The organism is Streptomyces sp. HUAS TT11, from assembly GCF_051553595.1.
In the GTDB taxonomy this organism is placed as follows: Bacteria; Actinomycetota; Actinomycetes; order Streptomycetales; family Streptomycetaceae; genus Streptomyces.
On record NZ_CP196184.1, the window covers coordinates 7,406,150 to 7,521,492 of the forward strand.

The window sequence follows — 115,343 nt, forward strand, 5'->3', positions numbered from 1 at the left end:
CGCCTCGCCGAGCCCGCCGACGGGGACTCCGCCGACGCCGTCGCGGAGATCGCCTCCACACACGGTCTGGCGATCGCCTACGGCTACCCCGAGCGGGACGGCGAGACCGTCTTCAACTCCGCCCAGCTGCTCTCCGCCGACGGCGACCGCCTGGCGAACTACCGCAAGACCCACCTCTTCGGCCGCTTCGAGCGCGACCACTTCACGCCGGGCGACGTGCCGGTCGTCCAGGCCGAGCTGCACGGGCTGCGGGTCGGACTGATGATCTGCTACGACGTGGAATTCCCGGAGAACGTCCGTGCCCACGCTCTGGCCGGCACCGATCTCCTCCTGGTCCCGACGGCCCAGATGCACCCCTTCCAGTTCGTCGCCGAGTCCCTCGTCCCGGTGCGGGCCTTCGAGAACCAGATGTACGTGGCGTACGTCAACCGCGTCGGTCAGGAAGGGGAGTTCGAGTTCGTCGGACTCTCCACGCTCGCCGGCCCCGACGGGATCGCCCGGGTCCGCGCCGGCCGCGTCGAGGAACTCGTCCTCGGCGACGTCGACCCCGCCCGTCTGGCCGAGTCCCGCGCGGCGAACCCGTACCTCAAGGACCGGCGTCCCGGCCTCTACGGGTCCCTCGTCTGACCCTCAGTCCCACCGAGTACCTTCCGCGCAAGGAGTCCCCAGCCCATGACGTCCACGGTGCCCAACGCCGCCCAGCACACCGACGGGCAGCAGCCGCCGATCACCATGTTCGGGCCGGACTTCCCCTTCGCGTACGACGACTTCCTCGCCCACCCGGCGGGCCTCGGCCAGATACCGGCGACCGAGCACGGAACCGAGGTGGCGGTCATCGGCGGCGGCCTGTCCGGGATCGTCGCCGCCTACGAGCTGATGAAAATGGGCCTCAAGCCCGTCGTCTACGAGGCCGACCGGATCGGCGGCAGGCTGCGCACGGTCGGCTTCGAAGGCTGCGATCCCTCGCTGACCGCCGAAATGGGCGCCATGCGCTTCCCGCCGTCCTCCACGGCCCTGCAGCACTACATCGAGCTGGCCGGGCTCGAGACCGCGCCGTTCCCCAACCCCCTCGCCGAGGCGACCCCGTCGACCGTCGTCGACCTGAAGGGCGAGAGCCACTACGCGGAGACGCTCGACGACCTGCCGCAGGTGTACCGCGACGTGGCCGACGCGTGGAACGCCTGTCTGGAGGAGGGCGCCGACTTCTCCGCCATGAACCGGGCCATGCGCGAGCGCGACGTGCAGCGCGTCCGGGAGATCTGGTCCAGGCTCGTCGAGAAGCTCGACAACCAGACCTTCTACGGCTTCCTCTGCGACGCCGAGGCCTTCAAGTCCTTCAGGCACCGGGAGATCTTCGGGCAGGTCGGCTTCGGTACCGGCGGTTGGGACACCGACTTCCCCAACTCGATCCTGGAGATCCTGCGCGTCGTCTACACCGAGGCCGACGACCACCACCGCGGGATCGTCGGCGGCTCCCAGCAACTGCCCGTGCGTCTGTGGGAGCGCGAGCCGCAGAAGATCGTGCACTGGCCCTACGGGACGTCCCTGCGGTCCCTGCACGAGAGCGGCGAACCGCGCCCCGCCGTGACCCGGCTGCATCGCACCGCAGGGGACCGGATCACGGTCACCGACGCGAAGGGCCACATCCGCACCTACCGGGCGGCGGTCTTCACCGCCCAGTCCTGGATGCTGCTGTCCAAGATCGACTGCGACGACGCCCTGTTCCCGATCGACCACTGGACGGCGATCGAGCGCACCCACTACATGGAGTCCAGCAAGCTCTTCGTGCCCGTGGACCGGCCGTTCTGGCTGGACAAGGACGAGGAGACCGGCCGTGACGTGATGTCGATGACACTCACCGACCGGATGACCCGCGGGACGTATCTGCTGGACGACGGCCCGGACCGGCCGGCCGTGATCTGCCTGTCGTACACCTGGTGCGACGACAGCCTGAAGTGGCTGCCGCTGTCCGCGAACGAGCGGATGGAGGTGATGCTGAAGTCGCTCGGCGAGATCTACCCGAAGGTCGACATCAGGAAGCACATCATCGGCAACCCGGTGACGGTCTCCTGGGAGAACGAGCCCTACTTCATGGGCGCCTTCAAGGCGAACCTGCCCGGTCACTACCGCTACCAGCGCCGCCTGTTCACGCACTTCATGCAGGACCGGCTGCCCGACGGGAAGCGGGGCATCTTCCTCGCCGGCGACGACATCTCCTGGACGGCCGGCTGGGCCGAGGGCGCCGTGCAGACCGCGCTCAACGCCGTGTGGGGCGTCATGCACCACTTCGGTGGCGGCACCGACCCGTCCAACCCCGGCCCCGGTGACGTGTACGACGAGATCGCGCCGGTGGAGCTGCCGGAGGACTGAGGCGTCCGGCACCGGGCCCACAGGGGCGGGCGGCGGGACCCCGGCCGCCCGCCGGGATCAGACCCCGGCCGCCCGGGCCGCCGTGTACACCGCAGCCGCCACGTCCTTGAGCTCCCCCGCGTCCCGCGTCGAGGTCTGCAGGTCGATCAGGATCTCGTCCAGGCCCACCTCGGCGTGGGCGGCCAGATCCTCCACGATCTGGTCGACGTCGCCCTGGAAGAGAGCGCGGTCCGCGCCGTCGTAGGCCTTGGCGGAGTAGGAGGCGTTGACGCGCAGGACGGTCTGGAGCGGTGTGACCCGGCCCCGTTCGGCGGCCAGGTCCTGCAGCTCGCGCCACTGCGCGGCGATGCGCTCGGCGCCGACGGACACCGGGAGCCAGCCGTCGGCCTTGTCGACGAGCCGCCGCAGGGCCCTGTTGTTGCTCGCCGCCAGCAGGATCGGGATCGGCCGGGCGGGCTTCGGCGCGACGGCGACGGACGAGAGCTTCGTGACCGTGCCCTCGTAGGAGACCGGGTCCGCTCCCCATACCGCGCGGCAGACGTCGATCACCTCGTCCAGTGCCTTGCCGCGCTGTTCGAAGGGGCGGACCGCCGCCGCCGCGTACTCGTCCAGGGACCAGCCCGTGCCGAAGCCCGCCACGACCCGGCCGCCGGACGCCGCGTCCAGGGTGGCGAACGCCTTGGCGAGCTGGAAGGGCACGTGCAGGGGGGCCACCAGCACACTCGTCCCGAGCCGGGCGCGGCGGGTGGCGGCCGCGGCCAGGGTGAGCGTCACCAGCGGCTCGGCCACTCCGCGGTAGGACTCGGGCCAGGGCAGTCCCTCGACGCCGTACAGGCCCTGGGAGGAGTCCAGGGGGAACAGGGCCCGCTCGTACACCCACAGACTCTCGTAGCCCATCTCCTCGGCGGCGCGTGCCACGTCGGGCACATCGCGCCCGATGTCGTACTGCTTGTTCTGGGGGAGGCCGAGTCCGAGCCGGGTCGCCATACCTGTCGCTCCTTCGCCTTGGATGTGCAGCTCGTTCAACGTACGACCGCGGTGCGGGGGTTGCCCGTGCGACAGGCGAGAACCGGCCGGATCATCCGGGCAGCGGAGTGAGCAGGATCCGGCTCGCGAATCCCACCACGGCGTCCAGCCGGCCGGCGAACTCGTCCGTGAGGTCCGGAAGTTCCCGCAGCGCCCACAGGGCGCGCCCCGCGGACCAGGCGGCCTCGCGCGCCCGCTCCAGGCTCCAGGCGCCGAGCAGATGGGTGAGGGGGTCGGCGACCTGGAGCAGATCGGGGCCGGGCATCAGGTCCTCGCGGATGCGTTCCTCCAGCGAGAGGAGGACGATCCCCACACGATCGAACTCGTCCTCGAGATCGCCCGGTTCACAACCGAGCGTGTGACAGGTGTCGACCACGGCCAGGGCGAGATCGTGCCCGATGTGCGCGTTGATGCCGGCGAGTGCGAACTGCACCGGGCGCACCCCCGGATGGCGCCGGAACTGGAACAGCGGCCGCCAGCAGGCGGGCCGGGGCCCCTCCTCGGCGACGGACAGGTACCGCTCGGCGAAGCGGACGTCCAGCGTGCTCGCGGCCCGTCGGTCGGGGAAGTCCCCTGCGTCCACACGGCGGTCGACCTCCTCGGTGACGGCGAGGTAGACGCGGTTGAAGACCGCGACGCCGTCGTGCTCGGGCCATGCCTCGTCGAGCGCGCGCATACGCGAGACGACGGTGTCCACCGAGGTCGTGTACTGCTCCAACCGGACCATGGGGGCAGCGTCGCAGGCTCGGGCCGACCCGGGGGCCGGCGGCCCGCGGGCTTCGCCGGAACGGGGGAATGCGCGGGTGGTCCAGGTGGGGGACGGGGCGCCGGCGGCGCGGGCGTGGATGTGCCCCGCGGACCTGGTCACCGGGCTCCCGTCGCGCCGGCCGGACCGGCGCCGTCCGGCGGGAGTATCCGTCCGCGCGCCCCCGCGGCCGGCGGGTTCCGGGTCCGGGAGCGGTTACGAACCGGCGCGTCCGTCCGAGTCCGGTGCGGCGGCGGCGTTCCGACGGTCTTCCTCGCCCTCCTCGTCGTACGAGGACGTTCCCGAGTCCAGCAGCGGCTCCTGCCCCTTGAGATGGGCGGGGGCCATCGCCCGCAGCGCGTGATAGCCGGTGATGACGACCAGCGTGCCCAGCGCGATACCGCTCAGCGAGAAGCTGTCGCTGAACTTCAGGCTGACATTGCCGACGCCGATGATGATGCCCGCCGCGGCCGGCACGAGGTTCAGCGGATTGCGCAGGTCCACCTTGGAGTTGATCCAGATCTGCGCGCCGAGCAGGCCGATCATTCCGTACAGGATGACGGTGATCCCGCCGAGCACCCCGCCGGGGATCGCGGCCACGACGGCCCCGAACTTGGGGCAGACACCGAAGAGCAGGGCGAAGCCGGCGGCGGCCCAGTAGGCGGCGGTCGAGTAGACGCGGGTGGCCGCCATCACGCCGATGTTCTCGGAGTACGTCGTGTTGGGCGGGCCGCCGACCGCGGTCGAGAGCACGGAGGCGACGCCGTCGGCGGAGATGGCCGTGCCCAGCTTGTCGTCCAGCGGGTCGCCGGTCATCTCGCCGACCGCCTTGACGTGTCCCGCGTTCTCCGCGACCAGGGCGATCACCACCGGCAGCGCGACCAGCACCGCGGACCACTGGAAGGACGGTCCGTGGAAGTGGGGCAGGCCGATCCAGTCCGCCCTGCCGACGCCCGACAGGTCGAGGCGCCAGTGATCGGTGAGCTTCCCGCCGGCGTCCACCGAGTGGATCTTCCCGAAGGCCCGGTCGCACACCCACGAGAGGCCGTATCCGAAGACCAGCCCGAGGAAGATCGCGATCCGGGACCAGAAGCCGCGCAGGCACACCACGGCCAGCCCGGTGAACAGCATGACCAGCAGCGCGGTCCACTGGTCCTGCGGCCAGTACGTCGAGGCGGTCACCGGGGCGAGGTTGAACCCGATCAGCATGACGACCGCGCCGGTCACGATCGGCGGCATCGTCGCATGGATGATCCGCGCCCCGAACCGCTGGACCGCGAGGCCCACGAGGAACAGCACCGCGCCGACGACCAGGACCGCGCCGGTCACCGTCGCGCTGGTGCCGCCCTGCGCCCTGATCACGGCGGCGACCCCCACGAAGGAGAGCGAGCAGCCGAGGTAGCTGGGCACCCGTCCGCGGGTGGCCAGCAGGAAGATGACGGTCGCGACGCCGGACATCATGATCGCGAGGTTGGGGTCGAGGCCCATGAGCACGGGCGCCACAAAACTCGCCCCGAACATCGCCACGACGTGCTGCGCACCGAGCCCGATCGTGCGGGGCCAGGAGAGCCGTTCGTCGGGACGGACGACCGCTCCGGGCGCGGGCGTGTGCCCGTCTCCGTGCAGCTTCCAGCGCACGCCGAGATCCATGGTGAAGCTTCGCTTTCTCTGTACCTGAAGAATTGTCCGAACCATTGTCAGGGGCATCAGGCAGTCCTACGCTCACACGGTCCCACTCATGAACTGCGTTCACATTTCTGATCGGAGCCTTGATGAGTGCACGACCCCGCCTGGCCGCTCTGCTCGCCGCCGTGACCGCCTTCGCGGCCGTCCTCGTCCCCAGCGCATCGGCCCACACGGCGCCGAAGGTCCCCAGAACCGCCGTCCTCGACGGCGTCCGGTTGCAGCAGACCAGGATCCGGCTGGAGCACGGAGACCCCCGGTTGCGCGCGGCTCTCAGGGGTCTGACCGAGCGCGCCGACGCCTGGCTCGACCAGGGCCCCTGGACGGTCGTCGACAAGCCGAGGCCCGCACCCGGCGGAGACGTGCACGACTACCTCAGCCAGGCCCCGTACTGGTGGCCCACGCAGCCGAGGACGGCCGACAACCCCTGGGGCTGCCCCTACGAGCAGCGCGACGGGCAGCGCAACCCCGAGGTCGACACGGGCACCGACCGCCAGGACGTGGAGAAGGTCTTCGACTCCGCCTACGACCTCTCGCTGGCCTGGTACTACACCGGCAGGAAGCAGTACGGGCAGAAGGCGGCCCAGGTGCTGCGCACCTGGTTCCTGGATCCGGCGACCAGGATGAACCCCGACCTTGACCACGGGCAGTTCATCCCGTGCCGGTACGACGGCCGCGCCATCGGGATCATCGACTTCTCCCAGTCGTACACCAGCGTCCTGGACGCGATCGCCGTCCTGAACACCGGCGCCCCCGGCTGGTCCGAGGCCGACCGCTCGGGGATGCACGACTGGAACGTCGCCTTCCGTACCTGGCTGACCGACGGGTCCTTCGGCAAGGAGGAAGGTGCCGCCGAGAACAACCACGGCACTTTCTACGACATGCAGCTCGCCGCCCTGGCGTACGCGACCGGCGACGAGGCACTCACCCGGCGGACGGTGCTCGACGCACGCGCCAGGCGCATCGACCCGCAGATCGCCGGCGACGGCAGCCAGCCGCAGGAGCTCGCCCGGACGCGCAGCTGGCACTACTCGACCTTCGACCTCGTGGCGTACACGCGGCTCGCGGCCATCGGCCGGCACGTCGGCGTGGACCTGTGGTCCTACCGGGGACCCGAGGGCCAGAGCCTGGTCAAGGCGGTCGACTTCCTGCTGCCGGCGGCGACGGGTGCCGCGACCTGGTCCTACCCGGAGCTGGAGTTCCACCGGTACGCGGCGAGCGACGTCGTGCACGCGGCGGCGGACGCCGGGGACGCGCGCGCCCGGAAGGCGGTGAGCCTGCTGGAGGCACCGCCCGGCGGCGACCTGTGGGCGCTGCGGCCCGCCGCCGAGCAGCTGGACTCGATCGCGGGCTGACCCGCGGGCGGGGCGTCCTGAGCGAGCGCTTACCATGGGCCCGTACAGCGCCGCGGTGTCGCGAGCGCCTCATCAGGCCACATCGAGGAGCCCCGCCCGTGACCGCCGAAGCCCAGGCCGTACCCGTCCAGTCGTACGGACGGCTGATCCCCGTCGTCGTCCACTTCGACGACCTCGACGCGCTCGGCCTGCTGCACAACGCCCGCTACCCGGTCATGGTCGAACGCGCCTGGACCGTCATGTGGCACGAGCAGGGCTTCGGCTTCGAGGGCGACTGGGAGGCGGCGGGGGACTTCTGCAACGCCGTCAAGGAGCTGCGGATCACCTACGAGGCCCCGGTGAGCAAGCCGGGCGCGTACGCCGTGCACCTGTGGCTCGAGCGGCTCGGGAACACCGGCCTCACCTACGGGTTCCGGTTCTGCTCGGCCGACGGAGCGGTGACGTACGCGCACGGCACCCGGGTCCTGGTCCGGCTCGACGCGGCGACCCTGCGTCCCACGTCGTGGAGCGAGCGGTTCAGGGCCTTGGGTCGGGAACTGCTGCGCTCGGCGGACTGACCTTCGGCCGTTCCCGGTCGCCCGCGCGGAGCACCCCCGCGAACAGGGCGAGCCCGCAGGCGAGCAGCGTCACCAGCGCGAACGAGACCACGAGGCTGGTCGCCTGGGCCAGTCCGCCGATCGCGCTCGGCGCGACGAGCCCCGAGGTGTACGTGATGGTCGCCACACCGGCGATGGCCTGGCTGGGGTTCGGCCCGCTGCGGGCGGCCGCGGCGAAGCACAGCGGCACGACGACGGCGATACCGAGGCCCATCAGCGCGAAGCCGGTCATGGCCACGACCGGATCACCGGCACCGACGATCAGCAGTCCGCCGAGGACGGCGAGGACGCCGCCCGCCCGTACGGTGCGTACCGAGCCGAACCGGTCCACCACCTTGTCGCCCGCGATCCGGGCGACGGCCATGGTGAGCGTGAAGCCCGTGGTGCACGCGGCCGCGAGACCGGCCGAGGTCGCCAGTTCGTGCCGCAGATACACGGCGGACCAGTCGAGGCTCGCACCCTCCGCGAACACCGCGCAGAACCCGATCGCGCCGATCAGCAGCGCCGACTTCGGCGGCAGGGCGAACCGGGGCGGCGGCTCCTCGTCCTCGGCGGGCTGCAGGTCGAGCACCCAGGTACAGGCGACCAGCCCCAGTACCGTCAGGACCGCGGCCGCCAGGGTGTGGTGCAGCCGGGCGTCCGAGCCGAGGTGGGCGGCGAGCGTGCCGGCGGCCGAGCCGATCAGCGCGCCGGCGCTCCACATGCCGTGCAGACCGGACATGATCGACCGTCCGAGCCGGTCCTCGACCTCCACACCGAGGGCGTTCATCGCGACGTCCGCCATGCCCGCCGAGGCGCCGTAGAAGAACAGGGCCGGGCAGAGCGTGAGGAGGTTGGGCGCGAGGGACGGCAGGACGAGGGAGAGCGTCCACAGGGCGATCAGACCGCGCAGGGCGTTGCGGGCGCCGAACCGGTGGCTGATGCTGCCCGCGAGCGGCATCGCCACGGACGCGCCGAGCGCGGGGAACGCCAGCGCCAGTCCGAGTTGCCCCGCACTGACCGAGGCGTGGTCCTGGATCCACGGCACACGGGTCGCGAACGAGCCGGTGACGGCACCGTGCACGGCGAAGACCGCCGCCACGGCGTACCGCGCCCGCTTCACGTCACGTACTGAGTAGACCCTCTCCACCGCGCCCATTCTCGCCCCTCCCCGGATGTGTTCGCCTCGCTGCGTGGCGTAAACTATCAGGAACCCTGCCTGATAGATAGGGAGGAGGGGGCCGGTGAACGGCCCCGCCGATCTGGGAGGATCCCGGCATGCCTGCATCCCCTAGCACCGCCCGGGCCATCAACGACCGGCTGGCCCTGCGGCTGCTGCAGCAGGAAGGCCCCCTGACGGCAGGGCAGTTGAAGCAGCTCACCGGACTGTCCCGGCCCACGGTCGCCGACCTCGTCGAGCGGCTCACCGAGGCCGGGCTGGTCGCGGTGGTGGGGGAGTCGGGCGAGCAGCGGCGCGGTCCGAACGCGCGGCTGTACGGGATCGTCGCCGACCGCGCCCACCTCGCGGCCCTCGACGTGCGCACCGAGGGCGTCGCCGTCCTCGTCGCGGATCTGCTCGGCGGGGTGCTCGCCGAGGCGTCGGTGCCGATCGGCGGCGACACGGGGACGGGACCCGCGGTCGAGCAGGCCGTGGCGCTGGTGGAGCGCACGGCGAAGGAGGCGGGTGCCGCGCCGCTCCACACCGTCGGGATCGGAGCCCCCGGCCTCATCGACCCCGCCACCGGCGAACTCCGTGACTCCAGCGGCCTGCCGGAATGGCACCGCCGCCTGGTCACCGCGCTTCACGAGCGGCTGCCCGCGCGCGTGATCGTGGAGAACGAGACCAACCTCGCCGCCGTGGCCGAGCAGCGCGAGGGCGCGGCGCGCGACCGGGACACCTTCGTGCTGCTGTGGCTGGGACTCGGCACGGGCGCAGCCGTGGTCCTGGACGGCGCGCTGCGCCGCGGCGCCTCGGGCGGCACCGGCGAGATCGGCTTCCTGCCGGTGCCCGGCACCAGGACACTGCCGTCCGCGACGGACTGCGAAGGCGGCTTCCACTCCCTGGCGGGGTCCGGTGCCATCATCCGACTGGCCGGGGAGCATGGGTTGTTCACCGTGGCCACGGGGGGTGAGCCGCAGGCGGCGGCGCTCGTGCGGCGGGCCGTGGAGGCGGTCACCGGGGGCGGGACGACGGCCCGGACCGCCGCCCCGCCGCCGTCGGAGGCGGGACCCGAGCAGGCGCGGCGCTTCCTTGCCTCCCTCGCCGACCGCCTCGCGATCGGCGCCGCCTCCCTCGCCGCCATCCTCGATCCCGGATGCGTGGTGCTCGGCGGCGAGGTGGGACAGTCGGGCGGGACCGTGCTCGCCGGACTCGTCGAGGCGCGGCTCGCACGTATGTCACCGCTGGTCACCGAGGTGCGCCCAGGCGTCCTCGGAGGGGGCGCCGTACTGCGCGGTGCACTGCTGACCGCGCGGGACGGCGCGCAGGACGAACTCTTCGCGCCCCCGGAGAGATAGCGGGCGGCTTCCTGCGGTCAGCCGCGTCCGCCGTCTTGGCACCGCTGCGCCAGGTGCTGCTCGAACGTCGCCTTCCCCACCGCCCGTTCGGGGGTGAGGTGGCCGCCCGCGCGGAATGCGCGGTAGGTCCTGCCCATCAGCGGCACGTTCACCACCGCTCGCCGCCGGCCCGTCGCCTTCAGATACGACCGGGCCAGTGACGCGAACGTCCGCACCTCGGGGCCACCCATGTCCGCGACCCTGCCCGCGGGTGCGCCCTGCGCCAGTTCGGCCAGCCGGTCCGCGACCTCCGCGGCCGCGACGGGCTGATCCGCGACGCCCGCCGGGAGCAGCACGACCGGCAACCTGGACAGAACGGCGAACAGTTGCACGGGCAGGTCGTGGAACTGCGTCGCGCGCAGCACGGTCCAGCCGAGCCCCGACTCCTCGGTCAGCCGCTCCACGGCCGACTTCGTCCGGTAGTAGCCGAGCGGCACCCGATCGACGCCGACGATCGAGATGTAGATCAAGTGGGCCACGCCCGCCCGGCGCGCGGCCGCGATCAGGTTGGCGGCCGCCTTCTCGTCGCCGCCGCGCGGCGAGGTCGCGCAGTGCACGATCGTGTCCACGCCGGAGACGGCCGCGTCCAGGCCGCTGCCGCCCCGGATCAGATCGACGGCGTACCGCGGTGCGTGCCGGGACAGGGCGCGCACCTCGTGTCCACCGTCCCGCAGTCGCTCGGTGACGAGCCGGCCGAGCGTTCCGGTCGCTCCGGTCACCAGGATCGTGGTCATTCTCCTCAGTCCCTTCGGACGGGCGGCGTTCCCCTGCGGAACGTCCGTCTCCCGTCATGACCGATCGGGCTCCGCGGAAAGTGACAGGGCGCGGATGAGGGCGAGCCGGAGGTCGAGGCACCGGAGCGCGTCCGGTTCCGATCACGCCCGCGTCCGGCCGGGCGATCCGCCGGGGCGGTGCCTGCGGTCCCGACGGTCCCCGGCCGTCAGGTCCGGCGGGTGGAGGCCCGGCGGCGGGGCAAGGGCCTCCGTCACCGCCGCCGGACCGCTCGTGGACGGCGCACAGCGCCGGGACCGCCGACCCTAGGAGGAGTGGATCAGACGGGTCAATAGGTATGGACCAATTGCCAACTGTCCTTGTCTCACCAGGCGTTGTTCTGCTGGGTGACGGGTTCGGGCGTCGCGCGGCGGGCCGAGAAGTCCACTATGTGAACCTGTGAGCCACCACACAGCGGTTCACCCGCTTGGCGCTCGACCGGGCGTGGCACACTGTGAGCTGTACCAGAAGCAGCGCACTCCGGGGTCGGTGAAAGTCCGAACCGGCGGTTACAGTCCGCGACCCGGTCGCTTCCAGCGGCCGGTTGACCAGGTGGAATTCCTGGACCGACGGTTAAAGTCCGGATGGGAGGCAGTGCGCGGCGGGCGGGCATTCGTGCGCGCCGCCGTATTCGGGTCGCCCCGAGGGGCGAACTGCGTCCGGCGTCGTCCCGGTGATCCCGACCGCGGTCCGCTGTCGTCCTCGGCAGTCCCCGGAGTCCGTGCCCGAACGTGGCAGGAGGACCCGGGAAGTGTTCACCGGAATCGTCGAAGAGCTGGGTGAGGTCACCGCCGTCGAGAATCTCGGCGACTCCTCTCGCTTCCGGCTCCGTGGACCCGTCGTCACCGAAGGTGCGCAGCACGGTGACTCCATCGCGGTCAACGGCGTCTGTCTCACCGTCGTGGAGCACGAGGGCGACGAGTTCACCGCCGACGTCATGGCGGAGACCCTCAACCGCTCCAGCCTCGGCGCCCTCGCGGTCGGCTCCCGTGTGAACCTCGAGCGACCCACCGCCGTCGGTGCGCGTCTGGGCGGGCACATCGTGCAGGGACACGTCGACGGCACCGGCACGGTCCTCGAGCGCAGGCCCTCCGAGAACTGGGAGCTCGTCACCGTCTCGCTCCCGGCGGAGCTCGCCCGCTATGTGGTCGAGAAGGGCTCCATCACCGTGGACGGCATCAGTCTCACCGTCGTGGAGGTCGGCGCCGACCGCTTCACCGTCAGCCTCATCCCGACGACCCTCGCCCTGACCACGCTCGGCATCAAGCAGCCCGGCGATCCGGTCAACCTCGAGGTCGACGTCATCGCCAAGTACGTGGAGCGACTGCTGGCCGGGCAGGGGGCCTCCGAGTGAACTGGCTCAACTCGGAGGCGTTCACACTCTTCGGCCAGCACATCAAGTGGTCGGACATGATCGGCAACGTGATCGGTCTGATCGGTCTCGCCTTCGGCTGGCGGCGCTCCCTGTGGAGCTGGCCGGTGCAGTTCCTGTCCGGTCTCGTCCTGTTCGCCGCCTTCGCCACGGCCCACCTCTCCGGCAGCGCCGGCAAGCAGGTCGTCGTCATGGTCGTCGCCGTCTACGGCTGGTGGCAGTGGAACCGCGGCAAGGGGCGGGCGGACGACGGCCACATCGCGGTGCGGTTCGCCACCTGGCGCGAGCGCGCGATCCTGCTCGGCGCCGCCGCCGTGGGCACGCTCGCAGTGGCCGGCCTGTTTACCGCGTACCCGTCGTTGTCGTGGGACCCGTGGCCGGACGCGTACATCTTCGTCGGCACGGTCGTCGCCATGTACGCCCAGGCGCGCGGCATGGTCGAGTTCTGGCTCGCCTGGCTGCTCGTGGACGCCGTCGGCGTCCCGCTCAACTTCGCCAACGGCTTCGCATTCTCCGGTTTCGTCTACGTCATCTACGGCGCGCTCGTCCTGTGGGGCCTGCGCGACTGGTGGCTGCGCTCCCGCAGGGCAGGGCAGCCCCTCCTGGAAGGAGCCGCGGCATGAGCACCGCGCCGATCCTGTACAGCACGGACAACGTCGAGGACTTCGCGCTCGATCCGATCGAGCAGGCCATCGCCGACATCGCGGCCGGCCGACCGGTCGTGGTCGTCGACGACGAGGACCGGGAGAACGAGGGCGACCTGGTCATCGCCGCCGAGAAGGTCACGCCCGAGATCGTCGCCTTCATGATGAGCGAGTGCCGCGGTCTGATCTGCGCGCCCATGGAGGGCGAGGAACTCGACCGTCTCGAGCTTCCGCAGATGGTCGACCAGAACACCGAGTCGATGCGCACCGCGTTCACCGTGTCCGTCGACGCGGCCGGTGCCCACGGGGTGACCACCGGTATCTCCGCGTCCGACCGGGCCACGACGCTGCGCCTGCTCGCCGGCGGAGAGGCCGGCCCCGGCGACTTCGTCCGCCCGGGCCACATCTTCCCGCTGCGGGCCAGGCCCGGCGGTGTGCTCGTCCGCAACGGCCACACCGAGGCCGCCGTCGACCTCGCCCGGCTCGCGGGGCTGCGGCCCGCCGGTGCGATCGTGGAGATCGCCGGCGAGGACGGCCACATGCTGCGGCTGCCGGAGCTCGTCCCGTTCGCCCGCAAGCACGGGCTGACGATCGTCTCCATCGAGGACCTGGTCGCCTACCGGCGTTCGCCCAAACTCTCGGCCCCTCCGGGGACGGAGGACCCCGGCGCACAGGAGGCGGCCCCGTCCGAGCCCGGCGTCCGCCGTGAGGCCGAGGTGCACCTGCCCACCCGCTTCGGCGAGTTCACCGCGTACGGCTACCGGTCGCCCGCGGACGGCGTGGAGCACATCGCCCTCGTCCACGGCGAGATCGGCGACGGTGAGGACGTCCTGGTCCGCGTCCACTCCGAATGCCTCACCGGAGACGTGTTCCACTCTCTGCGCTGCGACTGCGGCCCCCAGTTGGAGGCCTCCCTGGAGCGCATCCAGGCGGAGGGCAGGGGAGTGGTGGTGTATCTGCGCGGCCACGAGGGGCGCGGCATCGGGCTGATGTCCAAGCTGCGCGCGTACGAACTCCAGGAGCGCGGTCGCGACACCCTGGACGCCAACCTCGAGCTGGGCCTTCCCGCGGACGCCCGCGACTACGCCGCCGGCGCCAGGATCCTGGCCGACCTCGGCGTGCGCAGCGTGCGCCTGATGACGAACAACCCCGACAAGTCCGAGGCCCTGCTCCGGCACGGCCTCGGGGTCACCCGGCGTGAGCCGATGCCCGTACAGGCGGGCGAGTACAACATCCGCTACCTGCGCACCAAGCGGGACCGGATGGGGCACGACCTGCCCTGGCTGGACACGAACGCCGTGTCCGCCTGCGGCAACCAGTAAGAGAGCACTGAGGAGAGACGTGAGCGGCAAGGGTGCACCGGTACTGTCCGTACGCAACGCGAGCGATCTGCGGGTCGCCGTCATCGCGGCACAGTGGCACGACAAGGTGATGGACGGACTGGTGGACGGCGCACTGCGCGCCCTCCACGAGTTGGGGATCGACGAGCCGACCCTGCTGCGGGTCCCGGGCAGCTTCGAGCTGCCGGTCGCCGCCAAGGTGCTCGCGGGTCGCGGCTACGACGCGATCGTGGCCCTCGGGGTGGTCATCCGCGGTGGTACCCCCCACTTCGACTATGTGTGCCAGGGGGTGGCCCAGGGCCTGACCCAGGTCTCCATCGAGACCGGTGTCCCCGTCGGCTTCGGTGTCCTCACCTGTGACACCGAGGAGCAGGCGCTGGACCGTGCGGGCCTGGAGGGCTCCAGGGAGGACAAGGGGCACGAGGCCGTGACCGCGGCGGTGGCGACGGCCGCCACGCTGCGCTCGGTATCCGAACCCTGGCACTGAGGCACGGACCGGAGCGCGTAGGGTGAGGACCACCATGTCCAAGAAGACGTTCGAGGAGCTCTTCACCGAGCTCCAGCACAAGGCCGCCCACGGCGATCCCGCCACCTCCCGCACCGCCGAACTGGTCGGCAAGGGTGTCCATGCCATCGGCAAGAAGGTCGTCGAGGAGGCCGCCGAGGTCTGGATGGCCGCCGAGTACGAGGGCAAGGAGGCGGCCGCCGAGGAGATCTCCCAGCTGCTGTACCACCTCCAGGTGATGATGGTGGCGCGCGGGATCTCCCTGGACGACGTGTACGCCCATCTCTGAGCCGTATACCGAACATCTGCACACCCCACGCACCAACGAAGGAAGCCGACCTCATGCTGCGCATCGCCGTCCCCAACAAGGGTTCCCTGTCCGGCCCTGCGGCGGACATGCTGCATGAGGCCGGCTACCAGCAGCGCAGGGAGTCGAAGGAGCTCCGCATCGTCGACCCGGAGAACGAGGTGGAGTTCTTCTACCTCCGTCCCCGCGACATCGCGATCTACGTGTCCTCCGGCCGGCTCGACATCGGTATCACCGGCCGCGACCTGCTCATCGACTCCGGCGCCAACGCCGAGGAGATCCTGCCGCTCGGCTTCGCCCGCTCCACCTTCCGCTTCGCCACCAAGCCCGGCACCGCCGGCGGCGTCGAGGACCTCGCGGGCAGGACGGTCGCCACCTCCTACGAGGGCATCGTCGCCAAGCACCTCGCCGACAAGGGCATCGACGCCTCCGTCGTCCACCTGGACGGCGCCGTCGAGACCGCCATCGAGCTCGGCGTCGCCGACGTCATCGCGGACGTGGTCGAGACCGGTACCTCGCTGCGCAACGCGGGTCTCGAGGTCATCGGCGAGCCGATCATGAAGTCCGAGGCGATCGTCGTCCGCCGGACCGGCGCCGACGTCGAGGAGCCCAAGGTCCAGCAGTTCCTGCGCCGCCTGCAGGGCGTCCTGGTGGCCCGGACCTACGTGATGATGGACTACGACTGCCGCGTCGAGCAGCTCGAGAAGGCGGTCGCGCTGACCCCCGGCCTGGAGTCGCCGACCGTCTCGCCCCTGCACAACGAGGGCTGGGTCGCCGTGCGGGCGATGGTCCCCTCCAAGGAGGCGCAGCGGATCATGGACGACCTCTACGCCATCGGGGCCCGTGCCATCCTGACCACGGCCATCCACGCCTGCCGCCTCTGAGGAACCGTACGACGATGCCGGACCTGCCCACCCTTCCCGTGACCTTCCGGCCCGGACGCACCCGGGCCGTGCTGCTGAGCGCCGGCGTCGCGATCTTCGTGGTCATCACCGCGGTCGCGATGCTCCTGGAGCAGCTCAGCCCCGGGGAGCGCCTCAGTTTCATCCTGACGGCGGCACTCCTCTTCGGGGTTCTGCTCCTGCTCGCCCGGCCCAAGGTCGTCGCGGACGAATCCGGGGTCACCGTGGTGAACATCACCAGCAGCCGCCATCTGCACTGGGCCGAGATCGTGCAGGTCAACCTGCGTCCGGGTGACCCATGGGTGTTCCTCAACCTGAGCGACGGCACCAGCCTGCCCGCCCTCGGCATCCAGCCGGGCATCGCCAAGGAGCGCGCCATCACGGACGCGCGTACGCTCCGGGCGCTCGCCGAGGCCCGTTCCGCACACGACTCCGGACGACATCACAGCTGACTCGGGCCGTCCGCCCTGCCGCACCGGCCGGAGTCTTGACTAATCTGGTGACAGAGGCGCCCCGAGGCGCCTTTGCCCCTGAGGTTCCGCCCGGTGCTCAGGGGCTCCTGCTACCCGAGGAGTGACTCCCTCCGGCGATGGACGGATCGTCCTGCAGTACCTGCGCCGCCCCCTGCCGACATAGCGCGGACCGTGTCCGCGTGAACGCGGAGGCGGCGGCATCATGAGCGTTCCCTTGCTGCTCCTAGGGGCGGCATTTCTGCTGATCCTGGCCAACGGATTCTTCGTCGCGGCCGAGTTCGGTCTCGTCACGGTCGAGCGGCCCGACGCCGAGAAGGCCGCGGCCGGGGGCGACCGACGGGCCCGCACGGTCGTCGAGTCGCTCAGGGAGCTGTCCTTCCAGCTCTCGGGCACCCAGCTCGGCATCACCATCACCTCACTCGTGGTCGGCATGCTGGCCGAGCCCGCGCTGGCGGAACTCCTGCGCGGCCCGTTCACCATGCTCGGCATCCCCGAGGGCGCCGTCTCCGGCGTCGCCGTGGTGGTGGGCATGCTGCTGGCCTCCGCCGTGCAGATGGTGATCGGCGAACTCGTGCCCAAGAACTGGGCCGTGTCCCGGCCGCTCCAGGTCGCGCGCTTCGTGGCCGGCCCGCAGCACCACTTCTCGCGGCTGTTCCGGCCGGTGATCGCGGCTCTCAACGCGGTTGCCAACCGGCTGGTGCGCGCCCTCGGGGTCGAGCCCGCCGAGGAGCTGGCCTCCGCCCGTACCCCCGATGAGCTCGTCTCCCTGGCCCGGCACTCGGCTCAGGCCGGTGCTCTGGAACAGGACACCGCGGACCTGTTCGTACGGACGCTGTCCCTGGGCGAGCTGACCGCGCAGCATGTGATGACCCCCCGGGTGAAGGTGAGTGCGCTGCAGTCGTCCGCCACCGCGGAGGACGTGGTCAATCTCACCCGTGCCACCGGTCTGTCCCGCTTCCCCGTCTACCGGGAGAAGATCGACGAGATCGTCGGCATGGTGCATCTGAAGGACGCCCTCGCGGTGCCCTCGCACGAGCGGCTGCGCACGCCCGTCACCCGGATCGCCCAAGCGCCCCTGCTCGTTCCCGAGACGCTGCCCGTGCAGCCCCTCCTCGAGCGGCTGCGCAGCGAGCAGCCCATCGCCGTCGTCGTCGACGAGTACGGCGGCACGGCGGGCGTGGTCACCCTGGAGGACATCGTCGAGGAGCTCGTCGGCGAGGTGCGTGACGAGCACGACGGACTGGACCTGCCCGAACTCGCCGTCGCGCCGTCCGAGGACGGGCGCCCCGCCTGGGACGCCGACGGCAGCTGCCGGGTCGACATCCTGCAGCGCATAGGCCTCGACGTGCCGGAGGGGCCGTACGAGACGGTGGCCGGACTGGTCGCCGACCTGCTCGGCCGGATCCCCGCCCCCGGTGACCGGGCCGAGCTGCCGGGCTGGCGGCTCACGGTGCGCCAGGTGGGGCACTACCGCGCGGAGCGGGTCAGGCTCGTGAAGCTCGCGGACAGTCCCGTGCCGGTCGCGGAGGCGGTGCGATGAGCTTGCTGCAACTCGTGTTCGCGGCACTGCTGGTGCTGGCGAACGGGTTCTTCGTGGGCGCCGAGTTCGCGCTGGTGTCGGTGCGGCGCAGCCAGATCGAGCCGCTCGCGACCGCGCGGGCACGGCAGGTGCTGTACGGGCTCGAGCGGCTGCCGCAGATGATGGCCGCGGCCCAGTTCGGCATCACCCTGTGCTCGCTGACGCTGGGCGCCGTCGCCGAACCGACGGTGGCGCATCTGCTCGAGCCGGTGTTCGAAGCGGTGCGCATTCCCGACGGGATGGTGCATCCGCTCGGTTATGTGGTCGCCCTCGCGGCCGTCGTCTTCTTCCACCTGGTGATCGGCGAGATGGTGCCGAAGAACCTGGCGATGGCGGCACCGGAGAAGGCCGCGCTGTGGCTGAGTCCGGGTCTTGTGGCCTTCGCCCGGCTGTGCCGTCCGGTGACGGTCGCGCTGAGCGCCTGCGCCAAGCTGATCCTCAAGCTGTTCCGGGTGGACCCGAAGGACGAGGTCGAGGCGGTCTTCACCAGTGAGCAGCTCAACCAGCTGGTGGAGGACTCGGGCCAGGCGGGACTGCTCGATCCCGAGGAGCAGGAGCGGCTGGAGGACGCGCTGGAGCTGGGCTCGCGCCCGGTGACGGACGTACTCCTGGACCCGGTGTCCCTGGTGACCGTGGAGCCCACGGTCACCCCCGGGGAGGTGGTGGCCCTGACCGCGCGCACGGGCTACTCGCGTTTCCCCGTGGTCGCGGCCAACGGCGCCGTCATGGGCTATCTGCATGTGAAGGACGTCCTCGATCAGGAGGAGTCCGAGCGGGCGGTACCCCAGCAGCTCTGGCGCCCGATGACCACGCTCGCGGCGGACCTGCCCCTGGACGACGCCCTGACGGTGATGCGCCGGGCCGCCACGCACCTGGCCCAGGTGGCCGACGGCTCCGGCCGGGTGCTGGGTCTGGTCGCCCTGGAGGACGTCCTGGAGCTGCTGGTGGGCGAGGTCAGGGACCCCGCGCATCGCGAGGCTCCGCCGCAGCCGCGGACGGCCGAACCGCAGCCGCGGACGGCCGAACCGGAGCAGCGGGAGGCGGTGGCGAGCTGATCGCGGTTCACCCGCGCCCCGGGAGGGGCGCGGGTGACGTGCCCCGCACTCATCCGCGGGGCGGCACCCCGTCCCGCGGTCGCCGTACCCGCCGGGTCCTGGGGCGCTCCTCACAATCCCGGGGGATCCTGGGGTCCGCGGCCCGACAGGACCTCGCCGTACGCCTGCATGAGATCGGGCAGCCGCAGGGTCGACAGGTCGTCCCGGGACGGGATCCCGGGGTACCCGCTCAGCCGCAGATCCCGGTACGCGCAGCTCTTCTCGTACAGTGTGCGCAGGAACCGGCCGTTGCCGAGTTCGTCGATCCAGCCCTGGTCCACGACGTGACCGGCGATCGAGCGGAGCTCCTCCAGAGCCTCCTCGTCCCACATGTCGCCGTTCTCCGCGGCCAGGACCTCGCCGATCGCGGTGAGTTCCAGCGGTCGGTACGAGGGGAAGTCGACCCGGGTGGTGAAGCGGGAGGACAGGCCGGGGTTGGCGGCGAGCAGACGGTCCATGCCCTCGGGGTAGCCGGCGAGGATCACCACCAGGTGGTCGCGGTTGTCCTCGGCCCGCTTCAGCAGCACCTGCAGCGCCTCGTCCCCGTACGCGTCGCCCTTGCCGTACCCCGAGTTGGACAGGGAGTACGCCTCGTCGACGAACAGTACGCCGCCGATCGCCGAGTCGATCAGTTCGTTCGCCTTCACCGCGGTCTGCCCCAGGTACTCGCCCACCAGGTCGGCGCGCTGCGCCTCCACCAGATGGTCGCCGCCGAGCAGGCCGAGGGCGTAGAAGACCCGGCCGAGGATCCGCGCCACCGTCGTCTTGCCCGTGCCCGAGGGACCGGAGAAGACGAAGTGCCGTTTGGGCGGCTGCACGGGTAAGCCCTGTCCGGCCCGCAACCGGGCCATGTTCAGTTGCGCGGACAGCGCCTTGACCTGCCGCTTCACCGGCTCGAGGCCCACCATGCGCTCCAGCTCGGCGAGTGCCTCCTCCAGCAGGGCCGGATCCGTGGGCCCGGCCGGCAGCGGCGACGAGGGCATGGTGGCCTTCTCCCGCACCGGGTCGCCCGGGGCCGGCAGGCCGCCGGTCGGCGGTTCGGGGTCCGAGAGCTTCACGTCCCGGCCCTCGGCGCCGAACAGCGGATCGAGGCCGTCCGGCCCCTCCAGCACGTCGCCCCCGGCGGTGAACGTCATCGCGGTCAGATCGGTCGACTCGTCGTAGCCGTCGCTCTCGGCGATCGCCGCGAGCCGCGCGGAGGTGTCCATGAAGGCGGGGTCCACCCGGTGCACCGCCCGGTACAGGGGCAGGGCGGCGGCGGAACGTCCCGTGCCCTCGTGTGCGCGGGCCAGCCAGTAGCGCAGCTCCTTGCGCTGCGGCTGCTCGCTGCGGCAGCGCATCAGGGAGGCGGAGAGCAGCGGCTCGGCCTGCCCGAACATCTCCAGGCGCACCCGGGCCATCCCCCCGAACAGACCGGCCTCGATGCCGAGCATGGGGTCGTCGATCAGCGGATCGGTGTGCCGGACCAGCTGCTCCCAGTCCTTGACCAGGTAGGCCCGGCAGGCGTGCAGGAAGCGGACCTGCGGGTCGGCGTCCACGGGCGGCAGCCCGGCGAGGGCCCGGTCCAGTTCGGGCACATGGCGGCCGTCCAGCCAGTGCGAGGCGTGCGCGAGCAGCAGGTCGCGCGGGTTCTCCAGCACCGGTTGCACCCACCAGCCCAGCCAGTACCAGGAGTTGAGCGTGCGGCGGTGGCGTGAGCGCTGTTCCCCGAATCGGTCGCGGTGCCGGAACATGCGCAGCAGCGCGGTCGTCGTGTCGACGCGGAGCGCGTGCAGCCCGAGCCAGCCGTCGGCCATCCCGGGATCCATGCGGACCGCAGCGCGGAACTCCTCCTCCGCCTGTGGATAGGCGCCCATCGTGTAGGCGTCGACGCCTCGCAGCCAGGCGAGGTCGGCCGGCGCCTCGGGGCCCCGCGAGCCGAAGTCCATCACGTCCCCCACAAACCGTGCCCCCGTTGGTTCACCGCCGGGCCCGTGCCCGTCGGCCGCCTTGCTCGAACCGCTGTGCCGCGGACCGGAGTTGCAACGGTGCGCGCTGTCCGACGGGCGCACCGAGAGGCATCGTACCTGCGGGGGAGCGGCGTACCGAAGGGTGCCGCACGAGCCGTTCGATGAGCTGGGAGCAGACGGGGCGCACACTGCGCGGTGACCCAGGGTGAACGAATCACGCCTCCCGGCGCCCGAGGCGACGCCTCCAGGGCAGAACGAAGCCCCCGATCACGGGGGAACAACCGGGGGCTTCGCGTCCTGCGGGCGGCTGCGAAAGCCGCACATTGAGAACGTAAGTCCTGTACGGCTCCCGGGTCAAGCTGCCCCGAAGCACTCAAGGAAGTTCTCCCACAAGGGTCTTCGCGAGGTCAGCACACTGCCGATGGTCCATCACTGTGGGTGAGGAACTGGTCCGGACCATGTCCTCTCCCGGGTCCCGGAAGTACCTTGTATCCCTTATTTCCCTGCCGCACCAGGAGGTCGGCGAAGGGGCGCGACGGGTCCCGCGCGAAGTGATGCCGCTCCGCCTCGACCCATCCCGCCCAGAACGCCTTCTGTTCGTCGCCGTCCCGCGCCCGTCCCCGAGCCCAGGCCTCCTCGTGGGGCAGTTCCATCCACAGCAACCGCGCCAGGCGGGGGCGCAGGGCCCGGCGGCCGGCACCGACGCCCTCGATCAGGACCACCGGAGCCGGCGGCAGGATCCGTGCCGGGCCGAACTGCCGGGCGCGCCAGTCGTAGGGGCGGTAGTGCGCCGACTCGCCGCGGCCGAGCGGTTCGATCACCTCGCGCAGCAGTCGATCCGTCCAGGCGAACTGCTCCTCGTGTGTGGCGATGTCGTCGAGGTGCAGCACGGGCGCGCCGCCGAGTGCGGCCGCCAACTCCGCCGCGAACGTGGACTTTCCGGAGCCGGCGTGTCCGTCGACGCCGACGAGCCGCACGGGACCGCAGGACGGGGGCAGTCGGTGCAGGCGCGATGCGAGGCGGTGAATGGCGATTCCCTGGAGCGAGGGGGTGCGGGCATATTTCGATAAAACATTCTACGCGCGGGGCCATCACCCTACGGTCCGGAGGCGGATGCGGTTCCCGAAATGGTGCCGCATTGAACTGTCAAGACGTCAATCAATGGCGTGTTCCTTTTTGTCTCCGACGGACCGGAGAACGTGTTCAACCGACTATTCGGGAATCGCCATTCCGGTTGAGGTGCACGCTGAGCAGGGTGCCTGATGGGCGCCGGGCATCTCGCCGGTGCGGCTGCTGCCCCTCGTCGCCCTCGTCGAGGGCTACCGGCCCTCGCAGCTGCCGGCCGGCCGTGTCCGGGAGGAGCGCCAGTGGCGCTCCATCGCGCTCGCCCTCTACCGGAACCGGCTGCCCGAGGTCGCCGGTCGCCGGTTCACGCCGGTGCTCGACCTGGCGTATCTCGCGCACGCCCTGGTCATGGCCCAGCGTGCGTTCGAGGCACGCGCCGTCCTCACCGCCATGGGGCCCTTCGCCGCACGTATGCCCTGGAGCGTCTTCGGTGATCCCGAGGAACAGCTCTCGCGCGCCCGCCGCGTCTGCGGGCTGCCCGTGCCGGGGGCGACCCGAACCCTTCGGGCTCCATTCCATCCCCCACACAGAAAGGTCCGGTTGTGCCGGAACGGATGCCAGCGCCTCGTACGAGGCGACCTGCAGGCCGGGATTCGGTCGCGATCGACGACGACGCGACACTGCACGCCATGGGATATCCACGGAAACTCACCAGGAGGTTCCGGGCCTTCGGCAATTTCGCCATATCCTTCACCATCATCAACATCATCTCCGGAATCTTCTGCTCGTTCGGATTCGGTATGAACGCGGGCGGCCCGTTTGTTCTCGTCTTCGGCTGGATCGGCGACTCCGTCATGGTGCTTTCATCGGAGCCGCGATGGGGGAAGCGGCGTCCGCCTGTCCGACGAGCGGGGCGCTGTATTTCTCGGCCGGGAAACTCGCGAAACGGCATCGGGGCGCCTGGTCCTGGTTCACGGGCCGGCTCAACTTCGGGGGCCGGGTGGGCGGCACGGCGGCCATCGGATGCGCGGCCACCACGTTCGTCCAGGCCTTCCTGGCCCGCAGTGGTCCTCGTACGAGCCGACCGCGCACCGGACCGTGCTGATCACCGCACTGATCATCGTGATCCAGGGGCCGGCCGACACTTACACCGTGCGGCTCGTCGCCGTTCTCAACCGGATCTCCGTGGGGTGGCTGCTGATCGGGCTCGTCGTGATCGTGGGCGCGCTCGTGGCCGTGCCGGACGAGCACCGTCCCGCGTCCTTCGTCACGCATTTCGTGAACAACACCGGCTTCACCGGCGGCTTCTACGGGGGCATGCTCGGTCTGCTCGTCACCAGCCGGACCTTCACCGGCTTCGACGGCAGCTTCCACATGTCCGAGGAGACGGTACGGCCGACGGTCGACGCGCCCCGGGATCACCCGCGCCATCGGCCGGCCGGCGGTCACGGGCCTGATCCTGATGCTCGCCCTGGTGTACAGCATCGGTGACTACGCCGAGGTGGCCGGCGCCTCGGCGCCGAGCCCGTCCAGATCCTCATGGACGGGCTCGGCACGGTGGCGGCGAAGGTGCTGCTGCTGGTGGTCGTCGGCGCCGTGCTCTTCTGCGGCCCGGCCGATCTCACCGGCAACACCCGGCAGATCTTCGCCTTCTCCCAGGACGGCGCGATGCCCGGCTCCCGCTGATGGCACTCGGTCTCGCCGCGTACCCGTACACCTGTGAAGGGGGTCTGGCTCGCGGTCGTCTGCCCGCTCGCCCTCGTGCCGCCCGGCCGGTGGTCCCACACCGCCTTCACCGCGATCGTCAGCGTCAACGTCGTCGGGCTCTTCCTCACCTGCGCCGTGCCGATCCTCCCGCGGCTCAGGCTCGGCGCCGGGTTCCGGCCCGGATCCCGGCACCTGGGCCGGTGGAGCACACCCGTCGGTGTCGTCGCCGTCGCCTGGACCGTGCTCAGCAGTGCGCTCTTCATGCTGCCCCGGGCGTCGCCGATCACCGTCGGTACCTTCAACTGCGCAGCGATCGCCCTGGCGGTCGTACTGGTCGTGGCCGCGGTCTGGTGGTGCGCCACCGCGCGCCGCCGCTTCCGGGGGCCGGTGAGCTACGGACGGCCGGACGAGGTGGCGGCGATGGATCTCGTCTGAGGGTGCCGTGCATCCGGCGCCCCGGCCCCGTTCGCCCGGTCGCCGCCCGGCACGTCACTCGGTCGGGCGCCGGGCGGGGGTGTGGTGATCATGCCGGTCGGAGTCACGGCATCGCAGGTCATACCAGTGGTCCAGGCCAATATTGGTGGGCGCGTCCCTTGCCGAAATGCTGGCAGAAGTCCCCGGGCGGCGGCCATAGTTGGCCCACATCGTGCGTCTGAACCGCTGCTTCCGGACAACTGGGGGGTCACCCACCGATGACGAGAGCTTCAGAGCCGTCCCGCAGAACCATCCTCGCCGCGGCGGTCGCCGCGGCCGCCGCGACCGCCGGTGCGGGCCCTGCGGCCGCGGCCGCAGAGCCCGACGGCGGGCCGACGAAAGCCTCCCCGAGCCTCGTGGACAACCGTGCCTGGACCTCGTACGCGCAGTGGCGGACCGGCTCCGTGCGAGGGGTCCGTGCCGTCGCGGGAGTCCGCCCGGGCGTGGTGATCTCCGAGCCCGAGGGCCGCACCGACTACACCGACCCGCACACGGGGAGGACCGCCTCCTGGGAGTACGCCACCTGGACCTCGCCGGTGCATGTGCTGTCGGTCCCGTCCACCGAGGCCATCGCCTCGTGGAACGCGGACACCCCGGCCGGCACCTGGCTCCAGGTGGAGCTCAAGGGCACCTACTCCGACGGCACGGACACGCCCTGGTACGTGATGGGCCGCTGGGCGGCCGGCGACCAGGACATCCGGCGGACGTCCGTCGACGACCAGTCGGACGGCAAGAGCGACATCTGGACCGACACCTTCGCCATCTCCGACGCCGCGTCGGGTCTGCGCCTGGCGGCGTACCAGTTGCGCCTGACGCTCTACCGCACACCGGGCACCCGGCTCACCCCCACGGTGTGGCGCATCGGCGCCATGGGCTCGGCCATCCCCGACCGCTTCACGGTCCCCGCCTCGAAGCCCGGCCTCGCCGAGGAGCTGGTCGTCCCGCGCTACTCGCAGGAGATCCACAAGGGGCAGTACCCGGAGTACGACAACGGCGGCGAGGCCTGGTGCAGCCCCACCTCCTCGCAGATGATCATCGAGTACTGGGGCCGGAAACCCACCCCCGGGCAACTGTCCTGGGTCGACCCGTCGTACACCGACCCGCAGGTCTGCCACGCCGCCCGGTCCACCTACGACTACCAGTACCAGGGCTGCGGGAACTGGCCCTTCAACGCCGCCTACGCGGCGACGTTCCAGGACCTCCAGGGCGTGGTCACCCGGCTGTCCTCCCTGAAGGACCTGGAGACGCTGATCGCGGCGGGCATCCCGGCCATAACGTCGCAGTCGTTCCTGAAGGAGGAGCTGACCGGGGCGGGGTACGGGACCTCAGGTCATCTGATGACCGTGATCGGCTTCACCGCCGACGGCGACGTGATCGCCAACGATCCGGCCTCACCGAGCGACGAGGCGGTGCGCCGGGTCTACAAGCGGGCCGAATGGGAGACCATCTGGCTGCGGACCAAGCGGTACAACGCCTCCGGCAGTGTCGTGTCCGGCACGGGCGGCGTCTGCTACCTGTACTTCCCCGCCCGTCTCACCGCGCGCCAGCGCCTCGCGCTCGCGGCGGTGGGCGTCCGCTGACACCGCGCGGATCCCGGCCATGAAGCGGGGCCCCCGGGAAACCGGGGGCCCCGGTGTGTGACCAAGCTCTCCGCCGCGCCGGTGCATTCCGGTGGCAAGGTGGACACATCGGTGGGGGGAGTCCATCGCACAGTCCTACACCAGCGAGATGCCATGACCGCCACCTCAGCCACCACCGCCCGACTCCGCGCCCGCACGGGTGGCCCGAAGGACGACGGACCCAAGATCGTCGAGCATGTCCTGGGCTGGGTCCTCGTGGCGGTCCTCGCGATGCTCGTCACGCAGCTCGGCCTGCTGTGACGCGAGCGGCCCCGGGTTTTCCGGGCCGGCCGGCAATTCCGGAACAACGCCTCATCTGATCGATCAGAGCGGAACATGCCGGTGGTGTCGTTCTGCAATACTGCGGATGTCCCGCTGGCATTCGGAGGCTTGGCCGAAATTGAATATCAGTCAACAGCGAGGTGGCGTAGGCCCCCAGGCGCGTGCCACCGATCGCTCGCTGGCCCGCCGCGCCGAACTCATCGCCATCGGCCGCAAGTTGTTCGCCGACACCTCGTACGACGCGCTGTCGATGGACGACATCGCGCGCCATGCCCATGTGGCCAAAGGGCTGATTTACTACTACTTCAAATCGAAGCGGGGCTATTACCTCGCCATTGTCGAGGATTCGGTGGCCGACCTCGTCACCTCCGCGGCCGGCGGTCTGGAACTCCCGGCGGTGGATCGTGTGCACCGCACCATCGACCGCTATCTGCGCTACGCCGAGCACCATCAGGCCGCCTATCGGACCATCGTCAGCGGCGGCGTCGGGTTCGACGCCCAGGTGCACGCCATCCGGGACGGGGTGCGCGAGGCGATCGTCGCGACCATCGCCGAGGGGGCGTACGGCCGGCGTGACATCTCACCGCTGGCACGCATGGGGCTCTTCGCCTGGGTGTGCAGCGTGGAGGGCGCGACGCTGGACTGGATCGCCCGCCCGGGACTGACCCGGGACGCCATGCGCGAACTGCTGGTGAAGACGCTCGGCGGCACCCTGCGCGCCATCGAGGAGCTCGAACCCCGGTACCCGGCGCCGCCGCCGGCCCGCCGCGACGGCTGACCGCACCGTGGGGCGGCGGCCGCAGCGGCCCCCGCCCCCGGATGTCGTTGGTCCACCGGTCAGTTGATCGCCTTGATCAGCTCTCCGTTCGCGGTGTCACCGCTCAGCTCCCAGAGGAAGGTGCCGCCGAGGCCCTGCTGGTTCTTGTACGTCATCTTCGTCGCGATGGTCGACGGGGTGTCGTAACTCCACCAGTTGCTGCCGCACTTGGCATAGGCGGTGCCGGCGACGGTGCCGGTCGCCGGGCACTTGGTCTTGAGCACCTTGTAGTCGTCGATCCCCTGCTCGTAGGTGCCCGCCGCCGGGCCCGTGGCCGTGCCGCCCGGTGCGGCCTGGGTGACCCCGGTCCAGCCGCGGCCGTAGAAGCCGATGCCGAGCAGCAGTTTCGAGGCCGGTATGCCGAGCCCGGCGAGCTTCGTGATGGTCGCCGAGGTGTGGTAATTCGCCTTCGGGATTCCCGAGTAGGAGTTCAGCGGCGAGTGGGGGGCGGTCGGGCCTGCCGCGTCCCAGGCGCCGAAGTAGTCGTAGGTCATCGGGTTGTACCAGTCGACGTACTGGGCCGCCCCCGCGTAGTTCGCCGCGTCGATCTTCCCGCCGCTCGTGGCGTCGGCCGTGATGGCCGCGGTGACCAGTGCACCTGAGCCGAACTTCGACCGCAGCGCCGCCATCAGGTTCTTGAACGCCTCCCGGCCGCTCGTGTCACAGGTGTTGCCGCAGGCGTTCGGGTACTCCCAGTCGATGTCGATGCCGTCGAAGACGCCCGCCCACTTGGAGTTCTTGACCAGGTCGTAGCAGGACTGCGCGAACGCGGCCGGGTTCTTGGCCGCCTCACCGAAACCGCTCGACCAGGTCCAGCCGCCGAACGACCAGAGGACCTTGAGGTTCGGGTGCTTCTTCTTCAGCTTCAGCAGCTGGTTGAAGTTGCCGCGCAACGGCTGGTCCCAGGTGTCGGCGACGCCGTCCACCGACTCGGCCGCGGTGTAGGCGCGGTCGGTGGCGGCGTAGGAGTCGCCCATCGCGCACTTGCCGCCCGTGACGTTGCCGAAGGCGTAGTTGATGTGGGTGAGCTTCGCGGCGGAGCCGGAGGTCTCGATGTTCTTGACGAAGTACTTGCGGTCGTACGTGCCCCATTCGGTGAAGTAGCCGACGACCTTGGAGCCGGCCGCGGCCGGCTGCGCCGGTCCTTGTGCGGTGGCGGTCGCGGTGCCCGCGCCGGCGAGCAGACCGGCGCCGAGAACGGCGCAGCAGGCGGCGGACACGAGCGCCCGGAAGCGGACGCGCGAGCGGTGGGGTGTGAGCATCGTGTCTCCTCGTGGGGGAGAGGGGAACGCGCGCTGACTGAACGCGTGCCGATTGGCATGAACGCGGTGAAGCGGTGGATCGACCCTAGGAGGACTAGACCATTTTGGTCAATGGTTCGGACCAATTGGGATCCGAGGCGTTTCTTTGAGTAAGCGGTCGTTAACTGGTGACTCCGTGCCTCCGATCGGGCATACTCACAGCGCCACAGCCGCTGGTCAGCAGCTGCCGAGACCCGGAGCGGCGAGCATCGGCGAGGCCCAGTGAGACCCGGCGGAGTCGCCACACCCACGGCGCACCTCCCGCCGAAGCGCCCGACAGGGAGGAGAGCGTCGCCATGCCCGACCGCGCCCCGCAGCCGGTGGATCGCCCATTGCCCACGGACGAGGCCCGGGATCTGATCTCGCTCGTCCGCGACATCGCACAGCACGAGATCGCCCCGAAGGCGGCCGAGGAGGAGGACGCGGGACACTTCCCGCGCGAGGTGTTCCGGCTGCTCTCCGAATCCGGGCTGCTGGGCCTGCCCTACGACTCCGAGTACGGCGGCGGTGACCAGCCGTACGAGGTGTACCTCCAGGTCCTCGAGGAGCTCGCAGCGGCCCGCCTGACGGTCGGTCTCGGGGTCAGTGTGCACACCCTGTCCTGCCATGCCGTCGCCCACTTCGGCACCAAGCAGCAGCAGGTCGAGCACCTGCCCGCCATGCTCGGCGGCGGTCTGCTCGGCGCCTACTGCCTCTCCGAGGCGACGTCCGGATCGGACGCTGCCTCCCTGCGCACCAGAGCGGCCCGGGACGAGCAGGGGGGCGACTGGCAGATCACGGGCACGAAGTCGTGGATCACCCACGGCGGGATCGCCGACTTCTACACCGTGATGGCGCGCACCGGCGAGGAGGGCCCCAGGGGGATCACCGCCTTCCTGGTCCCCGGCGACGCCGCGGGCCTGAGCGCTGCGCTGCCCGAGCGGAAGATGGGCATGAAGGGCTCACCCACGGCGCAGGTCCACTTCGACGGCGTACGGGTACCCGACGCCCGCCGCATCGGCGAGCAGGGGCAGGGCTTCGCCATCGCTCTGGCGGCGCTCGACTCCGGGCGGCTCGGCATCGCCGCCTGCGCCGTCGGACTGGCCCAGTCAGCCCTCGACGAGGCGCTCGCGTACGCCTCGGGGCGGCGTCAGTTCGGGCGTCCGATCTCGGACTTCGAAGGGCTGCGCTTCATGCTCGCCGACATGGCGACGCAGATCGAGGCCGGCCGGGCGCTGTATCTGGCGGCGGCGCGACTGCGCGACGCGGGCCGGCCGTTCGCCAAGCAGGCCGCCATGGCCAAGCTGCACTGCACCGACACCGCGATGAAGGTCACCACCGACGCCGTCCAGGTGCTCGGCGGGTACGGCTACACGGCCGACTTCCCGGCCGAGCGGTACATGCGCGAGGCCAAGGCGCTGCAGATCGTCGAGGGCACGAATCAGATCCAGCGCATGGTCATCGCCCGTCACCTCGCTGGTCCCGAGTCGCACTGAACGACTCCTGCCCCGCCATCGGCCGGCCGGGGCCGCCGGGAGGCGCCGCGAGCCGCACCCACTCCGGGTCGTGGCGCCCCGGGAGCGTCCGGCCTCCGTCGGCCCAGGTCCGCATCAGCGCACGGTAGATGGGCGGGTCCGGGGGCTGCGGTGGCGGAGGCGCTCCCACGGGTGCCGGAACGAACACCCGTCGCAGACGCCCGGCCGCCGAATGCGTCGGAGTCATACCAGGCAAACGCCGGGCCCCGTGCACAGGTCACCGGCCGGGGAATCGAGCGTGAGTTCCCCGGTGTCCCGTACGGGGGTCGGCGCGATGTCACCGGGTGGTGTGCCGTGGCACATCCCTGCAGGCGACGCGTCCGGCGGCCGCCGGACGCCGTCCCGTGCGCGCCGGGGAGCCTGCGGTCCGTACGGCCTGGTCCTGCACCACGCGTGCGTGACGTCGTGCAGGGAGGACGAGCGGTCCCGGGCGGCCGCGAACGGGTGGCGCGGGCCGGTCAGGCCGCCTGGCCCCGCAGCACGGGCATCTGCATCGGGCGCGAGCCCGGGCCGCCGACGTGGGAGAACGGCTGCGTGCGCCAGTCCAGCCCCTGGGGGAGGGTCAGCAGCAGTGCGGTGTCCTGCTCCTGGGGCGTCGTGGACTCGTCCGCGGGGCGGGCGTCGGACGCCGCGCGGCCCGTGCCGCGGCAGACCGTCAGACCGAACGGGTTCCAGGGCGAGGCGCACAGCGCGTGCTCGGGGAGGAACTCCTCGTCCGCCAGAAGCGCGATGGGCTGCGCGCAGTCCGGGCAGAAGACCCGGTACATCTCGAAGGTGTCGTACGCGTCGAACTCGTCGTCGCCGGATTCGACACCCTCCGGCTCGGGCTCGACGACCGGCTGCTGGCGCTTGGACGCGGTACGACCAGGGCGCTTCAGACTGTGCATGGGATTCTCCCCCTCGGACTGGGCCGGTACGGCGCTGTGGCCTCGACCACAGCAAGCACTTCCCGTCCGGTCACGGCGGTAATCACGAAGACATCACGAAGCCTGTTCGCACACTGTGGCGTTCGTCACATGCCGCCGGAGGGTGCCGGGCCCGGGAGGCGAAGCCCTCGGGACATACCCGGCTGCCGGTGCCGGCAACATCACGAACCGGCCATGACCTGCACCGCTGAGGTGCCCGCGGGATCGGGCGCACTGTAGGTTCTAGCGCCATGGAGGAGCTGGACCGACAGATCGTGCAGCTGCTCGTCAAGGACGGGCGGATGAGCTACACCGACCTGGGCAAGGCCACGGGCCTGTCCACCTCGGCCGTGCACCAGCGGGTGCGCCGGCTGGAGCAGCGCGGTGTCATCCGCGGGTACGCCGCGGTTGTCGACCCGGAGGCGATCGGGTTGCCCATGACCGCCTTCATCTCGGTGAAACCGTTCGATCCCAGCGCCCCCGACGACATCGCCGAGCGACTCGCCGGTGTCCCCGAGATCGAGGCCTGCCACAGCGTCGCCGGCGACGAGAACTACATCCTCAAGGTCCGTGTGGCCACGCCCCACGAACTCGAGGAACTGCTGGCGCGCCTCAGGTCGCTCGCAGGCGTGTCCACGCGCACCACGGTCGTGCTGTCCACCCCGTACGAGGCACGACCGCCCCGCGTCTGACCCACCTGCCTGCGGGGCGGCCGGGGCGAGGCGCGAGACTGTTCCCCATGAACGAGCGCACCGCCCCGCAGCAGACCGTCCTGTTGCGCCGAGGAGAAGTCCACAGCCCAGCCGACCCCTTCGCGACCGCCATGGTCGTCGAACGCGGGCAGGTCGCCTGGGTCGGCTCCGAAGGGGCCGCGGACGCCTTCGCGGAGGGCGTGGACGAGGTCGTCGACCTGGACGGCGCGCTCGTCACCCCGGCGTTCACGGACGCGCATGTGCACACCACTGCCACGGGTCTCGCGCTCACCGGGCTCGACCTGTCCGCTGCGCCCTCCCTGCCGGCCGCCCTCGCGCTTGTCCGTGACTTCGCCGCGGCCCGGCCGGAGGACCGCGTCCTCCTCGGCCACGGCTGGGACGCCGCCCGCTGGCCCGAGCGCCGGGCACCCCGCCGGGACGAACTGGACGAGGCCACCGGTGGCCGTCCCCTCTACCTCACCCGGATCGACGTCCATTCGGCCGTCGTCACCACGGCCCTGCTGGATCTGGCGCCGGGCGTCCGCGACAAGGCCGGTTTCGCCGAAGGGGAACCGCTCACCCGGGACGCCCACCACGCCGTACGCGCCGCCGCCTACGCGGCGGTCACCCCGGACCAGCGCACCGCGGCGCAGCGGGCCGCGCTCGCGCACGCCGCCTCCCTCGGTATCGGCTCGGTCCACGAGTGCGCCGGACCGGAGATCTCCTCCGAGGACGACTTCGCCGGGCTGCTGCGGCTCGCCGCGGCGGAGCCCGGGCCCCGGGTGGTCGGCTACTGGGCCGAACAGGACGTGGACAAGGCCCGCCGGCTGGGTGCCGTGGGCGCCGCCGGCGACCTGTTCGTGGACGGCTCCATCGGCTCGCACACCGCATGCCTGCACGAGCCGTACACGGACGCCGCCCACACGGGCGCCGCGTACCTGGACGCCGCGGCCGTCGCCGCCCACGTCGTCGCGTGCACCGAGGCCGGGCTCCAGGCGGGCTTCCACGCCATCGGTGACGCCGCCGTCGTCGCCGTGGTCGAGGGCGTGCGCGCCGCAGCCGAGAAGGTGGGGCTCGCCCGCGTCCGGGCCGCCCGCCACCGGATCGAGCATGCCGAGATGCTCACCCCCGAGACCGTCGCCGCGTTCGCCGAACTGGGCCTGACCGCCTCCGTCCAGCCGGCCTTCGACGCGCTGTGGGGCGGTGCCGACGGCATGTACGCCCAGCGGCTCGGTGCCGAGCGGGCCCGCACCCTGAATCCCTTCGCGGCACTGCTGCGTGCGGGCGTGCCGCTCGCCTTCGGCTCCGACAGCCCCGTCACCCCGCTGGACCCGTGGGGCACGGTGCGCGCAGCCGCCTTCCACCGCACGCCCGAGCACCGGGTCTCCGTGCGCGCCGCGTTCACCGCGCACACGCGCGGCGGCTGGCGGGCCGTCGGACGGGACGACGCCGGGGTGCTGGTTCCCGGCGCCCCGGCGGACTACGCGGTGTGGCGCACGGACGAGCTGATCGTCCAGGCCCCCGACGACCGGGTCGCCCGCTGGTCCACGGACCCCCGCTCCGGTACCCCCGGCCTGCCCGATCTGAGCCCGGGCACCGAACTGCCGCTGTGCCTGCGCACGGTGGTGGGCGGCCGGACGGTGTTCGTGCGCCCGGGCGAGTGATCTCCCGGGGTGGCGCGGTGCCGATCGGGCACCGCGGTTCTGCGGCGCGACCTGCGCATCCTCCGCTCTGACCAGGTCATTGCTGAAATAATCGCAGGTCAAACGGCTGTTGACAGCGAGGCGCAGGGGGCCGGTAGGTTCGGCCGGGTCCACCACCGGACGTCCGACCGGAGAACCTCCGCGCAGTCGCCGGAGCGCCGCTGGGTCAGGGATGGTGTGCCGCACCGGCGCACCACCACTGGGAGCCAGGCTCAGCGCCCGCGCCACGGCGAGGGCAACGTTCCGGTCGGTCGGCATGGTGTGATCCGGGTGGGGCCCGGGCGTTCAGTAGACAACGGCTTTCGGTCGACCCGCAGCCAGCGGGTGCCAGGTCGGCCCGAAGGGCGCCGGGCCCCGATCCGCGGCGCTGCTGTGCGGGGGCGCACACCGGGGCTGCGCCCGTGGCGCGGGGGTTTCCGTCCGGGACCGGGACCCGCGGGACCCGCGGACACAGCAGCGGCCGCTCTTACCCGACTCTTGCGCAATCGACACCCCCTTGGGTGCAAGCTGTCCCGTCGGCCCAGGCCGGAGCCACTATGGTGGTGCCCTGCGAACGGACATGAAGGGGCAGCAGTGAACGACGGCGACGGGACCCTCGCGGCAGGAGCCCAGGGGAGGCAGTTCGGCCCGCTCGGCACCGCCCTGGTGATCATTCCGACCTACAACGAGGCGGAGAACATCAAGGCGATCGTCGGCCGGGTGCGGTCGGCCGTGCCTGAGGCGCATGTCCTCGTGGCCGACGACAACAGCCCCGACGGCACGGGCAAGCTCGCGGACGAGTTGGCCGTCGAGGACGACCATGTCCAGGTGCTGCACCGCAAGGGCAAGGAAGGCCTGGGCGCCGCGTACCTGGCCGGCTTCCGCTGGGGCATGGAGCACGGCTACGGCGTACTGATCGAGATGGACGCCGACGGCTCCCACCAGCCGGAGGAGCTGCCGCGCCTGCTGACCGCGCTCAAGGGGGCCGACCTGGTGCTCGGCTCGCGCTGGGTGCCGGGCGGCCGGGTGGTGAACTGGCCCAAGAGCCGGGAGTTCATCTCCCGCGGGGGCAGTCTCTACTCGCGTCTCGCGCTGGACCTGCCGCTGCGCGACATCACCGGTGGTTACCGTGCCTTCCGCCGCGAGACCCTCGAAGGGCTCGGGCTGGACGAGGTGGCCTCGCAGGGGTACTGCTTCCAGGTCGACCTGGCCCGGCGCGCCGTCAAGGCGGGCTACCACGTCGTCGAGGTGCCGATCACCTTCGTCGAGCGTGAGCTCGGCGACTCCAAGATGAGCCGCGACATCCTCGTCGAGGCGCTGTGGCGGGTCACGGCGTGGGGCGTGGCCGACCGCGTCGCCAAGCTGAGCGGCCGCGGCAAGTCCGCCTAGCCGCGGCCCGGCTCCCTGTCGGGCCGTACGTCCATCCGGCGCGGCGTCCGTCGTCGCCCGTAAGCCGGCCGGCTTACGGGCGAACGCCGCTGATCACCCCCCTTATCCCGCATTGAGCCCGCTTTCGGCACACTGGGACCATGACGACTGGTGCCCCCGCTTCCCCTCACCCCGCCTCCCGGCCACGGCGTTCCCGGCTGCGCACGTTTCTGCCGCTGGGTGTCGCCGCGTGGCTGGTGCTGGAGATCTGGCTGCTCACGCTGGTGGCGGGCGCGGCCGGCGGGTTCACGGTGTTCCTGCTGCTGGTGGCCGGCCTCGTGCTCGGCGCCGTGGTGATCAAGCGGGCCGGACGCCGGGCGTTCCGCGCTCTCGGTGAGACGCTCCAGGCACGGCAGTCGGGCGAGGAGCCCAAGGGCGGTGGCGGCAACGGGCTGATGATGCTCGGCGGTCTGCTGCTGATGCTGCCGGGCCTGATCTCCGATGTGCTGGGGCTGCTGCTTCTTGTTCCGCCGGTCCAGAAGGCGGTGAGCCGTACGGCGGAACGCAGCATCGACCGCAGGCTGCGTGAGGCGGCGCCCGGCAGTTTCGGTGACGCCTTCCAGCAGGCTCGTATTCACCGTCCCGACGGAAAGGTCGTTCAGGGTGAGGTCATCAGGGACGAGCCGTCATCGGCGCCCCAGGAGCCGCGTCCGCCTCTGAACCGCTGAGGCCGCGGCCCGCACACACGATGCGCCAGTGGGCGCCGCACGTCGTATCGACGTGCGGCGCCCACTGGCGCATCGCATGCGTGGTGTCCCGCCAGGGCCCCTGATGGGACTACGCGGACTTGCGGCTGTCCCTCGGATGGACGGCAATGTTCATCGCGCCGGAGCGGAGAACGGCCAGGCGCTCCTCGAGGACCTCTTCGAGCTCCTCGCGGGTGCGTCGCTCCATCAGCATGTCCCAGTGCGTACGCGCCGGCTTGGCCTTTTTCTCTTCCGGGCCGTCACCGTCCACCAGGAGTGCCGGGGCCCCGCAGACCTTGCACTCCCACTCCGGCGGGATCTCCGCCTCGACCGAGAAGGGCATCTCGAAGCGGTGCCCCTTCTCGCATGCGTACTCCACGGCCTGGCGCGGAGCCAAGTCGATGCCGCGGTCCGTCTCGTAGCTGGTCACCACGAGGCGCGTGCCGCGAAGAGCTCGCTCACTCATGAATCGTGCCTCCCGGGCTTGTCGCCCACAGGACAGGTGTCGCTGTCGTCGTCATCCGGTCAACGTCCGGTCGGCGGTAAAGATTCCCGTTCCGGGCCATGCGTCGCCGTCGTAGCCGCCCCTTGTTGTACCCACCAGCGCCCGGTTTGTCACATCTGCCAGCAGATGTCACCCAGCGGCTCGTCTCCTTTGACGCGCAGTAACGGTACGCCTTGCAGGCCAAACGCGTACACTACCGCCCTTTGCCGTCAGGTGCTAAATCCTCTCGGGCACCGGATTTCCCGCGTCGCGCACCGCCTGCCGCACCGGGACCCGGGCCAGCAGGACGAATCCGATGAGGAAGAACACCACCAGCGAGATGATCGCGTCCCGATAGCTTCCGGTCAGCTGGTAGGTGAGCCCGAACAGCAGCGGTCCGAGCCAGCTCATGCCGCGGTCACTCATCTCGTACGCCGAGAAGTACTCGGCCTCCCTGCCGGGCGGCACCAGATGGGAGAAGAGCGAGCGCGACAGGGCCTGGCTGCCGCCGAGGACCATTCCGATGCAGGCCGCCAGGACGAAGAACCAGACCGGTGCGCCGGCGGGCAGGAAGTAGCCCGCGCCGAGCGTCACGGTCCAGGCGACGAGCGAAGCGAGGACGGTGCGCTTGGCCCCGTACTTCCGGGCCAGCCGCCCCATCCCCAGGGCGCCGCCCACTGCCAGCACCTGCACCAGCAGCACGGCCGCGATCAGGGTCGACTGGCCCAGGCCCAGTTCCTCGGAGCCGTACACCGACGCCTGGGAGATGACGGTCTGGATGCCGTCGTTGTAGATGAGGTAGGCCACCAGGAAGGCGAGGGTGAGCGGTTTGCCGCGCATGTCGCGGACCGTCGCCGCCAGCTGCCGCCAGCCGTGCACCGAGGGCGCCGGGTCCGCCGTACGGCGGTCCCGCAGCCGCCGCAGCGGTACCAGTGTGAAGGCGCCCCACCAGATGCCCGCCGAGGCCAGGCAGATACGGACCGCGGTGGACTCCGAGACGCCGAAGGAGTCATGGGCCGTGAACAGGACCAGGTTCGCGACCAGGACCAGGGAGCCGGCGGCGTAACCGAAGGCCCAGCCGCGTGAGGAGACCGCGTCGCGCTCCTCGGGCGGTGCGATCTGCGGGAGATAGGAGTTGTAGACCACCATCGAGACGGCCACCGAAGCGTTCGCGACGATCAGCAGGAGGCCGCCGAGCAGATAGCGCTGCCCGTCCAGGAAGAACATCCCCGTGGTGGCCGCGGCACCCAGGTACGCGCAGAGACCGAGCAGCGGCTTCTTGCGTCCGCTGCGGTCGGCGGCCGCTCCGGCGAGCGGCATGACGAGGATCGCGACGACGACGGAGGCGGAGACCGAGTACGCGAAGAAGGATCCCGCGCGGACCGGCACGCCCAGCGGATGGACGTAACCGTCCGGGTCCGCCGCCGATTTGGCCACCGAGGTGAGATAGGGGCCGAGGAACACGGTCAGCACGCTCGTCGAGTAGACGGAGCACGCCCAGTCGTAGAAGTACCACCCGCGCTGTTCGCGCCGCCGCTCGGCGGGGTCGTCCGCCGCCACTGCCCGCAGGGTGTCGGTGCCCACCCGTGCCCTCGCTTCCCCGTGGAACGTGATCGTGCGCGGGGCGTTCAGGCCCAGGTGCCCCGGTCCTCGAGGACCCTGCGCAGCGTGTCGATGTGATCGGTCATGATGCCATCCACTCCGAGGTCCAGGAGCCGGTGCATACGATCGGGTTCGTTGATCGTCCACACGTGCACCTGGAGCCCCCGCGCATGAGCGGCGCGCACGAAGCGGCGGTCCACCACGGGGATGCCCGACTGGGACTCCGGGACCTGGGCGGCTATCGCCGAGCGGCGCAGCCCCGCCGGTATGCCCCAGGAGCGCAGCCGCAGACCCAGCACGCCCCGGGTGCCGTACGAGGTCGCAAGGCGCGGACCCGCGAGGCGCTGGGCGCGCACGACGCGCGACTCCGAGAACGAGCCGACGCAGATCCGGTCCCAGCAGTCGGTGCGCTCGATCAGGTCGAGCAGGGGCCGCAGGGCGGGCTCCGCCTTGATGTCGACGTTCCAGCGCACATCGGGGAACTCCTCGAGCAGGTCCTCGAAGAGGGGCACCGGCTCGCTGCCCGCCACGCGCGCCTGCCGCACGTCCTGCCAGGGCAGGTCCGCGATCCGTCCGGCCCCGTCCGTCACCCGGTCGAGCGTCGCGTCGTGGAACGCCACCAGCTTCCCGTCGGCCGTGGCGTGCACATCCGTCTCGATGTAGCGGTAGCCCGCCTCGACGGCGCGCCGGAACTGGGCCCGGGTGTTCTCCAGACCGTCCGCGGCCCCGCCCCGGTGGGCGAAGGGGATGGGGCCGGGGTGGTCGAGGTAGGGGTGGCGTATCAGGGTCGTCACCGCTGCAGTATCGCTCCCTCCGGTTGCCCGGTGGCAACGACCGCGCTGCGCGCCGATGCCGCGGGGACGGCGAACATGCGCAGGAAGAGCTGGGCGAGCGGGCCGATGGTCAGTGCGTACAGCACGGTCCCGACGCCGACGGTGCCTCCGAGGGCGAACCCGGTCACGACGACGGCGACCTCGACCGCCGTGCGGATCAGCCGGATCGAGCGGCCGGTGCGCCGGTGCAAACCGGTCATCAGGCCGTCGCGCGGACCCGGTCCGAAGTCCGCCGCGATGTAGAGGCCGGTCGCCGCGCCGTTGAGGACGATGCCCGCCAGAAGAAGGGGAACCCGTACGGCCAGGGCGTGCACGTCGGGGAGCACGGCCAGGGTGGCGTCCATGGCGAAGCCGATCACGAGGACGTTGGAGACGGTGCCGAGGCCGGGGCGCTGGCGCAGCGGGATCCACAGCAGCAGGACGGCGGCGCCCACGATCGTCAGCACCACGCCCATGCTGAGCCCCGTCAGCTTCGACAGTCCCTGGTGCAGGACGTTCCAGGGTTCGAGGCCGAGGCCCGCCTCGAGGAGGAGAGCGGAACTCGCGCCGTAGAGCGCGAGGCCCGCGTACAACTGGACCAGCCGCCGCCCGAGTCGGATCTTCGTGGACATGCCAGTGAACAAAACGAACCCCCCTGTGGTGGCAGTGGCCTGATGCATGACACTCTGTGGCTTGGAAAGACAAGCCAACCATGGCCAATTCAGGGAAGGTGGACTGGACGTCATGGCGCAGTGGACCTCGGCGGTGGGTGCGGCGCAGCTCGCCCGACTGCTCAACTCCCAGCAGGACCGTCCCGCGGGCCCGGGCACCCGTCGCCCGCCCGCCTATCGCGCGCTCGCCGACGGCATCCGGCTCCTGGTGCTGGAGGGCCGCGTGCCCGTCGCCGCCCGGCTGCCCGCCGAGCGGGAACTGGCACTCGCCCTGTCCGTGAGCCGTACGACGGTCGCCGCCGCGTACGAGGCGATGCGGACCGAGGGTTTCCTGGAGTCCCGCCGCGGGGCCGGCAGCTGGACCGCCGTGCCCGCGGGCAACCCGCTGCCGGCACGCGGCCTCGAACCGCTGCCGCCCGAGGCACTGGGCTCGGTGATCGACCTCGGCTGCGCGGCCCTGTCCGCACCCGAGCCGTGGCTCACCCGCGCGGTGCAGGGGGCGCTTGAGGAGCTGCCGCCGTACGCGCACACCCACGGCGACTACCCGGCGGGTCTGCCCGCGCTGCGCTCCATGATCGCCGAGCGCTACACCCGGCGCGGCATTGCGACCATGCCGGAGCAGATCATGGTGACCACGGGCGCCATGGGCGCCATGGACGCGATCTGCCACCTCTTCGCCGGCCGCGGCGAGCGCATCGCCGTCGAGTCGCCGTCGTACGCCAACATCCTCCAGCTGATGCGGGAGGCAGGCGCCCGCCTGGTCCCCGTGGCGATGAGCGAAGGTCTCGGCGGCTGGGACCTGGACCGCTGGCGCCAGGTCCTGCGCGAGGCCGCGCCCCGGCTCGCCTACGTCGTCGCGGACTTCCACAACCCGACGGGCGCGCTGGCCGACGAGGACCAGCGCCGCCGCCTGGTGGAGGCGGCCCGCTCCGCCGGGACCGTCCTGGTCGTCGACGAGACGATGAGCGAGCTGTACCTGGAGGACGATCTGGAGATGCCGCGTCCGGTGAGCGCCTTCGACCCGGCGGGCTCCTCCGTGATCACTGTCGGCTCGGCGAGCAAGGCCTTCTGGGCGGGCATGCGCATCGGCTGGGTGCGTGCCGCCCCCGATGTGATCCGCAGCCTGGTGGCCGCCCGCGCCTATGCCGACCTGGGCACACCGGTGCTGGAACAACTGGCCGTGAACTGGCTGCTCAGCACGGGCGGCTGGGAGCAGGCGGTGGAACTGCGGCGAAAGCAGGCCCGGGAGAACCGGGACGCCCTGGTCGCCGCGGTGCGTGCACAACTGCCCTCCTGGGAGTTCTCGGTGCCGCGGGGCGGTCTGACCCTGTGGGTGCGCACCGGTGGTCTGTCGGGGTCCCGGCTCGCCGAGGCCGGCGAGCGGGTCGGCGTCAGGGTGCCGTCGGGGCCGCGCTTCGGCGTGGACGGCGCGTTCGAGGGGTATGTGCGGCTGCCGTTCACGGTGGGCGGCGCCGTCGCGGAGGAGGCGGCGGTGCGCCTCGCCGCCGCGGCGCACCTGGTGGAGACGGGCGTGCCGGGACCGTCCGAGGCGCCGCGCACCTTCGTCGCCTGAGCCGCACCCGCGCGTACGGAGGCGCGGTCGTACGGGGAGGCGGGTCCCGCCGCCGGTTCAACCCTCCGCCGGCACCGCTTCCACCGCCGGGCTGTTCCGCCGCGGCAGCAGCCCGAGCACCGCCTGCCGGTGGCGTTCGCTGGTGGCGTCGTCGTACGGGTCCGGGGTGGCCGGCACCTGGAGGCGGTGGACCGGGCCGGTGCCCAGGCGGGCGTAGCCGCGGCCCGGCGGAACGTCCCTGGTGGGCGTGGTGTGCGGCGGCACGCCCAGCACCGCCTCGAGTTCGCCGGAGGTCGCGCAGCCCAGCACCACACGGGCGCGGGTGTGCCGGAGCACGGCGTCGGACAGACCGTCGAGGCCGTCCAACTGCTCGGCGAGCACGACCGTGACGTTCGCGGCGCGGCCGTGCCGCAGGGGCACCTGGAGCAGCGCGAGCGGATCCCTGCCCCCGTCCGCCGCCGCGAGGTGCCCCAGCACGCTCGACCGGTCCAGCAGGATCCAAAGAGGGCGCTTGATGTCGTCGGGCGGCGGGTGCCCGGCCTGCCGGGACCGGTTCGCCGCGATCAGGCGCCGTTCCGTCTCGTGGGTCGCCCACTCCAGGCTCGCCACCGCGCCCGCGAGGCCGGACTCGACGGCGAGCACACCGTCCCGGCCCGTCAGGCACGCGTACTCGCCGGTGCCCGCGCCCTCGACGATCAGCACGTCCCCGTACTGCAGTGCCTGGAGGGCGATCGAGCGCACCAGCGTCGTCGTACCGCTGCCGGGCCCGCCGGCGATGAGCAGATGCGGCTCGGTGGAGCGGGGTCCCGTGCGCCACACCACCGGAGGGACGTCGCGCTGCTCCTCGCCCTGGGTGAGGGGGAGCGTGCGCTGGACGCCGGTGGGGTCGGTGAACCCGAGCACCGTCTCGCCGGGTGCGGTCACGAAGCGCTGTGCGGCGATGTCGGTGGGCAGGGGCGGCAGCACGGTCACGGTCAGTTCGTTGGCCTCCTCGTCCCACTGGAAGTGGTACTCGCGGCCGCGCCCCGACTTCGCGTGCACGAGCTGCTCGATCCGTGCACGCGATTCGGCCTCGCCGTCCGTGAAGTAGGCGGGGTAGCGGATGAGGAGGCGCGAGATGCGGCCGGTCCCGTCGAACTCGAACGAGGACAGCGTCCGGGTCCAGTCCCCGCCGGGCGCGTACATCGGAGCCGGGTCCTCGGCCACCGAGAAGTACGGCACGAGCGCCTCGTAGAGCGACTGCAGACGCTGGGTCTGGGCGTCGCTCGGGCCCTTCGGCTGCGCCGATCCGCGCTCGCGGCCCTGCCATCCCGCCGCCGCCATGAGGGTGATGCCGGCCAGCAGGGGCCCGTAGGGCATCAGGGCCACGACCAGGATCACCGATGCGGCCAGGAAGAGGAGCGGTCCCCGTCGGTCCTTCGGTGTCTCCGTCCACTTGCGCCGTCCGGCCACGGCCAGCCGGCGCAGACCGCGCGAGATGGTGATCAGCGGGTGGAGGACATCGGTGGCGCCGCCGGCGGCCGTTCGGGCGAGCTCCCGGCCGCGGGTGATCTGCGCGCTGCCGTTGGTGAGAATGCGGGGGAGGGGGCGCCGGGCCACGTGTTGCTCCTGGGGTGCGTGCGGAAGGTGGGCGGGGTCAGAAATTGAGCCCGCCCAGCAGGCTCGCGAGGCTCGCGCCCCCGGCCTTGATGCTCGGGGCCACGGCTGTGCTCGAGAGGTAGAAGCCGAAGAGCCCGCAGACCGTGGCGTGGGAACCCTTCAGGCCGTGGTTGCGGCAGAACAGGAAGACGACGCTGCCGAGCAGCACAACGCCAGAGATGTTGAGGATCATTGCTCTCTCCTGGTTCACGGGGACAGTCACCATGAGTCCTTCCAGGCTCACAGAATGTATCCATAGGATAAAAGCTGCAACTGGGTGAAATTGCATCGATTTCCCCCGGATGGCGGCGCTGTCCTGCGCACTTCGGGCCGGTCCGTTGCGCTCACCGGGCACTGTCGTGATCTTTGCCGGGTGCGGCGCCCGCCATGTGCCGCCGAAGCCAGTACGCTGGCGATTCACCCGTACGGCGGCACCGCTCGCCGCCGTGCGCGGCGTGTACGACCGCCCCGCTCGCCGTCGTGCGCTCCCCGCAGTCCCCAGCAGTCGTAGTGAGAGGCGGTCCGTCCGATGAGTGACGCCCCCGACCCCGAGGTCGTGGAGCTCGCGACCAAGATCTTCGATCTGGCGCGCCGAGGCGAGACCGAGGCGCTCGTGGCGTACGTCGACGCGGGCGTTCCGGCGAACCTCACCAATGACCGCGGTGACTCGCTCGTGATGCTCGCCGCCTACCACGGACACGCGGACGCCGTCCGGGCCCTGCTGGAGCGCGGCGCCGAGGCCGACCGGGTCAACGACCGGGGCCAGACCCCGCTCGCCGGGGCGGTCTTCAAGGGCGAGCCGGAGGTCATCAGGGTCCTGCTGGACGGCGGCGCCGACCCGTCCGCGGGCACGCCGTCGGCCGTCGAAACCGCCCGGATGTTCGGCAGGAGCGACTTGCTCGAACTGTTCGGCGAGCCCTGATCCGTATGCTCTGACCAGCAAAGACAACGAAAACGGGGGAGGCGGTACGGGGCCGCCCGAAATAAGGTCGCGGCAGCGCGAGACGCCGAGTCATCATGACGTCGTGATTCACGGACGCGATGGCTGGGCAGGTGTTGCCGCACCGCGCGGACCGTGATGCGGTCCGCATGGGCCACCGACGAGAGGCAGAGGAAGATGGTCTACAACAAGCAAGCGACGGCGGGCGCCCCGACGTGTTGTCACGCGACCAGGTAGTGCGTGTCCCCCGGTTGCGTCGACGCTTGATGTGAGGCTGTTTCCCATGTTCGAACCGGTCATAGCGCCCAGCGGTACCCTGCTCGGCCTCCTCCAGAGGGGCCGCGGCGACGGTACGTTGCACGCGCTCACCGCACCGCGGGCCGAAGCGCTCGCGGCGCTCAACCACTGCGTGCTGCGCGATCCCCGCCACGACTGGCAGGTGGAGAACCGCTCCCTCTACTACGCCCGGCTCTACCTCGATCTGCACGGCGAGCTGGACGACATCGAGGCACACCTCTTCAGCGCCGAGGACGTCCTCGACACCGACGAGTGCCGCACGGGACTCACCCTCGCGGTCCTCGGGCACCTCGCGTCGTACGGCAGGCGCGATGCGCTGGAACTGCTGCGCAGGTACGCGGCCTCGGGCTCGAACTGGGCCTGGGCCCTGGACGAACTCGCGCTGCGCGACGACGACGCGGGGCTGCGGGCCCTCGCCGCTCCCGTCCTGGCCCGGTTCCCGGCCGATGCCGAGGGCGAGGCCGAACTCGCGGTCGCCGTCCGGGACGCCTTCGAGCCACGGCCCTGGCGGCTGTGGGCCGACGACTCGCGCCCGTCCATCGCCACGCGTGTGCGTGCCGCCCAGGAGGCGGGCTGTTTCGACCGCTGGCAGCGGCAGATGCGGTCACAGGGTCCCCGGCCGGGGTGGAGCGTGCGGGCGGTCTTCGACTGGGCCCAGCAGGGCATCGAACGCGGTGCCGTGCTCCATGTGCCCGCCGCCCGCTGCCTCACCGCCGTCGCCGGACCCGAGGACCGGCCGGAGATCGTCGAGGCCGCCCGTTTCGGCGAGGACGGGGCCCGGTGTACCGCCCTGCGCTACCTCGCCGACAGCAACGACGCCGAGGCCCTCGATCTGATCGAGGCCGCCGTGGCCTCCGGGTCCGCGCTCGTCGTCGACGCGGCCGTGGACGCCTTCGAACGGATGCGCAGTATGGCCGCCGTCGACCGGGCGCGCGGCTGGGCCCGCCGGCCGGACGCCCTGGGTGCGGCCGCCGGGCGCATGCTCGCCTGCCGCGGCGGCGCCCAGGACAGCGACCTGGTGCTCGCCGCGCTGCGCGAGGGGGTCCGGGGCGAGGGTCCCGACGCGCCGACCCTGTGGACCCTCGTCGACGGTGCGGGACGGCTGGGAATCGCCTGTGCCGCGCCGGTACTGCGCCATATCTACCGCGAGACCGCATCGTCCCATCTCCGTGGCCGCGCCGCCCGCGCCCTGGCCGCAACCGATCCCTCCTTCGCCGCGGGATTCGCCGTCGAGTGCCTCTGGGACTGCGAGGAGTCCACCCGCGAGGTCGCCGCACGGCACGCCGAGACCGGGGACACACGCGTCGTCGAGCGGCTCCGCAGGCTCGCCGCGGATCCGGCCGAGGAGGCCGAAGTCCAGACAGCCGTGCGCAGCCGCATCGGCCCGGACATGCCAACCGTATGAACGTTCGGTGACTCGGGAGTCAGGAGCGTATGGACGAGGGCTGACCTGCCCGGCGGCGCAGCCCAACGCTCACAGGACGTTCCCCGTCCGGAAAGATCGACGTTGACGAGGCCACGTCCGGCAGGGCGAGAACACGGGTATGCGTGTCGTCATCGTGACCGAATCCTTTCCCCCCGATGTGAACGGCGTGGCCCACTGCGCGCTCCAGACCGCCCGGCACCTCGTCGATCGCGGTCACGTTCCCCTCGTCGTCGCCCCGGCCACCGCCGCCGGGAACGGGCCGGACGCCCAGGCGCCGTGCCCCGTCGTCCGTGTCCCCTCCATCCCGCTCCCGGGCTACCCCCAGGTGCGCGTCGCTCTCCCCAGCCGACGCGTCGCCGCGGCCATCACCGAGCACCGCGCCGACATCGTGCACCTGGCCAGCCCCTTCATCCTCGGCGTCCGGGGCATGGCGGCCGCCGCCCGCCTCCGCATCCCGGCCGTCGCCATCTACCAGACCGACCTGGCCGGATACGCCCGCACCTACATCAGCGCGGGCGAGGCCGCGGCCTGGCGGCGCATCCGCTCCGTGCACGCCGCCGCCGACCGCACGCTCGCGCCGTCCAGCGCGGCACAGCACGACCTGGAGGCGCACGGCGTGCCGCGGGTCCAGCTGTGGCCGCGAGGTGTCGACACCGTCCGCTTCCGCCCCGACCTGCGCGACGACGCGATGCGCCGGGAGCTCGCCCCCAACGGCGAGCTGATCGTCGGCTATGTCGGCCGGCTGGCCCCCGAGAAGCACGTCGAGCTCCTCGCCGGCGCCTGCGGGCTCGAGGGCGTCCGGGTCGTGGTCGTCGGTGACGGGCCGAGCGAGCCCACCCTCCGGAGCGCCCTGCCCGGGGCCGCCTTCCTCGGGCGCCGCACCGGTGACGAGCTCGCCCGGATCTTCGCCTCGCTGGACGTCTTCGTGCACACGGGCCCCTTCGAGACCTTCTGCCAGACCGTCCAGGAGGCCATGGCCAGTGGTGTGCCGGTCGTCGCGCCCGCCGCCGGCGGACCGCTCGACCTGGTGGCCCACGGCCGGACCGGACTGCTCGTCCCGCCCGGTGACACGGCCGCCTTCCGGGACGCCGTGCAGACGCTCGTCTCGGACCGCGCGCTGCGGAACGAGTACGGGACCGCCGCACGCGCCCTCGTCGAGGGCCGCACCTGGGCGGCCGTCGGCGATCAGCTCATCGGCCACTACGCGGACGTCCTCGCCGCGCGCAGGACGGCGGTGGCGGCATGAGCTTCGCCACCGAGCGCGTCGGCGGCGGACTGCGGATCGTGCGGCTCGCCAACTTCGTCGCGCCCTCCTCCGGCGGTCTGCGCACGGCCCTGCGCGAGCTGGGCAAGGGGTTCAAGGAAGCGGGCCACGACCCGGTGCTGATCGTCCCCGGGGAGCGCCACAGCGACCGGGAGACCGAGCAGGGCAGGGTCATCACCCTGCCCGGGCCCGTGCTGCCCGGTACCGGCGGCTATCGCGTTCTCACGGACAAGCGGCGGGTCGCCGCCCTCCTGGAGCGACTCGACCCCGACCGCCTGGAGGTCTCCGACCGCACGACGCTGCGCTGGACCGGCAAGTGGGCGCGGCGCGCCCGGATTCCCGCCGTGATGGTCTCCCACGAGACCGCCGACGGAGTCCTGCGCACCTGGGGCCTGTCCGAGAACCTCTCGCGGCGGGCCGCCGACGCGCTCAACATCCGTACGGCACACACCTACGCACGGGTGGTGTGCACCACCGAGTTCGCCGAACGCGAGTTCGTGCGGATCGGGGCCCGCAACGTCGTACGGGCCCCGCTGGGCGTCGACCTGGAGCAGCGGCACCCCTCGCTGCTGGACGCCGGCCTGCGTGAGCGGTACGCGCGCGAGGACGAGACGCTGCTCGTGATGTGCTCCCGCCTCTCCGTGGAGAAGCGGCCCGGCACGGCCCTGGACGCCGTGGAGTCGCTGCTGCGGCGCGGTCGGCGTGTGGTCCTGGTGGTCGCCGGTGACGGCCCGCTGCGGGCCCGGCTGGAGCAGCGGGCGGCCGAGCGGCGGCTGCCGGTCACCTTCCTCGGCCATGTGGGAGACAGGGAGCTGCTCGGCGCCCTGCAGGCCTCGGCCGACGTGTGCCTGGCCCCCGGTCCGGCCGAGACGTTCGGGCTCGCCGCCCTGGAGGCGATGGCCTGCGGAACCCCGGTGGTGGCCAGTTCCCTCTCGGCGCTGCCCGAGGTCATCGGCTCGGCCGGCGCCACCGCGGTGAACACCGGCGAGGCCTTCGCCGACGCGATCGACCTGCTCACGGAGCGGCCCGAGTGCGAGCGCCGGGAGGCGGCACGCGCGCGTGCCGAGTGCTTCGGGTGGAAGACCGCGGTCGACGCGTTCCTCGCGGCCCACGACGTGCAGCCGTCCGTCGTGCGACCGACGGCCTTCGACGACCGTTTCCGGGACGACGCCCGAGAGGGTGTCGCATGAGACCCCTGCGGTTCGTCGCACTCGGCGATTCACTGACGGAAGGCGTGGGCGACCCCGTCGGGGACTCCTGGCGGGGGTGGGCCGCGCTCCTCGCCGGCGGGCTCGCGCCCGCCCAGGCCCCGGCCGAGTTCACCAACCTCTCCTTCAGCGGCGCGCAGACCCGGGACGTCCTCGAACGGCAGACCCCGGCCGCGCTCGACCTGCGTCCGGATGTCGTCTCCGTCGTCATCGGCGTCAACGACACGCTGCGCTACACCTTCGACATCCACGCCGTGGCCGCCCGGCTCGACAAGGTCTACGCGGCCTTCAGGGCCCAGGGCGCGGTGCTGCTCACGGCCTGTCTGCCGGACCCGGGGTCGATGCTCCGCCTGCCCGGTGCGCTGGCGCGCCCGCTGGCGCGGCGGCAGCGGGCCGTGAACACGGTCGTGCACGCGCTCTCCGAGCGGCACGGGGCGGTGCATCTGCACGCCGAGGGTGGGGACTGGATCCAGGACCGGTCCATGTGGAGCGCGGACCGGCTGCACCCGGGGGAGCGCGGGCACCGGCAACTCGCCCTGCGCTTCCACGCGCTGCTCGCCGAGGAGGGTGTCGCGACGGGCACCGCGCCCGCCGCCGAACCCGAGTTCGCACCGCCCACCCGCTCGGCCAGCCTGTGGTGGCTCGCCACCGCCGGAACGGGCTGGGTGGCGAGGCGATGCACCGATCTGCTGCCCCAACTGCTCACCCTCGCCGCCGCCGAGGTGCGCCACAAAGCGCGGGGGACCAGCGCCCGGCTGGACCTGAGCGCCTCGCACGCGGTGGCGTCCGCGCTGGCCGCGCTGTCGGTGGCCGAACAGCCGGACGTGGCGTGAACCGGCGCGCCTAACGACGGCTGACGGCGGTGAAACGCACGGGGGTGCCCGGAGTCGCCTGTGCGGCGGCCGCGAGGCCGGCCGGCCGCACGACCGCGATGACCGGGTACCCCCCGGTCGTCGGATGATCGGCGAGGAAGACGACCGGGCATCCGTCGGGCGGCACCTGGACGGCTCCCAGCACCATTCCCTCACTGGGCAGTTCGCCCGGCCGGGCGCGTTCCAGCGGGGGACCTTCGGTGCGCAGGCCCACGCGGTTGCTCGCCGAGGACACCCGGTACGCGCGGGTGAGGAACGTGCGGAGCGCGTCCGCCGTGAACCAGTCGTCGCGCGGCCCCGGCGTCACCCGCAGCACCAACTCGTCCGGCGGACCCGGCTGCGCAGCGGCGTCCACATACGGGAGGACGCCGGCGGGCCTGCCCAGGGGCAGTACGGCACCGTCCGCGAGCGGCGGCGGGCCGAGGCCGGAGAGCAGGTCCGTGGAGCGGCTGCCCAGCACCGGTTCCACGGTCACACCGCCCGAGACGGCGAGATAGCTGCGCACGCCGGACCGCGCGCGTCCGATGTCGAGCAGCGCACCGCCCGCGACACGCACCGGCGCTCCCCAGGGTGCGGGACGCCCGTCCACGGTGACCGGGCAGGGCGCGCCGCCGACCGCCACCGTGACCGCCGAACGAGGCCGCACGGTGCAGCCGTCGACCGTGGTCTCCAGCACGGCCGCCTCCGGGGGATTGCCGACCAGCCGGTTGACGAGTGCCGCGGCGGGCGCGTCGAGCGCTCCCGAACGCGGCACGCCGAGGTGGGCGAGGCCGGGCCGTCCCGTGTCCTGCACGGTGGTCAGCGCCCCGGCGCGCACGACGGAGAGCGCGCGGTCCGTCATCCGGGGCCCACCGGGACGAAGCGGACCACGGCGCCCGGCGCGAGCAGCGCGGCCGGCACGCGCGCGTGGTCCCACAGGACGGCGTCGGTCGTGCCGATGAGCTGCCAGCCGCCGGGCGACGGGCGCGGGTACACCCCCGTGTACGGTCCGGCCAGGGCCACGGCGCCGGCCGGCACGGCCGTGCGGGGGGTGGCGCGGCGCGGAACGTGGTAGCGGTCCGGCAGACCCGTCAGATAACCGAAACCGGGTGCGAACCCGCAGAAGGCCACCCGGAACCGGGACGCGGAGTGGATGCGCGCCACCTCGTCCCGGGACACGCCCCACAGGTCGGCGACGTCCGGCAGATCCGGGCCGTCGTACCGGACGGGGATCTCCACCGGTTCCTGCACGCGCTCGGGGACCGGCGGAATCTCCCAGCCCGCGAGCCGCGCCGCGAGCCGGGAGGGCTCCCGCACCCCGTCGAGCAGGACGGTGCGGGCCGCGGGAACGATCTCGCGCACCGTCAGCTCGCCGGCCGACCTGCGGCGTTGCAGCTCGGCGTGCAGCGCCTCGGCCTCCTGCCCCGAGGGGACCTCCAGGAGCAGGGCGTCGTCACCGACGGGCATCGCTCTCATGCGAAGGCCTCCACGTGGACGCCGGCGGCCTCCAGCGCGGCCCGCACCCGGCGGGCCAGGCCGACGGCGCCGGGCGTGTCCCCGTGCAGGCACAGGGAACGTGCCCGTACGGAGATCTCACGCCCGGAGTGCGCGGTGACGACCCCGAAGCGGGCGAGTCCCACCGAGCGTTCCACCACGCCGTCCGGGTCGGTGACCACCGCGCCGTCCTCGCCGCGCGGCACGAGCGTTCCCTCCTCGGTGTACGCGCGATCCGCGAACGCCTCGGTGACGGCCGGGAGTCCGGCCTTCTCGGCCACCTCGAGCAGCCGTGAGCCGGGCAGCCCGAGCACGGGCAGCGCGGCGTCGGCGAGCAGCACGCCGTCCACGACCGCCTCGGCCTGCCGCTCGTCGTGGACGACCCGGTTGTAGAGCGCGCCGTGCGGCTTCACATACGACACCCGGGAGCCCGCGGCACGCGCGAAGACCTCCAGCGCGCCGATCTGGTAGGCCACTTCGGCCGCCAGTTCCGCGGGCGGCACATCCATCGAGCGCCGCCCGAACCCGGCCAGGTCGCGGTAGGAGACCTGGGCGCCGATCCGTACCCCCCGCTCGGCCGCGAGTGCGCACACCCGCCGCATGGTGGCCGCGTCCCCGGCGTGGAAGCCGCAGGCCACGTTGGCGCTGGTCACGACGGACAGCAGCCGCTCGTCGTCGGTGAGCTGCCAGCGGCCGAAGCCCTCGCCGAGGTCGGCGTTGAGATCGATCATGGTCCCTCCTGGTCGGGCGATGTCAGGCGACCCGGTACTGCTCGTCACGGGCGTCGGTGATGAGCATCTGCCCCGGTGCGTGGGTGATGGCGAACGGCGGGCGCGAGGCCGTCACCGCGGCCTGCGGGGTCACTCCGCAGGCCCAGAACACCGGGATGTCGTCCGGTTCGGCGTCCACCGGGTCGCCGAAGTCGGGCCGGCCGAGGTCCTCGATCCCGAGGGCCGAGGGATCGCCGCAGTGCACGGGGCTTCCGTGCACCGCCGGGAGCAGTCCGCTCTCCCGGATCGCGGCTCCGAGGTGCTGCGGCGGCACCGGGCGCATGGAGACCACCATGGGGCCGTGCAGGCGCCCCGCCGGACGGCACTGACGTCCCGTCACGTACATCGGCACGTTGCGGCCCTGTTCGAGGTGGCGCAGGGGGACGCCCGCCTCGGCGAGCGCCCACTCGAAGGTGAAGCTGCACCCGATGAGGAACGACACCAGGTCGTCGCGCCAGTGCGCGAGGACGTCCGTCGGTTCGTCCACGAGTTCGCCGTCCTGCCACACCCGGTAGCGCGGCAGATCGGTGCGCAGATCGGCGCCGTCCGCGAGGACCGTGGTGAAGGACCCGGCGTCCGTGACGTCGAGGACCGGGCAGGGCTTGGGATTGCGCTGGCAGAACAGCAGCGTGTCGTAGGCCCAGTCGGCCGGTACCGACACCAGGTTGGCCTGGGTGTGGCCCGCGGCGCACCCGGCCGTCGGGCCGCTGAGCCCGTCGCGGAAGCGGGCCCGGGCGTCCTCGGGGCGCCACGTGTGCGCGTGGCCGTCGACGCGGGTGAGGGGGCGGTCGTCCGCTCGGTTCACGTCAGTTCCTTCCCGCGCGTCTCGGGCAGGCCGAGCAGCGCCAGCGCCGCGAGACCGTAACCGATCGCGCCGAAGACCAGCGCCCCGCCGACGCCCCAGCTGTCGGCGAGGAAGCCCACCAGGGTGGGGAAGACGGCGCCCACCGCGCGCCCGGTGTTGTAGGTGAAGCCCTGCCCCGTGCCGCGTACGGCCGTGGGGTACAGCTCGCTCAGATAGGACCCGAAGCCGCTGAAGATCGCCGACATGCAGAATCCGAGCGGGAAGCCGAGCACGAGCAGAAGGGTGTCGGCGCCGCTCGGGATGTTCGCGTACGCCAGGATGCAGACCGCCGAGAGCAGTGCGAACAGCCAGATGTTGCGCCGGCGGCCCAGCCGGTCGGTGAGGTGGCCGCCGGTGAGGTAGCCGAGGAAGGCTCCGGAGATGAGGAAGGCCAGATAGGAGCCGGTGCCGACGACGGACAGGCCGCGTTCGGTCTTGAGGTAGGTGGGCACCCAGGTCGCCAGCGTGTAGTAGCCGCCCTGGACGCCGGTGGACAGCAGGCCCGCGAAGACCGTCGTGCGCAGCAGACCCGGCGACCCGTCCGAGCCGGGCTTGAAGATCGCCGCGAACGACCCCTTCTGCGCGCTGCGTTCACGCTGGGCCGTCGCCTCCGGGGCGTCGTGCACCCGGCGGCGCATCCAGATCACCAGCAGCGCGGGCAGTGCTCCGGTCCAGAACATCACGCGCCAGGCGAGGTCGTCGCCCACGAAGGAGAAGACCAGCGTGTAGACGACGGCGGCCAGCGCCCAGCCGACGGCCCAGGAGCTCTGGATCGCGCCGAGCGTACGGCCGCGGTGCCGGGCGCTCGCGTACTCGGCGACCAGGATCGCGCCGACCGCCCACTCGCCGCCGAAGCCGAGCCCCTGGAGGGCCCGGAAGACCAGCAGCGTCTCGTAGGTGGGCGCGAAGCCGCAGGCGACAGTGAAGACGGCGTACGTCACCACGGTGATGATCAGGGCCTTCACCCGGCCGATGCGGTCGGCCACGACGCCCGCGATGGCGCCGCCCACCGCCGAGACGACCAGGGTGACGGTGGTGAACAGTCCCGTCTGGCCGCTGTCCAGACCGAAGTACGCCGCCAGCGCGACCATGCTCAGCGGCAGTGTGAAGTAGTCGTAGGAGTCCAGGGCGTAGCCGCCGAAGGCTCCGGCGAAGGCGCGCCGGCCGCGCGGTCCGAGGGCGCGCAGCCAGGCCGACGCGCCGTCGTCGTCGATGCGTTCGGCCGCGTCGGAGTGGGCGTCGGCGGTCAGGGGCCGGGAGGGAGGGGTCGTGCTCATGGGCACCTCGCAGTGAGGGACGGAGGGTGCTTGCGGGATGAGCCGTGCCGTGCGGGTCGGAGGGCGCCGTGCGGGGAACTGCGCCCAACGGTGGGACATTTCGCGCGAAAGGTGCGGCCCCGGAGCGTGGGGCCGGGTGATGCCGTTCGCAGTACCGTAGGGGATCGTTCAACGATCCTTCAATACCCATGTTGTTTCGTCCTTGTATCTGCGATTGAATTCCGGGCATGGCAGAGCAGCTGACGGGACTGGCCGACGACCGCGCCCTCCTGGGGCGCACCAGCACCGCCGAGCGGGTCTCGGACATCCTCAGGAGCCGGATCGCCGAGGGGTACTTCCCGCCGGGCACCCGGCTGTCGGAGGACGGCATCGGGGGCGCGCTCGGCGTCTCCCGCAACACGCTGCGCGAGGCGTTCCGGCTGCTCACCCACGAGAGACTGCTCGTCCACGAGTTGAACCGAGGGGTCTTCGTGCGGGTGCTGACCGTCGAGGACGTCGAGGACATCTACCGCACCCGTCTGCTCGTCGAGTGCGCCGTCGTCCGGGGCCTGGGCGAGCCGCCGTACGCCCTGGACGGCCTCGCCGAGGCCGTCGCGGAGGGGCAGCGGGCCGCGGGGGAGACCGACTGGAAAGGGCTGGGCACGGCCAACATCCACTTCCATCGGGAGCTGGTGGCGCTCGCGGGCAGCGAACGCACCGACGAGCTGATGCGCAGCGTCTTCGCCGAACTGCGGCTCGCCTTCCACGTCGTGGACGACCCCCGGCGGCTGCACGAGCCTTACCTGGTGCGCAACCGGCAGATCCTCCGGGCCCTGCAGGACGGCGACCGGATCGGGGCGGAGGAGCTCCTCGAGGTCTACCTCCACGACTCGCTGGAGCGGATCGTCGAGGACTACCGGCGGCGGGTCGGCGACGAGTAGCAGGTCTCCCGCACCGGGGCGACGACGCGGACCCCGCGGCGCACCCGTGCTGTTTGGGACGTTGTCAGACCGAGGACCTAATCTGTGCACCGTGACTTCGCCTGCATCGACGGACCGTGTTCCGCCCCAGCTCGGCGCGGGACCGCGCCCCGCACCGGGCCCGGCCGCCGACGAGGGGCTGGCGCGGCGGCTGCGCGCGCTCGCCTGCACCGCGCCGCTGCACGACCTGGACGCACGCAAGGCGAACCTCGCGGGCGAGTACACGGTGTACGGGATGGCGGAGGTCGCCCTGTCCGCCATCGACCTGGTCACACTGAACATGGACTTCGACACAGGAGCGGACCACGACCAGATAGTGGCCCGGCTCATCCCGCGCATCGCCGCCCAGGCCCCTCGGCGCCCGGTCGCGGAGCACGAGCGCGTGGCCCGCTGGGTCCTGGAGAACCTGGTCAACGTCGGCAGCGTCGACCGCGGCTTCCGCGCCGTGTACGGCACGTTCACGGCCGACGGTGAGTACGTCCGCCGCGACTACGACTTCAAGCTGATCGAGGAGGTCCCGGGCTACGGCGGGGGCGTCTACCTGAGGACGACGGACGAGGCGGTCAACGTCCTGGTCGGCGCCCTCGACACGGACGTCACGAGCGCCCAGATCGCCGCCGAGGTCAAACTCGACGTGCTGATCAGCCGCGGGCGCCTCGCCGACGCCCAGCTCGCCGCCGAGCAGGCCCGCTACCGCACCGTGCAGTACTCGGAGTCGCTGCGCAGGACCCTGGAGGCGACCCGGCGCAACGTCCGGGCGGTGGACTGGCTGAACACGGTCCCCGACATGATCGCCGAGGCCCTCGACCACGTCGCCGACCGCTACCGCCACGAGAACGCGATCCTCACCAACATCCGCAGGGCCCGCGACGAGTCCGAGGACCCCGAGCACAAGCGGCGTGCCGCCGAGCTCGTCGACATCGTCAAGGACTGCATCCGCAGGCACACCCAACTGCAGTCGCGGCTTCTGGAAGCGGGCCCGCTGTTCCGCGCCGAGCAGGACCGGCAGGCCTTCGCCGCACCCATGGCGACCTCGGGGACGGACCTGTACGGGCATCTCCTCGCACCGTTGCTGCCGCTTCCGCTGGAGCAGGCGATCCGCGTCACGGACGCCTTCTTCGGCCACGGCACGGGTCTGCGCACCCCCGCCTCCGTCCGCGTCGGAGACCTCGTCGACCTGCTCCTGACGCCGCCCGTGGAGCGCGAGCACCTCGGCGCCGAGATGCCCGAGCCGGACCTGATCGCCACCCCGGACGACAGCCGGTTCAGCGAGGAGCAGCTGACCGCCGCGCTGGAACTGCTCGACCTGCCGGCGGACGCGCCGCGACGACTGTCCGGACTGCTGGCACAGGCGCGCCGCCAGGACCCCGAACTGCCCTACCTGGTGGCCCTGCTGACCGTGCACGCGGCCAGCCCGCCGGTCGGCACGGCCTACCGGCAGGGCGAGCAGAAGCTGCTGTTCGCCGTGGACGACGGCACGGAGCTGGACGATCCGGAGTTCGGCGGTGCGGACCTGATCGTCGGCACGGCACTGCTCGATGCGGCGGGCATGGCTGCGGACCGGACGGAAGCGGCATGACCAGCGATCAGTACCAGCACCATGATCAGTACCAGCACCATGAGGAGTCCCGGCCGTGACCGAGCACGTCGAGTGGAGTGAGCCGGAGGCCGCCGCCGCGCCGGTGAGTGCCCCCGTCACCCCCGCCGACGCCGCCGACGCGGCGCGGCTCGTCGCCTTCGGGCTGCAGCCCAAGCTCCAGCCCGCCCGCGACCAGGAGTACACGGAGCTGCTGCGCCGCTACCGCGAGGACCCCCGCTTCGCCCGGCTCGCCGACGCCGTGGCAGGCGGGCTCGGGCTGGTCGTCCTGGAGGTGTCCCCGCGCGCCGGCATGGCGGTGACCGCCGCCGAGGACTCCGTGTTCGCCGTGCGCATGGGCGACTACGCGCGGCGCACCTCCGCCGATTCGGGCGACCGCTTTCTGCACGGCCTCGCCCATCTCGCCGTCGCCGCGCTGGCGTTCCCGCGCCCCGAGGACCTGGCCGACGACGGCTACATCGGGCGCGTCACGGTCAACGGCGTCGACGCCTTCGTGCGCCAGGCCTGCCGCCGGCTCGAGGAACGGGCCGAGGAGCAGGGCGAGAACACGGACCCGGCGACGGACGCGCCGGGACTGGAGGCGGCCTGGCGGATCTGGGCCAGACGCAGCGCGACAGGGGCCACCAAGGACGCGCGCCGGCTCGCGGGCTCCACCACGGGCATCGTCGGCAAGGCCGTCGCGTTCCTCACGGACTCCGGATTCCTCCAGCGCACGGGCGACGACCACGGCGGCACCTACCGCACGACGGCCCGCTACCAACTCCAGGTGCGCGACCTGGCGGGCAGCGCCGCCATGGCCGAACTCCTCGAACTGGGCGTCGTCCCGGTGACCGACGGGACGGGCACCCTGCTGCCCGCCGAGGACACCGACGACCTGGAGCTGGTGGCCGACGCCGGGCTGCCGTTCCACTCGGGCAGAGCCTGAGGCCCCCGGCCTTCGGCCCTCCGCACTTCCGCAGACTCAGCAAGACCGACGACGAGAGTCCCCCGCCATGTACGAGCTGTCCCGGGTCCGCCTCTACTCCATCGGACCGGCCGGTGCGCGCTACGCCGACACCGTGCTGGACCTGCGGGGCGTGGGTGATCCGGTGCCCGACCCCGCGCCCACCCAGGCGGAGTTCTTCGAAGAGGAGCCCGCGGGCCCGCCGCGCCGTCCGGCACCCGCCGGCGTGCTCTTCCTGGAGAACGGCGGCGGCAAGTCCGTCCTGCTCAAGCTGATCTTCTCGGTGATGCTGCCGGGCCACCGCAACACCCTCGGCGGGGCCAGCTCCGGTGTGCTGCGCAAGTTCCTGCTCGCCGACGACTGCGGGCATGTGGCGCTGGAGTGGCAGCACACACTGACCGGCGAGTGCGTCGTGGTCGGCAAGGTGAGCGAATGGCGGGGGCGCCAGGTCTCCAGCGACCCGCGGAAGTTCGCGGAGGCCTGGTACTCCTTCCGGCCCGGCCCCGGCCTCAGCCTCGACAATCTGCCCGTCGCCGAGTCCACCGCCGTGAGACCGCCGGCGGAAGGCGCTTCCGGGGCGGCGGGACGGCGCCGCACGATGAAGGGCTTCCGGGACGCCCTGACGGAGGCGGGCAAGGCGTACCCGCACCTCGAAGTGCACTGGGAGGAGATCCACGACCGCTGGAACGAGCATCTGACGGACCTCGGCCTCGATCCCGAACTCTTCCGCTACCAGCGGGAGATGAACGCCGACGAGGGTGAGGCCGCCGGCCTCTTCGCGGTCAAGAAGGACTCCGACTTCACGGACCTGCTGCTGCGGGCCGTGACCGACACCCGCGACACCGACGGGCTCGCCGACCTGGTCGGCGGTTTCGGCAACAAGCTGGGACGGCGTGCCGAGCTGATGGCCGAGCGCGACTTCACCGCCGGTTCGGTGGATCTGCTCGGGCGCATCGTCGACGCGGCCGAGGCACGGTCGCGGGCCCGGGACATCCACGCGGGCGCCGAGCGGCGCACCCGCACCCTGGCCCGGCGGCTGTCGGCACGCGGGGTGCGCGAGCGGATGCGGGCCACCGACCTGGCCCAGCGCGTCACCGCCGCCGCCCACGCGGTCACGCATGCCGAGGGTGCCCGCGAGCGCAGTGCGCTCACCGCTGCCGAACTCGCCTACCGGCACGCCTCATTGGCCCTGGCGGGTGCGGAAAGGGCGGCGGCCGCCCAGAAGCGCGAGCTGGCCGACGCGCGCCAGCTGTACTCCGCCTGGCAGGCGGCCGAGGCCGTGCTGCGGCACCGCGCCGCCGCCGACCGCTCGGCCCGGGTGGCGGCCGCCATCCGCGAGGCCGAGCGGGACGCCGCGCCGGCGCTCGCCGCGCGCGCCAAGGCCGCCGTGGACCTCGTCCGGGCACTGCACGCCGCCGCCGAGAGCGCCGAGACCCTCGCGAACCAGGAGGAAGAGCGCTCCGCCGCGCTCCAGGCGGCGGGCGAGTCCGCGCACCGGGACGCGACCGCCGCCGCCACGGAGGCACAGCGTGCGCGCAGCGAGGTGGGACATCTGCGCCAGCGGCTCACCGAGGTCGAGCAGGAGACCGCAGAGGCCGTACGCGCCGGCTGGCTGGACGACAGCGCCCCCGACGCCGACCCGGCACGCGCGGCACTCGCCGCGAGCGACGCGGAGAAGGCGGCGGTCGCCGCCTGGGACACCGCGCGTGAGGCGTCCCGCCGGGCGTCCGAGCACGCCCGCGAGGCGGCGTCCGCGGAATCGCGCGCCGAACTGACGGCCGCCCGATCGGCCGACGCGGCCGCGGCCGCCGAGCGGGCGTACGAGGCCGAGCAGGGCACCGCTCGGGCGCTGGCGGCGGAGGAGCGGCTGTCTGAACTGCTGAGCCTGTCCGGCACCGGCGGGGCCCGGGTCCCCCGGCCGCGCCGCGACGAGGAGACGGGCGTGGCGGACATCGCCGCGGAGGGCGGGTCCCTCACCGCCGAGGAGTTGGACCGCTTCGCCGACGAACTGCGCGAGCTGCTCGACGACACCGTCACCTCCGCCGAGCGTCAGCTCTTCGATTTGCGTACCGCCGCGGCGGACGACGCGCGCATCCTCGGTGCCCTCGGTGACGGCGGGCTGCTCCCCCCGGGCCCGGACGTGCTGGCGACCGTCGAGTTCCTCGGCGAGCACGGCATCCCGGCGCTCCCGGGCTGGCGCTACCTCGCGCAGGCGGTCGACCCCGCCGACCATGCGCGCGTGCTGGCCGCCCGTCCCGAACTGGTCGACGGAGTGATCATCACCGACCCGGACACCCACGCCCGGGCCCGTGACGCGCTGAGCGACGCGGCTCTGCTGCCGCGTTCCGCCGTCGCCGTCGGCACCGCGGCCGCGCTGCTCGCACCGACGCCCGCCCTCGACGAGGGCGACGGCGGAGTCTTCCTCGTGCCGCCGAATCCGGCCATGCACGACGAGCACGCGGCCGACGAGGAGCGTCAGGAGCTGCGCGCCCGGGCCACCGAGCGGGACGAGGAGATCAGGGCCCTCGCGGCCCGGCTCGGCAAGGACCGCGAGCTGACCGCCAGACTGGCGTCCTGGCGCACCGGCTGCCCGGCGGGCCGTCTGACGGAACTCGCGACGGCCGCCCGGGACGCCCGCGCCTTCGCCGAGGAGGCCGAGGCCGAACTGACCGAGGCGCGCACCGTCCGTGCCGAGGCCGACGAAGTGGCGGCCGAGGCCACCCAGGTGCGCGACGAGCGCCAGGAGGCGGCGCAGCGGGCGCGGCGCGCCGCCGATGCGCTCGCCGGCCTCGCCTTCAGGCTGCGCGAGCGGGCGGGATGGCAGGCCGCGCTGCGGGAACTGGCCGACGAGGCGGTCGAATCGGAGGCTCGCGCCCAGTCCTGCCTGGAGCGCGCCCGGGCCGCCGACGAGGACCGCAGGGCCGCCCAGCGCGCCGCCGACGACGCCCGCCGCACCGCGCGTGCGCTGCGGGCCGAGCGCGCGGAGATCGCGGGCGCCCCCGACGACGTACCGGCGGACGACGCCGACGCGCCGAAGGCGTCCCTGCCGGCGCTCCGCGAGGCCTACCGTGCCGCCTCCCAGGTGTACGAAAAGGTCGGTGTCGGTGCCGACCTGCGGGCCGAACAGGCGCGCGCCGAGAGCGACGACTCCGCCGCGCTCGCCGAACTGGACCGGCTCAGCAACAAGGTCCGTTCGCGCGCGGAACAGCTCCTGCAGTCCCCGGACGGTTCGGACGGCCCGTCCCGGCAGGCCGCGGCGACGCGCGCCGAGGAGCTGGTGCAGCTGCTGGAGACCCGGATGTCCACGGCGAGCGAGCAGCTCGGCCGGCTGCGCGGCGAGGCCGAGCGGCACGCCCCCGAGAACGGCGAGGCCCACACCGAGCTGCCCGAGGAGACGGCCCCCCGGGACACCGAGCACGCACAGTCCCTGCTGCGCACGGCCACATCGGAACTCGCCTCCCGCGTGGAGGCACTCGGCCGGGCCCGCGAGGCCCATGCCGAACTGCTCGACGCCCACCGGGCGGCCGAGGACGCCGCGGGCGGCTTCGACGAGATCGCGGCGATGCTCCGCGATCTGCTGCGGGAACACACCGCCGAGGAGGAGCAGGAGGAGCAGGAGGAGTACCCGGGCAGCCTCGAGGAGGCCCGCCGGTCCGCCGCCGAGACCCGCCGGTCGCTGCGCGGCTGCGCCGGCGACCTGTCCTCGGCGGAGACGGCCGTGCGCGAAGCCTCCGACGTGCTCGTCCGGCATGCCAACTCCACCCGGTACGAGCAGGTCCGCACCCCGGCCCGGCAGCAGATCCGGGAACTGCCCACGTCGGCGCTGCCGGAGCACGCACAGCGGTGGGCGGACGCCTTCGCGCCCCGGCTGCGCGTGCTCACCGACGAGCTGGCCCAGCTGGAGCGCAACCGCGACTCGATCGTGGACCGGCTGCGCGGACTCGTGGAGTCGGCGCTCGCCACACTCCGCTCGGCCCAGCGGCTCTCCCAGCTGCCCGAGGGACTCGGCGAGTGGTCCGGGCAGGAGTTCCTGCGCATCCGCTTCGAGGAGCCCGACCAGGCCACGCTCACCGAACGGCTCGGTGAGGTCGTCGACGAGGCGACCCGCGCGGCCGTCAGGAAGAACTCCGACCTCCGGCGGGACGGCATGTCGCTGCTCCTGCGAGGGGTCGGCGCGGCCCTCCAGCCGAAGGGCGTCGCCGTCGAGATCCTCAAGCCGGACGCCGTGCTGCGTGCCGAACGTGTCCCCGTCGGTCAGATGGGTGACGTGTTCTCCGGCGGCCAGCTGCTCACCGCGGCCATCGCGCTGTACTGCACCATGGCGGCACTGCGCAGCAACGACCGCGGCCGTGACAGGCACCGCCATGCGGGCACGCTGTTCCTGGACAACCCCATCGGACGCGCCAACGCGACCTATCTGCTGGAGCTCCAGCGCGCCGTCTCTCACGCGCTCGGCGTCCAGCTGCTCTACACCACCGGGCTGTTCGACACGACCGCGCTCGCCGAGTTCCCGCTGGTCATCCGGCTGCGCAACGACGCCGACCTGCGGGCGGGACTGAAGTACATCCGGGTGGAGGAGCATCTTCGGCCGGGGCTGCCGCAGCAGCCCCGGGCCGACGAGGCGGTGCACAGCGAGATCACGGCGACCCGGATGTTCAAGCGACCGTCCGTGGACGTCCCGTAGGAAGCGGCGAGGGGCGCGGCGCCGTGTGTCGCGGGCGCCGCACCCCCGGCATCACGGATGTGACAACTGCCGCCCGGTGTTGCCCTGCCGGCGTATGCGTTCCTGTCGCTGCTGAGCGGTCCGCGCGCGACGCCGGGCCGCCCGGCGTTCGCGGCGCATGGCACGGGCCGTGCTGCTGGGTGCCGACACCACACCGTGGCGCTGGTTCCAGACCTGGCGCGTGATCCAGACGTCGAGCACGCCCCAGGTCGCCACCACCGTGCCGGCCACGCTGCTGAGGACCATGGGGAAGGCCAGCCAGGAGCCCGCCAGCGTGCACAGGAAGGCGATCACCGCCTGGATCAGGGTCACCGAGATGATCAGTACCGCCCGCACCGCGGAGGTGCGCACGGGGTCCGGCAGCCGACGCCGGCGCGCGGGCTCCTCGACCCACAGGGGGCGCCGATACGCGATCGCGTACCGCACTTCCTCGTCCCTGGCGGTGCCCCACCCGCCGTCCGGTTCGCGCACCTGCGATATGCCGGGGTCCGCGTCCGCCGGAATGCTGTGATCCGGTGCCTGAGCCGCCCCTCGCGCCGCCGTGGACGCCCCGGCGCCCCGTCCCGGTGTCTCGCGTCGCTCCACCGTGCTCATCAACTCGTCACTCCCCACCGCCCGCAGACCTCCGCCGGAGTGTCAGACGACTCCGGCCCCCCACTGGTTGCCCGGCTTGCGCAGCTTTACGCCACCTGAGTGCGGCATGCGGCGCCTGCGGTCGAATCCGCCCCCGTTTCCCGTAGGGGGAGACGATCGGAGCTCCGCGAAGATTCCCCACGGGCGAAAAAATCCGGCCAAGGACCCCGTGTTCCCGCCCCGATGCGGACCGCGCCGTCCCGTTTCGGGGAGGCAATCTCCCGTAATGACGGGACAACTGCCCATGTCGCGACGGTCTCGGGGGCGTTGTGCGCTCCGCCCGGCCTTCGAGATACGGGTGCGTCGGTAGTAGGCTCGCGCCGTTTGTTGACGTACACGTGTACCCCCGGGCCTGGGGGTCGAGCTGGGGGAGGCCATGCGCTTTCGCGGGAACTCCATCCGCCGGAAGATCGTGGCGCTGCTTCTCGTGCCGCTGCTGTCACTGACCGCCATCTGGGCGTTCGCCACAGCACTCACGGGGCGTGAGGCCCAGGCGCTGTTCGACGTCTCGAACGTCGTCGAAAAGGTCGGCTACCCCACCGAGGACACGGTCCGCGTCCTGCAGCAGGAGCGCCGCCAGACCCTCGTCTACCTCGCCGATCCGCGTGCCTCGGACGCCCTCACCGCGCTGCGCCGCAGCCGTACGGCCACGGACAAGGTGGTGGCCGAACTCCGGCGCAACAGCAAGGACAGCGGCCTGCGCGCGGACATGGACGCGGGCTCCGCCGAGCACCTCACCTCGATCATGGAGGCCCTGGACGGCATCGTGTCGCTGCGCCGCAGCGTCGAGGACGGCACGGTCAAGCGCTCCCAGGCCCTGGACCTCTACAACCGCCTCGTCGACCCGTGTTTCACTCTCCTGGCCAATCTGCAGGCCCTCGACAACGTGACGGTGGACAAGCAGGGCCGGGCTCTTGTCGATGTCTCGCGGGCCCGCGAGCTGCTCTCCCGCGAGGACGCCCTCCTGGGGTCCGCGCTCGTCGCCGGCCGGGTCACCCGCGACGAGATCCACGAGGTCTCCGATCTCGTCGCCCAGCGTGCCGTGATGTACGACGTCAGCCTGTCGCTGCTGCCTGCGTCGGAGAGCGGACGCTTCCAGCGCTACTGGAAGAACGCCGACACCGCGTCACTGCGCGTGGCCGAACAGGGGGTCGTCAACGGCACCTCCGGCGCCCCGCACGGGGTGACCGCCAGGAGCTGGGACGAGGCCGCGGGCCAGGTCCTCGGCCGGCTCGACACGATGAGCCGGCAGGCCGGGGACCGCTACCAGGACCGCGTCCGACCGCTCGCCATGAGGGTCATCGCCAAAGCGGCCGTCGCGGGCGTGCTCGGGCTTCTCGCCCTGCTGGTCTCGCTGTTCCTGTCCGTGCGCGTCGGCCGTGGCCTCATCCGCGATCTGCGCCGGCTGCGCCTGGAGGCGCACGAGGCGTCCGGGGTGCGGTTGCCCAGCGTGATGCGCCGCCTGTCCGCGGGCGAACAGGTGGACGTGGAGACCGAGGCGCCGCGGCTGGAGTACGACAGGAACGAGATCGGCGAGGTCGGCCAGGCCCTCAACACCCTGCAGCGTGCCGCCGTCGAGGCCGCCGTGAAACAGGCCGAACTGCGGGCCGGCGTCTCGGAGGTCTTCGTCAACCTCGCCCGTCGCAGTCAGGTGCTCCTGCACAAGCAGCTCACCCTGCTCGACACCATGGAGCGCAGGACCGACGACACCGAGGAACTCGCCGATCTGTTCCGCCTCGACCATCTGACCACGCGTATGCGCCGGCACGCCGAGGGCCTGGTCATCCTCTCCGGAGCGGCCCCCTCCCGGCAGTGGCGCAAGCCGATCCAGCTCATGGACGTGGTACGCGCCGCCGTCGCCGAGGTCGAGGACTACGAGCGCATCGAGGTGCGCCGGCTGCCCCGCGTCGCCGTCACCGGGCCCGCGGTCGCCGACCTCACCCACCTGGTGGCCGAACTCCTGGAGAACGCCACCGTGTTCTCGCCGCCCCACACCGCCGTCCAGGTGCTCGGTGAACGGGTCGCCAACGGTTTCACCCTGGAGATCCACGACCGCGGCCTCGGCATGACGGCCGAGGTGCTCCTGGACGCCAACCTCCGGCTCGCGGAGACCCCCGAGTTCGAACTCTCCGACACCGACCGGCTCGGCCTCTTCGTGGTGAGCCGGCTCGCCCAGCGGCAGAACGTCCGCGTCTCCCTCCAGCCGTCCCCCTACGGCGGCACCACGGCGGTCGTCTTCATCCCCGACATCCTGCTGACCGACGACATCCCCGACACCAACGGAATCGGCTTCCGGCTCGACCGGCCGATGCCCGAGAAGGAGGCCGGGGCCGCCGTGGACGGTGCCCCGGCGCTGACCACGGTGCCGGTCAAGCTCCCCGGTCTCCCGGGTTCGATCCTGGACGGCCCGGTGGAACTGGAGGCGCCCGTCGACCTGGACGAGCTCGACGACTTCCCGGACGGTCTCGACGACCGGGACGGTGAAAGCGGTGGTCTGTTCCGTTCCCGCCGCTCGCTCGCACAGGCCCCGGGCGAGCAGCACCAGCAGGCGCACGACGCCCGGCGTGAACCGGCCCGCTCCGACGAGGTGGACCGTCCCAACGCGCCGGTACCGCTTCCCCTGCGCCGGACCCCCAAGCTCGTCAGCTCGCACGGCCGCCCGGTGAAGGAGCAGGGCCCGCGGCGCGCAGCGGCCGGCAGGGACAGCGGGCCGTCGGACCACGAGCCGGCGGGATCCCAGGAGTCCGGGCGTCCTTCGGACCTGCGGGAGCCCTCGGAAGGAAGCCGGCGCCCGCACGGTGAGCTCTCGGGGAGCCCGGGCCTGCCCCAGCGCCGCCGCACCCGGCAGGAAGCCGGTCCTGAGGAGACGGCCCCGCACCAGGAAGCCGAGACGCAGGCGGCTCCGGCAGGTCCGGTCGCGCTGCCCCGCCGGGTCCGGCAGGCCAGTCTGGCCCCGCAGTTGAAGGAGGGCCCCGACCGGCGCGCCTCGGGGGACGCGTCCCGCACCGCGAGCGGAGCGGGTCCCGTCGAGCGGGACGCCGACGAGGTCCGCAGCCGTTTCGCCTCGCTGCAGCGGGGCTGGCAGCGTGGCCGCGAGGAGAACGCCGCGGGCGACGACGCCCTGGACGGCTCAGCACGAGGAACGACAAAGGGAGACGGTCGATGACCGCACCGAAGGCCGCAGGGCAAGGCGCCGCCAAAAAGGCGTCTGGAGAGCTGAACTGGCTCCTCGACGACCTGGTGGAGCGTGTCGCCAGCATCCGCAAGGCGCTCGTGCTCTCGAGCGACGGCCTGCCCACAGGGGTCTCCAAGGAGCTGAGCCGGGAGGACAGCGAGCACCTGGCCGCGGTCGCCTCGGGAATCCACAGCCTCGCCAAGGGTGTCGGCCGCAACTTCGACGCGGGCGGTGTCCGGCAGACCATCGTCGAGCTCGACGACGCGTTCCTCTTCGTGACGGCGGCGGGCGACGGCAGCTGCCTCGCCGTCCTGTCGGACGCCGATTCGGACATCGGCCAGGTGGCGTACGAGATGACGCTCCTCGTCAAGCGCGTCGGCGTACATCTGGGCTCCGCTCCGCGCACCGATCTGCCCTCGGGCGGGTAGTGAGATGGCATGAGCGGAGACGATCAGGGAAGCAGTCGCTGGTTCGACGACGAGGCCGGGCCGGTGGTCCGTCCGTACGCCATGACGCGCGGCCGCACCAGTCATGCGGCCCAGCACCGCCTCGACCTGATCGCGGTGGTCGTCACGGAGCCGCATGTGGACGATCCCGAGGCGGATCCCTCGCTGTCCCCCGAGCACGTGGACATCGTGGAATTCTGCCGTGACACGCCCCAGTCCGTCGCCGAGATCGCCGCCGAACTCGATCTTCCCGTCGGTGTGGTGCGGGTCCTCGTCGGTGATCTGGCGGACGAGGGCCTGGTGCATGTGACCCGCCCCGTGCCCCCTGCCGAGCTGGTCGACGAGAGCATCCTGCGTGATGTGATCAGCGGTCTGCGGGCCCTGTGACCCCGGCTTCCGCGCGCTCCGGGCGAGCGCGCGGAAGCCCTCGTGCGGGAGGGGCTCCGGCCGCCCACGTCGTGTGGGGCCCGCGGGGGGATGCCGGGCCCGTTATCATCTGACGGGTCGTCGAGGACCGGCCGCAGTGTGCCGATCACTCTGCGCCGACGGTTCCGGGCAGTGGGATCGGAGAGACGGACGTGACCACGGGCTGGCAGTTCTGGGTCGACCGCGGCGGTACCTTCACCGACATCGTCGCGCGGCGCCCCGACGGCCGCCTGCTCACCCACAAGCTCCTGTCGGACAATCCCCACCGGTACGCCGACGCGGCCGTGGCGGGCGTACGCGAACTCCTCCGGGACGACGGGCCCGTCGAGACCGTGCGCATGGGCACCACGGTGGCCACCAACGCGCTTCTGGAGCGCACGGGCGAACGCACCCTCCTCGTCATCACCCGGGGCTTCGGGGACGCCCTGCGGATCGCCTACCAGAACCGCCCGCACATCTTCGCGCGCGCCATCGAACTGCCCGAGCTGCTGTACGACCGGGTCGTCGAGGTCGACGAGCGGATCGCGGCCGACGGGACCGTCCTGCGCGCCCCGGACCTCGACGCCCTCGCGGGGCCGCTGCAGGAGGCCTACGACGACGGGATCCGCGCCCTGGCCGTGGTCTGCATGCACAGCCATCTGCACCCCGCCCACGAGCAGGCCGTCGGCGAGCTGGCCGACCGTATCGGCTTCCCGCAGATCTCGCTCTCCAGCGAGGTCAGCCCTCTGATGAAGCTGGTCCCGCGCGGTGACACCGCCGTCGTCGACGCCTACCTCTCGCCCGTCCTGCGCCGCTATGTCCAGGACGTCGCCGATGAACTCCAGGGCGTGCGGCTGATGTTCATGCAGTCCAACGGCGGCCTCGCGGAAGCGGGGCAGTTCCGCGGGAAGGACGCGATCCTCTCCGGTCCCGCGGGCGGGATCGTGGGCATGGCGCGCATGTCGCAGCTCGCCGGCTTCGACCGGGTCATCGGCTTCGACATGGGCGGCACCTCCACGGACGTCTCGCACTTCGCGGGCGAGTACGAACGCGTCTTCACCACGCAGATCGCCGGCGTACGGCTGCGCGCGCCGATGCTGGACATCCACACCGTGGCCGCCGGCGGCGGCTCGATCCTGCACTTCGACGGCTCCCGCTACCGCGTAGGGCCGGACTCGGCGGGCGCGGACCCGGGGCCGGCCTGTTACCGCGGCGGCGGCCCGCTCACGGTGACCGACGCCAACGTCATGCTCGGCCGTATTCAACCCGCGTATTTCCCCCGGGTGTTCGGCCCGGACGGCGACCAGCCCCTGGACGAGGGCATCGTCCGCGAACGCTTCGCCGCACTGGCGCGGGAGATCCGCGAACGGACCGGCGACGACCGCACGCCCGAACAGGTCGCCGAGGGGTACCTGCAGATCGCCGTCGCCAACATCGCCAACGCGGTGAAGCGGATCTCGGTCCAGAAGGGCCACGACGTCACCCGCTACGCGCTCACCACCTTCGGCGGAGCGGGCGGCCAGCACGCGTGCAGGGTGGCGGACTCCCTGGGCATCCGCACCGTGCTCGTCCCGCCCATGGCCGGGGTGCTCTCCGCTCTCGGCATCGGTCTCGCCGACACCACGGCCATGCGCGAACAGTCCGTCGAGGCGCCCCTGGAGGCCCCCTCGATGGCCGGGATCCTCAACACCGCCGGCGACCTGGAGAGCGCCGTCCGCGCCGAGCTCCTGGCGGAGGACGTCCCCGAGGAGCGCATCCGAGTCGTCCGCCGCGCCCAGCTGCGCTACGACGGGACGGACACCACGCTCACCGTCGAGCTGACCGATCCCGGCACGATGCGCCACGCCTTCGAAGAACGTCATCGCGCCACGTACTCCTTCACGCTCGACCGGCCGGTCGTCGTCGAAGCCCTCTCCGTGGAAGCCACCGGCATCACCGACCCCCCCGATCTCTCCGCCCTCGCCCCGTACGAAGGCGGCACCGCCGCACCCGAGACCGTCCGTCTCCACACGGGCGGTGTCCGGCGCGATGTGCCTCTGCACCGCCGGGAGCACCTGCCACCCGGTGAGACCGTCACGGGCCCCGCGATCATCACCGAGCCCAGCGCGACGACCGTCGTCGACGAAGACTGGCGCGCCGCGGCGACCGGCGACGGGCATCTGGTCATGGAACGCGTGGCGATCACGGAGAGCTCCGACCTCGGCACTCGGGCGGACCCGGTTCTTCTCGAGGTCTTCAACAACCTGTTCATGTCCATCGCCGAACAGATGGGCGCCCGGCTGGAGTCGACGGCCCAGTCCGTCAACATCAAGGAACGCCTGGACTTCTCCTGCGCGCTCTTCGACCCCGAGGGCAACCTGGTCGCCAACGCCCCGCACATCCCGGTGCATCTCGGCTCGATGGGGACCAGCGTGAAGGAGGTCGTCCGACGGCGTGCCGGCCGTATGCGCCCCGGGGACACCTACGCGGTCAACGACCCGTACCACGGCGGCACGCATCTGCCCGACGTCACCGTCATCACCCCCGTCTTCGACACGGAGGGCGAGCGGATCCTCTTTTACGTCGCGTCCCGGGGGCACCACGCGGAGATCGGGGGAATCGCACCGGGCTCGATGCCCGCGCACAGCCACACCATCGAGGAGGAGGGCGTCCTCTTCGACAACTGGCTGCTCGCCGAAGAGGGCCGATTCCGCGAGGAGGAGACGTTCCGCCTGCTCACCGAGGCGCCGCACCCGTCGCGCAACCCGCACACCAACCTCGCCGACCTGCGCGCCCAGATCGCCGCCAACCGCAAGGGAGTCGACGAGGTCGGCCGCATGATCGAGAACTTCGGGGCGGACGTGGTCCAGGCGTACATGAAGCACGTACAGGACAACGCCGAGGAAGCCGTGCGCCGCGTCATCGACGCCCTGGACGACGGCGAGTACGCCTACGAGACCGACTCAGGGGCCGTCATCCACGTCCGCGTGCGCGTCGACCGCGACAACCGTTCCGCGACCGTCGACTTCACCGGCACCTCACCCCAGCTCGCCACCAACTTCAACGCGCCCTTCTCGGTCGTCGACGCCGCCGTCCTGTACGTCTTCCGCACCCTCGTCGCCGACGACATTCCCCTCAACGACGGCTGCCTGCGTCCCCTGGACATCGTCGTCCCGGCCGGGTCCATGCTCGCGCCCGAACACCCCGCCGCCGTCGTCGCGGGCAACGTCGAGACCTCACAGGCCGTCACCGGCGCCCTGTACGCGGCGCTCCGCGTACAGGCGGAGGGCTCGGGCACCATGAACAACGTCACCTTCGGCAACGAGCGGTACCAGTACTACGAGACCGTGGCCTCCGGCTCGGGAGCGGGCGACGGCTTCCCCGGCGCCAGCGTCGTCCAGACCCATATGACCAATTCCCGGCTGACCGATCCCGAGGTCCTCGAGTGGCGACTTCCGGTCCTGCTGGACGAGTTCGCGGTACGGTACGGCAGCGGCGGTCGGGGCCGCTGGCGCGGTGGGGACGGTGCCGTACGCCGGATCCGCTTCCAGGAGCCCATGACCGTCTCCACGCTCTCCCAGCACCGCCGGGTCCCGCCCTACGGCATGGCGGGCGGGACGCCGGGAGCGCTCGGCGCCAACCGTGTGGAGCGCGCGGACGGGACCGTGCTGCGCCTCGAGGGCAGCGATTCGGCAGACGTGGGCCCCGGCGACGTACTGGTCGTCGAGACCCCGGGCGGCGGAGGCTACGGACCGCCGCCGTGCGACCCCCAGCGAGCAGGAGAAGACAACGATGGTCCTCGGGCGCAGTGAGCGCGGCAAGCCTCCGGTGGAGCCCGTCACGCTCAAGATCCTCGTGGCCGGCGGTTTCGGCGTGGGCAAGACGACCCTGGTCGGCGCGGTCAGCGAGATCAGACCGCTGCGCACGGAGGAGGTGCTCACCGAGGCGGGCCGCCCGGTCGACGACACCCATGGCGTCGAGGGCAAGACCACCACCACCGTCGCGATGGATTTCGGTCGCATCACCCTCCGCCAGGACCTGGTGCTCTATCTGTTCGGAACCCCCGGCCAGGACCGCTTCTGGTTCCTGTGGGACGAACTGGCCACCGGTGCCCTGGGCGCCGTCGTGCTCGCCGACACCCGCCGGCTGGAGGACTCCTTCGCCGCCGTCGACTACTTCGAGCGCCGATCCATCCCGTTCGTGGTCGGGGTCAACTGCTTCGACGGCGCGGCCCGTTATCCCGCCGAGGACGTACGGCAGGCCCTCGACCTCGACGACGCGGTGCCGCTCGTCCTCTGCGACGCCCGTGAGCGGGAGTCCGTGAAGGAGGTCCTGATCGAGGTCGTCCGGCACGCGATGGCGCGCACGGCCGACCGCCGCCCGCGCGTCACCACCTGATCCCCGGGGCGCGCGTGCGGCCCGTACCCCCGCCGACCGGGGTACGAGCCGCAGCGGCGCACGCGACGCGCGCGCGTGGAGAGGACGTCAGTCCACCCCGTCCTGAAGCCAGCCGAAGCTCTTCTCCACGGCCCTGCGCCAGTTGTGGTACTCGTGGTCACGTGCCGAGGCCTCCATGGCGGGAGTCCATTCGGCGTCCTGCTGCCAGTGCGAGGTGAGTTCGTCGAGGTCGTTCCAGACCCCGGTGGCGAGGCCGGCCGCATAGGCGGCGCCCAGGCAGGTCGTCTCCGGGATCTGTGGGCGGATCACCGGCACACCGAGCACGTCCGCCTGATGCTGCATCAGCAGATGGTTCTTCGTCATACCGCCGTCTACCTTGAGGGTGGTGATCTGCACCCCCGAGTCCTGGTACATGGCGTCCACGACCTCCCGCGTCTGCCAGCTGGTCGCCTCCAGCACCGCACGTGCCAGGTGCGCCTTCGTGACGTAGCGCGTCAGACCGGTGACGACGCCACGCGCGTCGGAGCGCCAGTAGGGGGCGTACAGGCCGGAGAACGCGGGCACGATGTACGCGCCGCCGTTGTCGTCGACACTCGCCGCCAGGGTCTCGATCTCGTCGGCACTGCGGATGATGCCGAGCTGGTCGCGGAACCACTGCACGAGTGCTCCGGTGATCGCGATCGAGCCCTCCAGGCAGTAGACGGGTGCCTCGCCGCCGATCTTGTAGCCCATCGTCGTCAGCAGGCCGTTCTTGGACGGCACCGGACGGTTGCCGGTGTTGAGCAGCAGGAAACTGCCCGTGCCGTAGGTGTTCTTGGCCGTGCCCACGTCGTAACAGGCCTGCCCGAAGACGGCCGCCTGCTGATCGCCCAGCGCCGAGGCCACGGGCACCCCCGCGAGCCGGCCCACGGCGGTCCCGTACACCTCGGCGGACGACCTGATCTCGGGGAGCACCGCCTCGGGGATGTTCATGGCGGCCAGGATGGCGGAGTCCCACTGGAGTGTCTCCAGGTCCATCAGCATGGTGCGTCCGGCGTTGGTGACGTCGGTGATGTGCCGGCCGCCCTCGGTGCCGCCCGTGAGGTTCCAGATCAGCCAGGAGTCGATGGTGCCGAAGGCGATCTCGCCGCGCTCGGCGCGGGTCCTGAGGCCGGGCACGTTGTCGAGCAGCCAGGCCGCCTTGGGCCCGGAGAAGTAGCTCGCCAGCGGAAGTCCGGTCTGCTCGCGGAAACGATCCTGCCCGTCGGAGCCCCCGAGTTCGTTGCACAGGGCCGCCGTCCGGGTGTCCTGCCAGACGATCGCGTTGTGCACGGGCTTGCCCGTGGCCCGGTCCCACAGGACGGTCGTCTCGCGCTGGTTGGTGATGCCCAGCGCACTGAGCTGGTCGGCACGCAGGCCCGCCTTGGCCAGCGCGCCGTCCACCACGGCCTGGACCTTGGACCAGATCTCCGTGGCGTCGTGCTCCACCCAGCCGGGCTTGGGGAAGATCTGCCGGTGTTCGCGCTGGTCGACCGCGACGATCGCCCCGCCGTGGTCGAAGACGATGCAGCGGCTGGACGTGGTGCCCTGGTCGATCGCGGCGACGTACTTCTGGGCGTTGTCCGTCATGACGTCCCCTTCGTCAAAGGGTCAGAAGGCTGCTTTGTACACGAGGGCCGAGAGCGCCCCGCCGATCAGTGGTCCCACCACCGGTATCCAGGCGTAACCCCAGTCCGAGGTCCCCTTGTTGGGAATCGGCAGCAGGGCGTGGGTGATGCGCGGGCCGAGGTCGCGGGCCGGGTTGATCGCGTACCCGGTGGGCCCGCCGAGGGAGAGGCCGATGCCGACGACGAGCAGGGCGACGATCAGGATCCCGATGCCCGAGCCGTACGCCGTCGTGCCGGGGATCCGGCCGATGCCGGTGCCGGGGTTCTTGCCGAAGAACAGGATGGGCAGCACGAGCCCGACGGTGGCGATGATCTCGGTGATCAGGTTGGCGACCGGATTGCGGATCTCCGGGACCGTGGAGAAGATCCCCAGCGTGGGCAACGCCTTGTCGTCGTCGGCGTTGGCCTGGAACTGCGCGAAGTAGACCAGCCAGGTCAGCACCGCGCCGAGGATCGCCCCCGCCAACTGGCCCAGCAGGTAGTACGGCACGTCCCCCCACTCGGTGATGTCGGCCAGGGCGAGGCCGAGGGTCACCGCCGGGTTGAGGTGTGCGCCGGATTTCGGCGCGGCCGTGTAGGCGCCCGCGAGGACGCCGAAACCCCAGCCGAAGGCGATGACGATCCAGCCCGCGCCCCTGGCCTTGGAGTGGTTGAGCGTGACGGCGGCGCAGACACCCGCGCCGAACAGGATGAGGACGGCCGTTCCGATCAACTCGCCGACGAAGATGCTTCCGTGCGTCATGGCGGCTCCAGGGCCCTCGCCCGGGGCGGTTCCACCCCGGGGCCGTCCTCCGTGCAGGGTGCGTTTTCCGCGGCGACTTCAGCCGAGGGCAGGGAAGGTGCCGCGCCCCGCCCGGCGTCCGCGACGAGCGTGCCGGTGCAGTGGAACCGTCCGTCGGGAGAGGACCCTTCGTACTGGTGTGGGTCCCAGGGGCGCGCTGCCCGCATACGCCCTGATGCGACGATGCCGACGGACATCCGGAAGTTTTCACCGGTGCCCGGAGAGCGTCAAGGTCGGGGACGACAACGGTTGCGGCAGGCCGCGGCCGGAGCGGCGCTGGCCGGTGCCTCGGCCGTGCTCGTCGCGGCCTCGGCGGCGACGTGGCGGCCGGAGCGATGAACGGTGTCTCGGGGGCGGCCCTCGAGGCCTCGGCGGCGCCATGGCGGCCGGCGGGACGGGCCCGCCGGCGATGTCGACGGCAAGGGACGCGTCACCGCGACGCCGTGGCCGGCCTCAGGCCCACACGGGACCGCCCGCCGGGGCCGGGGCGGCCGCCGAGCCGCGGCGTACCTCGTGGCCGGGGAGCCCGGCGCGGCCGAGGACCCAGCTCGCTCCGCTGAGGGCCTTGGCGGCCTGCTTCAGCGGCGCCAGGCACGCGGCCGCCTGACGGTGGTCGGCCACGCTGCCCGGCGCACACAGGACCGTGGCCAGCGACAGGGTGACGTTGCGGCCACCGGCCGACCAGGGCGTGTCCAGCATCGACACGGCGAGCGGATCGAGTCCGTCCGGGTCGGCCAGGACCAGGAAGTCGTCCCCGCCGATGTGCCCCACCCGGGTGCTTCCGAAGGCGGCGCCCTGCAGTGCCCGGCCCACCGCGCGGATCAACTCGTCGCCCGCGGCGAAGCCCGCCGCATCGTTGACCTGCTTGAAGTGGTCCACGTCCAGCCAGCTCAGCGCGAACATCCGGCCGTCCGCGATCCGCCGGTCCACCTCTCCCGTGATCGCGTCCGAACCGGGCAGCCTCGTCAGCGGATTGAGTCCCGCCGCCTCTTCGACCCGGCTCTCGGCGAGGGTCCGCACAAGATCGGCGAGCCGCACGACGCCCACACACCGCCCGGCCCGGTCGACCACCGTCACGTCGTCCGAGGTGCGGTCGCGCCCGCCGTCCGCCACCACGTCCAGCACCTCCCATGCCGTGGCGTCGATACCGACCGTGCGCGGCGGATCGCCCAGCTTCACAGCCGGCCGGTCGGCATACAGCGCGTGGCCGTAGCGCCCCGACATCGACAGCAGGAAGCGCGACCGGTGGACCGAGCGGACGGGGATCCCGGCCCGGTCCACCAGGACCACCCCGGACACGTCCGGGGATCCGTTGAGCAGGGCCCGTACCTGTCCGGCGGACACGGTGGCGGGCAGCAGTGCGGCGGGCCGTACGAACTGCCGCACCGAGGGTCCGGTCCGGGGCGTGGCGGTCGCGGTGGCAGGAAGCGCCGGAACGTATACGTCCGCGACGGGGAGCCGGGACGGTGGCGCGAAGAGGTCGCCCTGCGCCAGATGCGCCCCCGCCGCCCGCACCGCCGCACACTGCAGCTCGGTCTCCACACCCTCGACCGACAGCAGGGCGCCCAGTTGCTCGCACAGCGTCCGCATGGCCCGTACCGCGGCCGACCGTGTCAGCAGGGACACATCGAGCTTCACCAGGTCCGGTTCCATGTCGGACAGCAGACGCAGCGGTATGTCGCCGTCGCCGACGCCGTCGGCACTGACCCCGAAGCCCTCTCCGTGCAGCACCGCGACGGCCTCCAGCAGTGCCCGGTGCGGCACATGTGTGTACGGCGGCACGATGTCGACCGTCACCTCCCAGGGCATCCGGCCCGCCTTGTGCACCGCGTCGCGCAGTGCGGCGAGGTCTGCGAGGTCGGCGAGGGTCGCTGCGAACACGTTGACGTGCAGCGGGAGGAGGGTCTCCCGTCGCGCGGCCGCGCTGACCGCCAAGGCGGCGAGGTTGCCGTCGAGCTCGGGGTCGCGGCGGGCCTGTGCGAGGACGTCGCCGGACTCCGGGCGTGCGAGGATCTCGAGCGCCGCGACTCCTCCGGTCGTCAGATTGACCACCGGCTGGAAGGCGAAGCGGAGAGCATCCGTCCAGGAGGGCACGGGAGCATGATGACGCCCGCCGGGCACTCCCAGGCCCAATTCATGACCTGTTCACACAGGATTCCCAGCTGATCACGGAGCGTGTGAGCGGCCTGTGTGGGCCCGGGCGAACAGCGGTCGTAGCGTCCCCCGGGCACGGCTCGGCCGCTTGTGCGAGGGATCCGCGCCAGTCCGTTCACCGCACCAGAACGACCGCGGATCCGTGCCCGAACAACCCCTGGTTCGCGGTGATCCCGACCCGCGCGCCCGTGACCTGCCGTGCGCCCGCGTCGCCACGCAACTGCCAGGTGACCTCGCACAGTTGGGCGATCGCCTGGGCGGGAACGGCCTCTCCGAAGGAGGCGAGACCACCACTGGCATTGACGGGGACGCGCCCGCCGAGCGCGGTGTCCCCCTCCCGCAGCAGCTTCACCGCCTCACCCTCCGGGCACAGGGCCAGATCCTCGTACCACTGCAACTCCAGGGCGGTCGACAGGTCGTAGACCTCGGCGAGGGACAGGTCCCCGGGACCGATTCCCGCCTCCTCGTAGGCGTGGCGGGCGATCGACGCGCGGAACGTCTCGTCCGCGGGCGCCACGGCCACCGCCGAGTCCGTGGCGACAGCGGGCAGGTCGAGCACCGGGTCGGGGTAGCGCGGCGTGACCGTGGACACCGCCCGTATGCGCACGGGCTCCGGCACCCCGTGCCGGCGCGCGAACTCCATGCTCGACAGCAGGAGCGCGGCTCCGCCGTCCGACGTCGCGCAGATGTCCAGCAGGCGCAGGGGATCGGCGACCACCGGGGAGCCGGAGACCTCCTCAGCGGTGACCCGCTTGCGGTAGCGGGCGTTCGGGTTCAGCGCTCCCAGCGCCGCGTTCTTCACCTTGACCTGGGCGAAGTCGTCGACGGTGTCGCCGTGGACGGCCATCCGCCGGCGCGCGTACAACCCGAAGTACGCCGGATTCGTCGCACCGAGGACCCGGAACCGCAGCCAGTCCGGATCGTCGGGCCGGTCACCGCCCGCGGGCCGGAAGAAGCCCTTGGGTGCCGAGTCCGCCCCGACCACGAGCACCGCGTCCGCGAGCCCTGACAGGATCTGCGCCCTCGCCGCGCCGACGGCCTGGGCCCCCGACGCGCACGCCGCGTACACACTGGTGACCCGCGCGCCCTGCCAGCCGAGTGCCTTGGCGAACGCCGCGCCCGCCACGTATCCGGGATATCCGCCCCGGACCGTGCCCGCGCCCACGATCGAACCGATGTCCCGCCAGGCGACCCCCGCGTCGGCGAGTGCCGCCCGCGCCGCGGCCGTTCCGTAGGTGACGAAGCCGCGCCCCCATTTGCCCCAGGGGTGCATGCCCACGCCGAGCACCGCCACATCGTCCGTCACGCCGTCACCCCCGTCGGCCGCCAGTTCCAGGTCGTCCAGGTGGTCTCCGCGTCCTCGTGCAGCACACCGGGGACGACCTCGACCTCCATTCCGACGCTCAGATCGCGGACGGTCACCCCCGGAGCGGCCTGCCCGAGCACGACGATCCGCTCCGCCTCCAACTCCACCGCGACCAACGCGCAGGGCTCCCAGGGAAGTTCCGGATTCGTCACATAGGGTGACGGAGGCCGGTATCTGGTGTCGGTGTACGACCAGATGCGTCCTCGTCCGGACAGGGGTGTCGCCGTGAGCTCGCCCCCCACGCACTCGGGATTTCGGCAGAAGGTGTCCTCGCGCGGGAAGAACACGGACCGGCAGGCCGAACAACGGGTGCCGACGAGGCGGAAGTCGTCCCCCTCGCCGGTGAACCATCCGGCGACCACGGGGGTGCGTGCATGCGGCATGGGGCCTCCCGGGAAGGAATCCACAACGACCGAACAGTTCTGACGGACCGTCAGAAGCATGTCACGGGCTCGCGTGGGCCGACAGGTGTTGTGGAGGACCGCTCGGCGTGGGGGAGCCGGAGGCTTCCCCCTTCGGCGCCCCGGCTGATATTGGAAGGGACATGACACGACTTTCCGTCGCGGTACGCGCTCTCGTCACCGCACTTGCCGCAGTCCTGGCCGTCGCCTCCGCGTCCGCCACCGCCCGGGCCACTCCGGAGCCCAAGGCGCCCGGGACCTTCGTGGCGCTGCGAACAGTGGACCCGACGATCCTCCAGGAGATCCGCTACTTCACTGCGCACAACTTCGTCGGCGAACCCGTCGACGGTTACCGGCAGCCCCTGTGCATCCTGACCCGCCCCGCCGCCGAAGCACTGCACAAGGCCCAGACGAAGCTGCTGCGCAAGGGGTACACGCTCAAGGTCTACGACTGCTACCGGCCGCAGCGCGCCGTCGACCACTTCGTCCGCTGGGCGAAGGACCTCGACGACCAGAGGATGAAGGCCGAGTTCTATCCGCAGGTGGACAAGACCCGCCTGTTCACGGACGGTTACATCGCCGAGAAGTCCGGACACAGCCGCGGGTCCACCATGGACGTGACCATCGTACGCCTTCCGGCGTGGCCGACCCGGCCCTACCGCCCCGGTGAACCGCTGGTGTCGTGCCATGCGCCCAGGGCCGAGCGCTTCCCCGACAACTCCGTCGACATGGGGACGGGCTTCGACTGCTTCGACACCCTCGCCCACACCGACGACCCCCGGATCGTCGGCGAACAGCGCGCCAACCGGCAGTTGCTGAAGGGCACCCTCGAGAGCCTCGGATTCGTCAACCTGGCCGAGGAATGGTGGCATTACACCTACAAACCGGAGCCCTACCCGGACACGTACTTCGACTTCCCGGTGTCCCTGAAGTCGCTCACGCCGTCCCACTGAGCCGCCCCCGGAGCACGCCCTCTCGGTGATCGGATACAGTCCGCCCCGTGTCCGAATCCTCGTTCGCATCCGCCGACTCCGTGCCGGGCTCGCACTGTTCGAGCTGTGGAGCGCCCTTCGGCCAGGGTGTCTCCGACTGGCCCCGCACCTGCGCCACCTGCGGCACGGTGGCCTACCGCAATCCGCTTCCGGTCGCGGTGGCCCTCCAGCCCGTGTACGACACCAGGGGCACCGCCCTCGTCGTCATCACCCGAACCATCCCGCCCGCTCGTGGGGGCACCGCTCTTCCCGGCGGGTTCATCGAGCACCGCGAGGACTGGCGACATGCCCTCGTCCGGGAACTCAAGGAGGAGACCGGTATCGACGCGGCGGCCCGCGACGTGCGGCTCGTCGACGCCCTGAGCTCACCCGACGGCCATCTCCTGCTGTTCGGTCTGCTCCCCGAGCGGCCCGCCGCCGACCTGCCGCCCGCCGGCTCCACGGACGAGACGGAGGGCTGGCACCTGCTGCGCCGCCCGGCCGAACTCGCCTTCCCGCTGCACACGCTGGTGGTGCAGGGATGGTTCGAAGGCCGCTACGTATGAGCCGTGGGCGGGACGACACCTGAGCGTCCCGCCCCGACCCCGGCGGAAGTGAGGGTGCGCGGGGCAGACATGTGCGCCCTCGCCGGGGTCACGCGTGGCCGAGCCCCCGCAGTCGCACCGGACGCGCCGGTTCCGCGCCGTCGCCGTCCCCGTCGCGCCGTATCACCAGCTTGCGGCCCTTCCACCGCGTCACATACCGCTCGATCTCGGGTTCCGCCCAACCGTCGCCCGCGTCCGGCACCACCAGTCCGCCCCCGGACCGGCCGCGTGCCGGCGCCCACACCTCCAGCGCGAGACCGCCGTCCTCGCCCTGCACGGGCAGCACGGCGCCCGCGCGCGCGAACACCGGAATGCGCCCCAGCGGGGCGTCCACCTCCACGTGCGCCGGCCCCCGGTACACCACCTCGGTCGTCGTGTCGTACCAGCGTCCCCGCGGCAGCAACACGGTCCGGCGGCGCACCCCCGACTCCAGCACAGGCGCCACCAGGAGGCTCTCGCCGAGCAGGAACGCGTCCTCGCAGTCCCTCAGTTGCCGGATCTCCGGATTGCTCCACCACAGCGGACGTACATAGGGCGCACCCGTACGGCGCGCCAGATGCGCCAGCGTGACGAAGTAGGGCAGCAGACGGCGCCGTTCGGCGAGCGCCACGCGCGCGTGTTCCAGGACTTCGTCGCCGAACTCCCACGGCTCACGGCGTCCGGCCCGCAGGCTCGCGTGCGTCCGGAACAGCGGCAGGTACGAGGCGAGCTGGAACCAGCGCAGGTACAGCTCCGGCGACGGACTCCCGTCGAAACCGCCCACATCCGGCCCGGAGTACGGGACCCCACACAGCCCGAGGCCCATCACCAGGGACAACGAGGCGCGCAGACCGGGCCAGCCCGTGGCCACGTCCCCCGACCACGTTCCCCCGTAGCGCTGCATTCCCGCCCACCCCGAGCGCGAGAAGAGGAAAGGCCTCTCCTCGGGGACGAGTGCGCGCAACCCCTCGAACGCGGCGCGGGCCATGCCCAACGCGTACACGTTGTGGCCCTCCCGGTGGTCACCGCCGCGTCCCTCCAGCGAGTGCCGGGCGGAGCGGGGCAGGGTGTTCTCCCCGAAGGCGGTGAAGGACACCGGTTCGTTCATGTCGTGCCAGAACCCCGAGAAGCCCTGTCCGAGACGTTCCTCGTACAGGCCGCCCCACCACCGGCGCACGCGCGGGTCGGTGAAATCCGGATAGACGCTGTCCCCCGCCCATACGACGCCTTCGACGAGCCGGCCCGACGCGTCCCGTACGAAGGCGTCCTCGGCACTCCCGCCGTCGTACACGGCGTTGCCCGGCTCGGCCTTGACCGCGGGGTCGACGATCGACACCAGACGGATCCCGTCCCGGCGCAACTCCTCGGCGAGGGACGGCAGTTTGGGGAAGCGGTCCCGGTCCGCCGTGAACACCCGGTGGCCGTCGTAGTGGTCGATGTCGAGATGCACGGCGTCGAGCGCAAGGCCGTGTTCCTGGTAGCCCGCGACGATCCGCCGCACCTCCTGCTCGCTGCCGAAGCCCCACCGTGCGTGATGGTGGCCCAGCGCCCATGCCGGCGGCAGAGCGGGCGCCCCGGTCAGCGACGCCCAGACGCGCAGCACGCGCGCGGGAGTGCCCACGATCACCCAGCAGCGCAGCGGCCCGCCGTCCATCCGCACCTCGCAGACGCCCGCCCGGTCGTGCCCGGAGCCCGCGCCCTCCCGGCCCTCGCGCAACGTCACCGTGCCGTCCCACGACGTGTCGTGGAACACCAGATGCGTGGCCGCGTCGGCCACCACCATCTGCACCGGCATCGTGATGTACAGCGGATCGTCGCCGGGCGCGAACGGCTGCCCGGGATCCGTGTTCCACAGCCGGTACGTCCCGTCACGCAACCGGGGCCCCGCGGCCCGGCCGCCGAGCCCGAAGAACCGGGCGTCCGACGGCACTTCGGACCGCTGCATCCAGCGGGCCGCGCCCCCGCCCACCGGCTCCCACCAGCGCGGAGGCAGATCACGGCGCAGGATCACCCCGCCGGGGGTCCGCACCTCGACCGCCCCGTGCCGCGACACCACGACCGTGACGCGCTCCGCCACGACCCGCCAGCCACCGTCCTTGTCCGGTTCCAGCGCGGCCCGGGGATCCGGTCGGGGGCAGCGGCCCGCGAGGGCGTACGACGGCTCCGGGCCGGCCCCGTCCCATCCCCAGAAGACCGCACCGGTCACCGCGACCGTGATCCGCAGTTCGGCCCGGGCGAACCGCACGACACCGCCGCCCGGCTCCGGCACCGCCTCCCGCACCGGCCCGGGCACCCGCGCCCGCTCCGCACCCCGCTGCGGCAACCCGATGGCGTCGGTACGCCTCCTGCGCCACGCGGCCCGCACCGTGCGCAGGCCCTGCGCCGCGCCCCCCGAACCGACCACCTTCACCGAACGCACCAGGTCACGACCGTCCATGCTGCTCACCCTGCCATTGACGTCCCCGTACACGGGTGCCGTTCAACTGCCGTTCACCCGTGCCGGGAGCACAGCTTCACGATGCCAACTATGTGTGGCGCACCCTGGTGCAGAAGTCGATCACATGGCATCGTCCGTGTCAGCCGCGTATCGCGCACACCCCAGCCCGTGCGCGGACCACGCACACGACGCGCACAGTCCGGGAGCCGCCCCATGACCCCAGCGAACCCCACCCCGCTCTGGCAGCCCGACGCCGATCGTATCGCCCGGGCGCAGATCACCAGGTTCCAGGCCTGGGCGGCCGAGCGGCACGGAGCACCCGCCGAGGGCGGCTACGCGGCCCTTCACCGCTGGTCAGTGGACGAGCTGGACACCTTCTGGAAAGCCGTCACGGAGTGGTTCGACGTCCGGTTCTCCACGCCGTACACACGGGTGCTGGGCGACCGGTCCATGCCGGGTGCCCAATGGTTCCCCGGGGCGACCCTCAACTACGCCGAACACGCCCTGCGCGCCTCGGCCGCGCGCCCCGACGAGCCCGCACTGCTGGCCGTCGACGAGACACACGAACCCCGCCCGGTCACCTGGGCCGAACTGCGCCGGCAGGTCGGTTCCCTGGCCGCCGAACTGCGCGCGCTCGGCGTACGCCCCGGCGACCGTGTCAGCGCCTACGTCCCCAACATCCCGCAGGCCGTCGTCGCCCTCCTCGCCACGGCCGCGGTCGGCGGCGTGTGGACCTCCTGCGCCCCCGACTTCGGGGCCCGCAGCGTCCTGGACCGCTTTCAACAGGTCGAGCCCGTCGTGCTGTTCACGGTCGACGGCTATCGCTACGGCGGCAAGGAGCACGACCGCCGGGAGATCGTCGCCGAGCTGCGCCGGGAACTGCCGACCCTGCGGGCCGTCGTCCACATCCCGCTCCTCGGCACGGACACCCCCGAAGGCAGCCTGAAATGGTCGGACCTGACCTCCGCGGACACCGAGCCGGTGTTCGAGCAGGTCCCGTTCGACCACCCGCTGTGGGTGCTGTACTCCTCGGGCACGACCGGTCTGCCCAAGGCCATCGTCCAGTCCCAGGGCGGCATCCTGATCGAGCACCTCAAGCAGATCGGGCTGCACTGCGACCTCGGCCCGGAGGACCGCTTCTTCTGGTACACGTCCACCGGCTGGATGATGTGGAACTTCCTCGTCTCCGGCCTCCTGACGGGCACCACGATCGTGCTCTACGACGGCAGCCCCGGCCATCCCGACACCGGTGCCCAATGGCGCATCGCCGAACGCACCGGGGCCACCCTCTTCGGCACGTCCGCCGCGTACGTCATGGCCTGCCGCAAGGCGGGGGTACGCCCCGGGCGCGACCACGACCTCACCCGTGTCCGGTGCGTGGCCACCACCGGATCGCCCCTGCCGCCGGACGGATTCAGCTGGCTGCACGACGAGGTGCGCGACGACCTGTGGATCGCCTCCGTCAGCGGCGGCACGGACGTGTGCTCCTGTTTCGCCGGGGCCGTCCCGACCCTTCCCGTGTACATCGGCGAACTCCAGGCACCCTGCCTCGGCACCGACCTGCAGTCCTGGGACCCCAGCGGCAGGCCGGTCGTCGGCGAGGTCGGTGAACTGGTCGTCACCAACCCGATGCCGTCCATGCCGATCCGCTTCTGGAACGACCCCGACGGCAGCCGCTACCACGACAGCTACTTCGACATGTATCCCGGAGTGTGGCGGCACGGCGACTGGATCACCGTCACCTCCCGCGGCTCCGTGGTCATCCACGGCCGTTCGGACTCCACACTGAACCGGCAGGGCGTCCGCATGGGCTCGGCCGACATCTACGAAGCCGTGGAGCGCCTTCCGGAGATCAAGGAGTCCCTCGTCATCGGCATCGAACAGCCCGACGGCGGCTACTGGATGCCCCTCTTCGTCCACCTGGCGCCCGGAGCCGCCCTGGACGAAGACCTCGTGCACCGCATCAAGCAGACCATCCGGGAACAGCTCTCCCCGCGCCACCTCCCCGACGAGATCATCGAGGTCCCGGGCATCCCGCACACGCTCACCGGCAAACGCATCGAGGTCCCCGTCAAGCGCCTCCTCCAAGGCACCCCCCTGGAGAAGGCCGTCAACCCGGGCTCCATCGACGATCTGGATCTCCTGCACTTCTACGAGGATCTGGCCCGCAAGCGCGCCTGACCCGCTCCCCGCGTACACGGACCGCACGCCCCGCGACGGCCGCACGGCCACGCGGGGCGTCGCTGTCAGTGGTCGCGATTACTGTGAGTGATGATCGACCGACTGTACGCAGGGGGAAGAATGCCGCACACCGACCGGACCATGCACAGCGTCCTGCGCCGCGAAATCGCCGGCACCATCGGCCTGTTGACCGACGACCACGACTTCACCGCGATGCGGCGCTACCGCACCTTCACATTCGAGGACCACACGACCTACCTCGAGCAGGTGGAAGCCCTGCTCAGGAGGCTCGCCGCCCAGGGCGGCCACACCAGGGTCGCCCTCTTCGACCCCGAGGAGTACGCGGAGTTCTGCGCCGGCATCGGCCTGGAACCGGACGCCGCGGCCAGTCGCACGCGCTTCACGGCGGAACTGGCCGCGACGGGACCGACCGTCCCGTACGAGGGGCAGCCCCTTGCCGAACTGCTCCCGGACCTGGTCGACGAGGCGGTACGGCAGGCCACCTGGCAGTACGCGACCACCGTCCTCGCCGACCTCGGCATCTGCGCCTCCTGCGGAGAGGACATCGGACGCGCCACCTTCGCCCACGCCGCCCGGCTCCTCACCCGCATCCTCGACACCGCGAGCCCCGGCCACCGCCATCTCGTCCTCAGCGTCTCGGCACCGGCCGAGACACTCATCGCCGTGCTCAACGCCGGCGAAAGCCCCGACGGCACGTCCCGTGTGGAGGAGACGGAAGCCCTCGAATTCACCTCCGTGCTGGCCCTGGGCATCGCCACCCACTGCGTCGGCGGCCTCGTCCTGCGTACGTCCGCACCCGACAGGGCGGACCGCGTCCACGGCTGGCGCCTGCGCGCAGGACGCCTGGAGCCGCTCACCGCCGCAGAGGTCTTCGACGCCTACTGCACCGACGTCGACTCCGGCGACCCCGTCCCACCCGAATCCGGCGTCGACTACTGCTCCCCGCCCGACCTCGGGGAGGACGGGCCGGCGCCCGGTCACACCCACGGACGGCCCTGACCGCCGGGGACGAACGAGCGGGATCGCCGGCGCGAGGAACCGATCGGCACGGACGGGCCTGAACGAGCGGGGGCGTCCCACCCGCAGATGGGACGCCCCCGTCGTACGACGTCGTGGTGCCGCCGCCCGGATCACTCCCCGGACAGCACCGCCTGGGCCGCTGTGCGCGCCTCGTCCGCGGTGTCGGTGGCACGCGCGGCCGCGGCGGCGCGCTCGCACTGCGCCAGCGTGTACTTCGCCAAAGTCGCCCGGACGTACGGGATCGAGGCCGCACCCATGGAGAGGGAGGTGACACCCAGCCCCGTCAGCACACAGGCGAGGAGCGGGTCCGACGCGGCCTCGCCGCAGACACCGCAGCTCTTGCCCTCGGCCTTCGCCGCGTCGGCGGACAGCGCGACCAGGTCGAGCAGCGCGGGCTGCCACGGATCCTGCAGACGCGACACCGCACCCACCTGGCGGTCCGCAGCGAACGTGTACTGCGCGAGGTCGTTCGTGCCCAGCGACAGGAACTCGACCTCCTGCAGGATCGACCGGGCCCGCAGCGCCGCCGAGGGGATCTCCACCATGGCACCGAACTTCGCGTGCAGCCCGGCATCGCGGCACGCGTCCGCGAACGCCTTGGCGTCGGAGCGGTCGGCGACCATCGGCGCCATGACCTCGAGGTGGACGGGCAGACCCTCCGCGGCCTTCGCGAGCGCGGTGAGCTGGGTGCGGAGCACCTCCGGGTGGTCGAGCAGGGTGCGCAGGCCGCGCACGCCCAGCGCCGGGTTCGGCTCGTCCGACGGGGTCAGGAAGTCGAGCGGCTTGTCCGCACCGGCGTCCAGCACCCGCACGACGACACGGCCCTCGGGGAACGCCTCGAGCACCTGGCGGTAGGCCGCGACCTGCTTCTCCTCGGACGGGGCGCTCTTGCTGTCGTCCAGGAAGAGGAACTCGGTGCGGAACAGACCGACACCTTCGGCCCCCGCCTCGACAGCGGCCGGCACATCAGCGGGCCCACCGACGTTCGCCAGCAGCGGCACCTGGTGACCGTCCGCCGTGGCGCCCGGTCCGGTCGAGGCGGCGAGGGCGGCCTTGCGCTCGGCGGCCGCGGCCTCGAGCTGGGACTTCTTCTCGTGGCTCGGGTTCACGAAGATCTCGCCCGAACTGCCGTCGACGGCGATCACGGTGCCCTCGGAAAGCTCACCCGCACCCGGCAGCGCCACGACGGCGGGAACACCGAGCGCCCGCGCCAGAATCGCGCTGTGGCTGGTCGGACCGCCCTCCTCGGTGACGAATCCGAGCACCAGAGCCGGGTCCAGCAGTGCCGTGTCGGCAGGGGCGAGGTCGCGCGCCACCAGGACGTACGGCTCGTCGCTGTCGGGCACGCCCGGCATCGGGACGCCGAGGAGACGCGCGACGATGCGGTTCCGCACGTCGTCGAGGTCGGCCACGCGACCGGCCAGGTACTCCCCGGCGTTCGCCAGCAGCTCGCGGTACGCGGCGAACGCGTCGTAGACGGCGCGCTCGGCCGTGCTGCCGACGGCGACACGACGCTCCACGTCCGCCATCAGCTCCGGGTCCTGGGCCATCAGGGCCTGGGCCTCCAGCACCGCCTGGGCCTCGCCACCGGCCAGATTGCCGCGCGCGATCAGGTCGGCTGCCACGGCGTCCACGGCCTGGCGTGCGCGCCCCTGTTCGCGCTCCGCGTCCTCCGCCGGGATCTGCTTGGCCGGGGGTTCGAGCACCGCCGTCCCCATGTGCCGGACCTCGCCGATCGCCACGCCGTGGCTCACACCGACGCCTCGCAGCGTTGTCTCCATCTCACCCGTCTCCGAGTCATGCGGCGGGTACGGCCACCGCGAAGGTTGTCTGTACTGCCGTCCGGTACGGCAGCGCCGTTCACTACGGCGCGGGCGTCACTGCCAGGTGAAGAGCTGGTCGCCCGGCTTCAGATCGCCGTCCTCGCGCAGAGAGGAGAGGGAGTCCGCCGTCGCCTCGAGGGCCACCACCGGGCACACCGGGGACTTGCCGGCCTCCTCGACGGCGGCGGGGTTCCAGCGGACGACCGACTGACCACGCGTCACGGTGTCGCCCTTGTTCACGAGGAGCTCGAAGCCCTCGCCGTTGAGCTGCACCGTGTCGATACCCAGGTGGGTCAGCACACCGTGACCCTCCCCGTCGACCACGACGAACGCGTGCGGATGAAGGGAGACGATGACCCCGTCGACGGGGGAGACGGCATCCATGGGCTCGCGCACGGGATCGATGGCCGTGCCGGGACCGACCATCGCTCCGGAGAAGACGGGGTCGGGTACTGCGGCAAGTCCGATGGCGCGTCCTGCCAGCGGGGACGTCACGGTGGTCATGGGAAGCCTCCCAGGGGTGGAGATCCAAAATGGGCCGTCGCTACCTGTCCCGGACGGCGCACTGGGCAGCAGCGTATGTCATATGAAGTGCCGGTTCCGCATGAGACGTAGGGGTTGAGCGCCCTAGGCACGCAGCCCAAACGATTTGCGCCCGCTCCAGGGCCGTGTGTAGAGTCGTACCCCTGCCTAGGGGCGGACGACGCGGCCAAGCGTCGTTGCCCGGCAGCACCCAAACTTGTCAGATCCTATCTCGGGGTCTCGTTCTGCATGTCTGCGGGGCGGTGGTCAGAGAGACGGAAAATGACTGATAGAGTTTGAAACACCGAAGGGAAGCGCCCGGAGGAAAGCCCGAGAGGGTGAGTACGAAGGAAGCGTCCGTTCCTTGAGAACTCAACAGCGTGCCAAAAGTCAACGCCAGATATGTTGATACCCCGTCTCCAGCGTCTGCTGGGGCGAGGTTCCTTTGAAATAACACAGCGAGGACGCTGTGGACCGGGGGGATTATTCCTCCTCCTGGTCCCGCTCTCGTGGTGTTCGACCGGATATCCGGTAAACATTCACGGAGAGTTTGATCCTGGCTCAGGACGAACGCTGGCGGCGTGCTTAACACATGCAAGTCGAACGATGAAGCCCTTCGGGGTGGATTAGTGGCGAACGGGTGAGTAACACGTGGGCAATCTGCCCTGCACTCTGGGACAAGCCCTGGAAACGGGGTCTAATACCGGATACGAGCCTCCCGGGCATCTGGGAGGTTGGAAAGCTCCGGCGGTGCAGGATGAGCCCGCGGCCTATCAGCTTGTTGGTGAGGTAACGGCTCACCAAGGCGACGACGGGTAGTCGGCCTGAGAGGGCGACCGGCCACACTGGGACTGAGACACGGCCCAGACTCCTACGGGAGGCAGCAGTGGGGAATATTGCACAATGGGCGCAAGCCTGATGCAGCGACGCCGCGTGAGGGATGACGGCCTTCGGGTTGTAAACCTCTTTCAGCAGGGAAGAAGCGAGAGTGACGGTACCTGCAGAAGAAGCGCCGGCTAACTACGTGCCAGCAGCCGCGGTAATACGTAGGGCGCAAGCGTTGTCCGGAATTATTGGGCGTAAAGAGCTCGTAGGCGGCTTGTCGCGTCGATTGTGAAAGCCCGGGGCTTAACTCCGGGTCTGCAGTCGATACGGGCAGGCTAGAGTGTGGTAGGGGAGATCGGAATTCCTGGTGTAGCGGTGAAATGCGCAGATATCAGGAGGAACACCGGTGGCGAAGGCGGATCTCTGGGCCATTACTGACGCTGAGGAGCGAAAGCGTGGGGAGCGAACAGGATTAGATACCCTGGTAGTCCACGCCGTAAACGGTGGGCACTAGGTGTTGGCGACATTCCACGTCGTCGGTGCCGCAGCTAACGCATTAAGTGCCCCGCCTGGGGAGTACGGCCGCAAGGCTAAAACTCAAAGGAATTGACGGGGGCCCGCACAAGCGGCGGAGCATGTGGCTTAATTCGACGCAACGCGAAGAACCTTACCAAGGCTTGACATACACCGGAAACATCCAGAGATGGGTGCCCCCTTGTGGTCGGTGTACAGGTGGTGCATGGCTGTCGTCAGCTCGTGTCGTGAGATGTTGGGTTAAGTCCCGCAACGAGCGCAACCCTTGTCCCGTGTTGCCAGCAGGCCCTTGTGGTGCTGGGGACTCACGGGAGACCGCCGGGGTCAACTCGGAGGAAGGTGGGGACGACGTCAAGTCATCATGCCCCTTATGTCTTGGGCTGCACACGTGCTACAATGGCCGGTACAATGAGCTGCGATACCGTGAGGTGGAGCGAATCTCAAAAAGCCGGTCTCAGTTCGGATTGGGGTCTGCAACTCGACCCCATGAAGTCGGAGTCGCTAGTAATCGCAGATCAGCATTGCTGCGGTGAATACGTTCCCGGGCCTTGTACACACCGCCCGTCACGTCACGAAAGTCGGTAACACCCGAAGCCGGTGGCCCAACCCCTCGGGGAGGGAGCTGTCGAAGGTGGGACTGGCGATTGGGACGAAGTCGTAACAAGGTAGCCGTACCGGAAGGTGCGGCTGGATCACCTCCTTTCTAAGGAGCATCTAGCTGCCGCAAGGCAGCCAGAGCCACTACGTCGGCGAATGATCGACGGTGGTCAGCTCATGGGTGGAACGTTGACTATTCGGCACACTTCGGATGGATGAGGGCGTTAGTACTGCTTCGGCGTGGAACGCGGATCTTGTCGGCGAGTGTGTCGGGCACGCTGTTGGGTGTCTGAGGGTGCGAGCGTTGCTCGTCCTTCGGCGCCGACCCCGGTAAAAGTCTGCTTCGGTGGGCTGTGACGGGTGGTTGGTCGTTGTTTGAGAACTGCACAGTGGACGCGAGCATCTGTGGCCAAGTTTTTAAGGGCGCACGGTGGATGCCTTGGCACCAGGAACCGATGAAGGACGTGGGAGGCCGCGATAGTCCCCGGGGAGTCGTCAACCAGGCTTTGATCCGGGGGTTTCCGAATGGGGAAACCCGGCAGTCGTCATGGGCTGTCACCCGCTGCTGAACTCATAGGCAGTGTGGAGGGAACGAGGGGAAGTGAAACATCTCAGTACCCTCAGGAAGAGAAAACAACCGTGATTCCGGGAGTAGTGGCGAGCGAAACCGGATGAGGCCAAACCGTATACGTGTGAGACCCGGCAGGGGTTGCGTATGCGGGGTTGTGGGTTCTTTCTTCTGCGGTCTGCCGGCCGTGGGACGAGTCAGAAACCGTTGATGTAGACGAAGGACATGCGAAAGGTCCGGCGTAGAGGGTAAGACCCCCGTAGTCGAAACGTCAGCGGCTCGTTTGGAAGATACCCAAGTAGCACGGGGCCCGAGAAATCCCGTGTGAATCTGGCGGGACCACCCGCTAAGCCTAAATATTCCCTGGTGACCGATAGCGGATAGTACCGTGAGGGAATGGTGAAAAGTACCCCGGGAGGGGAGTGAAATAGTACCTGAAACCGTGTGCCTACAAGCCGTGGGAGCACTTTGGTGTGACTGCGTGCCTTTTGAAGAATGAGCCTGCGAGTTTGCGGTGTGTTGCGAGGTTAACCCGTGTGGGGTAGCCGTAGCGAAAGCGAGTCCGAATAGGGCGTATGAGTAGCACGCTCAAGACCCGAAGCGGAGTGATCTAGCCATGGGCAGGTTGAAGCGGAGGTAAGACTTCGTGGAGGACCGAACCCACCAGGGTTGAAAACCTGGGGGATGACCTGTGGTTAGGGGTGAAAGGCCAATCAAACTCCGTGATAGCTGGTTCTCCCCGAAATGCATTTAGGTGCAGCGTCGTGTGTTTCTTGCCGGAGGTAGAGCACTGGATAGGCGATGGGCCCTACCGGGTTACTGACCTTAGCCAAACTCCGAATGCCGGTAAGTGAGAGCGCGGCAGTGAGACTGTGGGGGATAAGCTCCATGGTCGAGAGGGAAACAGCCCAGAGCATCGACTAAGGCCCCTAAGCGTACGCTAAGTGGGAAAGGATGTGGAGTCGCACAGACAACCAGGAGGTTGGCTTAGAAGCAGCCACCCTTGAAAGAGTGCGTAATAGCTCACTGGTCTAGTGATTCCGCGCCGACAATGTAGCGGGGCTCAAGCGTACCGCCGAAGTCGTGTCATTGCAGCATATAGCCCTAACGGGTGTTGTGATGGGTAGGGGAGCGTCGTCTGCCGGGTGAAGCAGCACCGGAAGGTAGTTGTGGACGGTTGACGAGTGAGAATGCAGGCATGAGTAGCGATTCACACGTGGGAAACGTGTGCGCCGATTGACTAAGGGTTCCTGGGTCAAGCTGATCTGCCCAGGGTAAGTCGGGACCTAAGGCGAGGCCGACAGGCGTAGTCGATGGATAACCGGTTGATATTCCGGTACCCGCTGTGAAGCGTCAAACATCGAGCCCATTAATGCTAAGGCCGTGAAGCCGCCCCGGAGCCTTCGGGCAAAGGGGAGTGGTGGAGCCGCCGGCCCAAGGTGGTAGTAGGTGAGTGATGGGGTGACGCAGGAAGGTAGTCCATCCCGGGCGGTGGTTGTCCCGGGGTAAGGGTGTAGGCCGTGCGATAGGTAAATCCGTCGTATGTGTGGCTGAGACCTGATGCCGAGCCGATTGTGGTGAAGTGGATGATCCTATGCTGTCGAGAAAAGCCTCTAGCGAGTTTCATGGCGGCCCGTACCCTAAACCGACTCAGGTGGTCTGGTAGAGAATACCGAGGCGTTCGGGTGAACTATGGTTAAGGAACTCGGCAAAATGCCCCCGTAACTTCGGGAGAAGGGGGGCCACGCTTGGTGAGAGCACTTGCTGCTCGAGCTGGGGGTGGCCGCAGAGACCAGCGAGAAGCGACTGTTTACTAAAAACACAGGTCCGTGCGAAGCCGTAAGGCGATGTATACGGACTGACGCCTGCCCGGTGCTGGAACGTTAAGGGGACCGGTTAGCTCACTTTCGGGTGGGCGAAGCTGAGAACTTAAGCGCCAGTAAACGGCGGTGGTAACTATAACCATCCTAAGGTAGCGAAATTCCTTGTCGGGTAAGTTCCGACCTGCACGAATGGCGTAACGACTTCTCGACTGTCTCAACCATAGGCCCGGTGAAATTGCACTACGAGTAAAGATGCTCGTTTCGCGCAGCAGGACGGAAAGACCCCGGGACCTTTACTACAGTTTGATATTGGTGTTCGGTTCGGCTTGTGTAGGATAGCTGGGAGACTTTGAAGCAGCCACGCCAGTGGTTGTGGAGTCGTCGTTGAAATACCAGTCTGGTCGTGCTGGATGTCTAACCCGGGTCCGTGATCCGGATCGGGGACAGTGTCTGATGGGTAGTTTAACTGGGGCGGTTGCCTCCTAAAGGGTAACGGAGGCGCCCAAAGGTTCCCTCAGCCTGGTTGGCAATCAGGTGTTGAGTGTAAGTGCACAAGGGAGCTTGACTGTGAGACCGACGGGTCGAGCAGGGACGAAAGTCGGGACTAGTGATCCGGCGGTGGCTTGTGGAAGCGCCGTCGCTCAACGGATAAAAGGTACCCCGGGGATAACAGGCTGATCTTCCCCAAGAGTCCATATCGACGGGATGGTTTGGCACCTCGATGTCGGCTCGTCGCATCCTGGGGCTGGAGTCGGTCCCAAGGGTTGGGCTGTTCGCCCATTAAAGCGGTACGCGAGCTGGGTTTAGAACGTCGTGAGACAGTTCGGTCCCTATCCGCTGTGCGCGTAGGAGTCTTGAGAAGGGCTGTCCCTAGTACGAGAGGACCGGGACGGACGAACCTCTGGTGTGCCAGTTGTTCTGCCAAGGGCATGGCTGGTTGGCTACGTTCGGGAGGGATAACCGCTGAAAGCATCTAAGCGGGAAGCCTGCTTCGAGATGAGGACTCCCACCCACTTGATGGGGTAAGGCTCCCAGTAGACGACTGGGTTGATAGGCCGGATCTGGAAGCACGGTAACGTGTGGAGGTGACCGGTACTAATAGGCCGAGGGCTTGTCCATAGAGGCTCGCGTCCACTGTGTTGGTTCTGAAACCACGAACAGCCCCGCCCGGATTTTTTCGGGTGGTGTGGCGTTCTGTTTCATAGTGTTTCGGTGGTCATAGCGTGAGGGAAACGCCCGGTTACATTCCGAACCCGGAAGCTAAGCCTTTCAGCGCCGATGGTACTGCAGGGGGGACCCTGTGGGAGAGTAGGACACCGCCGAACAAATTGTGAGGGAAACCCCGTACCGTTGGTACGGGGTTTTCCGCATTTCCGGACCGATTTCCAGGTCCACAGCGGTTTCCTCGGTTTCCCACCCCCTCCTCACCGTCGTGCGAACCCTGCGGGTAAGGTCAGGGGGCATCGTTGGCTCGTTTCCCGCAGGAGGCCCCCGGGTGGAGGTCCAGGAGACCCGTGTTCAGACGGACCGGGTCCTCACCATCCCGAACATCCTCAGCATGGCGCGTCTCGTCGGCGTGCCCATCTTCCTGTGGCTGATCCTCAGGCCGGAGTTCGGCGGGCCGAAGAGCGACGGCTGGGCGCTGCTCGTTCTCGTGCTGAGCGGCGTCAGCGACTATCTCGACGGCAAACTGGCCCGCCGCTGGAACCAGATCAGCAGCCTCGGCCGGCTGCTCGATCCCGCGGCCGACCGGCTCTACATCGCGTCCACTCTCGTGGGCCTCACCTGGCGCGAGATTCTGCCCCTGTGGTTGACCGCCGTCCTTGTCGCCCGCGAGCTGGTCCTGCTCGTGATGGTCGGCGTCCTCAGACGCCACGGCTATCCGCCGCCCCAGGTGAACTTCCTCGGGAAGGCAGCCACGTTCAACCTCATGTACGCGTTCCCACTTCTGCTTCTCAGTGACGGAAGCGGATGGATCGCGTCACTCGCTGCCATTTTCGGATGGGCGTTCGCAGGGTGGGGTACAACCCTGTACTGGTGGGCAGGAGTCCTCTACGTGGTCCAGGTCCGCCGCCTTGTCAGGGCGGACGCCATGGTCGATTGAGCCCGCCGTTTGGCAGCTGTAGCGGCTCGATGGCCCGCGCGCGGAAACTGCGGGACAATCTAGACGGGTGAAGTCGGCTGGACCGTCGTCTCTTAGAGGAGGACGCTTCCGACATGAAGGCCGTCGTGATGGCCGGAGGCGAAGGCACGCGCCTTCGTCCGATGACCTCGAGCATGCCCAAGCCGCTCCTGCCGGTGGTGAACCGGCCGATTATGGAGCATGTGCTGCGGCTGCTCAAAAGGCATGGGCTCAACGAGACCGTCGTCACCGTGCAGTTCTTGGCCTCTTTGGTCAAGAACTACTTCGGAGACGGTGAAGAGCTCGGCATGGAGCTCACCTATGCCAATGAGGAGAAGCCACTCGGTACCGCCGGGAGCGTCAAGAACGCAGAGGAAGCACTGAAGGACGACACGTTCCTCGTCATCTCCGGTGATGCCCTGACCGACTTCGACCTCACGGATCTGATCAATTTCCACAAGGAAAAGGGCGCGCTGGTCACCGTCTGTCTGACTCGCGTCCCCAATCCGCTGGAATTCGGCATCACCATCGTCGACGACGAAGGAAAGGTCGAGCGCTTCCTTGAGAAGCCGACCTGGGGTCAGGTCTTCTCGGACACCGTGAACACCGGGATCTATGTGATGGAGCCCGAGGTCTTCGGCTACGTCGAGCCCGATGTTCCGGTCGACTGGTCCGGCGACGTCTTCCCGCAGTTGATGAAGGAAGGCAAGCCGATCTACGGCTATGTCGCCGAGGGGTACTGGGAGGACGTCGGTACCCACGAGAGCTATGTGAAGGCCCAGGCCGATGTCCTGGAGGGCAAGGTCGACGTCGAGATCGACGGCTTCGAGCTCTCCCCGGGCGTATGGGTCGCCGAAGGCGCGGAGGTGCATCCGGAGGCCGTCCTGCGCGGACCGCTCTACATCGGTGACTACGCCAAGGTCGAGGCCGGCTCGGAAATCCGCGAGCACACCGTCGTCGGGTCCAACGTCGTCGTGAAGAGCGGAGCCTTTCTGCACAAGGCCGTTGTCCACGACAACGTGTACATCGGCCAGCACAGCAATCTGCGGGGCTGCGTGGTCGGGAAGAACACCGACATCATGCGGGCGGCCCGGATCGAGGACGGCGCCGTCATCGGCGACGAATGCCTCATCGGCGAGGAATCGATCGTCCAGGGCAATGTGCGGGTCTACCCGTTCAAGACCATCGAGGCGGGGGCCTTCGTCAACACCTCGGTCATCTGGGAGTCCCGAGGGCAGGCGCATCTCTTCGGCGCCCGCGGTGTGTCCGGGATCCTGAACGTCGAGATCACCCCGGAACTGGCCGTGCGACTCGCCGGTGCGTACGCCACCACGCTCAAGAAGGGGTCCACCGTCACCACCGCCCGGGACCACTCCCGGGGTGCGCGGGCGCTGAAGCGTGCGGTGATCTCGGCGCTCCAGGCGAGCGCCATCGACGTACGGGACCTGGAGAACGTCCCGTTGCCCGTGGCGCGGCAGCAGACCGCGCGCGGCAGCGCCGGCGGCATCATGATCCGGACCTCCCCCGGTGTGCCGGACTCCGTCGACATCATGTTCTTCGACGGACAGGGCGCGGATCTGTCGCAGGGCGGGCAGCGGAAGCTCGACCGTGTGTTCGCGCGGCAGGAGTACCGGCGTGCCTTCCCCGGGGAGATCGGCGACCTGTACTTCCCGTCGAGCGTCTTCGACTCGTACACCGGATCGCTGCTGCGCAGCGTGGACACGTCGGGGATAGCCGAGTCGGGACTCAAGGTCGTCGTGGACGCCTCGAACGGCAGCGCGGGACTGGTTCTGCCGAGCCTGCTCGGCAAGCTCGGTGTGGACTCGCTGACGATCAATCCCGGTCTTGACGAGTCCCGTCCCACGGAGAGCGCCGACACCCGCCGTTCGGGGCTCGTGCGGCTCGGCGAGATCGTCGCTTCGTCGCGCGCCGCTTTCGGCGTGCGGTTCGACCCGGTCGGCGAGCGGTTGTCGCTCGTCGACGAGAAGGGTCGGATCGTCGAGGACGACCGTGCGCTGCTGGTGATGCTCGACCTGGTGGCCGCGGAGCGGCGCAGCGGGAAGGTGGCGCTGCCGGTGACGACGACCCGGATCGCCGAGCAGGTGGCGGCGTATCACGGGACACAGGTCGAATGGACCACCACGTCACCCGACGACCTCACGCGCGTCGGCGGCGAGGAGTCGACCATCTTCGGCGGCGACGGGCGCGGTGGCTTCATCGTGCCGGAGTTCAGCAGCGTCTTCGACGGCACGGCGGCGTTCGTGCGGCTGATCGGGCTGGTGGCGAGGACACAGCTCACCCTCAGCCAGATCGACGCGCGGATTCCGCGGGCGCACGTCCTCAAGCGCGATCTCGCGACGCCCTGGGCCGTCAAGGGCCTGGTCATGCGTCGTGTCGTGGAGGAGGCCGGAGAGCGGTTCGTGGACACGACCGACGGCGTGCGGGTCGTGGAGACCGACGGGCGGTGGGTGCTGGTGCTGCCCGACCCCGCCGAGGCCGTCACCCACCTGTGGGCCGAGGGCCCCGACGACGCCTCCGCGCAGGCCCTGCTCGACGAGTGGGCGGCGGTCGTGGACAGCGCCGGCCGATAAAGGAAGACGCGACACGCCGGCGTGCCGGACATGTACCCCCGAGGGGGTGTGTCCGGCACGCGGGCGGGGCCATTCGGAGTATGCGCTCACGACATGCGACTATGTGCCCCATGCCGCAGCCGCCCCCCGTTCGGAGCACACCAGGGCGCTCCCCGCGTCCGGACGCTTCCATGTCGTTGCTCACCAACGTCATGGATCACAGCCTCGACGACGGATACGCCGAGGCTGCCGCCCGGAAGCAGACCGAGGGTGAGGGCGGCCTGCCGAGGACGGTGCGGGCCAAGCTCGGGCTCGCGGCCGGTTTGGTGCTTGCCGGCCTCGTGGTGACCGTGGGCGCCGCGCAGGCGCGGGTGGCCGCCCCGACGGTCGCGAAGGAGCGCCAGGAGCTCATCGACCGCATCCAGAGCGAGACCGCGGCCGCCGACAAGCTCGAGGGCACGGTGGACACGTTGCGCGACGACGTCAGCGCACGGCAGCGGTCGGCCCTGGAGAGGGACGGCGGTTCGGACGCGGCCGATCTTGTCGGGGTCCTGTCGGGCGCGGTCGCCGTGCACGGTCCCGGCGTGAAGCTCGTGGTGAACGACGCCAAGGAAGCCACCTCGGGTGGCAACGGCGATCCCCGGGAGACCTCCGACTTCTCCGACACCGGCCGGGTCCGGGACCGCGATATGCAGCGGGTCGTCAACGGTCTGTGGGAGTCGGGCGCCGAAGCGATCTCCATCAACGGGCAGCGGCTGACGGCGCTCTCGGCGGTCCGGGCCGCGGGCGACGCGATACTGGTCGACAACAGGCCGCTGGTGCCGCCGTACACGGTGCTCGCGGTGGGGGACGGCGACCGGCTCAGTACCAGGTTCCAGAACAGCGCCGACGGGTTGTATCTGCACGCGCTGCAGGAGAACTACGGGATCAGGACCGGCATTTCGGTCGAGGGCGACGTCCGGCTGCCTGCCGCTACGAGTGTGATCGTACGTACAGCACAGCCGACCACAGAGAAGGGCACATCGTGATCGCCGTACTGGGTCTCGTCGTCGGAGTCGTGGTCGGGCTGTTGGTCCGACCCGAGATTCCGGCGGTCGTCGAGCCGTACCTGCCGATCGCCGTCGTGGCGGCACTCGACGCCGTGTTCGGTGGTCTGCGGGCCATGCTCGACGGGATCTTCGACGACAAGGTCTTCGTGGTGTCGTTCCTGTCGAACGTGGTGGTGGCGGCGCTGATCGTGTTCCTCGGCGACAAGTTGGGCGTCGGGGCCCAGCTGTCCACGGGTGTCGTGGTCGTCCTCGGCATCCGCATCTTCTCCAACGCCGCGGCGATCCGTCGCCATGTGTTCCGGGCGTGAGGGCGATGAACAACGAGGAAGAGACTCCCGGGACGCCGCGCGGCCCCGAGCACCGGTTGCGCAAGGAACTGCCCCAGGAGAGGCCGGCGGCCGCCGACACGCCCGGGGTGGTGGAGGAGACCGAGGAGCCGAAGGAACCCGAGTCGGCGCTCACCGGCCGTCAGCGCCTTGCCCAGGGTCTGTGGCCGCCGCGTGTTTCGCGGGCCCAACTCATCGTCGCGCTCCTGCTGTTCGGCCTCGGCTTCGGTCTGGCAGTCCAGGTCGCCTCCAACAGCGACAGCGGCAGCGCCCTGCGCGGCGCGCGCCAGGAGGATCTCGTACGCATCCTGGATGAACTCGACGACCGTACGCAGCGTCTTCAGGACGAGAAGCAGGGACTTGAGGACCAGCGGTCCGAGCTGGAGAACAGCTCGGACCGGGCCGAGGAGGCTCGCAAGCAGACCGCCGAGAAGGAGAAACAACTCGGCATCCTCGCGGGCACGGTGTCGGCACAGGGCCCCGGCATCACGATGACCATCCAGGACACGAAGGGAACGGTCCAGGCGGACATGCTGCTCGACGCGATCCAGGAACTGCGCGCGGCCGGCGCGGAGGCGATCCAGGTGAACGGGGTGAGGGTCGTCGCAAGCACCTACCTGTCGGACTCCGGGAAGGGCGTGAGCGTCGACGGGAACAAGATCAGCCAGCCCTATCGTTTCCAGGTCATCGGCAAGCCCCAGGACCTCGAGCCCGCGCTCAACATCCCCGGAGGCGTGGTGCAGACACTGGAGAAGGAGCAGGCCACAGTCACCGTGGAGCGTTCCACGAAGATCATCGTGGATGCCTTGCGGGCGGCCGAGCAGCCTGACTACGCTCGATCGTCCTCCCAGTGAACCGGCGGTGCATGGAGGCGGTCGGGCAAGGGCATGAGGTTGCGGGGGGTCGGCGCACCGAATGGGGGGTGCGTGGTGGAAACTGTCTGGTGGATACGGACGTTGTGAGGATGTCCGGGTCGGTCGGTATATGTAATCAGGGTTCGTCCTGCCCCACGGGCGGGTCTGTTTCGGTCAAGGGGAATCGCCCGTGAAGTTGTTTGCGAAGTTGTTCGGCAAGAGTGCGCGAGAGGGCGGCGAGAACGCGACTGCCCGTCATCGTGCCCAGCCGGGAGAAGCAGAGGGGCACCGCCCCCTGTTCCGTGACCAGGTCGCTGGTCCGGGTGGTGGCATTTCGGGAGGTCAGGGCGCGGCGTCTGTTGACCCCGGTGCGTCCGGCCGCATAGGTTTCGGGGACATGTCGGCCCTCGTGTGTACAAGGTGCGGTCACCGCAACGCGGACAACAGCCGCTTCTGCTCCAACTGCGGTGCTCCGCTGCGAGCGGGCGCGATCCCGGAGCGTGCGTCGGAGACGACCTCCACGATCTCGATCTCGGGTCTGGAGGCCTACGACGCGGAGGCCACCGGTCAGACGTCGGTGCCGACGCTGTCCCCGGAGGCGCAGGCGGCCGTCGACGCGCTGCCGGCCGGTTCGGCGCTGCTGGTCGTGCGCCGCGGTCCCAACTCGGGCAGCCGCTTCCTGCTGGACAGTGATCTGACCACGGCGGGGCGTCACCCCCAGAGCGACATCTTCCTGGATGATGTGACTGTCTCGCGCCGGCACGTGGAGTTCCGGCGCAGCCCGGACGGGTCGTTCACGGTGGCCGACGTCGGCAGCCTGAACGGTACGTACGTCAACCGCGAGCGCATCGACCAGGTCGCGCTCACCAACGGCGACGAGGTGCAGATCGGCAAGTACAGGCTGGTCTTCTACGCGAGTCCGCGGGGCATCTGACCCGCCAGGGAAGGGTCCATGCTTCACACACCGAGCGGCGGTGCCGACAACGGCACCGCCGCCACGGGCAACGGGCCGATGAGCATCGGCGCCGTGCTGAACGTGCTGCGCGAGGAATTCCCCGAAGTCACCATCTCCAAGATCCGCTTCCTGGAGTCCGAGGGGCTCATCGAGCCGCAGCGCACCGCTTCGGGGTATCGCAAGTTCAGCAGGCGCGACGTCGAGCGCCTCGGTCATGTGCTGAGGATGCAGCGGGACCACTATCTGCCGCTCAAGGTCATTCGTGAGCACCTGGACGCCCTGGAGCGGGGCGAGGAAGTCCGCCTCCCGTCCTTGGGCCGTCCCCGTGACCTGGGCGAGGGGGAGCCGCTGGGGGACCTCCTGGGCGAGACCGACACCCCCTCGGTCGCCCGGATCGCGCGTGACGAGCTGCTGACCGCCACCGGGATCAGCGTGGAGCAGCTCGAGGAGTGGGAGTCGTACGGCCTTGTCGTACCGCTTCCGGAAGGTGTGTACGACGCGGAGACCATCACGGTGGCCACTCTCGTGGCGGAACTCGGCCGCCATGGGATCGAGCCGCGACACCTGCGGGTGATGAAGGCGGCGGCCGACCGCGAGGCGGGGCTCGTGGACCAGGTGGTGGCACCGCTGCGACTCCACCGCAACCCCCAGACCAGGGCGCATGCCGAGGCGCGCACCAAGGAGCTGGCCGGGCTGGCGGTGAAGCTGCACGCCGCTCTGATCCAGTCCGCGCTGGGTGTGCGGCTGCCCTGAGCCGGGCTGTTCGCCGGCGGCGGATCGATGGGCCGATCCGTGCCCGACTACCCAAATATCCCGGGCACGGCCTAGGGTTGCTGTGTGAACGAGCTCGATGTCGTAGGTGTCCGGGTCGAGATGCCCTCCAACCAGCCGATCGTGCTCCTGCGCGAAGTGGGAGGCGATCGCTACCTCCCCATCTGGATCGGCCCCGGGGAGGCGACGGCGATCGCGTTCGCCCAGCAGGGCATGGCCCCGGCTCGGCCGCTGACCCACGACCTGTTCAAGGACGTGCTGGAGGCCGTCGGCCAGGAGCTCACGGAAGTGCGCATCACGGATCTGCGTGAGGGCGTCTTCTATGCGGAGCTGGTCTTCGCCAGCGGTGTCGAGGTGAGCGCGCGCCCCTCCGACGCCATAGCGCTGGCGCTGCGCACCGGCACGCCGATCTACGGCAGTGACGGAGTGCTCGACGACGCGGGCATCGCGATCCCGGACGAGCAGGAGGACGAGGTCGAGAAGTTCCGCGAGTTCCTCGACCAGATCTCCCCCGAGGACTTCGGCACGAGCAGCCAGTGACGGTTTCCCCTCGGTGACGGGCCGAGGGTGTGTGCCGGTCGGGATTCGTGTGACGTGAGTCGCCTGATGCGACTCCGGGGATCTTTGTGCTCCGTGTGGTGCCGGAGGCAGCCCGTGACGGTCGCGCTCCGTCGGGAGTTCTGAGCGGAACCGCCGCCGAGAGCCCCGGCACGACGGTGCCGTGGGGTCACGGTCACCGGAGCGGATGGGCGCGGTCGCCGGTCGCGACGGCCGACGAGGATCCGGCGTTCCCAAGATCGTCGAATGGGTGTGGCGGGGAGGAGCACGCGGGCGCGCACTGAAGCACATGCCGGGGGCTCGTGCCATATCTCGGAGGCCGCCGACGAAGCATTCGGCTAGCCTTTCCCCGCGGAAGGGCGCGGGAAACCACTCCTGGGGTGATTATCACTCGGCGTGCCGAGTGTGGCGATCGTTGACGTGCCCTTGGTGACTGCCTACCGTCGAGAAGGCAGGTCAAGGACGGAGGTCGGCGTGAGAATCAGCGGCGGCGGTACGGCTGGGGGTGCCCCCGGACGGAGTCTGGGGGAGAGTGGCCCGCACCCGCTTCACGGCAGCGCGACCGGCTCCGCCCCTCAGCGGCCGACGGCCGCGCCGGGCGACGAAGGGGCGGCTTCCGAGCAGATGGGCTATCGGGGTCCGACGGCGTGCGCCGCCGCGGGCATCACCTACCGCCAACTGGACTACTGGGCCAGGACGGGGCTCGTCGAACCGAGCGTGCGACCCGCTTACGGATCGGGGACGCAGCGGCTCTACAGCTTCCGGGACGTGGTCGTCCTGAAGATCGTCAAGCGCTTCCTGGACACCGGCGTCTCCCTGCAGAACATCCGCACCACCGTGCAGCACCTCAGGGAGCGCGGTTTCCGTGACCTGGAGCGGATGACGCTGATGAGCGACGGCGCGACGGTCTACGAGTGCACGTCGCCGGACGAGGTCCACGCACTGCTCCAGGGCGGCCAGGGCATCTTCGGAATCGCCGTCGGCGTGGTGTGGCGGGACGTGGAGAACGCGCTCTCCCAGTTGCACGGCGAGCACATCGACACGGGCGAGACCATCGTCGGCCACCACCCCGGGGACGAACTGGCACGGCGGCGCAACCGGGCCGGCTGAGCGGCCCCGGGACCCGGGCGAAGTGTCAGTGGCGTAGGGCAGCATCGGAGATGTGAGAACCGCGCCCACGATCCTGCATCTCGACATGGATGCCTTCTACGCCTCGGCGGAGCAGGCGTCCAAGCCGAGCCTGCGCGACAAGGCCGTGATCGTGGGTGGGCTCGGTCCTCGCGGAGTGGTGGCCACGGCTTCGTACGAGGCGCGGGTCTTCGGAGTGCACTCGGCGATGCCGATGGCGCAGGCCCGCCGCCTCGCGCCGCACGCCGCGTATCTGGTGCCGCGATTCGGCTTCTACCGGGAGATCAGCGAGCAGGTGATGGCGCTGCTGAGGGGGCTGTCTCCGCTCGTGGAGCCGTTGAGCCTGGACGAGGCGTTCGTGGATCTGGAGGCCGGTGGAGCCGCCTGGGACGAGGAGTCGGCCCGCCGCACGGGGGTGAAGCTGCGCGCGGACATCCGTGACAGCACAGGCCTGACGGGCTCGGTGGGGCTCGCCGCCTCGAAGATGCTCGCGAAGATCGGCTCCGAGGAGGCCAAGCCGGACGGCCTGGTGCTGATCCGTCCGGGTACCGAGCGCGCGATGCTCGGCCCGATGCCGGTGCGCACGCTGCCGGGCGTCGGTCCCGCCACCGGCGACCATCTGCGCCGCGCCGGGATCACCACGGTCGACGAGATCGCCGAGGCGGGCGAGGACGAACTCGTGCGGCTGCTGGGCAAGGCCCACGGGCACGCCCTGTACGCCATGGCTCTCGCTCGGGACGAGCGGCCGGTGGTGGCCGAGCGGGAGGCCAAGTCGGTGTCGGTCGAGGACACCTACGACGTGGACATCCACGACCGGGTCCGCGTCGGGCTTGAGGTGCAGCGGCTCGCGGACCGCTGTGTCCGCAGGCTGCGGGAGGCCGGCCTGTCGGGTCGCACCATCGTGCTCAAGGTCCGCAGGTACGACTTCTCGACGCTGACCCGGTCCGAGACCCTGCGCGGGCCCACGGACGACCCCGCGGTGGTGCGGGAGGCCGCCGGGCGGCTGCTGGAGTCCGTGGACACGACCGGCGGGGTGCGGCTGCTCGGCGTCGGGGTCAGCGGCCTCGCCGACTACACCCAGGAGGACCTCTTCGCCCAGGCCCACCTGGCCGCGGGGGACGCACGCGCCGAGGAGCACCCGGAAGAGGGGGAGACGGCCGAGACGCCCGAGGAGGAGCCGGCTCCGCCCCCGGAGCACATCTGGCGCGCGGGCCAGGACGTACGGCACGCCGAGTACGGGCACGGGTGGGTGCAGGGCAGTGGTCTCGGCCGGGTCACGGTGCGGTTCGAGACACCGCACTCCGAGCCGGGCCGGGTGCGCACGTTCCGCACCGACGACACCCGTCTCGAGTCGGCGGATCCGCTGCCGCTGGTGCCGCGAAGACCCGAGCCCACGGAGCCGCGGGCGGTGACATCGGCGGCCGGGGACTGACCACGGGAGGGGCCGGCGCCGGCACGGCCCCGATCGGGACGGCCACGCTTCAGGGCCGGGCGGGTCATTGAGGGGTACCGGGCCTTTGAAGGAACCTCAGGTCTCGTCCGACCCCGCCAGATGCCCGAAATCGCGGTCCGGCGGTGGGGGAGACGTCACATCGAGCCCGTAGTGGTGGTAGAGCTGCAGTTCCTGCTCGGGGGAGAGATGGCGTCCGACGCCGAAGTCGGGAGCGTCCTTGATCAGAGAGCGCTCGAAGGGGATCCACAGCGCACCCTCCACGAGTTCGCTGGGTTCCAGGGGGACGAACGCGTCCCTGCTGAACAGGCCCGTACGTATGGCCGCCCACTCGGGCGCACCGGTCGCGTCGTCGAGATACACCTCGTCGATCGTGCCGATCTTGTTCCCGTTGCGATCGAACGCCTTGCGGCCGATCAGACTCCGCGGATCGATATCGGTCTTCACGGTCCCTCCAGCAGGTCGCAACGCATCCGTAAGCACTACGAAAGAGCACATTCTGGAAGGCGGCCACTCGAAGGTGCCTGTGTTGTCGCCGCTGGTAGTCTGGCTAGCGGCTGCTGACCCCGTGCGGGAGAGTCCTCCGGAGTGAACCGGAGGCGCCGAAGGAGCAAACCCTCCCCGGAATCTCTCAGGCACACGTACCGCATGGACGAGGTCACTCTGGAAAGCAGGGCGGGTGTCGACGGCTTCCGCTCTCACCGACGGTGAAAGCCGGAACGCCTTCGGGCGGACCGGTGAAGCTCTCAGGTTGAAATGACAGAGGGGGAGGCCGTCGGGGTACCCGTGCCGTGGTGCCCCTCGAAGGTCGCGTCAGACCAGGAGGCCTCCGCAATGACCGCCCACCGCATTCCCCTCACCGAGCTCGAACGAGGGACGCCCTTCGAGCAGCGCCACATCGGTCCCGACCTCGAGTCCCGCGCGAAGATGCTCGCGCAGGTCGGCTACGGCTCGCTCGACGAGCTCACGTCCGCAGCGGTCCCGGATGTGATCAAGAACACGGACGCCCTTAACCTTCCGGGTGCGCGCACCGAGCGCGAGGTGCTGGCCGAGCTGCGCTCGCTCGCCGATCGCAACCAGGTCCTCGACTCCATGATCGGCCTCGGCTACTACGGGACCTTCACGCCGCCGGTGATCCTGCGGAACGTGATGGAGAACCCGGCCTGGTACACGGCGTACACGCCCTACCAGCCGGAGATCTCCCAGGGCCGCCTCGAGGCCCTGCTGAACTTCCAGACCATGGTGGCCGACCTCACCGGTCTGCCGACCTCCGGCGCCTCCCTCCTCGACGAGGGCACGGCCGCCGCCGAGGCGATGGCGCTGTCCCGCCGCATGGGCCGGAACAAGAAGGGCCTCTTCCTGATCGACGCGGACGCCCTTCCGCAGACGATCGCCGTGATCCGGACCCGTGCCGAGCCGACCGGCGTGGAGGTCGTCGTCGCCGACCTCGGCGAGGGCATCCCGGCCGAGATGGCGGAGCGGGAGATCAACGGCGTACTGATCCAGTACCCGGGCGCCTCCGGTGCCGTACGCGACATCAGGCCGGTCATCGAGCAGGCGCACGAGCTGGGCGCGGTCGTCACCGTCGCGGCCGATCTGCTGGCGCTGACCCTGCTCACCTCGCCCGGTGAGCTGGGCGCGGACATCGCCGTGGGCACCACCCAGCGCTTCGGTGTGCCGATGGGCTTCGGCGGACCGCACGCCGGATACATGGCGGTGCGCGAGAAGTTCGCCCGCAGCCTGCCCGGCCGGCTCGTGGGCGTCTCCGTGGACGCCGACGGCCACAAGGCCTACCGGCTCGCCCTGCAGACCCGTGAGCAGCACATCCGCCGTGAGAAGGCGACGAGCAACATCTGCACCGCCCAGGTGCTGCTGGCCGTGATGGCCGGTATGTACGCCGTCTACCACGGGCCGGAGGGTCTGCGGACCATCGCACGGCGCACCCACCGGTACGCGGCGATCCTCGCGGCGGGTCTCACCGCCGGCGGGGTGGAGGTCGTCCACGGCGCCTACTTCGACACCCTGACCGTGCGGGTGCCCGGCCGCGCCGACGCGGTCGTCGCCACCGCACGCGAGCGCGGGGTCAACGTGCGCCTCGTCGACGCCGACCATGTGTCGATCGCCTGCGACGAGACGACCGGACGGGCCCAGCTGGCCGCCGTGTGGACCGCGTGCGGGGTCGAGGGCGACATCGAGGCGCTGGACGCGAGCACCGAGGACGCGCTTTCCGAGGGCCTGCTGCGCAGCGACGACTACCTCACCCACCCGGTCTTCCACCAGCACCGCTCCGAGACCGCGATGCTGCGCTATCTGCGCCGGCTGGCGGACCGGGACTACGCCCTCGACCGGGGCATGATCCCGCTGGGCTCCTGCACCATGAAGCTCAACGCGACCACCGAGATGGAGCCGGTCACCTGGCCCGAGTTCGGTCAGCTCCACCCGTTCGCGCCCGCCGAGCAGGCGCAGGGCTACCTCACGCTCATCCGCGAGCTGGAGGAGCAGCTCGCCGAGGTCACGGGCTACGACAAGGTCTCCCTGCAGCCCAACGCCGGTTCGCAGGGCGAGCTGGCCGGTCTGCTCGCCGTGCGCGGCTACCACCGGGCCAACGGCGACCACCAGCGCACCGTCTGTCTCATCCCGTCCTCCGCGCACGGCACCAACGCCGCCAGCGCCGTGATGGCCGGCATGAAGGTGGTCGTGGTGAAGACGGCCGAGGACGGCGAGGTCGACATAGAGGACCTGCGGGCCAAGATCGAGCAGTACCGCGACGAACTGTCCGTACTGATGATCACGTACCCGTCCACGCACGGTGTGTTCGAGGAGCACGTCGCCGACATCTGCGTGGCCGTCCACGAGGCCGGCGGCCAGGTGTACGTCGACGGCGCCAACCTCAACGCCCTGGTGGGCCTGGCCAAGCCGGGCCACTTCGGCGGCGACGTCTCGCACCTGAACCTGCACAAGACGTTCTGCATCCCGCACGGCGGCGGCGGTCCGGGCGTCGGCCCGGTCGGTGTGCGCGCGCACCTGGCGCCGCACCTGCCGAACCACCCGCTGCAGCCCGCGGCCGGTCCGGAGACGGGCGTCGGCCCGATCTCGGCCGCTCCGTGGGGATCGGCGGGCATCCTGCCGATCTCGTGGGCGTACGTGCGCCTCATGGGCGGCGAGGGCCTCAAGAACGCCACGCAGGTGGCCGTGCTGTCCGCCAACTACATCGCCAAGCGCCTCGAGCCGCACTACCCGGTGCTCTACACCGGTCCCGGCGGCCTGGTCGCCCACGAGTGCATCATCGACCTGCGCCCGCTGACCAAGGCGACGGGAGTGAGCGTCGACGACGTCGCCAAGCGGCTGATCGACTACGGCTTCCACGCGCCGACGATGTCGTTCCCGGTGGCCGGCACGCTGATGATCGAGCCGACCGAGTCCGAGGACCTCACCGAGATCGACCGGTTCTGCGACGCGATGATCGCCATTCGTGCCGAGATCGAGAAGGTCGGTTCGGGCGAGTGGCCCGCCGAGGACAACCCGCTGCGGAACGCCCCGCACACCGCCGCCGCACTCGGCGGCACGTGGGAGCACCCGTACGCACTCGAGGAGGCAGTCTTCCCGGCCGGGGTCTCGGCCGCGGACAAGTACTGGCCGCCGGTGCGCCGCATCGACCAGGCCTTCGGTGACCGGAACCTGGTCTGCTCCTGCCCGCCGCTGGACGCCTACGCGGAGTAATCGGTCTTCGACATGCGTCGGGGCCGGTTCGGAGCGTGTGTCTCCGGGCCGGCCCCCTTGTCTGCCGGGGCAGCGGCTGCCCCTTGTGCGCCGCTCAGGCGGCGGTCATCACCTCGGTGCCCATCGGGCGGTGCGGGGCGATGATCTGACCGTCGGGCAGAAGCTCACCGGTGTCCTCGAAGAGCAGAACGCCGTTGCAGAGCAGGCTCCATCCCTGCTCCGGGTGGTGCGCCACGAGGCGGGCGGATTCCCGGTCGGCGGATTCGGCTGTCGGGCACGGTGGCTGGTGCTGGCACATGGTGGATGGGATCTTTCGCTCTGTCGTGATGTCCGAGATGGCTGTCGTGTCTGTCCTGCGGCTCTTCCGGTCGTTCATGGCCGCCCCCCGTCGCTGATGCTTCGGTCTGGAACCCAGTGTTGCCCCACGGGCGTCGATCCGCAGGGATTTCGCAGCACCGCTCCTCACAGGTTCATGACGCATCACCCCGGCGGACGGTTCATCCCGAATCGGCGGTCACTTCGGGTGGTTCGCAATGGCCTCAAGGGGCTAGTCCGTCTGGTCCTACCAGCGCTTTGTCCCTCGTACGAGCGCGCTGGGGCACGAACGAGCGAAACCGTTCCGCCGTCCTCGGCGACCCGGGCACGACACACCGCGCCCCGCGGCCGTTTCCGGCGGCGGGGCGCGGTGCGGAGCGGAGGCTACGCCGGGGCCGGCGAGCCGAGCAGCGGAGCGCGGGTGATGCGGTGCGTGAGCACCGGCAGGAGGTCGGCGACCGTGTGCGGGAGATGGGCGGCGATGCCGGGGGGTGCGGGCGCGAGCGGCACGAGAAGGTCGGTCGCTGCGGGAGAGCCGGTCGCCCCGTCGGCGGCGCAGTCCTCGTGCAGCCAGAGCGTGAGCATGTACAGCTCCGGCACGGACAGCAGTCGTGCCTGGTAGGGCTGTGCCAGGGCCTCCGCCTGGCGCAGGGCGCGCTCGGTGGAGGTGACGTACGGGCCCTCGAAGAAGTGCGAGAACGCCCAGCCGTCCGGAGTCAGCATGGTCTCGGCGGCGGCCACGGCGCGATCGCCGCAGCGGATGAGGAAGCGCCATCCGGCCAGTCGGGTGACGGGGGCGCCCACCGGGGTGATCCGGTCCAGCACATGGACCGGCAGCGGGAGTTCGGGTGTCACGGGCCCCTGTGCGCTGCGCAGGGACGGGGTCGGGGCCTCGCGGACCGCGGTGGGGGAACCGAGTGCCGTGAGGACGGAGCGGAGGGCGGGCGCGGGAGCCGGGGGGACATGCAGCAGCATTGGGTCGCCTCTCATTCGGCAGGCACGGTGACGCGAAGGCGTGGGTGGGGCGGGCGGACAGCGCTGTCAGCTCTCGGGGTCGGAGGGGCGGGGGAATTGTGCCCGGACGAATGGCGGCGCTTTGACGCCAGGGTTCTGGGCCGCCAGTGCCAACTCTCTACCCCGTGCGGAAAGTTTATACGACTCGTGTTCATGCAGTGTTTCGTCTAGTCGTTCCGCAAACGACCGGCAAGGAGATATCCGGTCAATGAAAAGCGGGATTCATCCCGCTGTCCGACGGGTGCCGAGGCTTCGACCTCGGAATACTCGTCCGTAGCGGACGGCCGGTTCTCGTCGGCGTTTTTCACCACATGCCGTTGCGGTGAAACTGCGTTTCGCCCCATGCCCGGTGAATGTGCCGCGAGCCACCGGCTCCCAGGCTAGCGTGCGACAGTGCCGCTCGGAGACGTTATCGATCGCGTTGCCGGGGCATCATCCACCGAGACCCGATGGACAGCAGCGGCCGAATCGTCGGCCCACCCGTCTCAGGAGGGACGCTTCGATGGGAGAGAAGGTCGTGGCGGGGTCGTTCGACCTGTCCGATCGGCAGCGCCACCGCGGCAAGCTCAAGGAGTGTCTCGCGGGGCTGGCGCGACTGCTGGAGGAGAAGCGGTTCGATCGACCCAAGAACCTGATGGGCCTGGAGATCGAACTGAATCTCATCGGATCCGACGGCATGCCGAGAATGTTGAATGCCCAGGTCCTCGAAAGGATTGCGAGCCGCGATTTCCAAACAGAACTCGCCATGTTCAACCTGGAAGTCAACATAGCTCCACACCGACTGGGCGCCAGTGTATTCGATCGGCTCGCGGAGGAGCTGCGCACTTCTCTCGCATATGCCGACCGCAAGGCGCACGAGGTCGATGCGGGAATCGTGATGATCGGTATTCTCCCCACGCTCGACCGTGACGACCTGGTCTCGTCCAATCTTTCCGCGGTCGACCGTTACACCCTGCTCAACGACCAGATCGTGGCCGCGCGCGGCGAGGACTTCACGCTCGACATCGAAGGGGTCGAGCGGCTGGAGTGCACCTCGGGATCGATCGCACCCGAAGCCGCCTGCACGTCGGTCCAGCTGCATCTGCAGGTCACCCCGGGGCGGTTCGCGGACGTCTGGAACGCCGCCCAGGCCGTCGCGGCGGTCCAGGTGGCGCTGGGCGCCAACTCGCCGTTCCTGTTCGGGCGTGAGCTGTGGCGCGAGTCCCGGCCGCCGTTGTTCCAGCAGTCCACCGACACCCGGCCGCCGGAACTGCAGGCGCAGGGAGTGCGACCGCGTACGTGGTTCGGGGAGCGCTGGATCACGTCGGCGTACGAGCTGTTCGAGGAGAACCTGCGCTATTTCCCGGCGCTCCTGCCGATCTGCGACGACGAGGACCCGCTGCGCGTCCTCGACCGGGGCGGTACGCCCACGCTTGCCGAACTCGTCCTGCACAACGGCACCGTGTACCGCTGGAACCGGCCCGTGTACGGCATCGCCGACGGAGTTCCGCATCTGCGGGTCGAGAACCGGGTGCTGCCCGCCGGACCCACCGTCATCGACGTCATCGCCAACGCGGCCTTCTACTACGGCGTGGTCCGCGCCCTGGCGGAGGAGCCGCGACCGGTGTGGACGCGGCTGCCGTTCGAGGCCGCGGCCGCCAACTTCGACGCGGCATGCCGGTACGGCATCGAGGCGCGCCTTCAGTGGCCCCGGCGCGGGCGCCACGGCGGGATCACCGAGGTGGACGCCGTGGACCTCGTACGCGACGAGTTGCTGCCGCTCGCCCGGGCAGGGCTCGATGCCTGGGGCGTCGAGCCCGCCGACCGGGACCTCTACCTCGGGGTGATCGAGCAACGGTGCCGGCTGCGGGCCAACGGCGCGAGCTGGCAGGCCGCGACCTTCCACCGGGCCCTCGAACAGGGACTTGACCGGCAGGCCGCACTGGCCGCGACGACCAGGCGGTACCGCGCGCTGATGCATGCCGGCGAGCCGGTGCACACATGGCCCGTCGGGTCGCCGGAACCGGTGCCGCTGGGGTGAGCGAACCATCGGAGGACCCGGGCGGGCCCGCCTCGACCGGCGTCCCGACGGCAGCCGTGCGGATCCGTGGTGAGGCGTCGCCGGGGTGTCCCGGGCCGCCGACGGGGTGACCGTCCGCGATATCGGCCGTGCCCGCTGCCCCGCCACCGGTGTGCCGGGGCAGCGGTCTCGTATGCGCGGACCACACGGAGCGGCCCACGGGCACGGTGCGGCATCCCACGACGCGGGCCCCCGCTGAGACCGGGCCCCGCCGCGTCCGTACGACAGAGCGAAGGAGGGCGGACGCCGTGTTCGGCGTCAGCCCGCGCTCGACGCCCCCTCGTGCATGATCCTCACAGCTACCTGCGAGACCCTTGCCGGGTGAAGATGGGGCGAGGCGGGATCGCTCGACGGGAGGCGGGAGTGCAGGTGGAGGCAGGGGCAGTGGCCGATACTTCAACGGTGGAGCGGCCGACGCGACGGATTCTCCGCGACGAGACGCTGCTGGTCCTCGGGCTCTCGCTGGGCGCGAGCGGGGTCTCGGCGCTGATCAGCTTTGTGGGATCGGTCACCAAACCGGGCGGTCTCAAGGAGCAGGCGGCCACTCTCAACGCCTCGGCGGCGCCGGGACGCCCATGGCTCGACCTGGCCTGGCAGCTGTTCGGGATCGCGACCGCGCTGGTGCCGGTCGTGCTCGTCGCCCACTTCCTGATGCGTGAGGGCACCTCGCTGCGCACACTCGGCTTCGACCGGACCCGTCCCTGGCCCGACCTGGGGCGAGGGGCGGCGATCGCGGCGGTGATCGGCTCCACGGGCATCGCGTTCTATCTGGCGGCCCGCGGCTTCGGCGCCAACCTCACGGTGGTGCCGGAGGCGCTGCCGGACGTCTGGTGGAAGTACCCCGTGCTGGTGCTGTCGGCGGTGCAGAACGCGGTCCTGGAGGAGGTCATCGTCGTCGGCTACCTGCTGCGCCGGCTCGGGCAGTTGGGCTGGACGCCCGGCACGGCGCTGGTGGCCAGCTCGGTGCTGCGCGGCTCGTACCACCTGTACCAGGGGATCGGCGGGTTCTTCGGCAACATGGTGATGGGTGTGGTCTTCGTCTTCCTGTACCGCCGCTGGGGCCGGGTCGGCCCGCTGGTCGTGGCCCACTCGCTGCTCGACATCGGCGCGTTCGTGGGATACGCGCTGCTGGCCGGCAAGGTGGGGTGGTTGCCGACGGCCTAGTGGGCCGCGGCTTCCGCAAGGGGCGCGGGCAGGGGTGCACAGGGCCGCCGTGACCGCCCCGCACCCCTGTCCTGCCGTCACACGAGCAGCTCGCCCTCGATGACGGTGACCGCGCGGCCGGTGAGCAGGGTCCGGTCGCCGCGAAGTTCGGTGCGGACGCGGCCGGAGCGCGGTGACGCCTGCAGGCCGGTGAGGCCGGGGCGGCCGAGGCGCTCGGACCAGTAGGGCGCCAGGGCGGTGTGCGCGCTGCCCGTCACCGGGTCCTCGTCGATGCCGACGTCGGGGAAGAAGCAGCGCGAGACGAAGTCGTACCCCCGGCCGGGATCCTCGGCGACGGCGGTGGCGATGATTCCGCGCGCCGAGCGTCCGCGCAGCGCCCTGTGGTCGGGGGCGAGATCCAGGACCGTCTTCTCGTCGGCGAGTTCGACGAGCAGGTCGCCGACGTTCGGACCGGTGTCGAAGGCGGTGAGGGGCTCCGCGCCGAGGGCCTCGGCGATGCCCTCCGGGATGTCGGCCCGGGTCAGCGGCGCCGTGGGGAAGTCCAGGGTGACGGAGCCGTCCTCGTGCGGCGTGGTGATCAGCACGCCGCTGCGGGTGGCGAAGCGTACGGGGCCCTCGTGGGTGCCCGTGGTGCGCAGCACATGGGCGGTGGCCAGGGTGGCGTGGCCGCACAGGGCGACCTCGGTGGCGGGCGTGAACCAGCGCAGGGCCCAGTCGGCCTCGCCGCCCTCGGGCAGGCGGTGGGCGAACGCTGTCTCCGCGTGGTTGACCTCGCGGGCCACGTTCTGGAGCCATGCGTCGTCCGGGAAGGAGTCGAGGAGCAGGACCCCGGCCGGGTTTCCGGCGAACGGGCGGTCGGTGAAGGCGTCGACGATACGAATCCGCATGCCCCGACGCTAGGTGCCCGGCGGCGGCGGGTGCCAAGGCCAATCCGGGGTGCCTGGCCCGTCTTCGCGTCGTCGGCCGTGCGACCGGATGCGGACGCCGGTTGCCGCAGGCCGACCGCCCGGAATCCCGCGCGGGCGCCGACCGGGTGTCGTGTGTCCGCCCGGTGGCGGTGAGGTCACTCGGCGACGGGGCGGCGCGGCGGCTGGGGGCCCTCGATGGTGATCCACTGGAGTTCGGTGAACTCCTGCAGGCCGGCACGCCCGCCGGACTTGCCGTAGCCGCTGTTCCTGGCGCCGCCGAAGGGCATCGGGGGCTCGGCGTCGAGGGTGGTGCCGTTGATGTGGCACATGCCGGCGTTGATGCGCTGGGCGAGGTCGATGGCGAGAGGGATGTTACGGGTGAAGACGGCCGAGGCCAGTCCGTAGTCGTTGTCGTTGGCCACGCGCAGGGCTTCCTCGGGTCCGTCGACGGTGATGACGGTGACCAGGGGGCCGAAGGACTCCTCGCGGTAGATGCGCATGTCCGGGGTGACGCCGGTCAACACGGTGGGCGCGAAGCACGGGCCGTCGGGCGTTCCGCCGGCCAGGAGCCGTGCGCCGGCCGCGACGGCCTCCCGTACCAGATCCGACAGCCGCGAGATGGTGTCCGATCCGACGACAGGACCGAGCACGGCGTGCGGGTCGAGCGGGTCACCGAAAGGGACCGTGGTGGCGAGGAGGGCCAGACGCCGGTTGAATTCGTCGGCAACGGCTCGCTCGACGATGATGCGTTCGGTCGAAAGGCAGCCCTGGCCGGAGTGGGTGAACGCGCCGAAGGCCGACGCGCTGACGGCCTGATCCAGGTCGGCGTCGGCGAGAACCAGCACAGGTGCCTTGCCGCCGAGTTCGAGGATCGCCTTTTTCAGGTGCGCAGCGGTTCTCTCGGCGATGATCCGGCCCACCAGGGTGGAACCGGTGAAGTGCACCCGCCGCACGGCCGGGTGGGCGATCAGCGCCTCCACCACTTCGGGGGCGTTCTCGGGCGCGTTGGTGACCAGGTTGTAGACCCCGGCGGGCAGTCCGGCCTCGGTGAGGCACTCGGCGATCAGGCCGTGGGTCCGTGGGGTCTGCTCCGAGGCCTTCATCACCACGGTGTTGCCGACGGCCAGTGCGTTGGGCACGGAGTTGCCGACGAGCAGCGCGGGGGCGTTCCACGGGATGACGCAGGCGACCACGCCGACCGGCTTTCGGATCGCGACGGAGGTGCGGCCCGGGGTTTCCGAGGGGATGACCTCCCCGGTGAGGGCCTCGTGGACCGCGCTCGCCGCATGGCGGAACCTCTCGGCGAGAACCGAGGCGTTGTGCCGGCCCCAGCCGGCAGGGCCGCCCGTCTCGGTGGTGATCGTCGCGGACATCTCGTCCGCTCGTGCCTCGAGTCTCTCGCCCACCGTCCACAGGACACGCCTGCGCTCGTTGGCCGCCAGAGCCGCCCAGGTGGGGAAGGCGCGCTCGGCCGCTTCGACGGCGCGGACGACGTCCGCGGGGAGGGCTGCGGCGGCCCGGGAGGCGACCTCGCCGGTGAACGGGTCGTGTGCCGCGTAGGTGTGTGCGTCGGCGGCCTGTTGCCAGGTGCCGTCGATCAGCAGTCGCTGGACAGTGTTTTCGCTGCCGAGGGTCACGGTCGTTCTCCTGCCGTGAGGACGTCGTGCCTCGCGCGGACCCGGACGCCTGACGCGGCGGTGCGGAGTCGGGTCGAGGGGCGACGACGCCCGGGCGGGCGTCCTGGATGCGGAGCCACGCGGTGACGCGGCGAGCCGTGATGACGCGCGGCACCCAGGTCGGCGCCGTACGCGTCCGTGATGTGTCGACGTTCCGCGGGGGCTCGCGCCGCGGTGGCGACGGGGCCGGTTGTCGTCCTCGGGGCTGGAACGGTGGTCCGGCTCCACAAGCCCCCGGTCGGCATCACTGAATGCGCTCTTGTCCGCTCTTGTTCTCGAACATCGGCAAAATCAGTGATACGTCGCGATCGTATCGCTGTTTCACAGCTGCGGACAAGTTTTCCGCTCCCGTGCGGAGCCCCATGTGCGCCGACTGCCGCGCTGGTGGGGGTGGGTGGCGGCAGGTCGGCGCGCACCCGGGCCTCTCGTGCGACGCGGAAGGGGGTTGTCAGTAAGTCTTCTCCGATATATCGTTGACGCATCGCGACAGATCAACGATGGAATGGAGTGATGGTGATGCGATCCCGTGGACAGGACTTCGGATTCGAACGGCACGGGCACCACGGAGGCCCCGGTCAGCACGCTCGGGGCGGCTTCGACGGCCGGCGTGGAGCTTTCGGCCCCTTCGGGCCGGGTGGGCCCGGCGGCCCGGGTTTCGGTGGCCCTGGATTCTTCGGTCCGGGTGGCCCCTGGGGTGGGCGTGGCAAGGGCGGACCGAGGGGGAGGGCACGGCGCGGCGACGTACGGGCGTCGATCCTGGCTCTCCTGAAGGACCGCCCCATGCACGGCTACGAGATGATCCAGGAGATCGGCGAGCGCAGCGGCGGGGCGTGGAAGCCCAGCCCGGGCTCGGTCTACCCGACCCTGCAGCTCCTGGAGGACGAGGGGCTGATCGCCAGTGAGACGGAGGGCGGCAAGAAGCTGTTCTCGCTGACCGAGCCGGGCCGCGCCGCGGCCGACGAGGGGCCCGAGGCCCCCTGGGAAGAGGCCTCTCGCGGCATCGACTGGGATGCGCTGCAGGAGATCCGCCAGGCCGGCTTCGGTCTGATGGAGGCATTCAGCCAGGTCTGGAAGACCGGCAACAAGGACCAGCGCGACAAGGCCCTGTCGGTCATCAACGACGCCCGCAAGAAGCTGTACCTGATCCTCGCGGACGAGGACTGATGACGGTCCCCGATCCGATACGGCGCCCCGCGGCGACACGGCCGCGGGGCGTCCGCTCGTCCGGACGCGCCACGGTCAGGACACCAGCGCGCCCAGCCTGCGGAGCGACTCGTCGAGGGCGGCGGTCGCCGAGTCCTTCAGCTTGCCCGCCATGAGGGAGACGGCCGCGCCGGTGAACTCGCCGTCGATGCGGACCGAGGTCGCCTCTCCGTCCGGTGTCAGGGTGTAGCGGGTGGCGACGTTCACGGCCATCGGGCCCTTGCCGCGGATGGCCAGCACGCGCCCGGGCTGCAACTCGTCGATGGTCCAGGTGACCTCCGCGGGGAAGCCCATGAGCTTCATGTTCTCCTCGAAGGTTCCGCCCACCTCCAGGACCTCGGGGCCGCCCTTCGGGAAGCTCGTGTGGGTCGCGTTCCACTCCCCGTACGCGGGCCAGTCGGTGAGCTGGGCCCACACCTTGTCGGCCGGCGCGTCGATGCGTGCCTCCGCGCTGACTTCGGCCATGCGACCACCCCTTCGTGTCGGGTGCTGCGCCGGGCGCAGCTACGGTGTCGCGGAACGTAGCGGCAGGGCCCGGAACATTCAAGACTGATGAACCGTCAGACAGGTCGGAGGGCTGTGGTCGAGGAGAGCCGTGCAGCGGTGGCGACCCCGGGAGCACGGCGGCGCGACGTCATCCGCAAGGAGGAGGACCCGGCCACCCGTGCCCACCCTGTGTCGGACGCACAAATGCTGCCCACCGGGGATGTCCGGAGGCGACGGGGCTGATGAGGTGGTAGGCGTGTCACTGCCTCAGTCCCAGCACCCGGCCGCGGAGCGCGGCGCACACCACCCGGATCACGACCCCCGGCTCGACGCCGAACTGGCCGCGGTGGTGACGGGAGCACGCAGAAGGGCGCTGCGGGACGGCGACCGGCAGGTGGACACCGCCCATCTGCTGCACACGCTGCTGGAGTCCGATCCCGAGGTGCGCGACGTCTTCGACGGTCCGCACGTGGCGCGGCTGCTCGGCTATCTCGTCCAGCGTGCCATCGGCTACGGCCTGCGCTGGCAGGGTTCCGTCGAGGATTCGGGGGCCGTACCGCTCCTGACCGAATCGGACGGCTGGTCACCCGCGGCGGCGGCTGCCCTGGACGCCGCGCACGGACGCGCGATCCGGCTCGGCCGGCCGTTCGCGCGGGGCGTCGACCTGCTCGCGGCCGTCGTCGCCGACCCCACGTCCAGGGCCGTGGAGGTCCTCGGCCGTGCGGGCGTCGACGCGGCGGCGATGGCGGCGCGGCTGGAGGAGGCCGCGGTGCAGGAGCGTGCGGCCCGGTGCGCGGCGGACGGCGACGGCGGCCGCCGGGCCGGAACCGGGTTCGACGGCCCCCGGTGAGCGTGCGCGGGCGGACCGGGTCCAATCTCTGAGACAGGTGCGTTCAAGGGTGACGCTCATGTCGCCGCCTGTCATCATGTGCCG

At 70.8% G+C, this 115,343-nt stretch carries 93 protein-coding genes, 3 rRNA genes, 2 pseudogenes and 2 riboswitches (2 of these 100 running past the window's edge); of the genes and pseudogenes, 62 read left to right on the top strand and 36 right to left on the bottom strand.

Annotated elements, in window-relative coordinates; genetic code table 11:
* A protein-coding gene (locus ACSHXN_RS33175; protein WP_355138094.1) for a carbon-nitrogen hydrolase family protein crosses the window boundary here: on the top strand, positions 1-627 show its 3' portion. Its footprint begins 162 nt before the window's first position; 627 of the gene's 789 nt are visible here — the last part of the coding sequence; the start codon falls outside the window, past its left edge; it ends in the stop codon at positions 625-627.
* 45 nt (positions 628-672) lie between these two features.
* Complete coding sequence (locus ACSHXN_RS33180; RefSeq protein ID WP_355138092.1) at positions 673-2,370, top strand: flavin monoamine oxidase family protein; 1,698 nt, start codon at positions 673-675, stop codon at positions 2,368-2,370.
* A gap of 57 nt (positions 2,371-2,427) precedes the next feature.
* Here the strand turns inward: ACSHXN_RS33180 and ACSHXN_RS33185 are convergent, their stop codons facing one another.
* From ACSHXN_RS33185 to ACSHXN_RS33195, 3 genes are all read right to left on the bottom strand, one after another.
* Complete coding sequence (locus tag ACSHXN_RS33185) at positions 2,428-3,357, bottom strand: LLM class F420-dependent oxidoreductase (protein ID WP_355138090.1); 930 nt, start codon at positions 3,355-3,357, stop codon at positions 2,428-2,430.
* Between the two features lie 91 nt (positions 3,358-3,448).
* Entirely contained in the window at positions 3,449-4,123 is a 675-nt protein-coding gene (locus ACSHXN_RS33190; protein ID WP_355803355.1) for a DUF5995 family protein, read from the bottom strand.
* A 234-nt stretch (positions 4,124-4,357) separates the two neighbouring features.
* Positions 4,358-5,791: a uracil-xanthine permease family protein gene (locus ACSHXN_RS33195; RefSeq protein WP_355138086.1), complete on the bottom strand. Its 1,434-nt coding sequence runs from the start codon at positions 5,789-5,791 to the stop codon at positions 4,358-4,360.
* A gap of 122 nt (positions 5,792-5,913) precedes the next feature.
* Here ACSHXN_RS33195 and ACSHXN_RS33200 point away from each other — a divergent pair, with 122 nt between their 5' ends.
* Entirely contained in the window at positions 5,914-7,179 is a 1,266-nt protein-coding gene (locus tag ACSHXN_RS33200) for an alginate lyase family protein (protein WP_356113515.1), read from the top strand.
* A gap of 98 nt (positions 7,180-7,277) precedes the next feature.
* The gene (locus ACSHXN_RS33205; RefSeq protein ID WP_355138082.1) at positions 7,278-7,736 is read left to right on the top strand and encodes an acyl-CoA thioesterase; all 459 of its coding nucleotides are present in this window, start codon (positions 7,278-7,280) and stop codon (positions 7,734-7,736) included.
* Here ACSHXN_RS33205 and ACSHXN_RS33210 read toward each other — a convergent pair.
* Entirely contained in the window at positions 7,696-8,904 is a 1,209-nt protein-coding gene (locus tag ACSHXN_RS33210) for an MFS transporter (protein ID WP_438304750.1), read from the bottom strand. The two genes, ACSHXN_RS33205 and ACSHXN_RS33210, sit on opposite strands and share 41 nt — an antisense overlap.
* A 128-nt stretch (positions 8,905-9,032) precedes the next feature.
* Here ACSHXN_RS33210 and ACSHXN_RS33215 point away from each other — a divergent pair, with 128 nt between their 5' ends.
* Positions 9,033-10,271, top strand: coding sequence for an ROK family transcriptional regulator (locus ACSHXN_RS33215; RefSeq protein ID WP_355138078.1), 1,239 nt, complete (start codon positions 9,033-9,035; stop codon positions 10,269-10,271).
* A gap of 17 nt (positions 10,272-10,288) precedes the next feature.
* On the opposite strand, the gene ACSHXN_RS33220 is transcribed toward ACSHXN_RS33215, so the two are convergent.
* A complete protein-coding gene (locus ACSHXN_RS33220; protein WP_356113518.1) occupies positions 10,289-11,044 on the bottom strand; it encodes an SDR family oxidoreductase in 756 nt (251 codons plus the stop codon).
* A 508-nt stretch (positions 11,045-11,552) separates the two neighbouring features.
* A riboswitch (FMN riboswitch) is annotated at positions 11,553-11,683 on the top strand.
* 149 nt (positions 11,684-11,832) lie between these two features.
* Between ACSHXN_RS33220 and ACSHXN_RS33225 the strand changes: the two genes are divergently transcribed.
* The 9 genes from ACSHXN_RS33225 (at position 11,833) to ACSHXN_RS33265 (ending at position 19,258) form a co-directional block, all read left to right on the top strand.
* Positions 11,833-12,435: a riboflavin synthase gene (locus tag ACSHXN_RS33225; protein ID WP_355138074.1), complete on the top strand. Its 603-nt coding sequence runs from the start codon at positions 11,833-11,835 to the stop codon at positions 12,433-12,435.
* Positions 12,432-13,076: a nicotinamide mononucleotide transporter family protein gene (locus tag ACSHXN_RS33230; protein WP_356113522.1), complete on the top strand. Its 645-nt coding sequence runs from the start codon at positions 12,432-12,434 to the stop codon at positions 13,074-13,076. Before ACSHXN_RS33225 ends, ACSHXN_RS33230 begins: the two co-directional genes overlap by 4 nt.
* Complete coding sequence (locus ACSHXN_RS33235) at positions 13,073-14,419, top strand: bifunctional 3,4-dihydroxy-2-butanone-4-phosphate synthase/GTP cyclohydrolase II (RefSeq protein WP_356113524.1); 1,347 nt, start codon at positions 13,073-13,075, stop codon at positions 14,417-14,419. The genes ACSHXN_RS33230 and ACSHXN_RS33235 overlap by 4 nt, the downstream gene beginning before the upstream one ends.
* Positions 14,420-14,438: 19 nt before the next feature.
* Entirely contained in the window at positions 14,439-14,924 is a 486-nt protein-coding gene (gene ribH, locus ACSHXN_RS33240) for a 6,7-dimethyl-8-ribityllumazine synthase (protein WP_355138068.1), read from the top strand.
* A gap of 34 nt (positions 14,925-14,958) precedes the next feature.
* Positions 14,959-15,231, top strand: a complete 273-nt coding sequence (locus ACSHXN_RS33245) for a phosphoribosyl-ATP diphosphatase (protein WP_356113528.1) — start codon at positions 14,959-14,961, stop codon at positions 15,229-15,231.
* A 53-nt stretch (positions 15,232-15,284) separates the two neighbouring features.
* Entirely contained in the window at positions 15,285-16,133 is an 849-nt protein-coding gene (hisG, locus tag ACSHXN_RS33250) for an ATP phosphoribosyltransferase (protein WP_355138064.1), read from the top strand.
* A gap of 14 nt (positions 16,134-16,147) precedes the next feature.
* The gene (locus ACSHXN_RS33255) at positions 16,148-16,603 is read left to right on the top strand and encodes a PH domain-containing protein (protein WP_355138062.1); all 456 of its coding nucleotides are present in this window, start codon (positions 16,148-16,150) and stop codon (positions 16,601-16,603) included.
* 223 nt (positions 16,604-16,826) lie between these two features.
* Positions 16,827-18,164, top strand: a complete 1,338-nt coding sequence (locus ACSHXN_RS33260; RefSeq protein WP_355138060.1) for a hemolysin family protein — start codon at positions 16,827-16,829, stop codon at positions 18,162-18,164.
* Complete coding sequence (locus ACSHXN_RS33265; protein ID WP_355138058.1) at positions 18,161-19,258, top strand: hemolysin family protein; 1,098 nt, start codon at positions 18,161-18,163, stop codon at positions 19,256-19,258. The genes ACSHXN_RS33260 and ACSHXN_RS33265 overlap by 4 nt, the downstream gene beginning before the upstream one ends.
* A gap of 110 nt (positions 19,259-19,368) precedes the next feature.
* On the opposite strand, the gene ACSHXN_RS33270 is transcribed toward ACSHXN_RS33265, so the two are convergent.
* The gene (locus ACSHXN_RS33270; RefSeq protein WP_355138056.1) at positions 19,369-21,225 is read right to left on the bottom strand and encodes an AAA family ATPase; all 1,857 of its coding nucleotides are present in this window, start codon (positions 21,223-21,225) and stop codon (positions 19,369-19,371) included.
* Positions 21,226-21,653: 428 nt separating this feature from the next.
* Positions 21,654-22,274: a uridine kinase family protein gene (locus ACSHXN_RS33275; RefSeq protein WP_356295025.1), complete on the bottom strand. Its 621-nt coding sequence runs from the start codon at positions 22,272-22,274 to the stop codon at positions 21,654-21,656.
* Between the two features lie 238 nt (positions 22,275-22,512).
* Between ACSHXN_RS33275 and ACSHXN_RS33280 the strand changes: the two are divergent.
* The 5 genes and pseudogenes from ACSHXN_RS33280 to ACSHXN_RS33300 all read left to right on the top strand — a co-directional run.
* A pseudogene (locus tag ACSHXN_RS33280) lies at positions 22,513-22,857 on the top strand (hypothetical protein); the annotation flags it as partial.
* A gap of 143 nt (positions 22,858-23,000) precedes the next feature.
* Positions 23,001-24,453, top strand: a pseudogene (locus tag ACSHXN_RS33285) (amino acid permease).
* A gap of 257 nt (positions 24,454-24,710) precedes the next feature.
* Positions 24,711-26,072: a peptidase C39 family protein gene (locus tag ACSHXN_RS33290; protein WP_438304758.1), complete on the top strand. Its 1,362-nt coding sequence runs from the start codon at positions 24,711-24,713 to the stop codon at positions 26,070-26,072.
* A gap of 153 nt (positions 26,073-26,225) precedes the next feature.
* Positions 26,226-26,372 carry an SCO1431 family membrane protein gene (locus tag ACSHXN_RS33295; RefSeq protein ID WP_355138052.1) on the top strand — a complete coding sequence of 49 codons (147 nt, stop codon included), beginning with the start codon at positions 26,226-26,228 and terminating at the stop codon, positions 26,370-26,372.
* A 139-nt stretch (positions 26,373-26,511) separates the two neighbouring features.
* Entirely contained in the window at positions 26,512-27,171 is a 660-nt protein-coding gene (locus ACSHXN_RS33300) for a TetR/AcrR family transcriptional regulator (protein WP_355138183.1), read from the top strand.
* A 59-nt stretch (positions 27,172-27,230) separates the two neighbouring features.
* Here ACSHXN_RS33300 and ACSHXN_RS33305 read toward each other — a convergent pair whose 3' ends face one another.
* On the bottom strand, positions 27,231-28,472 hold the full coding sequence (locus ACSHXN_RS33305; RefSeq protein WP_356114937.1) for a glycoside hydrolase family 18 protein: 1,242 nt from the start codon (positions 28,470-28,472) through the stop codon (positions 27,231-27,233).
* A gap of 335 nt (positions 28,473-28,807) precedes the next feature.
* Between ACSHXN_RS33305 and ACSHXN_RS33310 the strand changes: the two genes are divergently transcribed.
* A complete protein-coding gene (locus ACSHXN_RS33310) occupies positions 28,808-29,986 on the top strand; it encodes an acyl-CoA dehydrogenase family protein (protein WP_355138048.1) in 1,179 nt (392 codons plus the stop codon).
* On the opposite strand, the gene ACSHXN_RS33315 is transcribed toward ACSHXN_RS33310, so the two are convergent.
* Positions 29,949-30,212, bottom strand: coding sequence for a hypothetical protein (locus ACSHXN_RS33315; protein WP_383354653.1), 264 nt, complete (start codon positions 30,210-30,212; stop codon positions 29,949-29,951). The two genes, ACSHXN_RS33310 and ACSHXN_RS33315, sit on opposite strands and share 38 nt — an antisense overlap.
* Before the next feature lie 271 nt (positions 30,213-30,483).
* Positions 30,484-30,912, bottom strand: coding sequence for a hypothetical protein (locus tag ACSHXN_RS33320; RefSeq protein ID WP_355138046.1), 429 nt, complete (start codon positions 30,910-30,912; stop codon positions 30,484-30,486).
* 269 nt (positions 30,913-31,181) lie between these two features.
* Between ACSHXN_RS33320 and ACSHXN_RS33325 the strand changes: the two genes are divergently transcribed.
* From ACSHXN_RS33325 to fxsA, 4 genes are all read left to right on the top strand, one after another.
* Positions 31,182-31,622, top strand: coding sequence for an Lrp/AsnC family transcriptional regulator (locus tag ACSHXN_RS33325; RefSeq protein ID WP_355138044.1), 441 nt, complete (start codon positions 31,182-31,184; stop codon positions 31,620-31,622).
* A 47-nt stretch (positions 31,623-31,669) separates the two neighbouring features.
* Entirely contained in the window at positions 31,670-33,286 is a 1,617-nt protein-coding gene (locus ACSHXN_RS33330; RefSeq protein ID WP_355138042.1) for an amidohydrolase, read from the top strand.
* A 612-nt stretch (positions 33,287-33,898) separates the two neighbouring features.
* Complete coding sequence (locus tag ACSHXN_RS33335) at positions 33,899-34,693, top strand: polyprenol monophosphomannose synthase (RefSeq protein WP_356114938.1); 795 nt, start codon at positions 33,899-33,901, stop codon at positions 34,691-34,693.
* Between the two features lie 140 nt (positions 34,694-34,833).
* Positions 34,834-35,400 (top strand): FxsA family membrane protein, encoded by a 567-nt coding sequence (gene fxsA, locus ACSHXN_RS33340; RefSeq protein ID WP_355138038.1) that lies wholly within the window; start codon positions 34,834-34,836, stop codon positions 35,398-35,400.
* 109 nt (positions 35,401-35,509) lie between these two features.
* Here the strand turns inward: fxsA and ACSHXN_RS33345 are convergent, their stop codons facing one another.
* From ACSHXN_RS33345 to ACSHXN_RS33360, 4 genes are all read right to left on the bottom strand, one after another.
* On the bottom strand, positions 35,510-35,884 hold the full coding sequence (locus ACSHXN_RS33345; RefSeq protein ID WP_009187548.1) for an RNA polymerase-binding protein RbpA: 375 nt from the start codon (positions 35,882-35,884) through the stop codon (positions 35,510-35,512).
* A 255-nt stretch (positions 35,885-36,139) separates the two neighbouring features.
* Positions 36,140-37,486, bottom strand: a complete 1,347-nt coding sequence (locus ACSHXN_RS33350; protein ID WP_383354659.1) for an MFS transporter — start codon at positions 37,484-37,486, stop codon at positions 36,140-36,142.
* A 44-nt stretch (positions 37,487-37,530) separates the two neighbouring features.
* The gene (locus tag ACSHXN_RS33355; RefSeq protein WP_355140355.1) at positions 37,531-38,298 is read right to left on the bottom strand and encodes a glycerophosphodiester phosphodiesterase; all 768 of its coding nucleotides are present in this window, start codon (positions 38,296-38,298) and stop codon (positions 37,531-37,533) included.
* Positions 38,295-38,948 carry a YczE/YyaS/YitT family protein gene (locus ACSHXN_RS33360; RefSeq protein WP_355140354.1) on the bottom strand — a complete coding sequence of 218 codons (654 nt, stop codon included), beginning with the start codon at positions 38,946-38,948 and terminating at the stop codon, positions 38,295-38,297. The genes ACSHXN_RS33355 and ACSHXN_RS33360 overlap by 4 nt, the downstream gene beginning before the upstream one ends.
* 112 nt (positions 38,949-39,060) lie before the next feature.
* Here ACSHXN_RS33360 and ACSHXN_RS33365 point away from each other — a divergent pair, with 112 nt between their 5' ends.
* Positions 39,061-40,560 carry a PLP-dependent aminotransferase family protein gene (locus tag ACSHXN_RS33365; RefSeq protein ID WP_438304763.1) on the top strand — a complete coding sequence of 500 codons (1,500 nt, stop codon included), beginning with the start codon at positions 39,061-39,063 and terminating at the stop codon, positions 40,558-40,560.
* A gap of 57 nt (positions 40,561-40,617) precedes the next feature.
* Here ACSHXN_RS33365 and ACSHXN_RS33370 read toward each other — a convergent pair whose 3' ends face one another.
* Together ACSHXN_RS33370 and ACSHXN_RS33375 are read right to left on the bottom strand one after the other, a co-directional pair.
* Entirely contained in the window at positions 40,618-42,159 is a 1,542-nt protein-coding gene (locus ACSHXN_RS33370; protein ID WP_355140352.1) for a hypothetical protein, read from the bottom strand.
* Between the two features lie 37 nt (positions 42,160-42,196).
* The gene (locus tag ACSHXN_RS33375) at positions 42,197-42,391 is read right to left on the bottom strand and encodes a hypothetical protein (protein WP_059125484.1); all 195 of its coding nucleotides are present in this window, start codon (positions 42,389-42,391) and stop codon (positions 42,197-42,199) included.
* A gap of 336 nt (positions 42,392-42,727) precedes the next feature.
* On the opposite strand from ACSHXN_RS33375, the gene ACSHXN_RS33380 reads away from it, so the two are divergent.
* From ACSHXN_RS33380 to ACSHXN_RS33400, 5 genes are all read left to right on the top strand, one after another.
* Positions 42,728-43,120: an ankyrin repeat domain-containing protein gene (locus ACSHXN_RS33380; protein ID WP_355140351.1), complete on the top strand. Its 393-nt coding sequence runs from the start codon at positions 42,728-42,730 to the stop codon at positions 43,118-43,120.
* Between the two features lie 301 nt (positions 43,121-43,421).
* Positions 43,422-44,840, top strand: coding sequence for a HEAT repeat domain-containing protein (locus ACSHXN_RS33385; RefSeq protein ID WP_355140350.1), 1,419 nt, complete (start codon positions 43,422-43,424; stop codon positions 44,838-44,840).
* Between the two features lie 139 nt (positions 44,841-44,979).
* Positions 44,980-46,107, top strand: a complete 1,128-nt coding sequence (locus ACSHXN_RS33390; protein ID WP_356297229.1) for a glycosyltransferase family 4 protein — start codon at positions 44,980-44,982, stop codon at positions 46,105-46,107.
* Positions 46,104-47,315, top strand: coding sequence for a glycosyltransferase (locus ACSHXN_RS33395; protein ID WP_355804357.1), 1,212 nt, complete (start codon positions 46,104-46,106; stop codon positions 47,313-47,315). Before ACSHXN_RS33390 ends, ACSHXN_RS33395 begins: the two co-directional genes overlap by 4 nt.
* Complete coding sequence (locus ACSHXN_RS33400; protein ID WP_355140347.1) at positions 47,312-48,166, top strand: SGNH/GDSL hydrolase family protein; 855 nt, start codon at positions 47,312-47,314, stop codon at positions 48,164-48,166. The genes ACSHXN_RS33395 and ACSHXN_RS33400 overlap by 4 nt, the downstream gene beginning before the upstream one ends.
* A gap of 10 nt (positions 48,167-48,176) precedes the next feature.
* On the opposite strand, the gene ACSHXN_RS33405 is transcribed toward ACSHXN_RS33400, so the two are convergent.
* From ACSHXN_RS33405 to ACSHXN_RS33425, 5 genes are read right to left on the bottom strand one after another with little or no spacing between them, the layout of a single operon-like run.
* The gene (locus ACSHXN_RS33405; protein WP_356114895.1) at positions 48,177-49,046 is read right to left on the bottom strand and encodes a biotin-dependent carboxyltransferase family protein; all 870 of its coding nucleotides are present in this window, start codon (positions 49,044-49,046) and stop codon (positions 48,177-48,179) included.
* Positions 49,043-49,660, bottom strand: a complete 618-nt coding sequence (locus ACSHXN_RS33410; protein WP_355140345.1) for a 5-oxoprolinase subunit B family protein — start codon at positions 49,658-49,660, stop codon at positions 49,043-49,045. Before ACSHXN_RS33410 ends, ACSHXN_RS33405 begins: the two co-directional genes overlap by 4 nt.
* Positions 49,657-50,409: a LamB/YcsF family protein gene (locus ACSHXN_RS33415; RefSeq protein WP_355140344.1), complete on the bottom strand. Its 753-nt coding sequence runs from the start codon at positions 50,407-50,409 to the stop codon at positions 49,657-49,659. Before ACSHXN_RS33415 ends, ACSHXN_RS33410 begins: the two co-directional genes overlap by 4 nt.
* A gap of 22 nt (positions 50,410-50,431) precedes the next feature.
* Positions 50,432-51,253: a putative hydro-lyase gene (locus ACSHXN_RS33420; protein ID WP_355140343.1), complete on the bottom strand. Its 822-nt coding sequence runs from the start codon at positions 51,251-51,253 to the stop codon at positions 50,432-50,434.
* Complete coding sequence (locus tag ACSHXN_RS33425) at positions 51,250-52,569, bottom strand: MFS transporter (RefSeq protein WP_355140342.1); 1,320 nt, start codon at positions 52,567-52,569, stop codon at positions 51,250-51,252. Before ACSHXN_RS33425 ends, ACSHXN_RS33420 begins: the two co-directional genes overlap by 4 nt.
* Positions 52,570-52,796: 227 nt before the next feature.
* On the opposite strand from ACSHXN_RS33425, the gene ACSHXN_RS33430 reads away from it, so the two are divergent.
* The 4 genes from ACSHXN_RS33430 (at position 52,797) to ACSHXN_RS33445 (ending at position 60,752) form a co-directional block, all read left to right on the top strand.
* Complete coding sequence (locus tag ACSHXN_RS33430; RefSeq protein WP_355140341.1) at positions 52,797-53,489, top strand: GntR family transcriptional regulator; 693 nt, start codon at positions 52,797-52,799, stop codon at positions 53,487-53,489.
* Between the two features lie 91 nt (positions 53,490-53,580).
* A complete protein-coding gene (locus tag ACSHXN_RS33435) occupies positions 53,581-55,107 on the top strand; it encodes a hypothetical protein (protein WP_355140340.1) in 1,527 nt (508 codons plus the stop codon).
* A gap of 55 nt (positions 55,108-55,162) precedes the next feature.
* A complete protein-coding gene (locus ACSHXN_RS33440) occupies positions 55,163-56,050 on the top strand; it encodes a hypothetical protein (protein ID WP_355140339.1) in 888 nt (295 codons plus the stop codon).
* 67 nt (positions 56,051-56,117) lie between these two features.
* The gene (locus ACSHXN_RS33445; RefSeq protein WP_438304769.1) at positions 56,118-60,752 is read left to right on the top strand and encodes a hypothetical protein; all 4,635 of its coding nucleotides are present in this window, start codon (positions 56,118-56,120) and stop codon (positions 60,750-60,752) included.
* Positions 60,753-60,803: 51 nt separating this feature from the next.
* Here the strand turns inward: ACSHXN_RS33445 and ACSHXN_RS33450 are convergent, their stop codons facing one another.
* On the bottom strand, positions 60,804-61,385 hold the full coding sequence (locus ACSHXN_RS33450; protein ID WP_438304771.1) for a hypothetical protein: 582 nt from the start codon (positions 61,383-61,385) through the stop codon (positions 60,804-60,806).
* A gap of 415 nt (positions 61,386-61,800) precedes the next feature.
* Between ACSHXN_RS33450 and ACSHXN_RS33455 the strand changes: the two genes are divergently transcribed.
* From ACSHXN_RS33455 to ACSHXN_RS33475, 5 genes are all read left to right on the top strand, one after another.
* Positions 61,801-64,590, top strand: a complete 2,790-nt coding sequence (locus ACSHXN_RS33455; protein WP_438304773.1) for a nitrate- and nitrite sensing domain-containing protein — start codon at positions 61,801-61,803, stop codon at positions 64,588-64,590.
* Positions 64,587-65,027 (top strand): roadblock/LC7 domain-containing protein, encoded by a 441-nt coding sequence (locus ACSHXN_RS33460; RefSeq protein WP_355140335.1) that lies wholly within the window; start codon positions 64,587-64,589, stop codon positions 65,025-65,027. Before ACSHXN_RS33455 ends, ACSHXN_RS33460 begins: the two co-directional genes overlap by 4 nt.
* Positions 65,028-65,036: 9 nt before the next feature.
* Positions 65,037-65,432 (top strand): DUF742 domain-containing protein, encoded by a 396-nt coding sequence (locus tag ACSHXN_RS33465; RefSeq protein WP_356114810.1) that lies wholly within the window; start codon positions 65,037-65,039, stop codon positions 65,430-65,432.
* Positions 65,433-65,623: 191 nt separating this feature from the next.
* A complete protein-coding gene (locus tag ACSHXN_RS33470) occupies positions 65,624-69,241 on the top strand; it encodes a hydantoinase B/oxoprolinase family protein (protein WP_438304775.1) in 3,618 nt (1,205 codons plus the stop codon).
* Positions 69,222-69,827: a GTP-binding protein gene (locus ACSHXN_RS33475; RefSeq protein WP_355140332.1), complete on the top strand. Its 606-nt coding sequence runs from the start codon at positions 69,222-69,224 to the stop codon at positions 69,825-69,827. Before ACSHXN_RS33470 ends, ACSHXN_RS33475 begins: the two co-directional genes overlap by 20 nt.
* Before the next feature lie 87 nt (positions 69,828-69,914).
* On the opposite strand, the gene glpK is transcribed toward ACSHXN_RS33475, so the two are convergent.
* The 5 genes from glpK to ACSHXN_RS33500 form a co-directional block, all read right to left on the bottom strand.
* Positions 69,915-71,435, bottom strand: coding sequence for a glycerol kinase GlpK (gene glpK, locus ACSHXN_RS33480; protein WP_355140331.1), 1,521 nt, complete (start codon positions 71,433-71,435; stop codon positions 69,915-69,917).
* A 21-nt stretch (positions 71,436-71,456) separates the two neighbouring features.
* Positions 71,457-72,215, bottom strand: a complete 759-nt coding sequence (locus ACSHXN_RS33485) for an MIP/aquaporin family protein (RefSeq protein WP_355804381.1) — start codon at positions 72,213-72,215, stop codon at positions 71,457-71,459.
* Positions 72,216-72,707: 492 nt separating this feature from the next.
* Entirely contained in the window at positions 72,708-74,348 is a 1,641-nt protein-coding gene (locus ACSHXN_RS33490) for a GGDEF domain-containing protein (RefSeq protein ID WP_356114812.1), read from the bottom strand.
* A 175-nt stretch (positions 74,349-74,523) separates the two neighbouring features.
* Positions 74,524-75,714 carry a lipid-transfer protein gene (locus tag ACSHXN_RS33495; RefSeq protein ID WP_355140329.1) on the bottom strand — a complete coding sequence of 397 codons (1,191 nt, stop codon included), beginning with the start codon at positions 75,712-75,714 and terminating at the stop codon, positions 74,524-74,526.
* Positions 75,711-76,136 (bottom strand): Zn-ribbon domain-containing OB-fold protein, encoded by a 426-nt coding sequence (locus ACSHXN_RS33500; protein WP_355140357.1) that lies wholly within the window; start codon positions 76,134-76,136, stop codon positions 75,711-75,713. The genes ACSHXN_RS33495 and ACSHXN_RS33500 overlap by 4 nt, the downstream gene beginning before the upstream one ends.
* A 182-nt stretch (positions 76,137-76,318) precedes the next feature.
* Here ACSHXN_RS33500 and ACSHXN_RS33505 point away from each other — a divergent pair, with 182 nt between their 5' ends.
* Together ACSHXN_RS33505 and ACSHXN_RS33510 are read left to right on the top strand one after the other, a co-directional pair.
* Complete coding sequence (locus ACSHXN_RS33505; protein WP_355140328.1) at positions 76,319-77,128, top strand: M15 family metallopeptidase; 810 nt, start codon at positions 76,319-76,321, stop codon at positions 77,126-77,128.
* Between the two features lie 47 nt (positions 77,129-77,175).
* Positions 77,176-77,712 (top strand): NUDIX domain-containing protein, encoded by a 537-nt coding sequence (locus ACSHXN_RS33510; protein WP_355140327.1) that lies wholly within the window; start codon positions 77,176-77,178, stop codon positions 77,710-77,712.
* Positions 77,713-77,800: 88 nt separating this feature from the next.
* Here ACSHXN_RS33510 and ACSHXN_RS33515 read toward each other — a convergent pair whose 3' ends face one another.
* On the bottom strand, positions 77,801-80,167 hold the full coding sequence (locus ACSHXN_RS33515; protein ID WP_356296954.1) for a glycoside hydrolase family 31 protein: 2,367 nt from the start codon (positions 80,165-80,167) through the stop codon (positions 77,801-77,803).
* A gap of 213 nt (positions 80,168-80,380) precedes the next feature.
* Between ACSHXN_RS33515 and ACSHXN_RS33520 the strand changes: the two genes are divergently transcribed.
* Both ACSHXN_RS33520 and ACSHXN_RS33525 read left to right on the top strand, forming a co-directional pair.
* The gene (locus ACSHXN_RS33520; RefSeq protein ID WP_438304780.1) at positions 80,381-82,348 is read left to right on the top strand and encodes an acetoacetate--CoA ligase; all 1,968 of its coding nucleotides are present in this window, start codon (positions 80,381-80,383) and stop codon (positions 82,346-82,348) included.
* 120 nt (positions 82,349-82,468) lie between these two features.
* Positions 82,469-83,368: a hypothetical protein gene (locus tag ACSHXN_RS33525; RefSeq protein ID WP_438306516.1), complete on the top strand. Its 900-nt coding sequence runs from the start codon at positions 82,469-82,471 to the stop codon at positions 83,366-83,368.
* Positions 83,369-83,499: 131 nt separating this feature from the next.
* On the opposite strand, the gene ptsP is transcribed toward ACSHXN_RS33525, so the two are convergent.
* Together ptsP and ACSHXN_RS33535 are read right to left on the bottom strand one after the other, a co-directional pair.
* Positions 83,500-85,170, bottom strand: coding sequence for a phosphoenolpyruvate--protein phosphotransferase (ptsP, locus tag ACSHXN_RS33530; RefSeq protein WP_355140323.1), 1,671 nt, complete (start codon positions 85,168-85,170; stop codon positions 83,500-83,502).
* A gap of 96 nt (positions 85,171-85,266) precedes the next feature.
* The gene (locus ACSHXN_RS33535; protein ID WP_355140322.1) at positions 85,267-85,716 is read right to left on the bottom strand and encodes a PTS sugar transporter subunit IIA; all 450 of its coding nucleotides are present in this window, start codon (positions 85,714-85,716) and stop codon (positions 85,267-85,269) included.
* A 556-nt stretch (positions 85,717-86,272) separates the two neighbouring features.
* Here ACSHXN_RS33535 and ACSHXN_RS33540 point away from each other — a divergent pair.
* The 13 genes from ACSHXN_RS33540 (at position 86,273) to ACSHXN_RS33600 (ending at position 101,846) form a co-directional block, all read left to right on the top strand.
* Positions 86,273-87,796: ribosomal RNA gene (locus ACSHXN_RS33540) — 16S ribosomal RNA — on the top strand.
* A gap of 301 nt (positions 87,797-88,097) precedes the next feature.
* Positions 88,098-91,200: ribosomal RNA gene (locus tag ACSHXN_RS33545) — 23S ribosomal RNA — on the top strand.
* A gap of 89 nt (positions 91,201-91,289) precedes the next feature.
* A 5S ribosomal RNA gene (rrf, locus tag ACSHXN_RS33550) occupies positions 91,290-91,406 on the top strand.
* Together the 16S, 23S and 5S rRNA genes form the textbook arrangement of a ribosomal RNA operon.
* A 170-nt stretch (positions 91,407-91,576) precedes the next feature.
* The gene (locus ACSHXN_RS33555; protein ID WP_059126589.1) at positions 91,577-92,185 is read left to right on the top strand and encodes a CDP-alcohol phosphatidyltransferase family protein; all 609 of its coding nucleotides are present in this window, start codon (positions 91,577-91,579) and stop codon (positions 92,183-92,185) included.
* 113 nt (positions 92,186-92,298) lie between these two features.
* Positions 92,299-94,794, top strand: a complete 2,496-nt coding sequence (locus ACSHXN_RS33560; protein ID WP_355132989.1) for a mannose-1-phosphate guanyltransferase — start codon at positions 92,299-92,301, stop codon at positions 94,792-94,794.
* A gap of 170 nt (positions 94,795-94,964) precedes the next feature.
* The gene (locus tag ACSHXN_RS33565) at positions 94,965-95,801 is read left to right on the top strand and encodes a DUF881 domain-containing protein (protein WP_438304784.1); all 837 of its coding nucleotides are present in this window, start codon (positions 94,965-94,967) and stop codon (positions 95,799-95,801) included.
* The gene (locus ACSHXN_RS33570) at positions 95,798-96,130 is read left to right on the top strand and encodes a small basic family protein (protein ID WP_059126592.1); all 333 of its coding nucleotides are present in this window, start codon (positions 95,798-95,800) and stop codon (positions 96,128-96,130) included. The genes ACSHXN_RS33565 and ACSHXN_RS33570 overlap by 4 nt, the downstream gene beginning before the upstream one ends.
* A gap of 5 nt (positions 96,131-96,135) precedes the next feature.
* Complete coding sequence (locus tag ACSHXN_RS33575) at positions 96,136-97,002, top strand: DUF881 domain-containing protein (RefSeq protein WP_438304786.1); 867 nt, start codon at positions 96,136-96,138, stop codon at positions 97,000-97,002.
* 148 nt (positions 97,003-97,150) lie between these two features.
* The gene (locus ACSHXN_RS33580) at positions 97,151-97,936 is read left to right on the top strand and encodes an FHA domain-containing protein (protein ID WP_438306517.1); all 786 of its coding nucleotides are present in this window, start codon (positions 97,151-97,153) and stop codon (positions 97,934-97,936) included.
* A gap of 18 nt (positions 97,937-97,954) precedes the next feature.
* Positions 97,955-98,710, top strand: a complete 756-nt coding sequence (gene ftsR, locus ACSHXN_RS33585) for a transcriptional regulator FtsR (RefSeq protein WP_355132982.1) — start codon at positions 97,955-97,957, stop codon at positions 98,708-98,710.
* A gap of 84 nt (positions 98,711-98,794) precedes the next feature.
* Positions 98,795-99,268 carry a bifunctional nuclease family protein gene (locus tag ACSHXN_RS33590; protein WP_004002801.1) on the top strand — a complete coding sequence of 158 codons (474 nt, stop codon included), beginning with the start codon at positions 98,795-98,797 and terminating at the stop codon, positions 99,266-99,268.
* A gap of 492 nt (positions 99,269-99,760) precedes the next feature.
* A complete protein-coding gene (locus ACSHXN_RS33595) occupies positions 99,761-100,396 on the top strand; it encodes a MerR family transcriptional regulator (protein WP_355132980.1) in 636 nt (211 codons plus the stop codon).
* Positions 100,397-100,448: 52 nt separating this feature from the next.
* On the top strand, positions 100,449-101,846 hold the full coding sequence (locus ACSHXN_RS33600) for a DNA polymerase IV (RefSeq protein WP_438304789.1): 1,398 nt from the start codon (positions 100,449-100,451) through the stop codon (positions 101,844-101,846).
* Between the two features lie 96 nt (positions 101,847-101,942).
* Here the strand turns inward: ACSHXN_RS33600 and ACSHXN_RS33605 are convergent, their stop codons facing one another.
* Positions 101,943-102,311, bottom strand: coding sequence for a PRC-barrel domain-containing protein (locus tag ACSHXN_RS33605; RefSeq protein WP_355132976.1), 369 nt, complete (start codon positions 102,309-102,311; stop codon positions 101,943-101,945).
* 114 nt (positions 102,312-102,425) lie between these two features.
* A riboswitch (glycine riboswitch) is annotated at positions 102,426-102,521 on the top strand.
* Between the two features lie 177 nt (positions 102,522-102,698).
* On the opposite strand from ACSHXN_RS33605, the gene gcvP reads away from it, so the two are divergent.
* Positions 102,699-105,584: an aminomethyl-transferring glycine dehydrogenase gene (gene gcvP, locus ACSHXN_RS33610; RefSeq protein WP_438304791.1), complete on the top strand. Its 2,886-nt coding sequence runs from the start codon at positions 102,699-102,701 to the stop codon at positions 105,582-105,584.
* A 94-nt stretch (positions 105,585-105,678) separates the two neighbouring features.
* Here gcvP and ACSHXN_RS33615 read toward each other — a convergent pair whose 3' ends face one another.
* Together ACSHXN_RS33615 and ACSHXN_RS33620 are read right to left on the bottom strand one after the other, a co-directional pair.
* Positions 105,679-105,882: a DUF5999 family protein gene (locus tag ACSHXN_RS33615; RefSeq protein ID WP_059126858.1), complete on the bottom strand. Its 204-nt coding sequence runs from the start codon at positions 105,880-105,882 to the stop codon at positions 105,679-105,681.
* 401 nt (positions 105,883-106,283) lie between these two features.
* A complete protein-coding gene (locus ACSHXN_RS33620) occupies positions 106,284-106,874 on the bottom strand; it encodes a hypothetical protein (RefSeq protein WP_355132972.1) in 591 nt (196 codons plus the stop codon).
* Between the two features lie 541 nt (positions 106,875-107,415).
* Here ACSHXN_RS33620 and ACSHXN_RS33625 point away from each other — a divergent pair.
* Together ACSHXN_RS33625 and ACSHXN_RS33630 are read left to right on the top strand one after the other, a co-directional pair.
* Positions 107,416-108,933 (top strand): glutamate-cysteine ligase family protein, encoded by a 1,518-nt coding sequence (locus ACSHXN_RS33625; protein ID WP_355132970.1) that lies wholly within the window; start codon positions 107,416-107,418, stop codon positions 108,931-108,933.
* A 402-nt stretch (positions 108,934-109,335) separates the two neighbouring features.
* Positions 109,336-110,136: a CPBP family intramembrane glutamic endopeptidase gene (locus ACSHXN_RS33630; protein ID WP_355133013.1), complete on the top strand. Its 801-nt coding sequence runs from the start codon at positions 109,336-109,338 to the stop codon at positions 110,134-110,136.
* A gap of 77 nt (positions 110,137-110,213) precedes the next feature.
* Here the strand turns inward: ACSHXN_RS33630 and ACSHXN_RS33635 are convergent, their stop codons facing one another.
* Both ACSHXN_RS33635 and ACSHXN_RS33640 read right to left on the bottom strand, forming a co-directional pair.
* Positions 110,214-111,023 carry a PhzF family phenazine biosynthesis protein gene (locus tag ACSHXN_RS33635; RefSeq protein WP_355132968.1) on the bottom strand — a complete coding sequence of 270 codons (810 nt, stop codon included), beginning with the start codon at positions 111,021-111,023 and terminating at the stop codon, positions 110,214-110,216.
* A 176-nt stretch (positions 111,024-111,199) separates the two neighbouring features.
* Entirely contained in the window at positions 111,200-112,681 is a 1,482-nt protein-coding gene (locus ACSHXN_RS33640; RefSeq protein WP_356295477.1) for an aldehyde dehydrogenase family protein, read from the bottom strand.
* A 555-nt stretch (positions 112,682-113,236) separates the two neighbouring features.
* On the opposite strand from ACSHXN_RS33640, the gene ACSHXN_RS33645 reads away from it, so the two are divergent.
* Entirely contained in the window at positions 113,237-113,884 is a 648-nt protein-coding gene (locus ACSHXN_RS33645) for a PadR family transcriptional regulator (RefSeq protein ID WP_355802724.1), read from the top strand.
* 75 nt (positions 113,885-113,959) lie between these two features.
* Here ACSHXN_RS33645 and ACSHXN_RS33650 read toward each other — a convergent pair whose 3' ends face one another.
* Positions 113,960-114,388: a type II toxin-antitoxin system Rv0910 family toxin gene (locus tag ACSHXN_RS33650; RefSeq protein WP_355132962.1), complete on the bottom strand. Its 429-nt coding sequence runs from the start codon at positions 114,386-114,388 to the stop codon at positions 113,960-113,962.
* A gap of 241 nt (positions 114,389-114,629) precedes the next feature.
* Between ACSHXN_RS33650 and ACSHXN_RS33655 the strand changes: the two genes are divergently transcribed.
* Together ACSHXN_RS33655 and ACSHXN_RS33660 are read left to right on the top strand one after the other, a co-directional pair.
* Positions 114,630-115,259, top strand: coding sequence for a Clp protease N-terminal domain-containing protein (locus ACSHXN_RS33655; protein ID WP_438304796.1), 630 nt, complete (start codon positions 114,630-114,632; stop codon positions 115,257-115,259).
* Positions 115,260-115,337: 78 nt separating this feature from the next.
* Positions 115,338-115,343, top strand: partial view of an EamA family transporter gene (locus ACSHXN_RS33660; protein ID WP_355132958.1) — the 5' end (the start) only. The gene runs 1,002 nt beyond the window's last position; only the first 6 of its 1,008 coding nucleotides appear in the window; the start codon lies at positions 115,338-115,340; the stop codon falls past the right edge of the window.

Coding starts and splice junctions, on each gene's coding strand:
- ACSHXN_RS33445 (WP_438304769.1), top strand. CDS start 56,118: ATGTACGAGCTGTCCCGGGTCCGCCTCTACTCCATCGGACCGGCCGGT.
- hisG (WP_355138064.1), top strand. CDS start 15,285: ATGCTGCGCATCGCCGTCCCCAACAAGGGTTCCCTGTCCGGCCCTGCG.
- ACSHXN_RS33565 (WP_438304784.1), top strand. CDS start 94,965: ATGTCGTTGCTCACCAACGTCATGGATCACAGCCTCGACGACGGATAC.
- ACSHXN_RS33575 (WP_438304786.1), top strand. CDS start 96,136: ATGAACAACGAGGAAGAGACTCCCGGGACGCCGCGCGGCCCCGAGCAC.
- ACSHXN_RS33345 (WP_009187548.1), bottom strand. CDS start 35,884: ATGAGTGAGCGAGCTCTTCGCGGCACGCGCCTCGTGGTGACCAGCTAC.
- ACSHXN_RS33535 (WP_355140322.1), bottom strand. CDS start 85,716: ATGACCACCGTGACGTCCCCGCTGGCAGGACGCGCCATCGGACTTGCC.
- ACSHXN_RS33485 (WP_355804381.1), bottom strand. CDS start 72,215: ATGACGCACGGAAGCATCTTCGTCGGCGAGTTGATCGGAACGGCCGTC.
- ACSHXN_RS33245 (WP_356113528.1), top strand. CDS start 14,959: ATGTCCAAGAAGACGTTCGAGGAGCTCTTCACCGAGCTCCAGCACAAG.
- ACSHXN_RS33425 (WP_355140342.1), bottom strand. CDS start 52,569: ATGAGCACGACCCCTCCCTCCCGGCCCCTGACCGCCGACGCCCACTCC.
- ACSHXN_RS33385 (WP_355140350.1), top strand. CDS start 43,422: ATGTTCGAACCGGTCATAGCGCCCAGCGGTACCCTGCTCGGCCTCCTC.
- ACSHXN_RS33400 (WP_355140347.1), top strand. CDS start 47,312: ATGAGACCCCTGCGGTTCGTCGCACTCGGCGATTCACTGACGGAAGGC.
- ACSHXN_RS33615 (WP_059126858.1), bottom strand. CDS start 105,882: ATGTGCCAGCACCAGCCACCGTGCCCGACAGCCGAATCCGCCGACCGG.
- ACSHXN_RS33270 (WP_355138056.1), bottom strand. CDS start 21,225: ATGGACTTCGGCTCGCGGGGCCCCGAGGCGCCGGCCGACCTCGCCTGG.
- ACSHXN_RS33235 (WP_356113524.1), top strand. CDS start 13,073: ATGAGCACCGCGCCGATCCTGTACAGCACGGACAACGTCGAGGACTTC.
- ACSHXN_RS33190 (WP_355803355.1), bottom strand. CDS start 4,123: ATGGTCCGGTTGGAGCAGTACACGACCTCGGTGGACACCGTCGTCTCG.
- ACSHXN_RS33645 (WP_355802724.1), top strand. CDS start 113,237: ATGCGATCCCGTGGACAGGACTTCGGATTCGAACGGCACGGGCACCAC.
- ACSHXN_RS33220 (WP_356113518.1), bottom strand. CDS start 11,044: ATGACCACGATCCTGGTGACCGGAGCGACCGGAACGCTCGGCCGGCTC.
- ACSHXN_RS33450 (WP_438304771.1), bottom strand. CDS start 61,385: ATGAGCACGGTGGAGCGACGCGAGACACCGGGACGGGGCGCCGGGGCG.
- ACSHXN_RS33290 (WP_438304758.1), top strand. CDS start 24,711: ATGACGAGAGCTTCAGAGCCGTCCCGCAGAACCATCCTCGCCGCGGCG.
- ACSHXN_RS33415 (WP_355140344.1), bottom strand. CDS start 50,409: ATGATCGATCTCAACGCCGACCTCGGCGAGGGCTTCGGCCGCTGGCAG.
- ACSHXN_RS33260 (WP_355138060.1), top strand. CDS start 16,827: ATGAGCGTTCCCTTGCTGCTCCTAGGGGCGGCATTTCTGCTGATCCTG.
- ACSHXN_RS33525 (WP_438306516.1), top strand. CDS start 82,469: ATGCCGCACACCGACCGGACCATGCACAGCGTCCTGCGCCGCGAAATC.
- ACSHXN_RS33330 (WP_355138042.1), top strand. CDS start 31,670: ATGAACGAGCGCACCGCCCCGCAGCAGACCGTCCTGTTGCGCCGAGGA.
- ACSHXN_RS33465 (WP_356114810.1), top strand. CDS start 65,037: ATGAGCGGAGACGATCAGGGAAGCAGTCGCTGGTTCGACGACGAGGCC.
- ACSHXN_RS33505 (WP_355140328.1), top strand. CDS start 76,319: ATGACACGACTTTCCGTCGCGGTACGCGCTCTCGTCACCGCACTTGCC.
- ACSHXN_RS33365 (WP_438304763.1), top strand. CDS start 39,061: ATGGCGCAGTGGACCTCGGCGGTGGGTGCGGCGCAGCTCGCCCGACTG.
- ACSHXN_RS33200 (WP_356113515.1), top strand. CDS start 5,914: ATGAGTGCACGACCCCGCCTGGCCGCTCTGCTCGCCGCCGTGACCGCC.
- ACSHXN_RS33410 (WP_355140345.1), bottom strand. CDS start 49,660: ATGAGAGCGATGCCCGTCGGTGACGACGCCCTGCTCCTGGAGGTCCCC.
- ACSHXN_RS33560 (WP_355132989.1), top strand. CDS start 92,299: ATGAAGGCCGTCGTGATGGCCGGAGGCGAAGGCACGCGCCTTCGTCCG.
- ACSHXN_RS33375 (WP_059125484.1), bottom strand. CDS start 42,391: ATGATCCTCAACATCTCTGGCGTTGTGCTGCTCGGCAGCGTCGTCTTC.
- ACSHXN_RS33255 (WP_355138062.1), top strand. CDS start 16,148: ATGCCGGACCTGCCCACCCTTCCCGTGACCTTCCGGCCCGGACGCACC.
- ACSHXN_RS33180 (WP_355138092.1), top strand. CDS start 673: ATGACGTCCACGGTGCCCAACGCCGCCCAGCACACCGACGGGCAGCAG.
- ptsP (WP_355140323.1), bottom strand. CDS start 85,170: ATGGAGACAACGCTGCGAGGCGTCGGTGTGAGCCACGGCGTGGCGATC.
- ACSHXN_RS33515 (WP_356296954.1), bottom strand. CDS start 80,167: ATGGACGGTCGTGACCTGGTGCGTTCGGTGAAGGTGGTCGGTTCGGGG.
- ACSHXN_RS33185 (WP_355138090.1), bottom strand. CDS start 3,357: ATGGCGACCCGGCTCGGACTCGGCCTCCCCCAGAACAAGCAGTACGAC.
- glpK (WP_355140331.1), bottom strand. CDS start 71,435: ATGACGGACAACGCCCAGAAGTACGTCGCCGCGATCGACCAGGGCACC.
- ACSHXN_RS33390 (WP_356297229.1), top strand. CDS start 44,980: ATGCGTGTCGTCATCGTGACCGAATCCTTTCCCCCCGATGTGAACGGC.
- ACSHXN_RS33635 (WP_355132968.1), bottom strand. CDS start 111,023: ATGCGGATTCGTATCGTCGACGCCTTCACCGACCGCCCGTTCGCCGGA.
- ACSHXN_RS33360 (WP_355140354.1), bottom strand. CDS start 38,948: ATGTCCACGAAGATCCGACTCGGGCGGCGGCTGGTCCAGTTGTACGCG.
- ACSHXN_RS33625 (WP_355132970.1), top strand. CDS start 107,416: ATGGGAGAGAAGGTCGTGGCGGGGTCGTTCGACCTGTCCGATCGGCAG.
- ACSHXN_RS33405 (WP_356114895.1), bottom strand. CDS start 49,046: ATGACGGACCGCGCGCTCTCCGTCGTGCGCGCCGGGGCGCTGACCACC.
- ACSHXN_RS33315 (WP_383354653.1), bottom strand. CDS start 30,212: ATGACTCCGACGCATTCGGCGGCCGGGCGTCTGCGACGGGTGTTCGTT.
- fxsA (WP_355138038.1), top strand. CDS start 34,834: ATGACGACTGGTGCCCCCGCTTCCCCTCACCCCGCCTCCCGGCCACGG.
- ACSHXN_RS33295 (WP_355138052.1), top strand. CDS start 26,226: ATGACCGCCACCTCAGCCACCACCGCCCGACTCCGCGCCCGCACGGGT.
- ACSHXN_RS33395 (WP_355804357.1), top strand. CDS start 46,104: ATGAGCTTCGCCACCGAGCGCGTCGGCGGCGGACTGCGGATCGTGCGG.
- ACSHXN_RS33620 (WP_355132972.1), bottom strand. CDS start 106,874: ATGCTGCTGCATGTCCCCCCGGCTCCCGCGCCCGCCCTCCGCTCCGTC.
- ACSHXN_RS33310 (WP_355138048.1), top strand. CDS start 28,808: ATGCCCGACCGCGCCCCGCAGCCGGTGGATCGCCCATTGCCCACGGAC.
- ACSHXN_RS33265 (WP_355138058.1), top strand. CDS start 18,161: ATGAGCTTGCTGCAACTCGTGTTCGCGGCACTGCTGGTGCTGGCGAAC.
- ACSHXN_RS33650 (WP_355132962.1), bottom strand. CDS start 114,388: ATGGCCGAAGTCAGCGCGGAGGCACGCATCGACGCGCCGGCCGACAAG.
- ACSHXN_RS33455 (WP_438304773.1), top strand. CDS start 61,801: ATGCGCTTTCGCGGGAACTCCATCCGCCGGAAGATCGTGGCGCTGCTT.
- ACSHXN_RS33520 (WP_438304780.1), top strand. CDS start 80,381: ATGACCCCAGCGAACCCCACCCCGCTCTGGCAGCCCGACGCCGATCGT.
- ACSHXN_RS33215 (WP_355138078.1), top strand. CDS start 9,033: ATGCCTGCATCCCCTAGCACCGCCCGGGCCATCAACGACCGGCTGGCC.
- ACSHXN_RS33325 (WP_355138044.1), top strand. CDS start 31,182: ATGGAGGAGCTGGACCGACAGATCGTGCAGCTGCTCGTCAAGGACGGG.
- ACSHXN_RS33380 (WP_355140351.1), top strand. CDS start 42,728: ATGAGTGACGCCCCCGACCCCGAGGTCGTGGAGCTCGCGACCAAGATC.
- gcvP (WP_438304791.1), top strand. CDS start 102,699: ATGACCGCCCACCGCATTCCCCTCACCGAGCTCGAACGAGGGACGCCC.
- ACSHXN_RS33430 (WP_355140341.1), top strand. CDS start 52,797: ATGGCAGAGCAGCTGACGGGACTGGCCGACGACCGCGCCCTCCTGGGG.
- ftsR (WP_355132982.1), top strand. CDS start 97,955: ATGCTTCACACACCGAGCGGCGGTGCCGACAACGGCACCGCCGCCACG.
- ACSHXN_RS33320 (WP_355138046.1), bottom strand. CDS start 30,912: ATGCACAGTCTGAAGCGCCCTGGTCGTACCGCGTCCAAGCGCCAGCAG.
- ACSHXN_RS33195 (WP_355138086.1), bottom strand. CDS start 5,791: ATGGATCTCGGCGTGCGCTGGAAGCTGCACGGAGACGGGCACACGCCC.
- ACSHXN_RS33305 (WP_356114937.1), bottom strand. CDS start 28,472: ATGCTCACACCCCACCGCTCGCGCGTCCGCTTCCGGGCGCTCGTGTCC.
- ACSHXN_RS33655 (WP_438304796.1), top strand. CDS start 114,630: ATGTCCGGAGGCGACGGGGCTGATGAGGTGGTAGGCGTGTCACTGCCT.
- ACSHXN_RS33475 (WP_355140332.1), top strand. CDS start 69,222: ATGGTCCTCGGGCGCAGTGAGCGCGGCAAGCCTCCGGTGGAGCCCGTC.
- ACSHXN_RS33460 (WP_355140335.1), top strand. CDS start 64,587: ATGACCGCACCGAAGGCCGCAGGGCAAGGCGCCGCCAAAAAGGCGTCT.